The 113674-nt window shown below is 65.8% G+C and carries 99 protein-coding genes and 4 pseudogenes (2 of these 103 running past the window's edge); 54 read left to right on the forward strand and 49 right to left on the reverse strand.

Annotation, left to right across the window (positions count from 1 at the left end; genetic code table 11):
* Positions 1 to 88, reverse strand: partial view of a hypothetical protein gene (locus CFB45_RS30095; protein ID WP_011356723.1) — the 5' portion only. The gene continues 146 nt to the left of window position 1, outside the view; the window shows 88 of its 234 coding nt (coding positions 1-88); the start codon lies at positions 86 to 88; the stop codon falls past the left edge of the window.
* Positions 89 to 367: 279 nt separating this feature from the next.
* On the opposite strand from CFB45_RS30095, the gene CFB45_RS30100 reads away from it, so the two are divergent.
* The 3 genes from CFB45_RS30100 (at position 368) to fnr (ending at position 2681) form a co-directional block, all read left to right on the forward strand.
* Positions 368 to 778, forward strand: a complete 411-nt coding sequence (locus CFB45_RS30100; RefSeq protein ID WP_089428675.1) for a DUF3005 domain-containing protein — start codon at positions 368 to 370, stop codon at positions 776 to 778.
* Positions 779 to 1363: 585 nt separating this feature from the next.
* Positions 1364 to 1831: a universal stress protein gene (locus CFB45_RS30110; protein WP_089428677.1), complete on the forward strand. Its 468-nt coding sequence runs from the start codon at positions 1364 to 1366 to the stop codon at positions 1829 to 1831.
* A gap of 103 nt (positions 1832 to 1934) precedes the next feature.
* The gene (gene fnr / locus CFB45_RS30115; protein ID WP_089428678.1) at positions 1935 to 2681 is read left to right on the forward strand and encodes a fumarate/nitrate reduction transcriptional regulator Fnr; all 747 of its coding nucleotides are present in this window, start codon (positions 1935 to 1937) and stop codon (positions 2679 to 2681) included.
* A 53-nt stretch (positions 2682 to 2734) separates the two neighbouring features.
* Here fnr and CFB45_RS30120 read toward each other — a convergent pair whose 3' ends face one another.
* Complete coding sequence (locus tag CFB45_RS30120) at positions 2735 to 3628, reverse strand: LysR family transcriptional regulator ArgP (protein ID WP_089428679.1); 894 nt, start codon at positions 3626 to 3628, stop codon at positions 2735 to 2737.
* A 110-nt stretch (positions 3629 to 3738) separates the two neighbouring features.
* On the opposite strand from CFB45_RS30120, the gene CFB45_RS30125 reads away from it, so the two are divergent.
* A complete protein-coding gene (locus CFB45_RS30125) occupies positions 3739 to 4359 on the forward strand; it encodes a LysE/ArgO family amino acid transporter (protein ID WP_089428680.1) in 621 nt (206 codons plus the stop codon).
* A gap of 385 nt (positions 4360 to 4744) precedes the next feature.
* The gene (locus CFB45_RS30130; RefSeq protein WP_089428681.1) at positions 4745 to 5692 is read left to right on the forward strand and encodes an aldo/keto reductase; all 948 of its coding nucleotides are present in this window, start codon (positions 4745 to 4747) and stop codon (positions 5690 to 5692) included.
* A 340-nt stretch (positions 5693 to 6032) separates the two neighbouring features.
* On the opposite strand, the gene CFB45_RS30135 is transcribed toward CFB45_RS30130, so the two are convergent.
* On the reverse strand, positions 6033 to 7025 hold the full coding sequence (locus CFB45_RS30135; protein WP_089428682.1) for a helix-turn-helix domain-containing protein: 993 nt from the start codon (positions 7023 to 7025) through the stop codon (positions 6033 to 6035).
* A 178-nt stretch (positions 7026 to 7203) separates the two neighbouring features.
* Between CFB45_RS30135 and CFB45_RS30140 the strand changes: the two genes are divergently transcribed.
* The 5 genes from CFB45_RS30140 to CFB45_RS30160 all read left to right on the forward strand — a co-directional run bounded on the left by CFB45_RS30140 (position 7204) and on the right by CFB45_RS30160 (position 12150).
* The gene (locus CFB45_RS30140; protein WP_089428683.1) at positions 7204 to 7737 is read left to right on the forward strand and encodes a 2,4'-dihydroxyacetophenone dioxygenase family protein; all 534 of its coding nucleotides are present in this window, start codon (positions 7204 to 7206) and stop codon (positions 7735 to 7737) included.
* Positions 7738 to 7755: 18 nt separating this feature from the next.
* Positions 7756 to 9060 carry an MFS transporter gene (locus CFB45_RS30145; protein ID WP_089428684.1) on the forward strand — a complete coding sequence of 435 codons (1305 nt, stop codon included), beginning with the start codon at positions 7756 to 7758 and terminating at the stop codon, positions 9058 to 9060.
* Position 9061: 1 nt separating this feature from the next.
* Positions 9062 to 10183, forward strand: a complete 1122-nt coding sequence (locus CFB45_RS30150) for a 2,3-butanediol dehydrogenase (RefSeq protein ID WP_089428685.1) — start codon at positions 9062 to 9064, stop codon at positions 10181 to 10183.
* Positions 10161 to 10883, forward strand: a complete 723-nt coding sequence (locus CFB45_RS30155) for an SDR family NAD(P)-dependent oxidoreductase (protein WP_089428686.1) — start codon at positions 10161 to 10163, stop codon at positions 10881 to 10883. Before CFB45_RS30150 ends, CFB45_RS30155 begins: the two co-directional genes overlap by 23 nt.
* A 175-nt stretch (positions 10884 to 11058) precedes the next feature.
* Positions 11059 to 12150: a porin gene (locus tag CFB45_RS30160; protein WP_089428687.1), complete on the forward strand. Its 1092-nt coding sequence runs from the start codon at positions 11059 to 11061 to the stop codon at positions 12148 to 12150.
* Between the two features lie 153 nt (positions 12151 to 12303).
* Here the strand turns inward: CFB45_RS30160 and CFB45_RS30165 are convergent, their stop codons facing one another.
* A complete protein-coding gene (locus CFB45_RS30165) occupies positions 12304 to 13278 on the reverse strand; it encodes a helix-turn-helix domain-containing protein (protein WP_256978423.1) in 975 nt (324 codons plus the stop codon).
* Positions 13279 to 13699: 421 nt separating this feature from the next.
* On the opposite strand from CFB45_RS30165, the gene CFB45_RS30170 reads away from it, so the two are divergent.
* Positions 13700 to 14587 carry a SphA family protein gene (locus tag CFB45_RS30170; protein WP_089428688.1) on the forward strand — a complete coding sequence of 296 codons (888 nt, stop codon included), beginning with the start codon at positions 13700 to 13702 and terminating at the stop codon, positions 14585 to 14587.
* A 67-nt stretch (positions 14588 to 14654) separates the two neighbouring features.
* Here CFB45_RS30170 and CFB45_RS30175 read toward each other — a convergent pair whose 3' ends face one another.
* The 4 genes and pseudogenes from CFB45_RS30175 to CFB45_RS30190 form a co-directional block, all read right to left on the reverse strand.
* On the reverse strand, positions 14655 to 16268 hold the full coding sequence (locus CFB45_RS30175; RefSeq protein WP_089428689.1) for a GMC family oxidoreductase: 1614 nt from the start codon (positions 16266 to 16268) through the stop codon (positions 14655 to 14657).
* 77 nt (positions 16269 to 16345) lie between these two features.
* Positions 16346 to 17800, reverse strand: a complete 1455-nt coding sequence (locus tag CFB45_RS30180) for an aldehyde dehydrogenase family protein (protein ID WP_089428690.1) — start codon at positions 17798 to 17800, stop codon at positions 16346 to 16348.
* A gap of 130 nt (positions 17801 to 17930) precedes the next feature.
* Positions 17931 to 20792 (reverse strand): annotated as a pseudogene (locus CFB45_RS30185) (TOMM system kinase/cyclase fusion protein); the annotation flags it as partial.
* Positions 20789 to 21790, reverse strand: a complete 1002-nt coding sequence (locus CFB45_RS30190) for an FHA domain-containing protein (protein WP_089428691.1) — start codon at positions 21788 to 21790, stop codon at positions 20789 to 20791. The gene CFB45_RS30190 and the pseudogene CFB45_RS30185, both read right to left, overlap by 4 nt.
* Before the next feature lie 809 nt (positions 21791 to 22599).
* Here CFB45_RS30190 and CFB45_RS39655 point away from each other — a divergent pair.
* A pseudogene (locus CFB45_RS39655) lies at positions 22600 to 22764 on the forward strand (PadR family transcriptional regulator); the annotation flags it as partial.
* A pseudogene (locus tag CFB45_RS30200) lies at positions 22721 to 22987 on the forward strand (siderophore-interacting protein); the annotation flags it as partial. The pseudogenes CFB45_RS39655 and CFB45_RS30200, both read left to right, overlap by 44 nt.
* Positions 22988 to 23215: 228 nt before the next feature.
* Here the strand turns inward: CFB45_RS30200 and CFB45_RS30205 are convergent.
* The gene (locus tag CFB45_RS30205) at positions 23216 to 24775 is read right to left on the reverse strand and encodes a fatty acid desaturase family protein (protein WP_256976829.1); all 1560 of its coding nucleotides are present in this window, start codon (positions 24773 to 24775) and stop codon (positions 23216 to 23218) included.
* Here CFB45_RS30205 and CFB45_RS30210 point away from each other — a divergent pair.
* Positions 24774 to 25463: a hypothetical protein gene (locus CFB45_RS30210; RefSeq protein ID WP_256976828.1), complete on the forward strand. Its 690-nt coding sequence runs from the start codon at positions 24774 to 24776 to the stop codon at positions 25461 to 25463. The genes CFB45_RS30205 and CFB45_RS30210 overlap by 2 nt on opposite strands.
* 4 nt (positions 25464 to 25467) lie before the next feature.
* Complete coding sequence (locus CFB45_RS30215) at positions 25468 to 26574, forward strand: hypothetical protein (RefSeq protein WP_089428694.1); 1107 nt, start codon at positions 25468 to 25470, stop codon at positions 26572 to 26574.
* Here the strand turns inward: CFB45_RS30215 and CFB45_RS30220 are convergent.
* Complete coding sequence (locus CFB45_RS30220) at positions 26562 to 27419, reverse strand: hypothetical protein (protein ID WP_256978425.1); 858 nt, start codon at positions 27417 to 27419, stop codon at positions 26562 to 26564. The genes CFB45_RS30215 and CFB45_RS30220 overlap by 13 nt on opposite strands.
* Positions 27420 to 27478: 59 nt before the next feature.
* A complete protein-coding gene (locus CFB45_RS30225) occupies positions 27479 to 28363 on the reverse strand; it encodes a metal-dependent hydrolase (RefSeq protein ID WP_089428696.1) in 885 nt (294 codons plus the stop codon).
* 113 nt (positions 28364 to 28476) lie between these two features.
* Here CFB45_RS30225 and CFB45_RS30230 point away from each other — a divergent pair, with 113 nt between their 5' ends.
* Genes CFB45_RS30230 through CFB45_RS30240 form a run of 3 tightly spaced genes read left to right on the forward strand, consistent with a single transcriptional unit; the run spans position 28477 to position 32121 of the window.
* Positions 28477 to 29412, forward strand: coding sequence for a fatty acid desaturase family protein (locus CFB45_RS30230; RefSeq protein ID WP_089428697.1), 936 nt, complete (start codon positions 28477 to 28479; stop codon positions 29410 to 29412).
* Positions 29413 to 29425: 13 nt separating this feature from the next.
* Positions 29426 to 31006 carry a GH3 family domain-containing protein gene (locus tag CFB45_RS30235; RefSeq protein ID WP_089429205.1) on the forward strand — a complete coding sequence of 527 codons (1581 nt, stop codon included), beginning with the start codon at positions 29426 to 29428 and terminating at the stop codon, positions 31004 to 31006.
* A complete protein-coding gene (locus CFB45_RS30240) occupies positions 30907 to 32121 on the forward strand; it encodes an aromatic ring-hydroxylating oxygenase subunit alpha (RefSeq protein ID WP_256976826.1) in 1215 nt (404 codons plus the stop codon). Before CFB45_RS30235 ends, CFB45_RS30240 begins: the two co-directional genes overlap by 100 nt.
* A gap of 69 nt (positions 32122 to 32190) precedes the next feature.
* Here CFB45_RS30240 and CFB45_RS30245 read toward each other — a convergent pair whose 3' ends face one another.
* From CFB45_RS30245 to CFB45_RS30260, 4 genes are read right to left on the reverse strand one after another with little or no spacing between them, the layout of a single operon-like run.
* The gene (locus CFB45_RS30245; RefSeq protein ID WP_089428699.1) at positions 32191 to 32451 is read right to left on the reverse strand and encodes a PAAR domain-containing protein; all 261 of its coding nucleotides are present in this window, start codon (positions 32449 to 32451) and stop codon (positions 32191 to 32193) included.
* A 19-nt stretch (positions 32452 to 32470) separates the two neighbouring features.
* Positions 32471 to 34090 (reverse strand): type VI lipase adapter Tla3 domain-containing protein, encoded by a 1620-nt coding sequence (locus tag CFB45_RS30250; protein WP_089428700.1) that lies wholly within the window; start codon positions 34088 to 34090, stop codon positions 32471 to 32473.
* 6 nt (positions 34091 to 34096) lie between these two features.
* Positions 34097 to 36286 carry a T6SS effector phospholipase Tle3 domain-containing protein gene (locus CFB45_RS30255; protein ID WP_089428701.1) on the reverse strand — a complete coding sequence of 730 codons (2190 nt, stop codon included), beginning with the start codon at positions 36284 to 36286 and terminating at the stop codon, positions 34097 to 34099.
* Positions 36287 to 36297: 11 nt separating this feature from the next.
* Positions 36298 to 39078: a type VI secretion system Vgr family protein gene (locus tag CFB45_RS30260; RefSeq protein ID WP_089428702.1), complete on the reverse strand. Its 2781-nt coding sequence runs from the start codon at positions 39076 to 39078 to the stop codon at positions 36298 to 36300.
* Between the two features lie 703 nt (positions 39079 to 39781).
* On the opposite strand from CFB45_RS30260, the gene CFB45_RS30265 reads away from it, so the two are divergent.
* The 3 genes from CFB45_RS30265 (at position 39782) to CFB45_RS30275 (ending at position 41752) form a co-directional block, all read left to right on the forward strand.
* A complete protein-coding gene (locus CFB45_RS30265) occupies positions 39782 to 40495 on the forward strand; it encodes a PadR family transcriptional regulator (RefSeq protein ID WP_089428703.1) in 714 nt (237 codons plus the stop codon).
* A 38-nt stretch (positions 40496 to 40533) separates the two neighbouring features.
* On the forward strand, positions 40534 to 41355 hold the full coding sequence (locus tag CFB45_RS30270; RefSeq protein WP_089428704.1) for a siderophore-interacting protein: 822 nt from the start codon (positions 40534 to 40536) through the stop codon (positions 41353 to 41355).
* Positions 41356 to 41527: 172 nt separating this feature from the next.
* On the forward strand, positions 41528 to 41752 hold the full coding sequence (locus tag CFB45_RS30275; RefSeq protein WP_089428705.1) for a hypothetical protein: 225 nt from the start codon (positions 41528 to 41530) through the stop codon (positions 41750 to 41752).
* Positions 41753 to 41778: 26 nt separating this feature from the next.
* Here CFB45_RS30275 and CFB45_RS30280 read toward each other — a convergent pair whose 3' ends face one another.
* Positions 41779 to 42360 carry an undecaprenyl-diphosphatase gene (locus tag CFB45_RS30280; RefSeq protein ID WP_089428706.1) on the reverse strand — a complete coding sequence of 194 codons (582 nt, stop codon included), beginning with the start codon at positions 42358 to 42360 and terminating at the stop codon, positions 41779 to 41781.
* Between the two features lie 441 nt (positions 42361 to 42801).
* Between CFB45_RS30280 and CFB45_RS30290 the strand changes: the two genes are divergently transcribed.
* From CFB45_RS30290 to CFB45_RS30305, 4 genes are read left to right on the forward strand one after another with little or no spacing between them, the layout of a single operon-like run.
* Positions 42802 to 43542 carry an acetoacetate decarboxylase gene (locus tag CFB45_RS30290; protein WP_039344575.1) on the forward strand — a complete coding sequence of 247 codons (741 nt, stop codon included), beginning with the start codon at positions 42802 to 42804 and terminating at the stop codon, positions 43540 to 43542.
* A gap of 52 nt (positions 43543 to 43594) precedes the next feature.
* On the forward strand, positions 43595 to 44380 hold the full coding sequence (locus tag CFB45_RS30295) for a 3-hydroxybutyrate dehydrogenase (protein WP_039344578.1): 786 nt from the start codon (positions 43595 to 43597) through the stop codon (positions 44378 to 44380).
* Entirely contained in the window at positions 44377 to 45594 is a 1218-nt protein-coding gene (locus tag CFB45_RS30300; protein ID WP_179255114.1) for a patatin-like phospholipase family protein, read from the forward strand. Before CFB45_RS30295 ends, CFB45_RS30300 begins: the two co-directional genes overlap by 4 nt.
* Positions 45595 to 45654: 60 nt before the next feature.
* Positions 45655 to 46119 (forward strand): hypothetical protein, encoded by a 465-nt coding sequence (locus tag CFB45_RS30305; RefSeq protein ID WP_089428707.1) that lies wholly within the window; start codon positions 45655 to 45657, stop codon positions 46117 to 46119.
* Positions 46120 to 46189: 70 nt separating this feature from the next.
* Here the strand turns inward: CFB45_RS30305 and CFB45_RS30310 are convergent, their stop codons facing one another.
* Positions 46190 to 47074, reverse strand: coding sequence for a LysR family transcriptional regulator (locus tag CFB45_RS30310; protein WP_089428708.1), 885 nt, complete (start codon positions 47072 to 47074; stop codon positions 46190 to 46192).
* 120 nt (positions 47075 to 47194) lie between these two features.
* On the opposite strand from CFB45_RS30310, the gene argC reads away from it, so the two are divergent.
* Positions 47195 to 48142 (forward strand): N-acetyl-gamma-glutamyl-phosphate reductase, encoded by a 948-nt coding sequence (gene argC / locus CFB45_RS30315; RefSeq protein WP_089428709.1) that lies wholly within the window; start codon positions 47195 to 47197, stop codon positions 48140 to 48142.
* 159 nt (positions 48143 to 48301) lie between these two features.
* Here the strand turns inward: argC and CFB45_RS30320 are convergent, their stop codons facing one another.
* On the reverse strand, positions 48302 to 49225 hold the full coding sequence (locus CFB45_RS30320; protein ID WP_089428710.1) for a LysR substrate-binding domain-containing protein: 924 nt from the start codon (positions 49223 to 49225) through the stop codon (positions 48302 to 48304).
* A gap of 117 nt (positions 49226 to 49342) precedes the next feature.
* On the opposite strand from CFB45_RS30320, the gene CFB45_RS30325 reads away from it, so the two are divergent.
* On the forward strand, positions 49343 to 50428 hold the full coding sequence (locus CFB45_RS30325) for a tartrate dehydrogenase (RefSeq protein ID WP_089428711.1): 1086 nt from the start codon (positions 49343 to 49345) through the stop codon (positions 50426 to 50428).
* Positions 50429 to 50931: 503 nt separating this feature from the next.
* Here the strand turns inward: CFB45_RS30325 and CFB45_RS30330 are convergent.
* Both CFB45_RS30330 and CFB45_RS30335 read right to left on the reverse strand, forming a co-directional pair.
* On the reverse strand, positions 50932 to 51411 hold the full coding sequence (locus CFB45_RS30330; protein WP_011356761.1) for a nuclear transport factor 2 family protein: 480 nt from the start codon (positions 51409 to 51411) through the stop codon (positions 50932 to 50934).
* Between the two features lie 63 nt (positions 51412 to 51474).
* A complete protein-coding gene (locus tag CFB45_RS30335; protein ID WP_089428712.1) occupies positions 51475 to 52080 on the reverse strand; it encodes a TetR/AcrR family transcriptional regulator in 606 nt (201 codons plus the stop codon).
* 182 nt (positions 52081 to 52262) lie between these two features.
* Between CFB45_RS30335 and CFB45_RS30340 the strand changes: the two genes are divergently transcribed.
* Together CFB45_RS30340 and CFB45_RS30345 are read left to right on the forward strand one after the other, a co-directional pair.
* On the forward strand, positions 52263 to 52901 hold the full coding sequence (locus CFB45_RS30340) for a GNAT family N-acetyltransferase (RefSeq protein WP_089428713.1): 639 nt from the start codon (positions 52263 to 52265) through the stop codon (positions 52899 to 52901).
* Positions 52898 to 53314 (forward strand): hypothetical protein, encoded by a 417-nt coding sequence (locus CFB45_RS30345; RefSeq protein WP_089428714.1) that lies wholly within the window; start codon positions 52898 to 52900, stop codon positions 53312 to 53314. The genes CFB45_RS30340 and CFB45_RS30345 overlap by 4 nt, the downstream gene beginning before the upstream one ends.
* A gap of 397 nt (positions 53315 to 53711) precedes the next feature.
* Here CFB45_RS30345 and tdh read toward each other — a convergent pair whose 3' ends face one another.
* On the reverse strand, positions 53712 to 54740 hold the full coding sequence (tdh, locus tag CFB45_RS30350; protein ID WP_011356765.1) for an L-threonine 3-dehydrogenase: 1029 nt from the start codon (positions 54738 to 54740) through the stop codon (positions 53712 to 53714).
* 13 nt (positions 54741 to 54753) lie between these two features.
* Positions 54754 to 55953: a glycine C-acetyltransferase gene (locus tag CFB45_RS30355; RefSeq protein WP_089428715.1), complete on the reverse strand. Its 1200-nt coding sequence runs from the start codon at positions 55951 to 55953 to the stop codon at positions 54754 to 54756.
* A 161-nt stretch (positions 55954 to 56114) separates the two neighbouring features.
* Here CFB45_RS30355 and CFB45_RS30360 point away from each other — a divergent pair, with 161 nt between their 5' ends.
* The 3 genes from CFB45_RS30360 to CFB45_RS30370 all read left to right on the forward strand — a co-directional run bounded on the left by CFB45_RS30360 (position 56115) and on the right by CFB45_RS30370 (position 58377).
* Positions 56115 to 56726 carry a helix-turn-helix domain-containing protein gene (locus tag CFB45_RS30360; RefSeq protein WP_089428716.1) on the forward strand — a complete coding sequence of 204 codons (612 nt, stop codon included), beginning with the start codon at positions 56115 to 56117 and terminating at the stop codon, positions 56724 to 56726.
* A gap of 148 nt (positions 56727 to 56874) precedes the next feature.
* Positions 56875 to 57255: a DUF2471 family protein gene (locus tag CFB45_RS30365; protein ID WP_089428717.1), complete on the forward strand. Its 381-nt coding sequence runs from the start codon at positions 56875 to 56877 to the stop codon at positions 57253 to 57255.
* 102 nt (positions 57256 to 57357) lie between these two features.
* On the forward strand, positions 57358 to 58377 hold the full coding sequence (locus CFB45_RS30370) for a tyrosine-type recombinase/integrase (RefSeq protein ID WP_089428718.1): 1020 nt from the start codon (positions 57358 to 57360) through the stop codon (positions 58375 to 58377).
* A 136-nt stretch (positions 58378 to 58513) separates the two neighbouring features.
* Here the strand turns inward: CFB45_RS30370 and CFB45_RS30375 are convergent, their stop codons facing one another.
* Positions 58514 to 59695 carry a DNA-binding protein gene (locus tag CFB45_RS30375; RefSeq protein ID WP_089428719.1) on the reverse strand — a complete coding sequence of 394 codons (1182 nt, stop codon included), beginning with the start codon at positions 59693 to 59695 and terminating at the stop codon, positions 58514 to 58516.
* A gap of 1821 nt (positions 59696 to 61516) precedes the next feature.
* Between CFB45_RS30375 and CFB45_RS30385 the strand changes: the two genes are divergently transcribed.
* Entirely contained in the window at positions 61517 to 62884 is a 1368-nt protein-coding gene (locus CFB45_RS30385; RefSeq protein WP_089428720.1) for a replication initiation protein, read from the forward strand.
* Positions 62885 to 62974: 90 nt separating this feature from the next.
* Here the strand turns inward: CFB45_RS30385 and CFB45_RS30390 are convergent, their stop codons facing one another.
* Positions 62975 to 64036, reverse strand: a complete 1062-nt coding sequence (locus CFB45_RS30390; RefSeq protein WP_089428721.1) for a ParB/RepB/Spo0J family partition protein — start codon at positions 64034 to 64036, stop codon at positions 62975 to 62977.
* Positions 64037 to 64059: 23 nt separating this feature from the next.
* Positions 64060 to 64722 (reverse strand): ParA family partition ATPase, encoded by a 663-nt coding sequence (parA, locus tag CFB45_RS30395; RefSeq protein WP_011353621.1) that lies wholly within the window; start codon positions 64720 to 64722, stop codon positions 64060 to 64062.
* A gap of 1072 nt (positions 64723 to 65794) precedes the next feature.
* Between parA and arsC the strand changes: the two genes are divergently transcribed.
* Positions 65795 to 66154: an arsenate reductase (glutaredoxin) gene (arsC, locus tag CFB45_RS30400; protein ID WP_089428722.1), complete on the forward strand. Its 360-nt coding sequence runs from the start codon at positions 65795 to 65797 to the stop codon at positions 66152 to 66154.
* Positions 66155 to 66288: 134 nt separating this feature from the next.
* Here arsC and CFB45_RS30405 read toward each other — a convergent pair whose 3' ends face one another.
* On the reverse strand, positions 66289 to 66510 hold the full coding sequence (locus CFB45_RS30405; protein ID WP_089428723.1) for a zf-HC2 domain-containing protein: 222 nt from the start codon (positions 66508 to 66510) through the stop codon (positions 66289 to 66291).
* Positions 66488 to 67087: an RNA polymerase factor sigma-70 gene (locus CFB45_RS30410; RefSeq protein ID WP_011353624.1), complete on the reverse strand. Its 600-nt coding sequence runs from the start codon at positions 67085 to 67087 to the stop codon at positions 66488 to 66490. The genes CFB45_RS30405 and CFB45_RS30410 overlap by 23 nt, the downstream gene beginning before the upstream one ends.
* Positions 67088 to 67455: 368 nt before the next feature.
* Between CFB45_RS30410 and CFB45_RS30415 the strand changes: the two genes are divergently transcribed.
* The gene (locus CFB45_RS30415) at positions 67456 to 68010 is read left to right on the forward strand and encodes an NADPH-dependent FMN reductase (RefSeq protein ID WP_011353625.1); all 555 of its coding nucleotides are present in this window, start codon (positions 67456 to 67458) and stop codon (positions 68008 to 68010) included.
* Between the two features lie 52 nt (positions 68011 to 68062).
* Here CFB45_RS30415 and CFB45_RS30420 read toward each other — a convergent pair whose 3' ends face one another.
* Positions 68063 to 70321, reverse strand: coding sequence for a hybrid sensor histidine kinase/response regulator (locus CFB45_RS30420; protein WP_089428724.1), 2259 nt, complete (start codon positions 70319 to 70321; stop codon positions 68063 to 68065).
* A 473-nt stretch (positions 70322 to 70794) separates the two neighbouring features.
* Between CFB45_RS30420 and CFB45_RS30425 the strand changes: the two genes are divergently transcribed.
* From CFB45_RS30425 to CFB45_RS30435, 3 genes are read left to right on the forward strand one after another with little or no spacing between them, the layout of a single operon-like run.
* A complete protein-coding gene (locus CFB45_RS30425; RefSeq protein WP_039344648.1) occupies positions 70795 to 71163 on the forward strand; it encodes a response regulator in 369 nt (122 codons plus the stop codon).
* Positions 71156 to 71782 carry a chemotaxis protein CheC gene (locus CFB45_RS30430; RefSeq protein WP_039344650.1) on the forward strand — a complete coding sequence of 209 codons (627 nt, stop codon included), beginning with the start codon at positions 71156 to 71158 and terminating at the stop codon, positions 71780 to 71782. Before CFB45_RS30425 ends, CFB45_RS30430 begins: the two co-directional genes overlap by 8 nt.
* Positions 71779 to 72717, forward strand: a complete 939-nt coding sequence (locus CFB45_RS30435) for a GGDEF domain-containing protein (protein ID WP_089428725.1) — start codon at positions 71779 to 71781, stop codon at positions 72715 to 72717. Before CFB45_RS30430 ends, CFB45_RS30435 begins: the two co-directional genes overlap by 4 nt.
* Positions 72718 to 72771: 54 nt before the next feature.
* On the opposite strand, the gene CFB45_RS30440 is transcribed toward CFB45_RS30435, so the two are convergent.
* Positions 72772 to 73656, reverse strand: coding sequence for an alpha/beta fold hydrolase (locus CFB45_RS30440; protein ID WP_089428726.1), 885 nt, complete (start codon positions 73654 to 73656; stop codon positions 72772 to 72774).
* 174 nt (positions 73657 to 73830) lie between these two features.
* Between CFB45_RS30440 and CFB45_RS30445 the strand changes: the two genes are divergently transcribed.
* From CFB45_RS30445 to CFB45_RS30470, 5 genes are all read left to right on the forward strand, one after another.
* Positions 73831 to 74163 carry a hypothetical protein gene (locus CFB45_RS30445; protein WP_046548815.1) on the forward strand — a complete coding sequence of 111 codons (333 nt, stop codon included), beginning with the start codon at positions 73831 to 73833 and terminating at the stop codon, positions 74161 to 74163.
* 268 nt (positions 74164 to 74431) lie between these two features.
* Positions 74432 to 75280, forward strand: a complete 849-nt coding sequence (hpnD, locus tag CFB45_RS30455; protein ID WP_089428727.1) for a presqualene diphosphate synthase HpnD — start codon at positions 74432 to 74434, stop codon at positions 75278 to 75280.
* Between the two features lie 13 nt (positions 75281 to 75293).
* The gene (gene hpnE / locus CFB45_RS30460; RefSeq protein ID WP_089428728.1) at positions 75294 to 76547 is read left to right on the forward strand and encodes a hydroxysqualene dehydroxylase HpnE; all 1254 of its coding nucleotides are present in this window, start codon (positions 75294 to 75296) and stop codon (positions 76545 to 76547) included.
* Positions 76548 to 76562: 15 nt separating this feature from the next.
* Positions 76563 to 78536, forward strand: coding sequence for a squalene--hopene cyclase (gene shc, locus CFB45_RS30465; RefSeq protein ID WP_089428729.1), 1974 nt, complete (start codon positions 76563 to 76565; stop codon positions 78534 to 78536).
* 51 nt (positions 78537 to 78587) lie between these two features.
* A complete protein-coding gene (locus CFB45_RS30470) occupies positions 78588 to 79244 on the forward strand; it encodes a phosphorylase (RefSeq protein WP_241022391.1) in 657 nt (218 codons plus the stop codon).
* A 118-nt stretch (positions 79245 to 79362) separates the two neighbouring features.
* Here CFB45_RS30470 and CFB45_RS30475 read toward each other — a convergent pair whose 3' ends face one another.
* A complete protein-coding gene (locus CFB45_RS30475; protein WP_089428731.1) occupies positions 79363 to 80361 on the reverse strand; it encodes an MlaA family lipoprotein in 999 nt (332 codons plus the stop codon).
* Positions 80354 to 82987, reverse strand: coding sequence for an MMPL family transporter (locus CFB45_RS30480; RefSeq protein WP_089428732.1), 2634 nt, complete (start codon positions 82985 to 82987; stop codon positions 80354 to 80356). Before CFB45_RS30480 ends, CFB45_RS30475 begins: the two co-directional genes overlap by 8 nt.
* Before the next feature lie 322 nt (positions 82988 to 83309).
* Between CFB45_RS30480 and CFB45_RS30485 the strand changes: the two genes are divergently transcribed.
* Positions 83310 to 83906: an MlaC/ttg2D family ABC transporter substrate-binding protein gene (locus CFB45_RS30485; RefSeq protein WP_089428733.1), complete on the forward strand. Its 597-nt coding sequence runs from the start codon at positions 83310 to 83312 to the stop codon at positions 83904 to 83906.
* An 81-nt stretch (positions 83907 to 83987) separates the two neighbouring features.
* On the opposite strand, the gene CFB45_RS30490 is transcribed toward CFB45_RS30485, so the two are convergent.
* The gene (locus CFB45_RS30490; RefSeq protein ID WP_089428734.1) at positions 83988 to 84626 is read right to left on the reverse strand and encodes a TetR/AcrR family transcriptional regulator; all 639 of its coding nucleotides are present in this window, start codon (positions 84624 to 84626) and stop codon (positions 83988 to 83990) included.
* Positions 84627 to 84770: 144 nt separating this feature from the next.
* On the opposite strand from CFB45_RS30490, the gene CFB45_RS30495 reads away from it, so the two are divergent.
* Entirely contained in the window at positions 84771 to 86291 is a 1521-nt protein-coding gene (locus tag CFB45_RS30495; protein ID WP_089428735.1) for an MFS transporter, read from the forward strand.
* 58 nt (positions 86292 to 86349) lie between these two features.
* Here the strand turns inward: CFB45_RS30495 and CFB45_RS30500 are convergent, their stop codons facing one another.
* The 3 genes from CFB45_RS30500 to CFB45_RS30510 form a co-directional block, all read right to left on the reverse strand.
* On the reverse strand, positions 86350 to 86994 hold the full coding sequence (locus tag CFB45_RS30500) for a response regulator (RefSeq protein WP_043186307.1): 645 nt from the start codon (positions 86992 to 86994) through the stop codon (positions 86350 to 86352).
* A 28-nt stretch (positions 86995 to 87022) separates the two neighbouring features.
* Positions 87023 to 88408: a cache domain-containing protein gene (locus CFB45_RS30505; protein WP_089428736.1), complete on the reverse strand. Its 1386-nt coding sequence runs from the start codon at positions 88406 to 88408 to the stop codon at positions 87023 to 87025.
* Positions 88409 to 88577: 169 nt separating this feature from the next.
* The gene (locus CFB45_RS30510) at positions 88578 to 90140 is read right to left on the reverse strand and encodes a sensor domain-containing diguanylate cyclase (protein WP_089428737.1); all 1563 of its coding nucleotides are present in this window, start codon (positions 90138 to 90140) and stop codon (positions 88578 to 88580) included.
* Between the two features lie 267 nt (positions 90141 to 90407).
* Between CFB45_RS30510 and CFB45_RS38690 the strand changes: the two genes are divergently transcribed.
* Positions 90408 to 90635 (forward strand): hypothetical protein, encoded by a 228-nt coding sequence (locus CFB45_RS38690; RefSeq protein ID WP_144025244.1) that lies wholly within the window; start codon positions 90408 to 90410, stop codon positions 90633 to 90635.
* A gap of 13 nt (positions 90636 to 90648) precedes the next feature.
* Here the strand turns inward: CFB45_RS38690 and CFB45_RS30515 are convergent, their stop codons facing one another.
* From CFB45_RS30515 to glcD, 5 genes are read right to left on the reverse strand one after another with little or no spacing between them, the layout of a single operon-like run.
* Positions 90649 to 92823: a malate synthase G gene (locus CFB45_RS30515; RefSeq protein ID WP_089428738.1), complete on the reverse strand. Its 2175-nt coding sequence runs from the start codon at positions 92821 to 92823 to the stop codon at positions 90649 to 90651.
* 43 nt (positions 92824 to 92866) lie between these two features.
* Positions 92867 to 93271 carry a GlcG/HbpS family heme-binding protein gene (locus CFB45_RS30520; protein WP_089428739.1) on the reverse strand — a complete coding sequence of 135 codons (405 nt, stop codon included), beginning with the start codon at positions 93269 to 93271 and terminating at the stop codon, positions 92867 to 92869.
* A gap of 20 nt (positions 93272 to 93291) precedes the next feature.
* Positions 93292 to 94512 (reverse strand): glycolate oxidase subunit GlcF, encoded by a 1221-nt coding sequence (gene glcF / locus CFB45_RS30525; protein ID WP_089428740.1) that lies wholly within the window; start codon positions 94510 to 94512, stop codon positions 93292 to 93294.
* Positions 94513 to 94536: 24 nt separating this feature from the next.
* Positions 94537 to 95613, reverse strand: coding sequence for a glycolate oxidase subunit GlcE (gene glcE, locus CFB45_RS30530; RefSeq protein WP_089428741.1), 1077 nt, complete (start codon positions 95611 to 95613; stop codon positions 94537 to 94539).
* Complete coding sequence (glcD, locus tag CFB45_RS30535) at positions 95613 to 97112, reverse strand: glycolate oxidase subunit GlcD (protein WP_089428742.1); 1500 nt, start codon at positions 97110 to 97112, stop codon at positions 95613 to 95615. Before glcD ends, glcE begins: the two co-directional genes overlap by 1 nt.
* 224 nt (positions 97113 to 97336) lie before the next feature.
* On the opposite strand from glcD, the gene glcC reads away from it, so the two are divergent.
* A complete protein-coding gene (gene glcC, locus CFB45_RS30540; RefSeq protein ID WP_089428743.1) occupies positions 97337 to 98107 on the forward strand; it encodes a transcriptional regulator GlcC in 771 nt (256 codons plus the stop codon).
* 249 nt (positions 98108 to 98356) lie between these two features.
* Positions 98357 to 98797: pseudogene (locus CFB45_RS30545) on the forward strand (DUF6306 domain-containing protein); the annotation flags it as partial.
* An 88-nt stretch (positions 98798 to 98885) separates the two neighbouring features.
* Here the strand turns inward: CFB45_RS30545 and CFB45_RS30550 are convergent.
* The 7 genes from CFB45_RS30550 to CFB45_RS30575 form a co-directional block, all read right to left on the reverse strand.
* The gene (locus tag CFB45_RS30550) at positions 98886 to 99290 is read right to left on the reverse strand and encodes a hypothetical protein (RefSeq protein ID WP_089428745.1); all 405 of its coding nucleotides are present in this window, start codon (positions 99288 to 99290) and stop codon (positions 98886 to 98888) included.
* A 135-nt stretch (positions 99291 to 99425) separates the two neighbouring features.
* Complete coding sequence (locus CFB45_RS38695) at positions 99426 to 99659, reverse strand: hypothetical protein (RefSeq protein ID WP_143329911.1); 234 nt, start codon at positions 99657 to 99659, stop codon at positions 99426 to 99428.
* A gap of 232 nt (positions 99660 to 99891) precedes the next feature.
* Positions 99892 to 100743: a carbohydrate ABC transporter permease gene (locus CFB45_RS30555; RefSeq protein ID WP_046548796.1), complete on the reverse strand. Its 852-nt coding sequence runs from the start codon at positions 100741 to 100743 to the stop codon at positions 99892 to 99894.
* 17 nt (positions 100744 to 100760) lie between these two features.
* Entirely contained in the window at positions 100761 to 101714 is a 954-nt protein-coding gene (locus CFB45_RS30560) for a carbohydrate ABC transporter permease (protein WP_089428746.1), read from the reverse strand.
* 54 nt (positions 101715 to 101768) lie between these two features.
* Positions 101769 to 103028 (reverse strand): ABC transporter substrate-binding protein, encoded by a 1260-nt coding sequence (locus CFB45_RS30565; RefSeq protein WP_089428747.1) that lies wholly within the window; start codon positions 103026 to 103028, stop codon positions 101769 to 101771.
* Between the two features lie 63 nt (positions 103029 to 103091).
* Positions 103092 to 105077 carry a beta-galactosidase gene (locus tag CFB45_RS30570; protein ID WP_089428748.1) on the reverse strand — a complete coding sequence of 662 codons (1986 nt, stop codon included), beginning with the start codon at positions 105075 to 105077 and terminating at the stop codon, positions 103092 to 103094.
* A gap of 9 nt (positions 105078 to 105086) precedes the next feature.
* The gene (locus CFB45_RS30575; protein ID WP_089428749.1) at positions 105087 to 106235 is read right to left on the reverse strand and encodes an ABC transporter ATP-binding protein; all 1149 of its coding nucleotides are present in this window, start codon (positions 106233 to 106235) and stop codon (positions 105087 to 105089) included.
* 189 nt (positions 106236 to 106424) lie between these two features.
* Between CFB45_RS30575 and CFB45_RS30580 the strand changes: the two genes are divergently transcribed.
* Positions 106425 to 107465 carry a LacI family DNA-binding transcriptional regulator gene (locus tag CFB45_RS30580; RefSeq protein WP_089428750.1) on the forward strand — a complete coding sequence of 347 codons (1041 nt, stop codon included), beginning with the start codon at positions 106425 to 106427 and terminating at the stop codon, positions 107463 to 107465.
* Between the two features lie 113 nt (positions 107466 to 107578).
* On the opposite strand, the gene CFB45_RS30585 is transcribed toward CFB45_RS30580, so the two are convergent.
* Positions 107579 to 108220 (reverse strand): GntR family transcriptional regulator, encoded by a 642-nt coding sequence (locus CFB45_RS30585; RefSeq protein WP_089428751.1) that lies wholly within the window; start codon positions 108218 to 108220, stop codon positions 107579 to 107581.
* A 131-nt stretch (positions 108221 to 108351) separates the two neighbouring features.
* On the opposite strand from CFB45_RS30585, the gene CFB45_RS30590 reads away from it, so the two are divergent.
* A complete protein-coding gene (locus CFB45_RS30590) occupies positions 108352 to 108828 on the forward strand; it encodes an OsmC family protein (protein ID WP_089428752.1) in 477 nt (158 codons plus the stop codon).
* A 29-nt stretch (positions 108829 to 108857) separates the two neighbouring features.
* Positions 108858 to 109502, forward strand: coding sequence for a glutathione S-transferase family protein (locus CFB45_RS30595; protein ID WP_089428753.1), 645 nt, complete (start codon positions 108858 to 108860; stop codon positions 109500 to 109502).
* A 103-nt stretch (positions 109503 to 109605) separates the two neighbouring features.
* Here CFB45_RS30595 and CFB45_RS30600 read toward each other — a convergent pair whose 3' ends face one another.
* Positions 109606 to 110556 carry a LysR substrate-binding domain-containing protein gene (locus CFB45_RS30600; RefSeq protein ID WP_089428754.1) on the reverse strand — a complete coding sequence of 317 codons (951 nt, stop codon included), beginning with the start codon at positions 110554 to 110556 and terminating at the stop codon, positions 109606 to 109608.
* Positions 110557 to 110670: 114 nt separating this feature from the next.
* On the opposite strand from CFB45_RS30600, the gene CFB45_RS30605 reads away from it, so the two are divergent.
* The 3 genes from CFB45_RS30605 to CFB45_RS30615 all read left to right on the forward strand — a co-directional run.
* Positions 110671 to 112422 carry an IlvD/Edd family dehydratase gene (locus CFB45_RS30605; RefSeq protein ID WP_089428755.1) on the forward strand — a complete coding sequence of 584 codons (1752 nt, stop codon included), beginning with the start codon at positions 110671 to 110673 and terminating at the stop codon, positions 112420 to 112422.
* Between the two features lie 103 nt (positions 112423 to 112525).
* Positions 112526 to 113455: a dihydrodipicolinate synthase family protein gene (locus CFB45_RS30610; RefSeq protein WP_089428756.1), complete on the forward strand. Its 930-nt coding sequence runs from the start codon at positions 112526 to 112528 to the stop codon at positions 113453 to 113455.
* Between the two features lie 36 nt (positions 113456 to 113491).
* A protein-coding gene (locus CFB45_RS30615) for a Gfo/Idh/MocA family protein (RefSeq protein ID WP_089428757.1) crosses the window boundary here: on the forward strand, positions 113492 to 113674 show its start. 747 nt of this gene lie beyond the right edge of the window; the window shows 183 of its 930 coding nt (coding positions 1-183); it begins with the start codon at positions 113492 to 113494; its stop codon lies off the right edge, out of view.

The raw sequence follows: 113674 nt of genomic DNA on the forward strand, positions 1-113674 counted from the left end.
CGTAGGGTTTGAACGAACCGTCACTGGCGCGCGCGGGCGCGCAGTTCAACAGATAACCGCGGTGCGTGAAGGCAGTAGTCGCTTGCATGAATCCGCCACCTCTAGTCCCTTGCTTTGTTGTTCACTACCCGTCTTTAAGGGGTGCTGCGGCCCCCCGGCGCGGGCAGAGGCGGCGCGACTGAATCCCCTGTCGCCGCTTCGCAGGAAAAGAATCATACTCTGTAGAAAACGGGTCTTCTAGCTGAAATAAATCATGACAAATCAGTGCGCGTCGCGCGACCGCGGCGATCGCCCGCGCGCCTTTTCCCGTCACGCCCGGAACGGGATTTGCTTCGATCCGGAACGCTTCGCCGCGAGGAGAGCCGCGATGGAATCATCCGGTCAAACCAATCGCTCGCGTCCGCGCAGCATCGAGCTCGACAACGACGACACGCACGACAGCACGGTCGACACCGACGGCAAGAACCGCGAGGCGGCGCGCCTTGCCGGCGGCGGGCCGATCTCGCCCGACGAAATCACGCGCAGCAACGCGTCGCTCGTCAATGCGATGCCGGAAGCCGGCGACGGCTTCGCCGGTTTCGACAGCCGCCCCGGCGGCAATCATCCGGCGTTCGCGCTGCGTGCCGGCTACATGGTGATCGAGAAGGGCTTCGACGCGCCGCCGCCCCTGAGCGACGCGCTGTTCGGCCCCGTCCACCGGATGTACGGCAGCACGTACTGGCCCGGCCACCAGCGTCGGCCAGAGCGCGTCTTCGAGCTGACGCCCGTGCCGAGATAGCCGGCGCGGCGTTTGAATCGATCGTTCGTTTGCGAACCGGTATCGGCAAACTAGCCGATGGCTGGGGATCGGCGTACGCGACCGTGCGCCGATCGTGCACCGGACATCGCGCGATGCACGATGCACGAACGAATGATTCCGCGCAGCAGCGCGGGCGGCGTCATGCACACCGTGAATTGCACCGACGCACATGCGTTGATCGAGGTCATGTCGAAACGGCGCGGTTGCGATTGAATGGCGATGCGGGCAATGCATCCGCGTGACTGTCGTGTCGTGTCGATGCGATCGGCGTGCGCCGCGAGGCGTGTGCGTGCGCCACACGCGACACCGATGCGCGCGCATGCCTTCCCGCCGACGATGCAGACAACAGCGACCACCACGTCGCACGACATGCGTCGCGTGTCGCAGCATACGTAGGTGCCTGGCCGTGCGCCGCGCAAACGGAAGCGACGCCGCCGCGCGGCACGACCGGCACCTCACTGCAAAGTCCCTGCCATTGGTTTACTCTGCCTCGCAGCATTGCGCATTGCCCAGCCCGATCGGCCATCCGGCCGACTTCGTTTCAACCCGCCACTCGGAGACACTATGTACAAGCGTATTCTGGTTGCCGTCGACGGCAGCGACACGTCCCGCCATGCGTTCGATGCCGCGCTGGCGCTCGCGAAATCGCACGGCGCCGAGCTGCAACCGTTCTACGTCGTCGAGAACGCCGCGATCTACTACAACGTGCCCGGCTACGATCCGTCCGTGCTGCGCGATCAGCTCGTCGCGCAGGGCAACGCACTCGCGAAGGATTTCACCGCGCTCATGCAGGCAGCGGACGTAAAAGGCGAGACGAAGCTGGGCGAAGCGACGTCGCTCAACGACGTGTCGTCGCTGATCCTCGACGGCGCGAAAGCTTTCGATGCCGATCTGCTCGTACTCGGCACGCACGGCCGCCGCGGGTTCCGCCGTCTCGTGCTCGGCAGCATCGCCGAGCAGTGCGTGCGCCACGCGACGCTGCCCGTGCTGCTGATTCCGGCGGCCGCCAACGTCGACGAAACGGTTGCGTAAGCCGCGTTCGGCATGCGCGGGCAGTCGCGACGTTTTGTCACCCGACAGCGGCAAGTTGCGGTGGGACAATGATTCCGTCGATTCAACGCCGGAGTAAACGATCATGCTGACGCCCGTCGCCACACGTCCCGCCGCCACGCCTCATGCCGGTAGCTGGGCTCCTCGCCAGGCCGCGCACTGCTCGTCGTGCGCCATGCGGCACCTGTGCATGCCGCAGGGCCTGGCGCCCGAAGCGCTCAGTCGCCTCGAGTCGGTCATCTGCGCGGCGCGCCCCGTCAAGCGCGGCGAAGCGCTGTTCCGCGAAGGCGACGCATTCGACAACCTGTTCGCGGTGCGCTCGGGCTCGTTGAAAACCGTCGCGACGCGCCACGACGGCCGCGAGCAGGTCACCGGCCTGCATCTCGCCGGCGAAGCGCTCGGCCTCGACGGCATCTGCGACGACACGCATCCGCGCACCGCGGTCGCGCTGGAAGACAGCTCGGTCTGCGTGATTCCGTACAGCGCGCTCAAGACGCTCTGCTCGGAAGCCGGTTCGATGCAGTTGCGCATGCACAAGCTGATGAGCGAACAGATCGTGCGCGAAACGTCGCAAACGATGCTGCTCGGTTCGCTGAATGCCGAAGAGCGCGTCGCCGCGTTCCTGCTCGACGTCTCGTCGCGCTACCTGAAGCGCGGGTACTCGCCGTCGGAATTCAACCTGCGGATGACGCGCGAAGACATCGGCAGCTACCTCGGCATGACGCTCGAAACGGTCAGCCGCACACTGTCGAAATTCCAGAAGCGCGGCCTGATCGAAATGCAGGGCCGCCACGTCCAGATCGTCGATTTCGACGGCCTGCATCACGTCTGATGTGATGCCGCACGGCGCGCACCTCGCGCGCGCCGCCTGCGTCACGCGATCGGTCAATCGAGAAACAGCGCGGCGCGCGCCTTCAGCGCCGCGCTGAAATCGTCGAGCCAGCCGATCGACAAACGCCAGCTCTGCCAGTAAAGGTCGATGTCGATCGTTCGCCCGCGCGACATGTCGACCAGTTCACCCGCCGCCAGTTGGCGGTCGACCATCCGGTCCGGACACATCCCCCATCCCAATCCCGTTTCGCACGCACGCAGGTAGCCCGCGACGTGCGGTATCCAGTGCTGCGGCGGATCGAGATCCGCGCGCGTCACGCGCCGGATGAAACGCGCCTGCAGCCCGTCCTTCGGATTGAACATCACGCACGGCGCGCGGCGCAGCGCATCGCGCGTGATGCCCGCGTCGAAGTAGCGCGCGTAAAACGCCGGCGAGCACACCGCGCGATAGCGGATGCGCCCGAGCCGCTCCGACCGGCACCCCTGGATCGGCTCGGCCTGCGCGGTCACCGCGCCCTGCACGCTGCCGTCGCGAATGCGCGACGCGGTGTAATCCTGGTCGTCGATCACGAGGTCGAGCAACGTCTCGCGCTCCGTGCAGAACGGCCCGACCGCGTCGATGAACCACGTCGCGACGCTGTCGTCGTTGACGGCCACGCGCAACGTCGGCCACGTGCTCGCGATCTGGCCCGGCAATGCGGGCATCCGGCCGCCCAGCTCGGCCTCGAGCAGTTGCACGCGCTCGGTATGGCGGCACAGCAGCGCACCCGACGTCGTCGCGACGCATGGCTGCCCGCGCTTGACGAGCACGCTGCCGACCCGCTCCTCCAGCAGTTTCACGCGCTGCGACACGGCCGACGCCGTGACGTTCAGCTCCTTGGCCGCCCGCTCGAACGAGCCGTGCCGGATCACGGCCGCGAGGGCATCGAGCAACGCGTAGTCGAGCATTAGATTTCCTTAATCAGCATTAGGTGATTTAGCTTCTCTTATTTTCAGGCTGACCGCAGACTAGCGCTACCCGATTCATCCGTCTACTGCTTCCACTGTTGTCACCCACCATGAACTGGCTCGCTTTTTCTCACGGCGCCGTACTCTGCGGCTCGCTCATCGTCACCATCGGCGCACAGAACGCATTCGTGCTGCGGCAGGGCATCATGCGCTCGCACGTCGGCAAGATCGTGCTGCTGTGCGCGCTGTCCGACATGATCCTGATCGGCGCGGGCGTCGGCGGCGCATCGGTGCTCGTCGAACGCTATCCGACCTTCGTCCACGCGGTGCTGTACCTCGGCCTCGCGTATCTCGCGTGGTTCGGCATCAACGCGCTGCGCCGCGCGTTCAAGCCGGGCCACGAAACGCTCGACGTGCGCGGCGACGCGGTCGCGCCGCCGCCGCAGAGCGGCCTCGCGATCGTGCTGATGACGCTCGCGTTCACGTGGCTCAACCCGCACGTGTATCTCGACACGTTCCTGCTGATCGGCACGGCCGGCGCACGCGAGCCGGAAGGCGCGCGGCTCGCGTTCGCGATCGGCGCAATGTCGGTCAGCGTCGTGTGGTTCCTCGGGCTCGGCTACGGTGCGCGGCTGCTGGCGCCGTGGTTCCGCAAGGCCATGGCGTGGCGCGTACTGGATGGCGCAATCGGCAGCATGGTGCTGTTTCTCGCGGCGGTGCAGTTGCGCTGACCGGCTCACCGTCGCACGGGCGGCCGCTTGCCGCCCGTCGTCCCGCCCGCTTCGGCGCAATGCCGGAGCATCCACGTTCCCGCCCTCCCGCCTGCTTCCGCCCACGCGCCGTGCCGCGTCAAGTCGCGCCAGCCGCGACAAAAATCGGTTCCTGATCGAACGCAGCCACACGAAGTACCCACGCAACGGACGGAGCGTCCGTCATCCGCGTCAGGCCGTCCGCCATCGCGACGGTGCGCCGCCTGCACGATTCGGAGCGATCGGCGAGAATGTCCGGCGTCCCGCGACAACGGCGTGACCGCACCACGTACCCCGTCGTCTCGCCGTGATCGTCTCGGCCCATCCCGCAGTTCCATTCCGTCACCCGCAGATATCGGAGCAGAACATGGCACTACGCACCCTCGGCACATCGAACATCCAGGTTTCGCCGCTCGCGTTCGGCGGCAACGTCTTCGGCTGGACCGTCGACGAGAACACGTCGTTTGCGCTGCTCGACGCGCTCGCCGACACCGGCATCAACTTCATTGACACGGCCGACGTCTACTCGGCCTGGGTCCCCGGCAACCACGGCGGCGAATCGGAAACGATCATCGGCAAGTGGCTCAAGCGCTCCGGCAAGCGCGAGCAGGTCGTGATCGCGACCAAGGTCGGCCTGCTGGGCGCGCGCGCGGGGTTGTCGAAAGACAACATCCTGAAGGCGGTAGACGACTCGCTGCGTCGCCTGCAGACCGACTACATCGACCTGTATTTCTCGCATCGCGACCTTGCCGATACGGCCCCGCTCGAAGAAACGCTCGGCGCCTATCAAACGCTGATCGACGCGGGCAAGGTGCGGATCATCGGCGCATCGAACTACAGCGGCGCACGGCTGCGCGAAGCGGCCGCGATCAGCAAGCGCGACGGCCTGCCCGCCTACCAGGTCATCCAGCCCGAATACAACCTGCTCGACCGCGCCGACTACGAACGCGATCTCGAACCGGTCGTGCGCGACCTGAAGCTCGGTGTCGTCAACTACTACGCGCTCGCGAGCGGCTTCCTGTCGGGCAAGTACCGCAGCGAGGCCGACCTGAAGAAGAGCGTGCGCGGCGATCGCGTCGCCGGGTATCTCAATGAACGCGGGCTGCGCATCCTCGCGGCACTCGACGCGGTGGCGGCAAAGCACGGCACGCAGCCGGCCGCCATCGCGCTCGCCTGGCAGATCGCGCGGCCGACGATCACCGCGCCGATCGCCAGCGCGACATCGCTGGCGCAGCTGGCATCGCTCGGCGAAGCGATCCGCGTTCAGCTCGATCAGGACGACATTCGCCGGATCGACGAAGCCAGCGCGGCCTGACGTCAGCTGTAGCAGGCCTGTCGATCGGATCGCGCAGTCCGCGCGGTTCCGCGACCGGCCGGTGTCATGTGCGCGCGCTTGTCACGGCATTCGCGGGGGCGGGTCATTCGTGAGTGGCGGGTGAGTACAATGGCGCGCGTCCGGGCGGCCCGCCGCACAATCTGCGATGCGTCGGTGGTGCCGCGCATCGTGTCCGGCAATACGAACGCTCCGACGATCATGATGTCGGAACGCTGCGCCGAATTCATGCTCGCGGAGTAACGCAACGCGGCGCGCGGGCGTTTTCGTTCACGACAATAAAAAGACGGCGCGTGAGACACGCGCCGCCGCTCCCTCTGCATCACCTGCCGGAATCAGCCCCGTCCGCCCGCGCCGCCTCGCGCAGCGCCATCGGCGACGCGCCATAGCGCTCGCGAATCGCACGGCTGAAATGAGCCTGGCTCGAAAAGCCCCAGCGGAACGCGATTTCGCCGACGCTCGTCTTGCGCAGCCGCGCATCGGTCAGCTCGCGATACGCATGCGACAACCGTTCCGACCAGATGTGCTGCGTGATCGACTCGCCTTCGGCTGCGAAGAGCCGGCTCAGATGCCGCAGCGACAGCCCGACCGCGTCGGCGACGGCCTGCGGCCCGAGTTCCGGATCGCCGAGATGCGTCGCGACGTACTGCTTCGCGGTCAGCAGATACGACAGCGACGCACGTGAGGCACCCGCACCGTTCACCTCCGCATCGATGAGTTCCGCGACCAGCGTGCGCGTGTGTTCGGCGAACTGCGCGGCGTCACGCTCGACCGGATCCTTCATGAAGCGCTCGACGCTCGCGCGCAACGTCGCGCCGAGCATCGCGCCCGCGCCCGGTTTCGGCGCGATCCGCAGCGGCAGCGCCGCCAGTTCCGCATCGAGCCGGTCGTCGAACGTCGTGATCGGGATATCGATCAGCAGCTGCCGCATCGGCGTCAGGAATCCGAACAGATAGGGCACGCGCGTGTCGTAGACGACGACATCGCCGGCGTCCGCGAGCAGGCAACGGTCTCGCTGGATGAAATACGCGCGCCCGCTCAGGATCTGGCACGCAAACAGCGACTCCTTCGGCAACTGGCGCACCAGCGCGGGGCTGCGCTCGATCACGTGATCCTGGCCGCTGATGTCCGCGATGCCGAGGCCCGGCAACGCGATATCGGTCTTCTCGACCTCGAGCCCGGCCGGCGACAGCGACGAACAGCGCAGCCCGACCAGCGTCGCCGCATTGAACGCATCCCAGTACGCCATCCTGTCGCGCGCCGGCACGTCGGCCGTCGAGCCTCGCGTGCGGGAAAAAACGGTCGATTTCGTCACGTCGCCTCCTGCGGGCGCCTGTCGTGCGGAGCGGCACGGATTGGGGGATGGTTCGTCTGGATTCTGGTGCGATGCAATGTCCGGCGCGGTCAAGCAATTCGTCCAGCCCAGTCAAGAGCGGCGCGCACCGGCTGGCTACAGTCGAGCCCACGACAACTGATACCTAAGGAGACAAACCGTGGTCGACAAAGCCGTAGCCGAATTCTGGCAAAACATCCCGCCGATTGCCAATCCGTTCAAGCCCGATGCGCTGCCCGAAGCGTACATCGCGAACGCGGCCACCGACGACGAGCGCTATTACGTTCCGTTCACCGAAACGGTTTCGTCGCGGCCGCTGTGGATCTCGCCGTCGCAGAACAAATGGTGCGACATCCTGATGGCGAAGGAAGCCGGGCTCGTGAACCGGCACTATCACCCGCACGAGGTGTTCGCTTACACGCTGTCGGGAAAGTGGGGTTATCTGGAGCACGAATGGACCGCGACGCGCGGCGACTTCGTGTACGAGACGCCAGGCGAAGGCCACACGCTCGTCGCGTTCGATCACCCGGAGCCGATGCGCGCGTTCTTCATCGTGAAGGGGCCGCTGATCTGGCTCGACGAAGCAGGCAATCCAGACGGCTACTTCGACGTGCATTCGTACATCGCGATGTGCAAGGCGCATTACGAGAAGGTCGGCCTCGGCGCGCAAGCGATCGACAAGCTGTTCCGCTGACGCGCGGCGAGGCTCACCATGACATCCCCTTCCGCCTCCCGATCCGCGTGGACGTATGAGAACAGGTTGCTGCTGATCCTGTTCATGACGTTCGGCTTCGTGTTCTTCGACCGCCTCGCGCTGTCGTTCCTGTTCCCGTTCATGTCGGCCGAGCTGCACCTGACGAACACGCAGCTCGGCATGGTGTCGTCCGCGCTCGCGCTTACGTGGGCATTGTCCGGCGCCGCGACGGGCGCGTGGTCCGACGCGCGCGGCACGCGCAAGCCGCTGCTGATCGCGGCCGTGCTCGGCTTTTCCGCGTGCTCGGCGCTGTCGGGGCTCGTCGGCGGCTTCGCGAGCCTGATCGCGTTCCGCGCGCTGATGGGCATCGCCGAAGGCCCCGTGCTGCCGCTGTCGCAATCGCTGATGGTCGAAAGCTCGACGCCGAGCCGCCGCGGGCTGAACATGGGCCTGCTGCAAGGCTCCGCCGCCGGCCTGCTCGGCGCGATGATCGGCCCGCCGGTGGTCATCGGCATCGCGACCACGTACGGCTGGCGCGAGGCGTTCTACGTGTCGTGCCTTCCCGGCTTCCTGATCGCGTTCTGCATCTGGCGCTGGGTGCGCGAAGCGCCGCCCGGCGGCGTGCGGCACGCGCGGGCCGAACCCGGCGGCGCACCGGCCGCGAGCGGCGCGGCAATCAACCGATGGGCGCTGCTGAAGGAGCGCAACATCCTGCTCTGCGTGCTGATCAGCGGCTTCTTTCTCACGTGGTTCGTCGTGATCATCTCGTTCGCTCCGGTGTTCCTCGTGGAAAGCCGCCATCTGTCGCCGTCCGACATGGGCGTCGTGATGACCTGCCTCGGCGCCGCGTGGGTGTTCTGGGGCTTCGCGGTGCCGGCGATCTCCGACCGGATCGGCCGCAAGCCGACGATGATCGCGTTTGCGCTGATCGCGGCCGTGTGCCCGGTCGTGATGATCCATGCCGGCTCGCTGTGGGCGCTCGGCGCGCTCGTGTTCGCCACGTACACGGGCCTCGGCTGCTTCACGCTGTTCATGGCGACGATCCCGGCCGAAACGGTGCCGCCGCGCGCGATCGCCAGCGCGCTCGGCCTGATCATGGGCGCCGGTGAGTTGATCGGCGGCTTCGTTGCACCGACCGTTGCCGGCTTCGCGGCGGACAAGTACGGCCTGCAGTTCGCGATGTGGACGTCGGCTGCCGGCGCGATCCTCGCGTGCGTGCTGTCGTTCGGCCTCGTCGAGACCGCGCCCGCCGTGCTGCGCAAGCGCGCACTCGCCGGCTCGGCCGCGAACCATCTCGATCCACAAAACCTCGGAGGCCACTGACATGCGGGCACTTCAATGGCATGGCCCGCGCGACGTCCGTCTCGTGGAAATCGACACGCCGCGCGTCGGCCCCGGTGACGTGCGCATCGCGATCGCGTACTGCGGGATCTGCGGCAGCGACCTGCACGAATATGCGGACGGCCCGCACGCGATTCCGGTCGACACGCCGCATCCGCTGTCGCACCGCACCGCGCCGCTGACGCTCGGCCACGAGTTCTGCGGCACCGTCGTCGAGGTCGGCGACGACGTGACGGCGCTGCGCGCGGGTGATCGCGTCGCGGTCGAGCCCGAGTATCGCTGCAGCCAGTGCGCGTATTGCCGCGCGGGGTCGTACAACCTGTGCGTGTCGATGGGCTTCGCCGGGTTGATGGGCGACGGCGGCATGGCCGACTTCGCGGTCGTGCCGGCGTACATGCTGCATCGCCTGCCTGACGGCGTGAGTCTCGAGCAGGCCGCGGTGATGGAGCCGGCGGCCGTCGCGCTGCACGCGTTGCGGCGTGGCGAACTGCGGCTCGGCGAAACCTGTGCGGTGTTCGGCCTCGGCCCGATCGGCCTGCTGCTGATCATGCTCGCGAAACTGCAGGGGGCGACCACGATCGTGGCCGTCGACGTCTCGCCCGAACGGCTCGCGGCGGCCGCGCGCTTCGGCGCGACGCATACGTTCGACGCACGCGCACTCGGTGCATCCGCGCTGCAGGACGCGATCCACGCGGCCACGGGCGGGCTCGGCGTCGATGCGAGTTTCGAAGCGGCCGGACTGCCGGCCACGTTCGAATCGGCGATGCAGGCACTGCGCAAGGGCGGCCGCGTCGTGATGGTCGGCCTGATGCCGCATGCCGGCTTCGACGCGTTTCGCGCGGTCAACGACGAGCTGACCTTCACGGCAAGCGTCGGCTACCGGCATGCGTACGAAGACCTGCTGCGCATCGTCGCGTCGGGCGCGCTCGACCTCACGTCGATCGTCACGCGCATCGTGTCGCTCGAAGACGCCGTCGCCGACGGCTTCGACGCGCTGCTCGCCGACCGCGCGCAAATCAAGATCCTCGTTTCACCCGCGCAACGGCCCGCCCGTCGCGCGCACACCATCGGGAGCGTCGAGCATGAGTCGTCAGTGGGCGTTTGAGGGGCAGTCCGTCGTCGTGACGGGCGGCACGTCGGGCATCGGTGCGCGCACGGCGATGCGATTCGCGGAAGCCGGCGCGTCGGTCGTCGCGCTCGGGCTCAATGCGGCCGGCCCGCATGCGCCCGTGCATGCGGGCGTTCGCTGCGTGGAACTCGACGTGACCGACAGCGATGCGCTGACGCGCACGATCGCGGCGCTGCCGCGGCTCGACGTGCTCGTCAACGGCGTCGGCATCAGCCGGCACGCGGACGAATACCGGATGGACCAGTTCGAGCTCGTGCTGAACGTGAACCTGACGTCGGTGATGCGTGCCTCCGACGCCGCGCGGCCGGCGCTGTCGGCACACGGCGGCAGCATCGTCAATATCGCGTCGATGTACACGTACTTCGGCAGCAAGGACCGGCCCGCGTACAGCGCGAGCAAGGGAGGCATCGCGCAGCTCACGCGCTCGCTCGCGCAGGCGTGGGCCGATCGCGGCATTCGCGTGAATGCGGTCGCGCCCGGCTGGATCGATACGCCGCTCAGCAGCGGCCTGATGGCCGACATGCAGGCGTCGCGGCGCATCCTCGAGCGCACGCCGCTCGGGCGCTGGGGCACGGCCGACGAAGTCGCGGACGCGATCCTGTTCCTGTGCTCGCCCAGCGCGTCGTTCGTGACCGGCGCGGTCGTGCCGGTCGATGGCGGGTATTCGACGGTCTAGCGCGCTGCTGAGCGGGCATCGGCACGCCCGCGATTGCTGCCGATGCCCGTCCCACATCGATTTCCTTCGGTTGTCACTGAGCCGGGATTCATCCGGTTCAGCTTTGCTCATATCAATCAGTAGTCCAATAAAAAATATCCGACTCGATCGGAAACATGTGAGGAGCACATTGGAGATGACGAAAAAGACCCTTCTGGCGCTCGCGGCATGCACCATTCCCGCCGTGTCGTTCGCGCAGAGCAGCGTGGCGATGTTCGGGCTGATGGATGCCGGCATCAGCTACGTCAGCAATCAAGGCGGCCACGGCGCCGCGAAGTTCGACGACAACATCTTCTTCCCGAACCTGCTCGGTTTCGAAGGCAAGGAGGATCTCGGCGCGGGCACGCGCGCGATCTTCCGGCTCGTCAACCAGTATTCGCTCGGCAACGGCTCGATCATCGGCGGCGGGCTGTTCGCGCGCACCGCCTATGTCGGGCTGCAGAACGACCGGTACGGCACGCTGACGCTCGGCAACCAGTACGAGTTCATGGTCGACGCGCTGGCCGCGAGCAGCAACGAGATCGCGCAGGATCTCGTCGGCCTGTACGGCTTTCGCAACGGGCCGTTCGACAAGCTCGCGTTGCCGAACAACCCGACCGGCGCATTCGACTGGGATCGCGTCGCGGGCAGCAATCGTGTCGCGAATTCGGTCAAGTACACGAGCCCGTCGCTGTCGGGCCTGACCGTCGGCGCGCTGTACGGCTTCGGGAACGTCGCGGGGTCGGTCGGCGCGAACAACACGGTCAGCGTCGGCGCGAGCTACGACAACGGCCCGTTCGGCGCGGGCGCGGCCTATACGAACCAGAAGTACGGCACGACGAACGGGCTACCGCCGACCAGCGTGCGCAACTGGGGCGCGGGCGTGCACTACACGCTCGGCACGGTCACCGGGAAAGCGCTCTTCACGACCGTACGCAACGCGCAGAACGGCGCGGGTGCGTGGTCGGCGGAAGCCGGCGCCGCATGGCGGCCGTCGCCGGCATGGGTGATCGGCGCGAGCTACACGTACATGAAAGGCAACGACACGCTCGACAACGCGCACGCGCACCAGCTCCTGGCCGCCGTCCAGTACTGGCTGTCGAAACGCACGATGGTGTACGTGGCGGGCGTGCACCAGCGCGCGAACCACGGCAGCAACGCGCAGATCAACGGCGTGATGGATGCGAACGGCGCGTCGGGCGGCGCGCTGCAGTCGATCGCGCGGATCGGGTTCAGCACGCGGTTCTAGGCCGCAGCCTCGGCGGATTCTGGCGACGCCCCTGTGTCCGGATCGCCTGACGACGCAGGCGCGGTGCCGGCCCGCGCTGCCGCGTTCGTCGTCACACGCTGCCGGCCATCCTCCGATCGAGTCGGTTCGAATCGCAACGAATGCACGCCGCGACTAACCCGACGATCCCGCACCGCCCTCGTCCTGCATCGCCGCATCCCGACACTGCGACGGCGTGACGCCGAAGCGCCGGCGAAACAGGCGCGCAAAATACGCCGGATCGGAAAACCCCGACTGCAGCGCGAGGCGCGTAATGCTCGCCCCGTCGGCACCGGTCTGCGACAGCACTTCATGGCACTTCTCGAGCCGCAGGCGCTGGATCATCGCCTGCGGCCGCTCGCCGATCGATTCGAACGCCTGGTAAAGCGTGCGGCGGCACACTTTCAATGCGGCGGCAATACGATCGGGCGACAGTTCGCCGTCGTCCAGATGCCGATGGATGTATTGCTGCGCGTCGCGCAGCAACGTCTCGCGGATCTTGCGCCGCGAAGCGGGCGCCGTGCCGTCCGCGAAATCGATGGTCTCGGCGAGCAACGTCGCCACCAGTTCCAGCACGCCGAAGCGGCTGCGCGGATTCATGCGCCGGCCCTCGGCGATCATCGCCTGCAGGCTCGCGAGCGCCACGGCCGCGCCGCCCGTCGTCGGCATCGCGCGGCCGATCGCGTGCCGGGCCAACGCCAGCAGCGCGTCGTGGTCGGCCACTTCGCACAGCATCGTGACGAATTCGCCGTGTGCGTCGTTTTGAATCCAGTATGGGCTGCTCGCCTCGTACAGCGTGAAATGCCCGGGCGGCACGATCACTTCGCTGGCACCCTGCTCGAGCCTCGCCACGCCGCTCAGTTGCCAGATCACCTTGACGTAGCGGTGCTTCAGCGTCTTGCAGGCGTCGCGACCGATGGAGGCGCTGTGCGCGCTGGCCGCAATGCGCGCCACGCGGCAGCGCGCATGATCGAACACGTCGACGCTCGCATCGAATTCGCCGGACGCGCCGGCGTTCAGCTCCAGCGGAAAGAACCGATGCCGGATCTGCTCCGACCAGCACGACACGCCGCCCGCCTGCAGCGGCGGATGCGCTTCCGAATCGATCATGACGTCGCCTCCAGAAAAATCCGGCTTTCAAGTACATCCGTTGCGTGGCCGCCTGCGTGCGCATGCAGCGGGCGCGACGATCGACTCGCCCGACTTCCGGTCATGTGCGACGACACGCGCCCGGCCAGCACCGATGAGAGGGGATCGGCTCGTAGCGTACGGCGCATCGATGCGAAAGAACATTCGCACAACTCCCATGCGTGGCCGGAACGCTACCTGACGCTGTAAAGATTTCCCCTAGATGCACCGCACTCCTGACGGCTCTGCACGCAAACACATGCGAGCGAAAAACTGGCGCGGCACCCTGCTGACGGGCGGAAAGACGGCTTCCGGCCGGGCTTCACGTGCGTGGCCCATGCCGTCACGCAAGCCGCCCGAAGACAAACGGCGGCCGCTCGCGCGCCGCAGGAGGAGACAACCGATGAAACGACGATCCCTTTCCGTGATGCTGTCCGCGCTCGTCGTCGCGCACGGCGCTCACGCAACCGAAGGCGGCGGCTCCGTCTACCCGACCGGGGCGGAAGGCTACCTGTGCTGCGCACTGCCGCCGCCGGGGCTCTATGCGCTGATCTACGCGGAGCGCTACCACGCCGGCGAACTGCGCGACAACGACGGCCGCAACGTCGCGCCGCCGGACTTCAGCATCACTGCCTATTCGGTGACGCCACGGATCGTGTGGGTCACACCCTACACATTTGCCGGCGCGTCGCTGGCCATGCATGCGCTGCTTCCGCTCGTCACGCTCGACGTGCACGCGGGCGGGCAATCACAGCGGCGAACCGGTGTCGGCGACATGACGTTCGGGCCGGCGCTCGGCTGGCACGTCACGCCGACGCTCCACACGCTGCTCGCCGTCGATTTCTTCGCGCCAACGGGCCGGTACGACAAAAGCGACCTGGCCAACATCGGCCGACACGTCTGGGCGATCCAGCCGATCGCGGGGATCTCGTACGGCGGCCGTACCGGGCCGGTGTTCGATGCAAAGCTGATGTGGACCTTCAACCAGCTCAACCACGCGACGGACTACCGGTCCGGCCAGGAATTCATCGTCGACTATTCGGCGGGCTGGGGTTTCGGCAACGGGCTGACGGTCGGCGCGGGCGGCTATGTCTACCGGCAGATGACGGACGACTCACAGCCCGGGCAAACCATCGCCGGCAATCGCGGCCGTGCGTTCGCGATCGGCCCGTCGATCAAGTACGACAGCGGGAAGGGCTGGTTCGTGACCGCCAAATACCAGATGGAAACCGATGTGCGAAACCGCCCGGAAGGCGCGGCGTTCTGGCTCAAGGCCGTGTTTCCGCTCTGATTCGAACGAAACGGCGTCGGCATCGCCCGACGCGAAGTCAGCGCAGGTCAGCCCTGCGCCGCCTCTTTCACCGACCGAGCAGCAGATCAGCGCCGCGTTCGCCGATCATGATTGCCGGCGCGTTGGTGTTGCCGCTCGGCACCTGCGGGCAGATCGAGCAATCGATCACGCGCAGATTGGCGAAGCCGTGCACGCGCAGCGTCTTCTGGTCGACCACCGACGTCCGCGGGTCCGTACCCATCCTGCAGGTGCCGGCCGGGTGATAGACGGTCTTGATGTCCTGCCGCACGAACGCCTCGATTGCTGGCAGGTCGTCCGCATCGATCCGAGCCGGCGCGACGATTTCCTTCACGTGCGCCTGCAGCGCCTTCGCCGACAGGATCCTGAGCCCGGCCTGAACCGCCCGGATCTGGCCGTCGAGGTCGGCCGGGTCGCTCAGGAAGTTCGCATCGATCCTCGGAAGATCCGACGGATCCTTGCTGCGCAACGCCACCCGCCCGCGCGATTTCGGTTGCAGATGGCCGACCTTGACCGACATGCCGTGCTCGCTCGCCGGGGGCTTCTCTCCCGGCGTATTGTCGAAGTTGTCGAGCAGCGGCAGGAAATGGAACTGTACGTCCGGCCGCCCGGTGCCCTGCGTGTCGATGAATGCGCCGCCTTCGAGGATGTTGCTGGTCAGCAGCCCGCTCCTGAAGCACTTCCATTGCAGGAAATGGCGCATCGCCCGGAGCCCGGTGTTCTCGCCGTAGAGGCTCGCCGGCGTGCGAATCGACGCCTGCACCGACATATGTAGATGATCGTGGAAATTCCGGCCGACCGGCAATACGGCAACCGTATCGATCCCGAGCGCGGCAAGATGCTCCGCCGGCCCGATGCCGGACAGCATCAGCACCTTCGGACTCCCGATCGCTCCCGCACTCACGACGACCTCGTTGCGCACGCGCACCGACACGGGCGCGTGGCCGCCTTCGCTGAATTCGACCGCGACCGCACGCGCCGCATCGGTCCGGATCCGGTGCACGAGCGCGCCGGTCACCACCTTCAGCTTCACGTCGTCGCGCACCGACGCCAGATAGGTCTGCGCGGTGCTTGCGCGTTCGCCGTTGCGCGTCGTCGTCTGGTAATAGCCGATGCCCTGCTGCACTTCGCCGTTGAAATCGTTGACGTAGCGCAGCCCCATCTCCTGCCCGGCCCGGATGAACGCAGCCGTCAACGGATGGCGATAACGGTTCTCGCTGACGGGCAGCGGACCCGTCTGGCCGTGATACGCAGGCCCGAGGCTTTCGTTCGCTTCCGCCTTCATGAAATACGGCAGCACGTCGTCGTAGCGCCAGTCCGTGCATCCCCACTGCGTCGCCCAGTCGTCGTAATCGTCGCGCTGCCCGCGGATGTAGATCATCCCGTTGACCGAACTGCCGCCGCCCAGCACCTTGCCCTGCGCGATGATCATGCTGCGGCCGTTCGCGTTCGGCTGCGGTTCGGTCATGTACGGCCACGATTTCTTCTGGAACACCTGCATCACGCCGCCCGGAATCCGGTGAAACGGATTGTCGTCGCGCGTGCCGGCTTCCAGCAGCAGCACCGAACCGGCGTTCTGCTGGATCAGCCGCGCGGCCACGACGCAACCGGCGGAACCCGCGCCGATGACGACGTAATCGAAGGTCAGGTCTTGAGTAGTCATGTGTCTGTCGAATGGGATAGGCGGGCAAGCAATGCCCGCGATCTTGTTGTTGTGTCTCCGAGCCGGCACGTGCGCGGCTACATCGCGATCGTGACGACCTTCTCCTCCAGGTACGCATCGAGCCCACTCTGCGACAGGTCGCGCCCGACGCCGCTCTCCTTGAAGCCGCCCCACGGCAGCCGTGCGTCGAGCGGGCTCCACGCGTTCACCGCGACCGCGCCGACCCGCAGACGGGCGGCAGTACGGTGCGCGGTCGCGAGATCGCGGGTCCACAGCGTGGCGGACAACGCGTAGACGGTGTCGTTCGCCAGCGCGACGGCCTCGTCTTCCGTATCGAACGGCATGATCGTGCCGACCGGCCCGAACACTTCGTCGCGCGCGATGCGCATCGCCGGATCGACATTCGCGAACACCGTCGGCCGCACGAAGAAGCCTTGCGACGGCACCGGCTCGTCGCCCGCGACCATCGTCGCGCCGTCGTGAAGCGCCACGGCGATATGCGTCTTCACGCGGTCGGCATGGCGGGCGCTGATCAGTGCACCCATCTGCGTCGCCGGGTCGAACGGCGTGCCGACCCTGATCGACCGCGCCGCATGCGCGAGCGCGCCGACGACGTCGTCGTAGTGACGGCGCTGCACCAGCACGCGCGTGCCGGCCGCGCACGTCTGCCCCTGGTTGACGAACAGCCCCATCGCGACGCCGGCGATCGCCTGCTCGAGATTCGCGTCGTCGAAGATGATCTGCGGCGCCTTGCCGCCGAGTTCCAGCGTCAGCCGCTTGAACTGTGCGCCGGCTTCGCGCGCGATCGTGCGGCCGACCTCGGTGCTACCGGTAAAGCTGACCTTGTCGACGCCCGGGTGATTGACCAGCGCGGCGCCGACCGACGCGCCGATGCCGTGCACGAGATTCACGACACCCGGCGGAAAGCCTGCCTGCGCCGCCAGGTCCGCCAGCGCCCCGACCGCGAGCGGCGCGTCCTCCGACGGCTTGATCACGACCGTGCAGCCGGCCGCGAGCGCGGGCGCCAGTTTCCAGCACGCGATCATCAGCGGCGCATTCCACGGCACGATCAGGCCGGCGACGCCGACTGCTTCGCGCACCGTGTAGTTGACGGTCGGGCGTCCCATGAAGCCGCCGGTCGGAATCTGGCGGCCTTCAAGCTTGTCCGCCCATCCGGCGAAGTAGCGCAGTGTGTCGATCGACATCGGCAGGTCCATCATGCGCACTTCCATCGCGGGGCGGCCCTGTTCACGCGCCAGCAACTCGACGAAGCGTTCCGCGTCATGCTCGAGCAGGTCGGCCAGCCGGTTCAGCAGCTTCGCTCGCGCCGCGCCGGGCAACCGGCGCCAGTGTCCGCCGTCGAATTCCGCGCGGGCCGCACGCACGGCCCGGTCGACGTCGACGCCGGTGCCGGCCGCCACGCGCGCAAGCAGGTGCCCGGTGCACGGTTCGAATTTCTCGAACCACTCGCCCTGCGCGGCGTCACACGCGTCGCCCGCGATCCGGTGTTGAAGGGTGTACTCGGCTGTCATGGGGTTGTCTCCAGATTGTCGAAGCCGATCCGGCGCTGAAAGCCGGATCGGCCTATCTGGCCCACTGTAGGACGCGGGTGGCGGCACCGCTGGGACATCCGTGCATCGAATGCAGGATTCAGATGCACATGCGCGTGGCGTGTTCGTCGGCGCCGAACGCGGGTGCGTCCGCGCCGCGATCGGCTTGCGCGGCCAGTGCGCGGTTGACTCGCGCATGGTTGGCGCACCGCACGGCCGGCGGCATCGACGCGTACGCCGCGTCGCGAATCAACGCATGGCGGAACGAATAGAACACGCGATCGCGCCGATGTTGCGCATACATGATCCGCTCTTCGAGCAGCAGCTGCAGGTGCGCGTCGAGCGTGACGCGATCATGCGGCGATGCCGCGGCCAGCAGTTGCGCATCCACCGCGAGCCCGATCGTCGCGGCAAGCTGCGCGGTGCCGCGCGCGTCGTCGATCCGGTCGAACGCGCGACCGAGCATTCCGCCGAGACTGAGCGGAAGCGGACACGGGTCCATCGTCCACAGCCCCGTGAGCGAGCCGTCCGCGCCGCACATCGTCAGCTCGCGCGCAACGGCCTCGATGAACAGCGGAATGCCCGCCGTACGATGGACGAGCGGGTCGAGCCAGGCCGGATCGAGCACGCCCTGGCCCAGGTGCGCCGACATCAGGCGCCGCGCGTCGTCGCGCGGCAGGCGGCGCAGCACCAGGCGCTCGGTCACGCCACGCCAGCGCGCGAGCCTGGCGGGTCGCGACGTGAGCACGATGCAAAGCGCCGCCGCGCGCGGCGAGCGCTGCAGGTACGCCAGAAAATCCTCGGTCGAGCGGTCGATCCACTGGACATCCTCGACGACGAGCAACACCGGCGCGCCATTGCCGAGCGACACGATCAATTGCTCGAGCACATCGAACAGCGCGTCCTGTTCGCGCGCGCCCGGCCACCTCGCCGCCTTCGCATCGCAGGGCAGCCCCAGCCAGGTCGCAAGCGCGACACGGGCCGCCGCACGATCGCATTCGAGCGCCGCCAGCATCGCGTCCATCGCCGCGTGCGTGATGTCGGCCGGACTGTCGGCGTCGAGTTGCCAATGCGCGCCGATGAACCGCAGGATCGGAAACAGCGCATGATTCTCCCGCTCCGGCTGGCATCCGCAATGCGCGAACGCGTGGCCCTGTGCCCGCACGATCTCGCACAGCCCGTGCACGAGGCGCGACTTGCCGATTCCCGCGTCGCCGACGACGAGCCGCGGCGGCACACCGTGCATTGCGCGACGATGACGTGCAAGCGTCTCCTGCCACGCGCGCAGCAGGGCATCGAGTTCGCGCGTACGGCCGATCATCGGCGTCCGCATGCCGCCGTCGAGCGAATCGAACGGCGTATCGGCCCGACGCTCGCCGAGCAGTTCATGCACCGGCTGCGGCGCGAGGCCCGCCCGCGCCAGCCGCAACCCGGTCGGCCGGAAGTCGGCATGCCGTTCGAGCGCGAGCCGCGCGTCGTCGCTGATCAGGATCTGCCCGGGCCCGGCCAGCCGCAACAACCGCGACGCGGCGGCCGGCGTCGACCCGCCCGCCCACTGCGCCGCATGCGCGAGAACCTGCCCGACGTGAATCGCAGCGGCCACTTCGACGTGCCAGCCGTCGCCGCCGGCGGCATCGCGGGAGTCGGCCGGTACCGGCAACCGCGCGCGCCCGGCCACCCGCACCATGTCCAGTGCCGCACGTGCCGCGCGGCGCGCGGGCCGATCGATATCGCCTTGCAGACCGAAATGGAACAGCAGCGTGTCGCCGAGCCGCTCGTCGACCTGCGCGCCATAGCCGACGGCGATATCCGCGCACTTCGTCAGCCACTGCGCCTCGTAGCGGTCGAGCAGGGCGTCGTGATCGGTTCCCGCATGGCGTTGCCGGCCGTCTCCGGCGATCGTCACGCAACAGCACAGCGTGGTGACCTGCCGGTATTCGCCCGCCGTTGCGGCCGCGTCGCTGTGCGGCGCGAACGGCTGCGGCCGTGTGCGGCGGCTTGCGCGGCCGGCATCGAACGGGCCGATGAGCGCGGCGAAATTGAGCGCACGAAACTGCGCCGCGAGTTCGTCGGCCGAGGCGGCACGCTGCGCCGGATGCTTGCTCAACGCATGCCGCAGCACCGAGCCGAGCGGATGCGACGCGATCGACGGCGGAAGCGCGACATCCACCGGACTGAGTTGCTGATAAAGAATGTCGGCGACGCTGGCACCCTGCATCACGACTTCGCCCGTCAGGCATTCGATCACGACCAGGCCCCACGCATACAGGTCGCTTCCGGGCGTCGGCGGTTCGTTGCGCAGTTGCTCGGGCGCGCAGTACGACGGCGAGCCGAGCACCTCGGCCGCGAGCGTCGCGGCCTGGGGCGCGATCTCGGTCGCGTCGGGCAACAGCGCGCCGATCCCGAAATCGAGGAGCTTCGCGTGCGGCCCGTCGTCGGCCATCGCGAGCACGATGTTTTGCGGCTTCAGATCCCGGTGCACGATGCCGCGGCGATGTGCAGCCGCGAGCGCATCGAGCACCTCCGCCATCAGCCGTCCGGTGTCGACGGCAGACAGCGGCCCCTCCGTCGCGAGCCGGTCGTGCAGGGTCTGGCCCTGCACGCGCTCGAATACGGCGAACAGCCGCCCGTCGGGCGCTTCCCCCCGGTCCAGCAGCGCCACGATGTTCGGGTGCCGCAGCGCTTCGCACAGGCTCGTCTCGCGCCGGAAGCGCATGCGCTGGCGCGCGCGCTCGGCTTCGTTCCATGCGACATCGTCCCGCATCAGCTTGATCGCGACGTCTTGCCCCGTCTCGCCGCAAGTCGCGCGAAACACCACGCCGCTGCCGCCTTCGCCGAGCAATGCACCGAGCCGGTAATGCCGCTTGCCGGTCAACGCCGCGAAAGGCGCGGCGGGCCGCTGCGATTCATGCGCGTGCGGCACGACGCGAGCGCGTGTCGCCGTCGGCAACCCGGGCTGTCGTTCCGCGTTCACGAGCAATGGACGACCGGGTCCGGCGCCGGACGATGCATGCCGATGCGCGTCTCGACGCCCGGCACCGACTGGCATTCGAGGCGCTCGCCGCGCATGACGCGGAACGGGAAATCGCCGAAGCGGACGCTGCCGCGCCGCCGCTCGACCAGCTGACTCGCGTCCAGCCCCGGCAGCGCCGCGAACTGGCTCCGGGCGCGATGAATCTGCACGTTGAGATGGGACGTATCGATACCGAGCATGCGCGCCAGCCGGTCGAGTTCGATCCAGCCTTGCGTGGCGGCGTCGTAGCCGGCCTGCATGTCGGCCGACCGTGCGCGGGCGAGCGTGACGAGGCTGTAGTGATGCGCGCGCTCGCCGAGATCGACCACGCCGCCGCGAACATGCAGCAGCGCACGCGCATGCTCTTCGTCCCGGCTGACGAAGAATTCGAGCAATCGGGCCGGCACGGCCGGATCGGCCGGCGCGCGCAGCGTCATCGTCGAGCCGTGGCGCACGAGCGCCACGCGCCACGTGACGTCGCCCGTCGACACTTCATCGCCGTCATGGAGCGCGCGCGGCGGCAACGTGTCGTCGCACAGCCAATCGCCGGCCGGCGACCGGACGATCGTGACCGGCTGCGCGGCGTGGGCAGCCAGGATCTGGCGCGGCGTGAGCACGATCGGGTGCACGGCGCCCCGTACCGGCCATAGCGTATCGGCCGGATCGTCGAGCGACTCGACGCGCCAGGGCGCGACACCCGCCCTGCCGAACCGGATCACGTCGCCTCGCTGCAGCACCGCGTGCTCGCCGTCGCGCAACGGCACGCCCGATACCGACGTGCCGTTGCTGCTGTGATCGTGGAGCTCCCATCGCCCGCCGACCCAGCGGATATGGGCGTGGACCCGGGACACCGACGCGTCGCGGATGACCGTATCGCAGCGCGCGGCGTCGCGGCCGAACACGTGATACGCGCGGAGCAGGCACGCTTGCCCGGAAGAATCGTTCTTGAGTATCGCCATGGCTGCCCCGTATCGGATTCGCCCGGATCGCTCGAGTGACGCGTCGACGCCCGGGATAGCGATTGATTCAGTGATCGCGAACGGTGTCGACCGTTCGCCGCCTCGTTACCAGTTTCTTCGTCAACTTCCCTTCGGATCGTTGCTCATCCGGTGTGTGTTATTTCGACTGATTGAATGGTCGGTTGTTTTGTTGTTTTAAATTCGAGCAACTTGATGAAAATCCTGCCAAATAAAATCACGCTTCACAATCGAAATACTCAAATCCCGCTTTAATATTGCAATGCTTTACATTTACAACGAATCTTCGGCTCGCATATAAAGGGTCGAAAATATTCACCACCCTGCAGACCATGACAGGCTTGCAACCGACAGAGTCACCACATTGAATGACGGGGTCGATTTAAATACCTTTGCCGGCGCGGAAATTTTGTTTGATCCAAAGAAAATAAATTAAACAGTTTCATGGATTCAAATAATTATCGTCGGCGTTTTATCAAATCTTATTACGTGAATTACTGTGGGGTTCAGCTGCGCCACAGCCGATGTCTCGCGGTGTCATCGGCGAGCGGATACGTGCCGGCACGCCGCCGCGTCACGATCAATCGCTGTCAATGGCCGCAGAGGCCGGCGACGCGCGGAGGTTCGATCATCGTGATCGACACGCCAACTTGATGCACCGCATCGACGGCCATCTCCACCCCGAGCCGCCAGCCTATCCTCGCGCGCTATCCAGCCCCAATAAATCCCCTTGACGACCTATCTTTCGATATAAATCTTTAGATATGTTTTACGACATATAGGACTCGATCATGCGACACCACCCTTCCCGCGGCCATGCCCGATGCGACGGTCATGGTGCGCATGCCCGCCCTGACGGGTTCGCCGGTCTCTGGTACGCGATCGGCCGCCATCGTCGCGGCCACGATCCGTTCGGCGCTGCCGGCGATCGCGCGGCGTCTCGAGGAATTGCCGGCCGGCGCGCGTGTAGCCGTCGTGATGGAAGTCGCGGATCGCACCGCGCAGATCGCGTTCGACACGCGCGCCGACGTGCATGAAATCTGGCGCTTCCGCGCCGAAGCCGACGCGGCGGACGGCGACGTGCTGCTGAATGCCGTGCGCGACCTGCCGCTGCCGCCGTCCGGCGACGGCTACGTGTGGGCGGCGGGCGAAGCGCTGTCGATGGCAGGTACTCGCAGAAAATGGCTGACGATTAACCGAAAACGCAGACGTGTCGGCACGACCATGCGCACCGGTCGATGGCGGCGCGCAACTCGCGATCGGATCGCGCATCGAAACGCGCCCGTCGAATGACGCGATCGGCGTGCAATGGCTGCGCGGCACGCGTCAAACGGATCGCGACGGGTCGTGCCGACCTTTCGCTCCAGGATCGACGGGAATCTTCAGCGCGCCGTCGAAGGGATTTTTCTATCTTTGGCTACCGCTGCGCGAGGCACCCGACCAGAGCAATGCAAGCAATTGCCGAGAAGACAGAACCGGGTCGTCGGACGCACGCAATCCGGGCAGGCGATGCCACGCCACGCCGGGTTCGCGATGATGCTGTTGGTGATAGTTGATGTTGTACGGCCAGATGAAGAAGCGGCCCAGTAACCCGACGCGCCACGAATAAGTCCAGTCATTCCAGCCAGCCGTGACACCAGGCCCGCCGCTGTGCTCTGCAATACTCCGGATCTTCTGTACCAGTGCCCCGATTGTCACAAGAGGAACGAACCAAAGGGCCGCAAGCGTCAACAGTTCGCGTACTGTGCATGCACGCACGAGCGGCAAAAGCAGGATGCCCCACGTCGCTATCGCTGTAAGCAACGGCAGTGACATGGACGCACCACGCCCGTTCGCACGCCGATATGCGCGCATGTTTTTCACCATGTTGACCAGGAGCAAATCACCGAGGAGTTGCCGGACGAGCGGGAGTGTGTCGAGCGGCTCGAATTTCCATGGCTGCGCGTGGTACAGATAATTCCGCTCGGGATCTTCCGCGGTCCCCACGTGTCGATGGTGTGCGAGATGCAGCGGGCGATAAAATTCGATGGGCACGAGCCCCGGTACGCCGATTGCCAAGTTGATCAAAAAGTCGTTCGCGAAACGGCGGCGGGTCAAGTGATAGTGTGTCGCGTCGTGATACAAAATGAATAATGCGTGTTGCCGGGTCGCGACGACAACGGCAGCGACGAAGTAGCCAGCCCAATGCCCCACCGATAACGCAACTCGCAGCGTAACGACGATACATAGCCATTCAAGCAGCAATGCGGCGGCCGTACGCAGGTCAACGTCGAGACGAATGAACACGGTCGTCGCACAGCCAACGCCAATTCCGAGTGCGAGTCCAACAAGCATGTCCGCGATCAGATGCTGCCCGGTCGTCAAGACCGTGACCGCAAGCATTGCGCTCCACGCAGCGTAATAGCGCGCTGCACGGACACGTAGCGCCGCCAATACCACGGTTACCGCCACCGGCAGCGCAACATGCCCGCATGGACTCGCGGCAAGTGGCGTGTCGATCCGATACAGCCACGCGATCCATCCTGTCGCAGCCGGCGACCGGCTCACGGCAGTCGGCCATAACAGATGACTGACGATACACAGGCCTGCGGCAAGTGCACCTGCGAAAAACGCGGGCAGCAACCAATTTCGGCATCGGCCGAACCAGACAATCGACGGCATCACGAGCGCGTAACTCAAATAAAGTGGCACGCTGGCGGACACACGCGGAATGACCGCATCGTACGGTCCCGGACGCAACAGCGCCACAGGTGCCATCGGTGCGTGTGTGACCCAGAAGTACAGTGCACCCGACACGGCAACATAGAATGCGAGCCAGCGCCACGCGTCGAACGCTGACGGTAAATCGGAGACGGAAACAGGAGGTATGGCACGCATATGAAAAAAGGAGCGGCTCAATCGCGTATCATGATAAATCGTTTCAGCTCGCATGAATAACGACGCTATGCCGCTTCGAGCCAGTTCCATGACACGTGCGCAGCTGCGCGACGTCGATGTTGCACACATGTACGCGCTCTACTCGACCTGTTACCGGGATACGGAACAGGCACGCTTCGAAAACGACCTCGACGACAAGACACATTGCGTCATCATGCGCGACGACACCGGCAAGTTGCGCGGCTTTTCCACGTTGAAACTATATGAGCAGCAGTGGCGCGACACCACACTGCGCATCCTGTTTTCCGGCGATACGATCGTGGATCCGGCCTGCTGGGGCAGTCAGCAACTCGCGTTTTGCTGGATTCGACTCGCCGGAGAGCTGAAACGCAACGTGCCTGACGTGGCACTATACTGGTTTCTGATCTGCAAAGGGCATCGTACATACCGCTACTTGCGAGCGTTCGCACATGATTTCACCCCTCGATTCGATCAACCGACTGAACCGGTAAATCAGGCACTACTCGATCATCTGGCAGTTGAGCGCTTCGGGCACGCATACGACGCCTCGTCCGGCGTGCTCAAGTTTCCGGTACCACAAGGCCGCCTCGCCCCAGCCCTCGCCGAAGTGCCCGACGTGCATCGACGGCTGCCGGATGTCGCGTATTTTCTGAAGCGCAATCCAGAATACGCGTGCGGCAACGAGCTCGTCTGCCTGTGCGAACTGACGCCGGAAAACCTACGCCCGATGGCGAGACGAATCTTCACCGGTGAATGAGCCAATGACGCGGATCCGGCTTGCCACGGCGATCGACAATGAACGGCTCCTCGCGTTTCAAACACGTCATGCGATGCTCAGCGGGATACCACTTCGCTTCGATCGTTCGCCGGATTACTTCGCGCTGCATCGGTGTCATTCGAACGACTATCGAACATGGCTCGCGGAGGACAGTGCCGGGCGCGTCAAAGGAATAGCCAGCATGGTCGTTCGCGACGGTTACCTCGCCGGCGGGAAGCAGCGCATCGCTTACCTCGGCGACTTGCGCATCGCACCCGATCGCGAACTAGCGCACACGTGGGTCGACTATGTCGTCGATCGCCTCGCCGATCTCGCCCAGCACGAAGACGTACAGCATACGTACTGCTGCGTCATTCGCGACAACCGGATCGCAACGCAATCGCTATTCGGCGCAGGCAAGCGGACCCGGCTCGGATTTCGACATTGGCGCGGCTACAGCAACGTATCGATCTATGCGCGCCGTATTACTCCGCGGAGCACCAGTTCCGTCAGGATCACGAACGCGTCGGCCGCCGATGCCGACGCGCTCCGCACATTCCTGGATCAGGAGTCTCGTTCCCAACCCTTCGGTTGCGTCTTTACGACGGATGAATTCGCGCGCCGCCTGAACGCCTGGCCCGACTTTGGAATCGAGCGCTTTCTGGTCGCACGTAACGCGCGGCGGCGTATCGTGGGCTGTGTTGCTCCGTGGGATGCAGGGCGTATCAAGCGCATCGTCCTGGAACGTCTGCCGCGGCCGCTCGGTGCGCTGCGTCACAGCTTCAACGCCATCGCACCCTTGCTCGGACGCCCTTCTATCGCCGCACCCGGTCAGCCGCTTCGTGATATCTACCTGACTCATCTGCATGTGAACGGACGCGACCCAGGCATTGCACAGGCACTACTCGATGCGGTCTGGCAACGAGAGCGGAGCCGCTATGCCTTGCTGCAGCTTTGCCTGTACGATCACGATCCGCTATGGCCCGCCTTGCACGGCTATCGATACACCGCACTGCCGATGGACCTATACACGCTATCCACGCCCGGCGCGAGCGCACTCGATCAGGGAGGCACCGAAGCGATCCCGGGATTCGAGATCTATCTCGTCTGACCGCTCGCGACCGCTGCTGCTCGCGTATCGTTCAGGAGCGCAACGAGTGCAAGCCAGAAACGCCCTGCATCGAAGCCGGCGCCGCCGAGTACAGGCTGGCCGTGGTCGAGATGCGGCACGCACACTTGGGGCATGCCGCGAATCGCCTGGTGGTCGAGATAGAACTGTCCGTCATGCGCACAACCGGGACGGTAGCGGTCGAGGCGTGAGTGATGTGCGTCGAACCGGGACGTGCGTTCTATCGACCAGCTCACGACATGCACACAATGCAAGCCACCGGGCACCGCAGACAACAGCGTCGCGATGCCCGCGTCGCGCCCGCTGCCGATATCGCGCGAGCCTGCATGCAGCCAGCGCGTGCGCAGCAATCTTCCAGCGGCTCGCCCCAACCATGCGGGATCGATGCGCGCCCCCCGTTGGTCGAGCAAGCCATCGACGACCGCACTCGGGCCGACGGGCGGCTGAACGAGTGCGATACCGTCGCAGCGAGCACGAAGCCCTGAATCCGCATGCAGCGCCGCCAATGCATCGAGCCCACCCTTGCTGTGAGCAAGGACGATAAAGCGGCGATCAGCGGGCAGGCGCGCATACAGGTTGCGCACGATATGCGCACCCTGCTCCGCAACTGCGCGCGACGAGCGGACCGGTACACGCAGGATTGGGTACCGTGCGGCGCGCAACGCTCGCGCAGCATGCCGGAAGCAAGCAGGTATCCACTCAGAATAGAGTCCCGCAATCAGCACAATGACGGTGTCCATGGATGCGTGGGCGGCATGCGCGTGCCAACATTCGATGAAGCGCTCGGACCAGTCGAGTGCTGCGGGCGCTGGTTCGAACGGCGTCAATGGGTAGTGTTGCCGCCACTCATCGAAACCGGACGGCGACCATGCGGGACACCGTACGCTCATGCCGGCTCCGTTGTCACGCCATCGGCAGCGAGCGCGGCGCGGGCAGCAGCCAGCGTGGCCGGATTCCCGATGCTGGCAGGGTGAAAACGTGGCGAGAACCATGCCAGCCACGCGGGCAGTACGCGGGTAACAATGCCCGGCGCGCCAAACAGCCACCAGCCAAGCTGTGCCCAGCTTCGCCAATTGCCGGCGTCGCAGTCGGCACGTGCGAGACGGACGATGAAATAGCCCAGATCGACGATGAAGCATGCCGTAACACCGAGCATCGCCGCCGTCCGCATGACATAGCGCTTGATCGCGCCGCCGCCGCAAGCGCGGAATACGTCGAATGCGACGGACTTGTGTTCAGTTTCCTCGATCGCATGCCACCGCCAGATCGCGGCCATCGATGGGTCCACGCCGTCGAGAATGGCCGGATCGCGCAATAGCAGATCGGCCAGAATGGCGGTGTAGTGTTCAAGACATGCTGTGAAGGTCAATTGAAGCAGCGGGGACGCGACACGCCGGCATTGTTCCTGCCGTCTCCGCATCAGCGCCTCGAGTGCGTCAACCGGCATGCCTTGGCGAGCCAGGCGCCGGTTGTACGCGCGGTGCTCGCGTATGTGAGTGGCTTCCTGGTACAAGAACGCATCCACTTGCGCGGCGAGCGTGCCGTCGGCCGGCAGCGCGCCGCAATACTGCCTCACGCTATCGACAAAGAACTTCTCGCCAAGCGGAAACATGATCGAGAATGCGTCGAAAAAGCGCGTCACCCGGCGGTTGTCACGATACCAATAGCGCGGAATGTGGTTGGCAAAACAAAAACGCAGATTGCGCCGACGGATGTCTGCCGCGTCGTTGCAGCGTTCATGCTTTGAATCGTCGGTTCGTTTGGCGTACATGGTCGTGGTCGATCGTGGCGTAGCGCGAAGGGTCAGCGCAGGCGGACATATTGTTCGATGATGGCGATCGAGGGTATGCTCTGCGTCGCCGCCACTATCCATGTCCGAATTGTATGTTCGTTGCCAATACAAGCGCCATAGATAATCGTTCGCGACGGTTCGATCGGCTGAATCTCTGCGTGCTCGCACTACAGAGCGTTGCATGGGCCGGCATCCTGAGCTGGCTATCGCATGGTACGAGCCCCCTGCGCTGGGTGTTGCTCGCACCGTTCTGCCTGATCATGCAAGGTGTGTTTTCGATGATGCACGAAACATTCCACGGCTTCGGGCATCGGCGCGGGAAAATCAACTACTTGATGATGTGGTGGGCATCGACGATGTTCGGCGCCGCGGCAACGCTGATCCATGTGAATCATCTCGGTCACCACGTGCGAAATCGAACGCTTGCGGAGCGAGTTGACTTCGTCGAGCCGGACGCTTCGCTGTGGCGCAAGCGAATCGAATACTACGCGGCGATCGTCGGCGGCATCTGGTTCGCGAGTTTCGCCGGCAGCTTCGTCCTGGCCGTGCTTCCGAGTCGCATTCCGTATGGTTGGGCGAAGTACGGACACGACAATACGTATGCGGCCGCGTTCAGAGACTTCGGCCAGGCCGAATTTCGCCGAATTCGATACGAAACCGTCGCAGGCGTGGCCGCGTGGATTGCACTGGGGGCATTGCTGGACTGGCGCGTACTCGACATCACGCTTGCCTACCTCGCATTCGCGTTTTCGTGGTCGTCGCTCCAATGGGTGTATCACATGCACACGCCGCTCGACGTTGTCGAGGGCACATACAACATGCGTGCCCCCATACTGATCCGCTGGGCATTCCTCAACTTCAACTACAACCTGACGCATCACCGACGTCCGAACCTGCGCTGGCAGGAGCTTCATGCGTGCTCCGACGCGGCGGAGACGCGGCCGCTGTGGTACGGTTGGCTGCATGTGTTCGAAGCGCCCCGGCGTTTGCCAAGCGATCCGACACAACTCGAAAAAACCTATTTCTGACGTGAGGACGCACGTGCGTGCACAGGATGCGTGGGCCGCGTTCGGCGCTGCTGCAGAAACCTTTCGCTGCGCGTGGCTCACGGCGCTCGACGCGCCGGGCGACGCGCAGGCGGCCTATTTGTCACGCTTGCTCGCCGCCAATCAGCACACGGCGTTCGGCATCGCCAACGGGTTCGCCGATATAGCGGATCCGGTACAATTTCGCGAGCGCGTGCCGGTGGCCCCCTACGCAGGCGTGTCCCGATGGATCGATCGGGCACTGCAGGAGTCCGCTCCAATCCTGACCGCGCAAACGCCACGCTTCTTCGAGCGCACAAGCGGCGGCAGCGAGCAGCAAAAGCTCATCCCCTATACGCCGGCCTTTCTCGAAGAATTGCAGTTCGCACTGGTCGTCTGGCTCTCCGATCTGCATCACGCCGTGCCCGGCGTCGCAGCCGGCCGCGCGTACTGGTCGATGTCGCCTCCACTGCAAGCGCGCGGACGCGCTCCCAACGGCATCATGATCGGGTCGGACAGCGATCTCGACTATCTGGCCGGCAGCCCGCTCGTCGATCTGCTGCCGACGCTCGTCGTACCATCGCTATCGGGTGATGCTCGCGCGTGGCGCACCGAGACGTTGCGCGCGCTGATCGCCGCTAATGATCTGGCCTTCATCAGCGTATGGAGCCCGACCTTCCTGACCAGTATGCTTCGTCCGCTGTTCGACGACGCCGAGCCGCAACGCCGCGATACACTCACCTTCCTGTTCGATTCGCTGCCGCCGAACCGTACGGCCGCGCTGCGGCGCGCACTCGACGATGGTCACTGCGGCCGGCTGTGGCCTCAACTCGCGGCAGTGAGTTGCTGGATGGACGGTCCAAGCAAACACTACGCCGCACATGCCCGCACCTTGTTTCCGCAGGCCGCATGGCTTCCGAAAGGCTTGTTTTCCACCGAGGCAGTGGTCAGCCTGCCGTTCGGCGATACGGCCGGCTGTCCCCTCGCCGTCTGCAGCCACTTCCTCGAGTTCCTGCTCGATGATGGAACCGCGATAGGCGTGGAAGAACTGAAGCCGGGCGACACGGTCGAGGTCGTCGTGACGACCGGAGGCGGCCTGTACCGCTATCGGCTCGGCGATCGGGTCCGTGTAACCGGATATGCGGGACGAACGCCACGCGTGGCCTTCGTCGGGCGGGCGGACACGCAAAGCGATCTGGTCGGTGAAAAGCTGGACGAAGCCTATCTGGCCGCGTCGCTTTCCGAGTTACTGCAACCGGGCGACGAAGGTTGCGTGATTCCGTGCGCGGAGGTGGATCCGCCCCATTATCTGCTATTGCTTGCAAGCGATATGCCGGACGTCGCCGCCCTGGGCGATGCGCTGGAACAGGCTCTCGCCCGCGCTTTTCACTACCGGCACGCACGCACGGTCGGCCAGCTTGGCCCGTTGCGCGCGGTTCGCATACGCGGGGGTGCTGCCCAGCTGGCGGATCTCGTCCAGCGAGCCCATGAGCGTGCATGCATCCGGGCTGGGGATGTCAAACCTCGCGCTCTGGTGGCCAAGCCCGCCGTGGCGAACGCACTCCGCGCATTTATCGAGGACGCGTGCTCATGTTGAACATATCGATCGCATCAACGTGCTCGCCGTGCGACGAATCCGCGCCGGATGCCGATGGCGAAGCCTTCGGCGCGCTCGTCGAGCAATGGTACGTCGCGAGCACCGAAGCCGAGATCAAGCGAGACAAACCGTTCGGTACTCGCGTACTCGGCCTCGGCATCGTGCTATTCCGGGCGGCCGACGGCGAGATCGTCGCGCTCGTCGATCAATGTGTGCATCGCGGCACCCGCTTGTCGGCCGGGAAAGTCATCGACGGCTGTCTCGTCTGTCCGTATCACGGCTGGCATTACGATCAGCACGGCAGCGTCACCCGAATTCCCAGCATCGACAGCGCAAGCGCCGGACCGACCGGTACGACTTACCCATATCGTCAGCGCCGGTTGCCGGTGCTGATTCGGCAGGGCCTCGTCTGGGTCTATCGTGGGCAAGGCGATCCAGCACTGAATCGGCCATTCGACATGCCGCATTACGGCGAACGGCCGTGGCAGTCGTACTACATGGTCAATACGTTCGACGGCGATCTCGGTGCGCTGGTCGAGAACTTCATGGACGTCCCGCATACGGTGTTCGTGCACGACCGGATCTTTCGCTCGTCCACTGGGCGGCGACTACGAGCGACCGTCGAACTGAAGCAGCAGAGCATCGAAGTCACGTATCACGATGACGGCGACAAGATCGGCATGCTGGACTGGCTGACCAATCCGTCCAGGGAACCGCTTCGACATACCGATCATTTTTATGCACCTAACGTCACTCGGTGCGACTACCACTGGGGTAGCCGCTCGAGTTTTCTGATCATTAGCCAGATCACGCCGCTCGACACGCGTCGATCGCGTGTCTATACGTACATCGGCTATCGCTTTGCGTTGCCGGCGGTGGTGTTGCGCGCGCTGAAACCGCTGCTGCACCTCTACACGCATTCGGTGATCCAGCAAGATGTGCGAATCATGCGTGCGCACCGCGAGGGGCTCGACAACGCCGCAGGATTCACGCCGTCGAGCGTGCGCGCCGATGTGGTCCATATTGCGATCGGGCGGTTGCTGGCCGCGACGCAGCGTGGCGAGCCGTTGCCCGATGCGCAATGCGGCACGAAGCCGATGGAATTCGTGATCTGAGCGTTACCGGCGACATCAGCCGAGGGCCGCCCGGCTCGAGGCGCACCGCCCACGTGCCCCGCATTTCCGTTAGCCTCCCGTCTGATCCTGGCTCGCGATCAGGCGTGCTCCGCATGCCAGCAAGTCGCCGTCGCATGCGGCGACTTGCCCGTCGAACCGGGCGCGGCCCGACACCGTCGCAATGAAGGTCAGGCCGTGAATCTCGCAGATCGCGGGATCGTGCAAGCGTGCGATCGCGCGCCCGTTGATTCGCGAGTTCGGCGCCCCGGACACAACGCGTCCGCCGTGACTGTGCGCATCGCCTTCGATGATGTATCGCTTTTGACCCATGACGTGTCGATCCGGTCCGTCAGAAATCCCAGCTAAACGTCTGCGGATGCGCCTGCCGCGACGCGGCGTCCGGCGGCGTCAGCATAACGATCGTGGCATGCAGCGGATCCCTAAGGTTGATCACTGCGCTCGTCTTCCCGTCGCCATAACCCATCATCAGCGCCAGCGCGCTTTGAACCCAGATCGAACTCGTTCCGGTGTCGCCGCCGATACGGCGTTGCATGTCGAATGCGTCTTTCGGGTCGTCAAGATCGATATGCTGCGGGTTGTCGTGCAGCGACTGCACCAGCAACGCGAGATTGGCGGTCGAGGTGCCGGTATCGTAGAACATCCGTCCCGGCTGCTCGCCGGGCGCAAGCGTACCCACTGCCTGCTGCCAGCCGGCGCGGATCTTTTCGATTCGCTCGCCCTTCTTCAACGGCGCCCCGTGCCCGTTGCTCAGATCGACTCGCACCGGCCGATGCAGATTGGCAAGGACCGGCCATTTGTCGTACTCCTTCAGTTGCCACGTCGTCCACGGAATCGGCACCCACGGGTTCGGCTTGAAGCCGTCCGGCATCTTCGGCGACGCGGTCTTCCAGAATTCGGGGAGCTTCGATTGCCAATAGTCCCAGGACATTTCATAAACACCGGGCGCTGGCCTTGGATAGGACTTCTGCTGCGCCCAGAAGTAGTTCCACAGCTTGATGACGTCAAATTGTGTCTTGGTCTTGTCGACCGCCTCCGGCGCATCGACAACATATGGTCGAATCGTCCGATCGACGCGATCCTTGCGCGTCACCAGCATCGCGACCAAACTATCCGGATATTGCGGAACGAAATTTCCGTTCGCGTTCGACTTGTCCAGATAATCACCGTTCGGCGTGCGCATGTAGCCTCGCGTCACAAGACCATCTTCGGCCAATACCACTACAGCTGGCAAATCCGGATGCTGGTCGAAGAAATCGAATAGGCGCGCCACCGCCGTGTCGCCATGCTCACCGTGAATCTCGTCGAGCCGGATGTATAGCGTGTTACCAATGCCCGCGCCGTTATCGGCGCTATTGATGTGGGTCGCCATGCGATCAGCGTGCGGATCAACGACGTTACGGGGCGGTCCCAGTACGATAACGGGAATCGGCCAGTAATCGACCCAGTTGCGCAATGCATAACCGAATACGTTGTTCTGGCGCTTGGCGTATTCCGAATCGCGCGTATCGCTTGACCACGGATATTGCTTGGGATCTTGCAGCAGCAGCGTTCCGCTCGCCCCTGTCTCATCCAGACGCATCAACAGTGCCCGTTGCCGGAAGCGGTCAACCGTCACGCCGATGCGCCGAATCTCCAATGTGAATCGAGGATCCTGCGATCCCGCTCCTGCCGGCGCCACACTCTGAGCGGACTGTGCAGAACTGGCTTCCTCTGGACGTGATGAGTCCTTGCGCAGCGATGCACCATAGGTGAGGCTCACGCCACCAGCCAGTAACAGCGGCGGCAGGATCAACAATAGCAATCGCCTTATCGTCGTCATATTTTCTAGAAACGAAAATCCATATCTCGCAGTCAACTCGAATGCCACGAGCCAAATCAAAGTGAGGCTCGCGAACAAGAAAATAAATATTCGCGATCCTGATAGACGCGGGACCGAAGTTGTCGTCATTTAGCGTCAACCGTGCATATGGTGGAGTGAACGAGCTCGAACCTGCTTGTTGATTTCATCGTTTCTCATCTCGATGGTTTCGCTGACAACGCCTGCAGGAAAGGCCTTGGGAATGACGTCTTCTCCGGGGAAGTTCCCTTGGTCGTAATATTCGCAGTTCGCTCTTATGATGTGCAGCGTCTGCTCGTCTAGGTTCGTATGGGCTTTTGTCAATTTGTCGATCCTGCTCATCGATGTACGCCAGTCAGCGATAGCACGCAGCAGCGTCGCCCAGTCCGGATCGTCCAGCGCACGCGCCTGGCCTACTGACACATCGAACGCAGTCGCACAGCGGTGATTTCTGCGACCGCTCATGACCGCCGAGTGATATGAGCTTTCCCCCTGATGCTTATTCATCAGCCGAACCTTGGCTTCATTGAGCGTCTCCTGCCGATAGACGACGATGTGCCCGGGCGACGGCGGCACCATCGACACGACCCGACTCACCTTGCACTGATCGTCAGGATCCTTGCCGGCATTCAACGATGCCTCGACCTCGGTGGAGTTCGGCAGCGTCCCATCCTCACTCGTTGGCCAGTCGATGGTTTGTGCAGGCAATGCCTGCAACGCACCTTCGCCACTGTTCGTGCTCAAGGCAATTTCCGCTTCGAGCTGGTCAATGGATTGCTTGCCGGGCGCAAACTCGCCGCCATTATTTTTCGAGAGCGGCGTTGCCGCCGTTCCCGGCAGCACATTGCCTTCCATTTCGGGATCGAATGGTGGCGTCAATGCTTCGCCATTGATATTGCGCTGGGTACCCACGCTTATCTGCGCCGATTTGATCCATGTCGTGAAGCCTCCGGGCAAGCCGTGGGATGTTTCGCCCTTTTCCCGTATCGTAAAGTTTCCGGGCGGCGTACCAACCTGAACCGGCTTGCCCTGCCGCAGACGCCGGGTAAAGATACGCTGCCGGAAAGCCGCCGACAGCAGATTGATAGTCTCAGGCTTGCTTCCCTGCTGCGCCGCGCGCACGTCGATTGAGTCGGGCAGGCCCGAGCAACCCATGCCATTGACGCCGCTCAGCCCGACGGTCGCGTCCTCGGGGCTGAAGTACATATACACTTTGCCGCGATTGTCGCGCTCGGCGAACACGACGCATTCATTGCCTTGCGGCCCGCTCAGGCGCCTCGCCTGCGCGGGATCCCACGTCGGGCCGACGACGCCAAAATTGTCCCGGCCCGACTCGTACTTCAATTGATCGAATGGTGGCGTCGGATATTTGCCGCTCGCCACATGCCCGACCAGGTTTGCCAGGCTCTTTGCACGCGCATAAGTCGTCTGCTGCTGGTCCCCGCGTTGCAGCAGCCGATCCATGAACTCCTCGCTCAAGCTGTAGGGCGAGTCGATCAGAACCAACGTGTCGGCAGGGCGGTCAGCGGGGCCACATTGGTCTGGAGTCAGCCCCTCGACGAGATAGGCTTGGGCGAGCAGCGATATCAGTGTGCCCTGACTGTGCGCAATGATATTGACCGTCCCGTCCGGGTCGATAAGGCGGATTTGCCGCACCAATGCCGCAAGCCGCCGTGCTGCTAGCACCATGTAATGCCGATTTTCCGCCTCGCGAAGCGGATGCGTCGGGTCACCCTGCATCCGGTCGAGAATTTTCGTCGCCATTCCCCCTTTGAAATTCGAGTCGAACATGTCGGGGATGTTGTTGGTCGCATTGGCGAAAAATCCGCCGTTGCGCGCACGGTGCTCATCGAGGCGGTTGCCGAACCGGTCGACGTATTGGCCATTGACGGTTGCCTTATTGGGGTCCCGGGGCAAATCCTCCTTCCCGACGCGCAGTCCCCAATAAAACGGAATCAACGGGCTCCTCGTCTCTTCGCTTTCTTGCCGACGATAGATGACGTCGTCCATGTTCTTCATCATGTCGGCAACGCTCACTTGGCTCGGGTCGTTCGCCATGCGGCCGTGCGAGTACTCCGCGCCCTTGAAATCGGTGCGACCGAGGCGGTCGTTCAATCCCTCGCACAATCCGCCTTCGACCGTGCCGAAATCCGTTCCCAGGTCATTCACGCCATGGATCAGGATCGTCGTGCACGGGAAACGATTTTGTACATCGGTATTGACGAACGCATTCTGCGGCCGGTTGCAATTGAGAATCGCCTGATGTTCGCCGACGATCCGGGGCGAAGAGGTTTTGGTATCGGACATGATCGCCTGCCTTAAGCGTCGAAAACCTGAATGTGCGCAATGTGCATCGCGTCGCTCGATGCAAGCTCCGTCAACCCGTGTGCATCCGAGACACCGTTAATGACCTGGCCATTGCGCAGCGTGATCTTGTACGGACGATTCGGCACGGGATGCGTTCCGTCACCGTCCGTGCCGGGGTACCGCAAGCGGAACTTCTGATCGGCTCCTCCGCGATTGAACGCCGGCGGCGCAACATGGTCCGTGTTTGGGCCGACGAAATCATGTCCTGCTGTATGCGCTGTGAACGCACCGTCGGAACCGACCTCGACGCCCCCACCGACTTTCACGTAGCTTCCGTCTTCCGCGACGAGCCGGATCGACTTGCCCGAGATCAACACTTCGTCGCCGACCGACATGATCTGTATCCCCTTCTGGGCAGTCGCCGCAAGCGTGTCCTCTTGCGCCTGCAAGATAACGGGGCCTTCGCCAGCAATCGCGCGGACGCCTTCTCCGCGCCCGAACAGGTGGATGCCCTTGCCAGCCGTCGTGATCACGCGCTGCCCCCCGGCGAATTGCAGATTCTGCTGCGCAATCTGATCGATGTTCTCGCCGGCGTAGGTCACGTAAGTCTTGGGAGTGATATTGAGCGCACCCGCCTTTGCGCCAAATGCCATCAGCGCCCGAGAATCGCTTGCGTCGGCGTTCGGCGCACCATCGCCGCCTGAAGCAGGGCCGCCCGGCGTCCACTCCTTGAAGGCAGTCACGACAGCTTGCTGCCCCGTCGCATCGGTGGCGGTGCCGCCGTGCTGTCCAGCGTAATCTCCCAGCGCCTTGAACAGCTCCGCGCATTCGCCGAGCAACCCGACGAGTTCATCGCGGTCAAGCTGTCCGCCGCTCGCCTGAGTACGCGCGTAAGTCGTCAGAAGGATCCCTTGCGCCGCACGCAACGCGGCTGCCGCGTCGGTGCGCAATTCGGCGCCTTGGCCGCGGTCAGCACCCTGTCCGTTATCACGCGGTTGCGTCAGGTAGCCGAGATTCAACTGGCTATGCGCATGCTCCGATGCAAGCTGCGCGCTGATTTGCTGCGGTGTGTCGTCGAGACGAAGCTGGTTGTAGCGCTGCCCCTTGATTTCCTTCGTCTTGATACCGGAAAGAAAGCGATTGCCGGGCAAACTGCCCGTATGCGTGAAACTCGCCGGCATGTTCGCGCCGTTGGCCAGCACGCCGATGATGACCAGTCTGTCCGGATCTCCGCCGAGGCTCCCGAGCAGAACTTCGGTGCCCACCCGCGGCAAGAACGTCTCGCCGAAATTCGGCCCGGCCAGACTGGATGCCACGCGAATCGGTGCGCTGTCGCTCTCGTTGCTGTTTGTCCCGGCACCCTGCGCGTGCGCATGATCGCGGGAATCCTGCCCGAGAATCTGCACGAACACGCAGCCATTCTCGTCGCAACTGACCTCCTCGCCATCGACCCCGACCACGCGCCCGGTGATCAACGGCGTCGGCGGAAGGTCAGTCTTGGGATCGTAAAGCGGCGTGAGAGGCGTGCCACGCGGCACGCACGAGAAAGTATTTTCGTAGCGCGTATCCTGCCCGAACGGGTCCCCATCGCTCAGCGATCGTGGTTGCTGAAGCGTGTGGCTGGCGGCAAACAGTGTCTGCGCACGCTCGCTCAACCCTTTGGGCAGATTGTTCCAGATCTCGTGGTGCAGTGATGTAATCACGAATTGCTGCTTGTCGGACGGGAGCGCGCCCCACTCGTCCTCTCCGGCGATCGTGATCCATGAGCCGACTGCAAGGTCGCGAATTCCGCTCACGCCGTCGTATCGCACCGCCTGCGCTTCATGAGCCAGAATGCGATCTTCCGTCATCCGTTCGTGGTCTGCCCACGAGTCCGCCATATGCGGGACGTCGATCACGACGTCCGTCAGCAATTTCGCGAGATCGTTACCCGATTCGCCTTGGTCGATCCTTGTCGATGCACTGGAGTGGTCCACGCGGGCATATCGGTAGTCCCACGAAGGGCGCCCCGATTCCCCCGAAATCAGTTGCTGACGCATCGTCAGAGCGGTGATGGTATCGCGCTGTTCCGTTCCAGCGTCTCGTGGATGAACTCGCACTGTACCTGCGGCGGACTCGCCCAGTTTCTGAGGGTCATCGCAGAACACCAGCGCATGCACGGGCGAATCGCCGTCTTTCGTCTCCCCGCTTACCCGTCCGGCGCGCACGAACAGCGTGATGCCGTCGCGACGCGCAATCCGGGAGATGAAACGAGCATCAGATTCGTTGACCTGACGTACGAAAGAGCGAACCGGATAGCGGGATCTGTCGAGTTGCGACAGGTCGAACTCGAACGCCTGCGCAAGGGCCACACTACGCTGTCGCCATTCGCTCAGGACGACTCCAAGTACATCGACAACGCTGACGTTACGGAAGATGCGAGAGTTGGTGCGCTTTTGCAGCAGGTTCAACGCGTCAGTCACGGTGAACTGGTAAACCGTCAACTCCCCGTCGGTCCGGCCGACCTCAACGGCGCTAATGATTGCGTTGATGGCATGAAGTTGGCCGCGATCCGTGATGATACCGACTGAGACCGGGGCACCAATGAAAAGCTTCGGAGGCAGATCGCCCTGCTGAGAAATGCAGGTCAAGTGACCGCTGATACCGGTCATCATGCTTTCGCGGATGCTCGCGTGCTGCAACGCGATCTTCGATCCCAGCTCGTGCTGCGCCTTACCCCATTTCAGCACGACCGGCCGGCGATTCGCATCGATTCCCGATACGAAATTGCGGAACGACTCTCGGATATTCACGACGGTCTCTCAGTTTGATTCGTTATGACCCGCCGGATGTTGCTGTTCTATATAGGCGGCGGCAGGGCGCAAGTTTACCAAAATGTGACGCAGAGGTAACAATCCGGGATACCGATTAGCAATTTTTCATGTTATTCGACGAAGAACACTAAATTCCGTCGCTATATCTGGACCGACGCGGAGTGCTCCGAACGCTGGCTGCCTCTCAAGCCTCTCCACGCGGAGCATTTTTCGAATGCCCGCGCGCAGACCCGCACCGAGCCTGCCCATGTGGATTCCAATCTCCTACATCCAAGCCCCCTGCCCCGCTATCTCAACGAAGCCTGCAGATCGACCGGCGACAAGAAACATGGTGCATGCTTACTGGCTTGAACGTAATTCCTCGGCAAGTTTCCTGCCCCACCTCTTCAAATGCCCCGCTCGCAGAGCAGGCTTTTTCCTTTTCGCTCTTGTTGACAGTAACGCCGCTCGCGACCGCGCGCTTTGGACATACTTGAACGTCATGTCACGCACTCCCAAGGGATCGGTCAGCGCCAGCATTCGGCAACTGCCAGTGGGAAGCCGACTTTCGATGAAGGAGGACGGCTGCCCGCAAGCCCTCCACCACAGCCCCACCTCTCCATCCCGCCCTGAATAATCCCCTTGACGACCTATCTTTCGATATATATCTTTAGATATGTTTTACGACATATAGGACTCGATCATGCGACACAACCCTTCCCGCGGCCATGCCCGATGCGACGGTCATGGTGCGCATGCCCGCCCTGACGGGTTCGCCGGTCTCTGGTACGCGATCGGCCGCCATCGTCGCGGCCACGATCCGTTCGGCGGTGGCGGCCCGTTCGGTGGCCGTGGCGGGCGCGGCGGCTTTGGCGATTTCGGCGACGACGGCATGCCGCGCGGCCGCCAGTTCAGCTCCGACGATCTGCAGCTGCTGTTGCTCGCGCTGGTCGCCGAGCAACCGAGCCACGGCTACGAGCTGATCAAGGCGCTCGACACGCGTTCGAACGGTTTCTACAGCCCGAGCCCCGGCATGGTGTATCCGGCGCTCACGTATCTCGAAGAAGTCGGCTTCGTCGCGTCGCAGGCGGAAGGCAACCGCAAGCGCTATGCGCTGACCGACGCCGGCCGTGTGCATCTCGACGCGCAGCGCGAACGCGTCGACACGCTGTTCGCGCGTCTCACGCACCTCGCCCGCAAGATGGAATTCATGCGCCGCGCGTTCGCCGGGGAATCGGCGGGCAACGAAGCGCAGGACGAGTCGCAGGCCGGCTGGCTGCCGGAGTTCGTCGAGGCGCGTCTCGCACTCAAGCGGGCGCTGCTGCACAAGAGCGCCGCCGACGCCGACGAACAGCGCCGCATCGCCGCCATCATGCGCCGCGCGACGGCTGAAATCGAAGGCGGCACCGGTGCGTAATCCGCGCCGCCCCTTCAAACCCTAAGGAGAACGGATTGATGCAGAACACATCCGACCGCACCGTGACCCGCGTGCGCCACACCCTCAAGTTCCGCTTGCTGCAGGTCCTGCGCGTGCACACCGTCACGCCGCACCTGCTGCGCGTCACGCTCGGCGGCCCCGATCTCGCGGATTTCGAATCCGCGTCGTTCGACGATCACGTGAAGGTATTTTTCCCGCCGCCCGGCGCTGAACGGCCCGTGCTGCCGACGCTCGGCGCGAACGGTCCCGAGTTTCCGGAAGGCGAACCGAAGCCGGTCGCGCGCGACTTCACGCCGCGCCGTTTCGACCGCGCCGCCGGCGAGCTCGATCTGGAATTCGTGCTGAACCACCCGGGCCCCGCGTCGCAGTGGGCCGCCCAGGCACGTGTCGGCCAATGGCTCGGCATCGGCGGCCCGCGCGGTTCGTTCGTCGTCCCGACCGGTTTCGACTGGCACCTGCTGATCGGCGACGATACGGCGCTGCCGGCGATCGCGCGGCGTCTCGAGGAATTGCCGGCCGGCGCGCGCGTAGCCGTCGTGATGGAAGTCGCGGATCGCACCGCGCAGATCGCGTTCGACACGCGCGCCGACGTGCATGAAATCTGGCGCTTCCGCGCCGAAGCCGACGCGGCGGACGGCGACGTGCTGCTGAATGCCGTGCGCGACCTGCCGCTGCCGCCGTCCGGCGACGGCTATGTGTGGGCGGCGGGCGAAGCGCTGTCGATGCGCGCGGTACGCCAGCACCTGACCGGCGAGCGCGGCGTCGACAAGTCGCGCATCCGTGCGGCGGCCTACTGGAAGCGCGGCGCGGCGGCCGTGCACGAAACGCTGGAAGACTGATGGATGCGGGTGCCCGGCAAACGGGTACCGCTTGAGGTTGGCCGGCCGATGACACAATCGTGGCGTCGGCGCACCAGCGGGCTTGGCACCGCTATCGCGACTGGTATATATCTGTGGGTGCGACGCCGCTGTCGGGCGACAGCCGCCGCAGCCCGCCCAGGAGCGCCCGGTCATGACAAAAGAAAGCCACGCTTCGCCGTTCCTTCGCAACCTGAAGATCGTCGGCTATTGCGGCCTTGCCGCGGTGGTACTCGCGCTGTTCGTCGCGATGTGCGCGATCCTGAAGGAAAGCGCACTCGACCGCGACGCCGCGCAACACCCTGCCGATACCGCTGAACTGCACGATGCGGGCGCTGGCCCGTCCGCATCGGCCGAATCGGCCAAGACACCCGGCTGACCGCGTTCGGCCCTTTCTCCTGCCGCTTACGGCGCGTGCCGGCGGCCCATCACGGCGGCATGCACCGAATCGCCGAGCCGTTCGAGCAGCGCGGTCACGCGTTGCCCGTACAGGTGCGCGGCCAGCGCGCCGGCCGTGCCGACCAGCACGCCGCCTGCCATGTCGAACGGCCAGTGCACGCCCACATAGATACGTCCCCATGCAATCGCCGCGGCCATCGCGACCATCACGAACCCGGTGAACCGGGTCGTGCCGCCGAGCATCAACCCGACCGCCATGCTCCACGCGAACGTCATGTGATCGCTCGGAAACGAGCTGTCCGGCGCGTGCGGAATCAGCTGCGTGCCGACGCCCGCCATGAACGGGCGCGGCGAGAACCAGAAATGTCCGATGACCTGCGCGAGCGCGAGCGCCACGCACACGCCGACGCCGGCTTCGATCGCCTGGCGCCGCGTCGGGCGCGCGCCGAAGATCCAGGTCAGCAGCAGCATCGCGGGCAACGCATAGACGAGCCAGTCGGCGGCGAAGATGGCGAGGCGGGCCACGCCCGGCTGCGGCGCAACCCCGGCGTTGATGGCGGAAAAGAGGGTGAGATTGAGGGTCTGCATGAATCCGGTTGCGTGGGGCATAAAAAATCGGCCGGTTGCCCGGCCTGCTACGAACGATGCTAAGGCGCGCCCGCTTAAGTGATGCTTAATAAGACGACCGCGCGACGAAGCCCGCCGCCGCGAACGCGCTTAGAGCCTGCACTGCAACACAAGTTCACACATTTGTCATATTCCCGCGAGACCGTCTCCCGAAAAGGCTCACCTGGCATCCCGTAAAGACTCACCTTTTTCACATCGTGGCGTCATCGACGCGTGCAAACATCGGGACGCCGGGTGCCATCCAGACCGTTTGCGTCATTCATCTCAATATATACGCTGCAAATGCTTCGAAATCGGCAACAATTAATTCCATATGCGGCATCGCACAACGGCAACGCACAGGCATAGGATTACGAGCTTACGAGCACTCATCCACGAAGCGATCAACAACAAGGAGTCCGCATGAAACCCAGCGATGTCCGATCGAAAGCGTTTGCGATGCCGTTGACCAGCCCCGCCTTCCCGATGGGCCCTTACCGTTTCGTCGATCGTGAGTTCCTGATCATCACGTATCGCACCGATCCGGACCGTCTCCGCGAAATCGTCCCCGAGCCGCTGCAGGTCACCGAGCCGCTCGTGCATTACGAATTCATCCGCATGGCCGATTCGACCGGCTTCGGCGACTACACCGAAAGCGGTCAGGTGATTCCCGTCGAATACAACGGCCAGCCGGGCGGCTATACGCTCGCGATGTATCTCGACGATCACCCGCCGATCGCCGGCGGCCGCGAGTTGTGGGGCTTCCCGAAGAAGCTCGCGTCGCCCACGCTGCACGTGAACACCGACCACCTCCTCGGCACGCTCGACTACGGCAAGGTGCGCGTCGCCACCGGCACGATGGGCTACAAGCACAAGGAACTCGACATCGACGAGCAGACCAGGCGTCTCGCCGGCCCCAATTTCCTGCTGAAGATCATCCCGCACGTCGACGGCACCGCGCGCGTCTGCGAACTGGTGCGCTACTACATGCAGGACATCAAGATGAAGGGCGCGTGGACGGGCCCCGCATCGCTCGAGCTGGCGCCGCATGCGCTCGCGCCGGTGGCCGACCTGCCCGTGCTCGAAATCGTCGAAGCCCGACACATCGTCGCAGATTTGACACTGGGCCTCGGCGAAGTCGTCTACGATTACCTGGCTCAGTAACACGTCCGCAGTCCTTTCTCCCTGTCAATCCTTTCACCACGGGAATTCGAACATGAGCAACCTGAATGGCAAGACCGCAGTCGTCACGGGCGCCGCGAGCGGCATCGGCAAGGAAATCGCACTCGAGCTCGCGAAAGCGGGCGCGGCCGTCGCGATCGCCGACCTGAACCAGGACGGCGCGAACGCGGTCGCCGACGAGATCGTCAAGGCGGGCGGCAAGGCGATCGGCGTCGCGATGGACGTGACGAACGAGGAAGCCGTGAACAGCGGTATCGACAAGGTGGCCGAAACGTTCGGCTCGGTCGACATCCTCGTGTCGAACGCGGGCATCCAGATCGTCAATCCGATCGAGAACTATTCGTTCGCCGACTGGAAGAAGATGCAGGCGATCCACGTCGACGGCGCGTTCCTGACGACCAAGGCCGCGCTGAAGCACATGTACAAGGACGATCGCGGCGGTGTCGTGATCTACATGGGTTCGGTGCACTCGCACGAAGCGTCGCCGCTGAAGTCGGCGTACGTGACAGCCAAGCACGGCCTGCTCGGCCTGGCCCGCGTGCTGGCGAAGGAAGGCGCAAAGCACAACGTGCGCTCGCACGTCGTGTGTCCGGGCTTCGTGCGCACGCCGCTGGTCGACAAGCAGATTCCGGAGCAGGCGAAGGAACTCGGGATCAGCGAAGAGGAAGTGGTGAAGAAGGTGATGCTCGGCAATACGGTCGACGGCGTGTTCACGACCGTTCAGGACGTCGCGCAGACGGTGCTGTTCCTGTCGGCGTTCCCGAGCGCCGCGCTCACGGGCCAGTCGTTCATCGTCAGCCACGGCTGGTTCATGCAATGAAGCCGCACGCCCGCACCGAAAAGCAGGCCGTCGATGCGGCGGACCTGCATCACGAGGCCGGCGCACCGGCCGTCGCGCGCACGCTGCCGTACGAGACGATCGCGCTCGTGCTGCAAGGCGGCGGCGCGCTCGGCGCGTACCAGGCCGGCGTGTTCGAAGGGCTGCACGAGGCGGGCATCCCGCTCGACTGGATCGCGGGCATCTCGATCGGCGCGCTCAACACCGCGCTGATCGCGGGCAATGCGCCCGAGCATCGTGTCGAGCGGCTGCGCGAGTTCTGGGAAACGATCTGCAAGCCGGCGTTCTTCCCGACGATTCCGGCCGCATTCGAGTTCGCGCTGTTCAACAGCATCGACCAGGTCCGCACGTTCTTCACCGCGTCGCAGGCCGCGAGCGCGATGATGCAGGGCCAGCAGGGCTTCTTCGTGCCGCGCTTCCCGCCGCCGCTGCCGGGCGTGTCGGATCATCCGGAGAAGATCAGCTGGTACGACACGTCGCAACTGCGCGCGACGCTGCTGAAGCTGTGCGATTTCGACCGGATCAATTCGGGCGAAACGCGCGTGTCGGTCGGCGCGGTCAACGTCGGTACCGGCAACTTCGTGTACTTCGACAACTCGCGCATCCGTCTCGCGCCCGAGCACTTCATGGCGTCCGGCGCGCTGCCGCCCGCGTTCCCGCCTGTCGAGATCGACGGCGAGTACTACTGGGACGGTGGCGTGGTGTCGAATACGCCGCTGATGGAAGTGCTCCGCGCCCGGCCGCGCCGCGACACGCTCGCGTTCCAGGTCGATCTGTGGAGCGCGCGCGGGCCGCTGCCGCGCACGATGGCCGACGTCGCGGAACGCACGAAGGACGTGCAGTATTCGAGCCGCACGCGTTTCGTCACCGACACGCTGCAGCGCGAACAGCGCTACCGCAACGTGCTGCGCCACGTGCTCGACCAGGTGCCGGAAGAGCAGCGCAAGGCGGATCCGTGGTGCATCGAGGCCGATGCGATGTCGTGCAGCAAGAAGTACAACATCCAGCACCTGATCTACCAGCAGAAGGCGTACGAGCATCACTACAAGGACTATCAGTTCGGTCTGTCGACGATGCGTGACCACTGGACCGCGGGTCTCGACGACATCCGCAAGACGCTCGCAGTCAAGGACGGCCTCGCGCTGCCCAACAACGACGCGGGCTTCGTGACGCACGACATTCACCGCAAGCGGTAATGCCGTGTGCGACGGATCGGCGCGATGCATGCGCCGGTCCGTCCTCTTCTCCGATTCGCCATGCCGATCTTCATCGCACTCTTCGCGCTCATCGCTCTCGGATGGGGCGCGGTTCACCTGTTTCACGTCATCGCCGCGCAGTTCGGCCAGCCGGTTGCGATCGCGGCCGCCGTGCTCGCCGCCGCGATCCTGATCGCGCTCGTCGCCTGGCGGATCAAGCGCCGACGCGACATCGCACCGAATACGAAGGAAGAAGGCTGGACCCACGTCGTGCATCGCGCGTGGGGCGAGCTGCGGGTGTCCGCGACGCAGGGGCTGCTGTGGCTGTCGCACGACGGCGCGGACGGCCGCTATACGCTGTCGCAGCTCGACGGCTGCCGGGCCGCACCGATCGGCGGCCGCTGGCATCTCGTCGTGCGCGTGCGCGACGCCGTGCGCAGCGAATGGAAGCTGCCGATGACGGACAAGCGCGATGCGCAGCGCTGGGCGCGCGTGCTGACGCTCGCGAAGGACAACCGGCTCTGACACGACGCTCGGCGAATGCGCACGTGCGCCCGGCACGAACCGCCGCGCAGGCTGTCCCGTCGTGCGCGCGCTAGCGCGCCTTCAGCGCCCACAACGCATCGAGCACGTGCTGGGTCGCCCGCTCGACCGGCCCCGCCCGATGCGCGATACCCAGTTCACGCCACAGCGCCGGGCGCAACGCCCGCATGACGATGCGTGCATCGGGTAGCGGGGCGCCCGCTTCATGGGGCAACAGCGTCGCGCCGTAACCCGCCGCGACCAGGCTCTTGATCGCATCGTTGTAGTTGAGTTCGATCCGCGGCTCCGGCCGGTGGCCGCCGAGCGCGAACCATTCCGTCGTGAGCCGCGACAGGCGCGTGGTCGCATCGTTGAGAATCAGCGGGCGGGCGGCCAGGTAGCCGGGCGTCACGCGCGCCGGAAGCGGCCAGTCCGCCGGCAGAAACGCCATCACGGGATCGCGTCGCCACGCGCGGATCGACAGCCCCGCGACCGCCGTCTGCGGCAGCGCCACCAGTCCGACGTCGAGCGTGCCCTGCGCAATGCGCGCCAGCGTGTCGTGCGACGTGAGCACCGCGATCTGCACATCGATATCCGGACGCGCGTCGCGTAACCGGGCCACCGCCTGCGGCAACAGGTGCGCGATCGCCCCGGTCGATGCGCCGAGGCGTACGCGCCCGGACAGCCCCTGCACCTGCCGCTGCACATCGTCCAGCGTGGATTCGACCTCGGCCAGCAGGCGGCGCGCCCGTTCCACCAGCACTTCACCGATCGCAGACGGCCGCACGTTGCCACGCGTGCGGGACAGCAACGGCGCGCCGATCCGGCTTTCCAGTTCGGCAATGTGAAGACTGACGGTTGGCGGCGCGAGATGAAGCCATTGCGCCGCCGCGACAAAGGACCCGTGGTCCGCGATGGCGACCAGCGTGCGCAGGCGGTCCAGGCTGATCTCTCGCATCCTTCACCTCTCGTTCAAGAAAACTGAATCTCGCAGTCAGCAAATTCAACTTTTCCTATTCTAGGTGTTCGGCGGACGATACGGCTTTCCCGACGACCGAACCGAAGGAACGCGACCCTCATGAGTCAGCCCACTGTCTATATCGACGGCGATCAAGGCACGACCGGATTGCTGATCCACGAACGCCTGCGCGGGCGTGACGACCTGCAGCTCGTCACGCTGCCGGACACCGAACGCAAGGATCCCGTGCGGCGCGCCGAAGCGATCAACGCAGCCGACATCGCGATCCTGTGCCTGCCCGACGCGGCCGCGCGCGAGGCGGTCGGCTTCATCCGGAATCCGGCGGTGCGCGTGATCGACGCGAGTTCGGCCCATCGCACGCAGCCGGATTGGGTCTACGGCTTTCCCGAGATGGCGAGCGGGCACGCACTGACGATTGCGCACGCACGGCGCGTCACCAATCCGGGCTGCTATCCGACCGGCGCGATCGCGCTGCTGCGACCGCTGCAACAGGCCGGCCTGCTGCCGCGCGACTACCCGGTGAGCATCCATGCCGTCTCCGGGTACTCGGGCGGCGGACGGGCTGCCGTCGACGCATTCGAGTCGAACGATGCTTCGCAAGCCAAACCGCTACAGGTCTACGGCCTCGCACTCGCGCACAAGCATGTGCCGGAGATCCAGCTGCATGCCGGTCTGACGAATCGTCCGATGTTCGTGCCGGCCTACGGTGCCTATCGGCAAGGCATCGTGCTCACCGTGCCGATCGAGTTGCGCCTGCTTCCTGCCGGCGTGACCGGTGAGCAGCTGCATGCGTGTCTTGCGCACCATTACGCCGACGCGCGTCACGTCGACGTCACGCCGCTCGCGGAAACACACGCGATCACGCATCTCGATCCGCAAGCACTGAACGGCACCAATGACCTGAAGCTCGGCGTGTTCGTCAATGCGGATCACGGCCAGGTGCTGCTGTCCGCCGTATTCGACAATCTCGGCAAAGGGGCATCCGGCGCGGCCGTGCAGAATCTCGACCTGATGCTCGGCGCGGCAAGCGCGGCGAAAGCGGCGTAAGCCGCGTGCGGGCACCATCGTCGGCCGGCCTGGCACATTGCGGCCGCGAAGCGTGGGCAACCGTTCGACGCTACCGGCTCGCGACGTGATTGCGAGCCGGAAACAAATGCCTGCCGACGTTCCGCACATGCCCCCGTAAAAGCTCACCTTTAGCCGGTTTCAAGCCGTCTCGTCACCCGCGGCGGCATTCAAGCCGGCTAGCGTCTCCACCAGAAAATCCACGCACACGCGCACTTTCGCCGACGCCGCGACACGTTCCGGATACACGGCCCAGATGTTCGCGGGCTGGATGGCGTCCGGCAGCACGCGACACAGTGCGCCGCGTTCGATCAGCGGCGCGGCTTCCCAGATCGAACGCAACACGATGCCGCGCCCGGCCAGTGCCCACTGCACGGCCACTTCACCATGGTTCGTCGACAGCGCGCCGCCGACCTTCACCGTTGCCGTTTCACCGCGCACGTTGAGCCGCCACACGCCGAACGGGTGATCGCGCTCCTTGATGGCCAGACAGTCGTGCGACGCGAGATCCGCGAGCGAGCGCGGCGTGCCGCGCCGTGCGAGATAGTCGGGCGCGGCACACAGCACGCGGTAGTTCGCGGCGAGGCGGCGCGCGATCAGGTGATCGGCGATCTCGTCGCCGATGCGCACGTCGAGGTCGTAGCCTTCACCCGCGACATCGACGAGCCGGTCGAACAGATCGAGCCGCACGTTCAGCTGCGGAAAGCGCGCGGTGAAGTCGAGCAGCGCCGGCGCGATGATGTGCCGGCCGAAGCCGAAGCTGCTCGAAATGCGCAGCGTGCCGCGCGGCACCGTGCGCGTGGTCGACACGTCCTCGACGAGATGATCGACGTCGTCGAGGATCTTCTCGGCGCGCGCGTACACGCGTTCGCCGGCTTCCGTGACCGTCACGCGGCGCGTCGAGCGATGCAGCAGGCGCGTGCCGAGCTGCGCCTCGAGCAACGCGATGCGCTTGCTGACATAGGCGGGTGACACCGCGAGCTGCTCGGCGGCCGCGCTGAAGCTGGTCAGGCGGACGACCAGGCTGAACACGCGCAGGTCGTCCAGATTCGGCGATTTGTTCACGATTCGTGGAGAGTCAATTAACCTTTCGCGTGATTTTAATCTGAATGGAAATAAATAGAATGATGTAACGCGCCGCTACCGCCCCAGGCTGCCGGCCGCCCAGCCAAGGAGATTTGCATGACCGACAGGACTTACAAGATTGCCGTGATTCCCGGCGACGGTATCGGCCGCGAAGTGATGCCCGAGGGCCTGCGCGCACTCGACGCCGTGACTGCGCGCTTCGGCGTCCGCTTCGACTTCGTCCAGATCGACTGGGCGAGCTGTGACTACTACGCGCAGCACGGCAAGATGATGCCGGACGACTGGAAGGCGCAACTGTCGGGCATGGACGCGATCCTGTTCGGCGCGGTCGGCTGGCCGGCGACGGTGCCCGATCACATTTCGCTGTGGGGCTCGCTGCTGAAATTCCGCCGCGAGTTCGACCAGTACATCAACCTGCGGCCCGCACGCCTGTTCGACGGCGTGCCGTCGCCGCTCGCCGGCCGCCGCGCGGGCGACATCGACTTCATGATCGTGCGCGAGAACACCGAGGGCGAATATTCGTCGGTCGGCGGCACGATGTTCGAAGGCACCGAGCGCGAGATCGTGGTGCAGCAGTCGATCTTCACGCGTCACGGCACCGAGCGCGTGCTGAAATTCGCGTTCGACCTCGCACAGCGGCGCGCGAAGCGCCTCACCGTCGCGACGAAGAGCAACGGCATCGCGATCAGCATGCCGTGGTGGGACGCGCGCACGGCCGAGATGGCCGAACGCTATCCCGACATCGCCGTCGACAAGCAGCACATCGACATCCTGTGCGCGCGCTTCGTGCTGCAGCCTGACCGCTTCGACGTCGTCGTCGCGTCGAACCTGTTCGGCGACATCCTGTCGGATCTCGGGCCGGCCTGCACGGGCACGATCGGCATCGCGCCGTCGGCGAACCTGAACCCCGACCGCAAGTTCCCGTCGCTGTTCGAACCCGTGCACGGCTCCGCGCCCGACATCGCGGGGCAATTCATCGCGAACCCGGTCGCGATGATCTGGTCGGCAGCGTTGATGCTCGACTTCCTCGGCAACGGCGCCGGCCCCGAACGCGAAGCGCACGATGCGATCGTCGCCGCGATCGAGGACGTGCTGCGCACGGGGCCGCATTCGCGCGATCTCGGCGGCAACGCGGGGACGCAGGAAGTGGGTGAGGCAATCGCCGCGCGGATCGCGGGCTGACGATCATGCCCGGCGTGATCGCACGCGCCGGGTCGTGACTGCGTGAATCGGTGAGGGGTGAGCGCAGTGCGGTGAGCAACACGCAACGCATTTGCGCACTCGTGCGAGTACCGTCGCCTGCACGGTGAATCGAGTGGTGAGCAATACCGCACCGCAACGCGCACGGCTCTCGCTATCCGACGTCGACACGATCGGTGAGTTGCACATCGCGCGCGTGCACACCGATCGTCAATCCACTGCCGGCGCTGTGCGATCGGTGAGATGCATCACGCCGTAAAGCACACCGTTGCGTGCGAACACGTGCATCACGCGATGCCAACATGTGCGGCACGTCCGCTTTGCCCGATGCGATGCCGCGTCGAACCGCTCACTGCACACAGTCCGACGCAACATTTCACCTCCTCCCGAAAAATCTCACCCTCAGCGCACCGACTCCCGAATTTCCTCACCGTTGCATCCTGGTGATACGTTCGTCGATCCGTCGAGTCGAGCCGACGCGTGCGTCACAGCCCGAGGTCGGACAGCCCCGGATGATCGTCCGGACGACGGCCGAGCGGCCAGTGATAGAGACGATCCTGCTCGCGAATCGGCAGGTCGTTGATGCTCGCGTGACGATGCGCCATCAGGCCGTTCTCGTCGAACTCCCAGTTTTCGTTGCCGTACGAACGGAACCAGTTGCCGGCGTCGTCATGCCATTCGTATGCAAAGCGCACCGCGATGCGATTGCCGTCGAACGCCCACAGCTCCTTGATCAACCGGTAGTCGAGCTCGCGCGTCCACTTGCGCTGCAGCAGCCCGACGATCTCGTCGCGGCCGGTCACGAATTCCGCGCGGTTGCGCCATTGGCTTTGCGGCGTATAGGCGAGCGACACGCGCTGCGGGTCGCGCGTGTTCCATCCGTCCTCGGCGGCGCGCACCTTCTGGCGCGCCGTTTCGAGCGTGAAGGGCGGAACGGGCGGACGGACTTCGGGGGAAGCGGACATGGGTTGCTCCTGTTCAGGTTCTGGCCGCGGACAATCGCGGCCGGTTCGGATTCGCTGCTTCGACTAGCGGGACACCACGTCGAGCAGCAGTTCGGCCGTTGCGCGCGCGTCGCGCGCAGCGTTTGCATCGCCGGTGACGAGTGCCACGCCGATGGCACCGTCGATCAGCACGAGCCATTGGCGCGCCAGACGCGCGAGCCCGCGTCGCTCGATGCCGGTTTCGTCGGCATACGCGTCGAACCGCTCGCGTACGAATGCCAGCAGGCGTGCCTTGTGCTCGCGTGCGACGACGCGCACGGGATCGTCCGCGTCGGGAATCTCGCCCGATGCGTTCAGGAACGCGCAGCCGTGAAAGTCGGGCTGCCCGAACCAGTCGCGCAGCACGTCGAACATGCCGAGCAGTTGCGCGCGCGGCGCCTTGCCGCGCGCCAGCGTCGCATCGACGAACCAGCGCATCCAGCGCTCGTCGCGGCGTTCGAGCGCGGCCACGACCAGCGCCTCCTTCGATTCGAAATGCGAATAAAAGCTCTTTCTGGCCGCGCCGGATCGCTTGACGATCGCATCGACGCCGGTTGCATGGATACCGCCCGAATAGATCAGCGCTTCGGCTGCATCGAGCAGCCGGTCGCGAACGCCCGGTTCGGCGGAGGAGTCGTGAGGTGTGTTCATGGGTTTACGGTAGAACGATCGTTCTCCGCCGTCAACACCCGCATGAAAAAGCCCTGTCGTCGAGAGGGCTGAACCGCGGCCTGGCCGCGTGACGTGGCCCGCCGCGTTTACGACATTTTTTCTTGAAGCGAACGCGCGACGCTCACTACACTTCGGTCACCCTGTCTGGGCGAAAGGACATCATGCAGCGACCGGAATCCGCGCGCCCCGCGCGCGCCTATGCGGCTTATGCGAAGCGGCTCGACGGCCGCGTCGTCGTGCGGCGCTTCGACCCGCGCAGCGATTCGTACGACGCGTTGACCGCGCTGCTGCATCGCGCGTTCGCACCGCTTGGCGCACTGGGCTTCAACTGCCCGGGCGTCGATCAGACGGCCTCGGCGACACGCGAACGCGTGCTCACCGGCGAGTGCTTCGTCGCGCTCGGCAACGCGCACCTGGTCGCGACGATGACGATGCGTTCGCACGATCCCGATTCCCGCTGCGATCCGTATCGCAGCCGGCACGTTGCAACGCTCGGCCAACTGGCCGTCGATCCCGTCTGGCAGGATCGCAGCATCGGCCGTTCGCTGCTCGCGTTCGCGCAACGGCGGGCCGCCGCGCGCGGCGCGACGCACCTCGCGCTCGACGCGCCGTATGCGGCCGTCCGGCTCATCGATTTCTATCGACGCGAAGGATTTCAACCGGTCGATGTGATGCGCTTTCCGGGACACAACTACGACAGCACGATCCTGTGCAAAGCCGTCAGCGTCGGGAACGGTCGCATCGTTGCCGGCGATACGGCGCAATTCGACGTCACGCGGCACGTCGGAGCCGCTTCATGAAACACGATATGCCGAAGCGCGAGGGTGACGACGATCACACCCGGCTCGACGTCCGGCAGGCCCGGGTGCGTGCGGCGCGGCGGCTGCGCGGCGTGTTGAAGCTGACGATTCTCACGATCGCGGTCGCTCAAGCGCTGGCGTTCGCGTTCGAAAGCCTGCTGGTGATGGCCGGCTTCGCGCCGGATGCCGCGACGGTGCTACTGTTCCGCTTCGTCACGTGCGCGCTCGTCAGCTTCTGGGTGCAGGCGGACGCGTTGCGCGCCTATCAATACGCGGCGCAACACGGGTTCGTCACCGTTCCCGGCACGCACGGCGATCCGGCCGACATCGCGCCGCAATGCCCGAAACGCTGGCTCGTCATGTTGAGTCTTCAGCTCGACCCGCGAGGGGCGAATGGTGAACGGATCAAGTAGCGGCCTGCGCACCGGTCGATATCCATCGATGTCGATCGCTTCGCGCATGAGTGAGTCGCAATGACGCGTGAAGGCTCACGGTTGATGGTGCGGTTCGGCATGGCATCGCATGGCGTGCGCAGCGAACGACCCCGCGGCAAGCAAGGAGGGAGGTGCGTGGAAGAGGGGAACCAGGTGCCGAACGGCGTGATGACGGGAAGCGAGGCAGCTGCCGACAGGTGAAGTGAACGTGCGATTGCTGGTCACCGATGTGCGACGGTGTCGCGATTCGGCGCGCAAACACAGCTCCCGAATAATCTCACCTTGAGCGCGGATTCGCGTGCTTCGACTCGAAAACGCAGACGTAAAACAGAAACGGGGCAGGCGGCAAACACGCCGCACCGCCCCTTCTCGGCACTCAGGCCGTCCAGTCGAGAATCACCTTGCCGCTTTCACCAGACAACATCGCGGCGAAGCCTTTCTCGTAATCGTCGGCCGCAAAGCGGTGCGTGATGATCGGCGACAGATCGAGGCCGCTCTGCAGCATCGCGACCATCTTGTACCAGGTCTCGAACATCTCGCGACCGTAGATGCCCTTGATCTCGAGCCCCTTGAAGATCACCTGGTTCCAGTCGATCGCCGTCTGCGCCGGCGGAATGCCGAGCAGCGCGACCTTGCCGCCGTGGTTCATCGCCTCGAGCATGCTCGTGAACGCGCTCGGCACGCCCGACATTTCGAGGCCGACGTCGAAGCCTTCGGTCATGTGCAGGTCGGACATCACGTCGCGCAGCGACTCGCGCGCGACGTTGACCGCACGTGTCGCGCCCATCTTGCGCGCGAGTTCGAGCCGGTAGTCGTTGATGTCGGTGATGACGACGTTGCGCGCGCCGACGTGCTTCGCGATCGCGACGGCCATGATGCCGATCGGGCCCGCGCCGGTGATCAGCACGTCTTCGCCGACGAGGTTGAACGACAGCGCCGTGTGCGTCGCGTTGCCGAACGGATCGAAGATCGATGCGAGATCGTCGGAAATCTCCGGCGGAATCTTGAATGCGTTGAACGCAGGAATCGCCAGATACTCGGCGAACGCGCCTTCGCGGTTCACGCCGACGCCGACCGTGTTGCGGCACAGATGCCGGCGCCCCGCGCGACAGTTGCGGCAGAAACCGCACGTGATGTGGCCTTCGCCGGACACGCGATCGCCGATCGCGAAGCCGCGCACTTCCTGCCCCATCTCGACGATCTCGCCGACATACTCGTGACCGACGTGCATCGGCACGGGAATCGTCTTCTGCGCCCAGTCGTCCCACTTCCAGATATGGATGTCGGTGCCGCAGATCGCCGTGCGGCGGATCTTGATCAGCACGTCGTTGTGGCCGACTTCGGGGCGCTTCACGCGCGTGAGCGTGAGGCCGGGGCCGCGCTCGAGCTTTGCCAGTGCTTTCATGATCGCGCCTCCGTCAGATGATGCCGAGCGACTTGCCGACGCGCACGAACGCGGCGACCGTCCGGTCGATCTGCTCGGGCGTATGCGCGGCGCTCATCTGCGTGCGGATGCGCGCGCGGCCGCGCGGCACGACGGGGAACGAGAAGCCGATCACGTAGACACCTTCGTCGAGCAGCTTGTCGGCCATGTTCGTCGCGAGCTGCGCGTCGCCGAGCATCACCGGGATGATCGGATGCGCGCCGGGCACGAGCGTGAAGCCGGCTTCGGTCATCTGCTTGCGGAACCGCGCGCCGTTTTCGCGCACGCGCTCGCGCAGCTTCGCGCCTTCGTCGCTGCCGAGCAGCTCCAGCACCTTCAGCGATGCCGCAGCGATGCTCGGCGTGAGCGTGTTCGAGAACAGGTACGGACGCGAGCGCTGGCGCAGGAGTTCGATGACCTCGCGACGCGCGGCGACATAGCCGCCCGATGCACCGCCGAGCGCCTTGCCGAGCGTGCCCGTGATGATGTCGACGCGACCTTCGACGCCGCAGTGCTCGGGCGTGCCGCGGCCATGCGTGCCGATGAAGCCGACCGCGTGCGAATCGTCGACCATCACGATCGCGCCGTAACGATCGGCGAGATCGCAGATGCCTTTGAGATCGGCGATGATGCCGTCCATCGAGAACACGCCGTCGGTCGCGATCAGCTTGTGGCGCGCGCCCGCTGCGTCGGCTTCCTTGAGCTTCGCCTCGAGGTCGGCCAGGTCGTTGTTCTTGTAGCGGAAGCGCTTCGCCTTGCAGAGGCGGACGCCGTCGATAATGCTGGCGTGGTTCAGCTCGTCGCTGATCACCGCGTCGTTCTCGTCGAGCAGCGTCTCGAACAGCCCGCCGTTCGCGTCGAAGCAGCTCGAATAGAGGATGCTGTCCTCGGTGCCGAGAAACGCGGCCAGCGCGCTTTCCAGTTGCTTGTGCACGGTTTGCGTGCCGCAGATGAAGCGTACCGATGCCATGCCGAAGCCGTCCTGGTCGAGGCCGGCCTTCGCCGCGTCGATCAGGCGCGAATCGTTCGCCAGACCCAGATAGTTGTTCGCGCAGAAATTGAGCACGCCGGCACCACCGGCGAGCCGCACGTCCGCCGCCTGCGGACTCGCGATCTCGCGCTCGGTCTTGTAAAAACCGTCCGCGCGGATCTGGTCCAGCGTCCCGCGCACCTGGGCGAGAAAGGCATCACGCATCGCAAAGCTCCTGACAGGGTTTCGCATTCCGCAACGCGCCACTCGTGGCGGCGGCGCAACGGCCTGCTACTGTTATAGTCGGTCGTTCGGTTGACCGCATTTATCCGATATTCCGAACTAGAATTCGAAATATCGAACAACTCTAAGCGAACGGAATCCAGATGGCAAGTTCCTCCGGTTCGCGGCGCACGCCCGCCAGCGCCGCACCGCAACCGCCGGCCGCAACGCCGCCGCGTGTCGGCGAGCAGATCCAGCGGTTGCGCAATGAACGCAAGCTGACGCTCGACGACCTGTCGCGCGCGGCCGGCGTATCGAAATCGATGCTCTCCGAGATCGAACGAGACAAGGCCAACCCGACGATCGCCGTGGCGTGGCGGCTGACGAACGCGCTCGGCATCACGCTCGATGAGCTGTTCTCCCAGCCGAAGGCATCAGAGACGATCCGGGTAGACGGCCCGCACGACATCCCGACACTCGCCGGCCATGACGGCCGCTACCAGTTGCGCGTGTGGGGCCCGATCGACCTCGCCGGCAAGTTCGAGTGGTACGAGCTGACGCTGCCGGGCGGCGGTGCACTGATATCGAACGCCCACGAGCCCGGCACGCGCGAGCACCTCACCGTGCTGCAGGGCGCGATGGAAATCGAAGCCGCGGCAGCCAGCCGGCGCCTGAAGGTGGGCGACACCGCGCGCTATCCGGCCGATGAGCCGCACGCAATCCGCAATCCCGGCAAGACCGAAGCGCGGGCATTGCTGATCGTGATCCATCGCTGACGGCGCGAATAGCCGGCCAGACGGCCAAAGGGTCCGTTGCAGGCCAGTTGCGGAAAATACTGTATGTTTGTACAGTATACGGACATTCCGCCATGCATGGGCCGGAGCCGGCGCACCGAGGCGCCGGCCCGGTCGACAGGAGCCTGCAATGACAGAAGAACAAGATTTGGCCGCGCTCAGCTTCAAGGCTGCCGCGCACGACCTCGAGCTGATCGTCCGGCATATCGCTGGGCGCTACATCCACCAGCGCGTCCCGCTGACGTGGCGGCTGCTGCACGCCATCGAGGCCGAGGCGCTTGCCGATCTCGGCTTTGCCAGCCGGCATGACGCCGGCATGCGTCAATTGTTCGAACGACAGTTGGACATGACGTTTCCCGAAACGGACGATCCGATCGACTTCGGGCGCTCGAATGCGCTGCCCGCCGTATTTTCGTTCGCGGTTCTCGCCTATGAAGCAGCGTCAACCGCGTCGAACGACACCGCGTCGCCCGCGCGCGTTCCTCGCCCAGCCAAGGCATGGGGCGACTGATTTCCAGCCCGGGCCGCCGCGTATGGCGGCCTTGTCCAGCCTCTTGCTGCCCGAGACGTTGCGGAAAGGGCTACCATATACGCAACTAACGGAATAAATCACATGTCTCTTCCCGCCTCTCCCGACACCCCGGCACGCCCGGAAGAAACAGATCTGTTCGACCGCGGCGCATCCGACTGGATCGTCTCGCCAGAAGCCGCATTCGATGCCTGGCTCGCGATGCAGGACTATCGCCGCTCGTCAGCCGACGTCTATCGCGCACAATGGGGCGCGTTTCTCACATGGATGCACGCGCACCAGAAGAATCTGGCAACCGTCGATACCGCAACCATCGCAAATTTCGTCGGCGAACTGCCGATCCGGAAAACCCAGCGAATGCGCTATTTGCGGCTGATCGAGCGCGTGCTCGACCACATCCGGCGTACCGAATACGCGTCGACCAACCCGGCCCGGTTCATTGCTCAGGATGGCGAAGCGAGCTGGCGCAAGGCGCGCGACAACGAACCGACCGGTTTCCTCACGCCGGCCGAGCGCGCGACGTTGCTCGCGTACCTGTTCTCGCCGATCGGCGTATCCGGTTCCGCGTACTGGAAAGAGCGGCGCGACCGCGCACTCGTTGCCGCCTTTCTCGGTGCCGGCATCAAAACCGGCGAAGCACGTGCGCTTACGATTAGTTGCATCAATACGAGTGGAACTTCACTGCGGATCGAGTCGACGCATCCGGATTTCGCACGCGAAACCCACCTGGCATCGTTCGCGATCGCGCTGCTGGAAGCCTGGCTCACCGAGCGCAAGCGCCAGGAGATTCCGGGGGAGCTCGTGTTCCCGGCATCCCATGCCGGGCGGCCGATGCACAAGGCGACGATGCTGCGCGCGATCGACGCGATCGTCGAATCCGCCGGGCTCACGTCGTCGCGCACCGCGCGCGCGAGCCCGCAAACGCTGCGCAATACCTATGCGGCTGAACTGTTCGAACACGACGTGCCGCCCGAACGGGTCGGCAAATGGCTGGGCTTCATGCGGCCGATCTCGTCGAACCGCCTGCATCGTGCATGGAAGAACTGGCGTGACGGTCTGGCCGACAGCAACGGTGACGCGTCCGACCACGACGAAACTCACTGATCACGAATTGGCTGCTCACGCGAAGCGATCCGTGAGCAGCCTTGTGCGGCGTAGCCTCACCGTTTCACAGCTCCCGAAAAACCTCACCTCAAGCTACCCGGATCGTCTCACCTGTGCCGTACGGCCTGTGCGGGCGTCACGTGTGTGCGAATCGCGCGGCCGCTTCGAATCGGGACGGCCATGCGCCCGAAGCGTGCTCGCACTCGGGGCAAGCCACTTCGAAACCTTCTTCGCTGTGTGACAGCTCCGGCTCACCGTCGCAATGCGGACAATGGGCCGGCACCGGAATCTCCTGATCCAGCGAGGTGCCGATCGCGGCAAACGCCTCCGCATCCAGTTGCCCGGCATCGGCCAGGCGGCGGATCAGCGCGGCGATTTCCGGATTCATGCCGCGGCTCGCACGCAACGAACTCACATCGCGCGTCGCACGTTCCAGTTCATCACCCTGGCTGCGCAACTGCTCTTCGAGCCGGTCGGCACGTGCCTTGGCCGAACTCAGTTGCTGCAGGAAATCGAATTCCTTGCGTTGAACGTCGCGCAAACCGCTCTGGTAGGTCGACGCCATGCTGCGCAACGAATCCAGCTCGACCAGCATCGGCTTCACGCGGCGTTCGGCTTCGGCCACTGCGTCCTTGATTTGCTGCGCGTAGTGCTCGGTGCGCTGCTGCAGTTCGGCCTGCAGCGCATCGATGCGATCGCGCAGCGCCGCATTTTGCGTCTGCTCGGCTTCGAGGCGGCCAGCGGCCGCCGCCAGTTCCTTCTCGAGTCGAGCGACTGTGGTGAGCAACGTCGCTTCACTGGCCGAACCATGCGTCGTTTGCGACGCGAGCTGGACCTCGAGTTCGGTCACGCGAGCCTGCAACTGCTCGTTTTTCGCTTCGCCACGCGCGAGCGCGCCTTCGAGCGTCTCCTGGCGGACGGTTGCGTCGCGCAACCGCTGTTCGGCGTCGGCAATGCCGGCGCGAACCTGCTCGCGATCTGCATCGAGACTGTCCCGCGCGGCTTTCAACGCTTCTTCATAGAGTGCGCCGAGCAACGCACCTGCCTTTTCCTCGACGGCTTTGGGAATTGCGGCACCGTCGAGCCTGACTTTGGAGGCGGAACGGATGCGCTCCCAGAAATGGTCGATGTCTTTCGGGATATCGCTGGCGCTGCCGGTCTGGGTGAGATCGCGGACATTGGCAGCCGACGGCCGGATGCCGAGATCAAAGAACAACCGCTTGCAGGCGTGCAGCGACAGTTCCTGCCGTCGTGCACCGTTCGCCCGTAGCGATTCCAGTTCGTCCCGAATGGCTTGACGTATTTCGTCCAGGGTCATCGCTGTGCTCACAGACATTGAAATGTGGCAATCATAACGAAATACGTATCTATCGATACTTGTTTCGGCTTGCCGTTGTGAATTTACGTCGCTTTGCACAGAAATCGGGTCCGTGAGCCAATCCGGTCGACTGTGGTCCAGGATTCCGTGAAACAAAGCGAAGAAAGTTAGCCAAGTCATTGTCGCGCAAGCATTTTCCTGCAGACCTCGAATTTCGGCATTTGTTTCACATGACAGCGGATCCGATTGCCTGTCGGTGTTCAGGGGTTGGGGTGTCTGTGGAAAACTCGTCAGCCGATGTCTTGAGAGTATTAGAAGTAAACACCCTTGAACCCTTAGTTAAAAACGTTAACGCCACGGCACAGCCTTATGCTGCAAGGCTTTCCGGCCGACAAGGTGAAGTTTTACGGGAGCCAAGGTGATCTTCTGCGGGAGCTGACGTGATGGGGTTCAGGGAGCTGCGTGAGCCGTTGCGGGAAAGGTCGTGAGCGGATTCGGGATCACAGTGAAACACGAGATTTACCAAAGGTGAGGTTTTTCGGGGCCTCACAGCCACAGAACCCGCACCGTGCCTGACCGCACAGTTTTCTGCCTGTGCAGACATAGGTGAGAATTTGCGGGACCTTCTTCGCGCCCCGATTCTGCCCATCTTTTAGGCAGTTTTTCTGAAAGGTGAGGTTTCACGGGACTCCACGGGTGTTTGGTGTGAGGATTTCCGGGAAGCGACCGCCATTTTGCACAGTAAAAGCGCTCGTGAGGGCCTGTGAAGCCCTAAAGGTGAGGTTTTTCGGGAGGGAAATGCGGGTTTTCCTGCCCAGATCCCCTTGAGGTGAGATTTTTCGGGGCCCCGATCACAGGCTGTGATGCCGGCCACAGGTGAGACTTTTCGGGAATGGAATTTGCCCGAAAAATGGTCAAAGGTGAGGTTTTTCGGGACCTCTGAACGGCTGAATTCGTCGAAAAGCCCGCCAGGACTGGAAGAAATCTCATTTTTGCTGTGCCACTTTTTGGCACAGGTGAGATTTTTCGGGGCCTGACATGAGGTTGTCGCATGAAGGATTTCCGTCGAAAGGTGAGGCTTTTCGGGGGATGTCGGCGGCGCACAGCCAAATGCCTTCTGTGCATAAGTATCGGAAGGCATTGGGATTTTTGATACCGAGGCGGTTACGGTGAGGTTTTTCGGGAGTCGTTTCCCTGCCTGGGGTGGCACAGCATTTTTTAGGTAAGGTGAGCGTTTTCGGGAGGCCTTGGTAGTGAATCCCCCGCGTGTCGGGCATTCGCCGATATTCGGACGAATGAAGTCACTGTGCTCGAGGTGAGTATTTTCGGGACCCGATACGGTTTGTGCGCTGTACAATGCGCGCCCGGGCCGGCAAACCACGCCTGATCGGGTCGCGCGGGCCGGTTTCGCAGGCGTCTTTCGGGATGCCGGATCCGATTCCGATTTCCCGGCAAGTCACGCCTGTACATGCATACAGGCCGATGGAGGGCGATCGGGAGGCGCATCGACGTGGGATCGCAACCCTGTGCCGAACGCACGGCTGCGCAGTCGTAAAATTACGACAAATCGAAAGGTGAGCCGATACGGGAGCCCATTTCGCACGTGTCGTGCACAGGGGAAATTCTGTGAATCGGCGCATCCCGCAGCACGTCTGGACGAGTCCGGAACGCTGCAAATCCGGAGTGGTGAGGGTTTTCGGGAGCGTCTGGGGTGAGTGCCGTTTTGCACGCGCACTTCACCCGCTATGGTGAGCATGTCGTTCTGGACGCACTTCACCGCAGGCGCTATCCTTCCGGAAAACTTCTCCTCCGACCCGACGTATGGCCACGACGAAGCGCGCCAAGAAAACCGATGTGGATGTGGTGAGTGCCAGTTCAGCCGAATTGCGGAAGGCCGTCGAGGCGATCGCAATTCAGCCGAAGAGCGGCAAGATCACGCTCCTCACTCGCAAGCTGTTCAATGTCCTGCTGGCCGTGGCGCAGCAGGCCGACGACTCGGGCGATACGTATCGCGCGCTGCTGTCGGACATCGTCGCCAACTCCGCTTTCGATTCGAACGACACCGCGCTGGTGAAGGAACACCTGCGCCGCATGGTGTCGGTGCAGGTCGAATGGAGCACGGGGACGTCGAGCCAGAAGCCGGGCCGGAAGTGGGGGATCTCGACGCTGATCGCCGACGCGGAAATTCTCGAGGATCCGGCGACCCGCCGCGTGTGGGTCGAATTCTCGTTTGCGCCGAAGATCAAGAAGAAGCTGCTCGACCCGGTCCAGTACGCGCGCCTGAGCCTGCAGTTCCAGAGCCAGCTGCGCAGCAGCGCCGGTCTCGCGCTGTACGAAATCTGCGTGCGCTACCTGACGAACCCGAGCCACCTGACGATGCGCGAGCCTTGGGAATGGTGGCGGCCGATCCTGTCGGGCACGCCCGACACGGAAGCCGGCGACGAGGCGAAGCGTGAGTACAAGTACTTCAAGCGCGACTATCTGCGTCCCGCGATCGCGGAAGTCAACGCGGTCACCAACATCTTCGTCGAGCTGATCGAGCACCGTGAAGGGCGCCGGGTCGCGGAGATCCAGTTCCGCGTGACCGAACGCAAGCAGCCGATGCTCGCGCTCGACGAACACCCGAACGTGTTCGACAGCACGCTGGTCGACCGGATGGTGAAGCTCGGGATCCCGTTGAAGGAAGCGCAGACGCTCTATGCGGACAGCGAGGAGAATCGCATTCGTGCCGCACTGCAGATGACCGAGCAGCGGATGCGCAGCACCACGCTGCCGCCGGTGCGCAGCGCGCCGGCGTTGTTCAAGGATGCGCTGAAGAAGGGTTATGCGCCGCCGGTCGAGTCGGTCGATGCGCTGCCTGCCGGCACGCCGTCCCCGAAGGTTGCAGCGGCCCAGCCGGACGATCTGAAGGCACGCCTGCTGAGCGAGTTCGCGGCGTTCCGCCGCAAGGAAGCGAAGGTGCTGTACGAAGAGCAGGGCGACGCGGAGCGCGAAGTGGCGCGCGAGTCGTTCGAATCGGAGGCACTGCCGACGATGGGCACGCATCTGCGCGATGACTGGCGCAAGCGCGGCCTCGATTCCAAGCTGGCCGAGACGGCCTTTTTCGACTGGCTGGCCCAGAGGACCTGGGGCGAGCCGACGGACGGCGACCTGCTGTCGTTCACGCTGAATCAGTCGCGGGCCGCCTGAGGCCCGCTCAGGCCCGCTGACGGGCCGCCGCCGGCCCCGCCCTCGATTGGCGGGCCCGGCGTCCTCACCAGGCCCTGCCGGCCGTTTCCATCACTCCGACAACAGCATCCGCTCGAGCTGCTCGAGGATCGCGTCGCGCTTGTCCTTCGGGAGACCGCGCAGGCGCAATTCGATGCGATCTTCACCATACGACTTCAGGTCGCCGACCGACTTGCCGCCGAGCTTGATCTCGAGACGCTGCGCATAGCGCTGACGGCCCGCGGCCTTCGGCGTTTCCTGCGCCGCGACGCGGCCCTTGACGATGTCCGACACCTGGCGCGTGCTGAGATCGTCGGACACGATCTTGTTGATCAGCCGCAGCGTCGCCTCGGTGCCGCGCGCGTTGTGATAGCGGCCGACCTGATACGCCATGTTCGAACCGAAGCGATCAGGGCGCGCGACCATTTCCTGCATGATCGCTTCCGGCAGCTTGCCGATCGACAGCGCGACGGCCACCGTCGATTCGTCGAGGCCGAGGTGCTCGGAGAGCTCCTTCTGGCTCTGGAAATGCTTGTCGTCGAGGAAGCGGCGCCATACGACGGCGTTGTCGAACACCGTTTGTGAATCGCGCTGGACGTTGAGATCGTAGCCGAGCTTGTAGCTCTGGATGCCGATCGGCACGTCGATCACGATCGCCTTGACCGATTCCTTGTTCGCTTCCTTCAGTGCCCGCACGCGGCGGCCGCCGTCGCTGACGAAATACGTGCCCGGGTTCTCGTAGTCCGGAATCACGTGGATCGCCTGCTGCTGCCCTTGCTTCGCGAGGTTGACGGCGAGTTCGGCAATCGACGACTTCAGATAGAAGTGCCGCGGATTGAACGGGCTATGCTTGATCGCCTTCAGCGGCAGCTCGATCACCTGCCCCGGCGCATAGCGATTCTCGAGACGCCACGCGCGATATTGCGCCGATTCATCGATCGACGGATCGAGCGTGAGTTCGGGAGCGGGCAACGGCGCGATGTCTTTCTTCGCGGATTTGGTCGGTGCCGGAGTGGGGGTCTCGGACTTGACGATGCCGTCGATCGCATTGAGTCGATCAAGCGCCGTGCGCTTCTCGCTCGTCGTGATATCCGGGCGCGCTTGGAATCCTTTGGCAAATTGGGAGGGTTTCATGTGACTCCTTTGTGCGCATAAAGTCAGGGCAGCATGGCGACGATTTCGTCGGCGCATGCGCGAATTTCTGCTGCGGCCAGCTTGCCGCCACGATCGTTCATCTGCAGTACGGTCTGACCGAGCGCCATCGCCTGCTTGTACGCTTCCCGGGTCGGGATCTGCGTTTTCAGCAACGGGAAGCCGAGTTCCTCGAGCGCACGCTTGAGCTCGCGGGTCAGCATGCGCTTCTCTTCGGTCTTGTTCAGCAGGAAGACGGCGCGGAGATCTTCGTTCATGACCTGCGCTTGCTGGATCAGTTTGACCAGCCCGACGCTCGACCAGTAATCGGCCGGCGACGACGACGTCGGGATCACGGCAATCGATGCGGCCAACAGGACCACGCCCGATACCTTTTCGGTGATCGACGGCGGGCAGTCCACGACGATGATGTCGTAGTCGTTGATGAACTTCTTGATCTCGCGATGGATCTGGCCATCGGCTTCGGCCAGGTTGACGACCGGAAACGGAATGCCGGTGTCGCTGTCGCCGGATGCGCTCGACCAGTGAACCAGTGTGTTTTGACGGTCTGCGTCGATGACGAGGACGCGCTTCCCTTTTTCATGGAACGCGGCACCGAGGTGCATGGCAATCGTGCTTTTGCCGACGCCACCTTTTTGTTGAGTGACTGCAATGATTTCCGCGGCCAATTTTCACTCCTATTTTGGTCGTTGGAATTCTACAGGACGATATTTGGATTTCAATGAAATTGTCGTTAGACAACTACGCATTGGCCATTTGGGCTATCGGTTTATGCGCATAAACGAAGCGACGATGGCAGATGACTTGATCGGATGGTGTGGCGGATGCCTGCGAAGTCGGTGAGCGACTCGGTCGCGTTGCGTGTCGCGTCGTCGGTGTGAGTAGCGAGTTGACGCGCGGGTAGCGTGCACTGCCCGATCGTTCGATGGAGTAGCCCCGGCTGAGAGCTGGAGAGTTTGTGCGCATAAACTCTCCGCGGAAAGCGTGGCGCGCGATCGTGCCGGGAGGGCAGGTGCTTCTGATCGTAGGTTGCGAGTGATCCAACCTGGTTGGGTATGCAGCATCCAGGTATCCCACTTGACCTGCGTACTTCGCCCCAACGCGCTATCCAGGCGCTACGTTTATGCGCATAAACCGCGCGCGATAAACGGCGAGTAACGAAGGTCACCTCCCGGCCGCGCCGGAATCCAGTGCCGGGCGGCCTACTTGCGAGGCAGCATTCCGACGCACCGATGCATGCATCCCAGCGAAGCAGGCATCACACCGAAGCAGGCATCACACCGAAGCAGGCATCACACCGAAGCAGGCATCACACCGAAGCAGGCATCACACCGAAGCAGGCATCACACCGAAGCGCCGAAGCGTCTGTATTCACCGCGCCGCGAATCGCGAGGTTCCCGCGCCCGGCAATCGCCCGCTTTATGCGCATAAACCAACCGGCCTGCGGCGCCATCGGCTACACCCTTTGCAGACCGAACCCCATCGTATTGTTCAGGCGCGCGGACCTCTGATCGCCACATCCCGCGATAGAGTCTCGCGCGCCTTTATGCGCATAAACCCACCAATTCATTGAAGCGCGTCCCGACCAGCACTCCCCTTTCGCGATCCATCGCACCGCATCATCCGTCGGCCTCTACGAAGCAGCGAATCCGCGCCCGATCTCCCGATTACTCGTCGCCTGCCCCACCAAGCCCCCAATACAGACTGGCTACAATACAGGGCTCTACCCTTCAGGCCTGAATGATGATCACGATCTACCACAACCCCCGATGCTCGAAATCGCGCGAGACGCTTGCGTTGGTCGAGTCGCTGAATACCACCGGTGCGCCGTTGAATGTCGTCGAGTACCTGAAGACGCCGCCGACGGTCGAGGAACTGGAAGCGCTGCATCGGCAGCTTGGCCGCCCGGTTCGCGACATGCTTCGCGACGGTGAAGAGCCGTACAAGGCGCTGAATCTGGCCCGCGCCGACCTGACCGATGCGGAAGCCTACGCGGCGATCGCCGCTCATCCGATTCTGCTGCAGCGCCCCATCGTCGTTTACCGCGGCAAGGCCGCCATCGGCCGGCCGCCCGAATCGGTGCAGGCGCTGTTCGAATAATTCTTGCCCGCCGTATTTTTCTGATTGCGTCAGCCCAGCGCAAGCATTAGCACGAGCATCGGCAATTGAAGCCAGCTCGATCACCGGACGGCATGCGACCCCGGCCCTGACGATTGCCGTCAAGCGATCCGGGCCTAGCCTTCCCCGGACGACGCACCGTCGTCATCCGGGGCAGGCCCCCGCCCCGCCGCCGCTTTCGCGGCCGTCCGCAGCAGCGCGATCTGCCCGCGATAGGCTCTGCAGCCACTGCAGGTCGGCAGGTGTATGCGCACCTGCAGGCGCTCATGCAGGGTCAGATGCCGGTCTAGCGCATCCGACAGCAGTCGCGTCACGTCAGTACATTTCCCCGGCAGCATCTTCGGTCGTCAATCCTTGTTCGCTCAGGCAGGTTCGCAGGCGCGTGCGCGCCCGGTAAAGCAGCACGCTGCAATGATTCGTCGTCAGCGTCAATTCGCTGCAGATGTCCGTCATTTCGAAGTCGAGGAATTCGCGCATCATGAACACGCGCCCGATCTGCTCCGGCAGGTGATCGAGGCAGGCCTCGAACAGCGTCCAGAACTGCTGCTGCTGCAACAGCGTTTCGGGGCGTGGCCACGGTCGCGGCTTCGCATGCGCGGCCCAGTGCCCGTTTTCCTTGAACAGCTCGCGATCGAGTACCGATTCGCCGTCGAGCTCGGCATCGAGCGCGGACAGGCTCACCGTCCGCTGCCGCGCGCGCAGCACGTCGATCAGCTTGTTGCGCAGGATGCCGAACACCCAGGTCTTGTGCGCCGACAGCCCGGCGAAATCGCCCGCATGCGACCACGCGGCGGTGAGTGCTTCCTGCACGGCGTCTTCGGCCGCATCGGCATCACGGAGCTGGAGCCGCGCGAAGCGCAGCAGGTCGCGCCGCAGTTGCGCGAGATAAACGGGATCGTCGTAGGCGGACGGCATGGATGGGTTGCAAGTGTCTCGAAGCGATCGCGCGTGCGCCACTGGGCACGCACATCGCAGTGCGAGCAGCTTACTGGGCGCGGTGCCGGCCTGCAATGCATGTTCCGTCACGAATTCACGAAACCGGCCGGCGCGCTGCGCTATGCTTGCCGAACCCTGTGTCGCGGGTCGGCAACGACTCGCGGTAGGCAATCTGTAATGTCAGAGCATAACGGCCGAGTTATCCACAATTTCTGTGGAAAACCTTGTGGAAAGTCGGCCGGACGGCCCCGTGGGGCGGTTCGCGGGCTGGCTTGCCTATAAACAGACCTTTGTCGCCCGTTCGGAAGCAATCGATCCGATTCCTCACTCACCGGAAGGAGAATGTCATGTCCTATCGCATCGCTGTGGTCGTCGGCAGCCTGCGTCGCGCTTCGTGGAACCGCGCGCTCGCACACGCCGTGATCTCGCTCGCCCCCGCCGATTTCTCGTTCGAGTTCGTCGAGATCGGCGAGCTGCCGCTGTATAGCCAGGACTACGACGCGGATTTCCCGGAAGTCGCGAAGCGCTTCAAGCAGTCGATCGAGGCCGCCGACGCGCTGCTGTTCTTCACGCCCGAGTACAACCGCTCGATCCCGGGCGTGCTGAAGAATGCGCTGGACTGGGGCTCGCGCCCTTGGGGTTCCAACTCGTGGTCGGGCAAGCCGGGTGCCGTGCTCGGCACGTCGCCAGGTGCGACGGGCACCGCGCTCGCACAGCAGCACCTGCGCAACGTGCTCGCGTATCTCGACGTGAAGACGCTCGGGCAGCCCGAGATGTTCATCAAGCACGATCCGGCGCGCATCGACGACCAGGGCCAGATCGTCAGCGAGGACACCCGCAAGTTCCTGCAGGGCTTCGTCGATCGCTACACGGGCTGGGTGCGCTTGCTGAAGTCGGCCTGAGCGCCCCACCCGATCACGCCGCCGGCACCGGCGCGGGCCCGCACGCAGCGGGTCACGTGCCGGCGTGCCGCGCGTGTCGTGCATCGCGCGCTTCACGGATGCCCAGCAGGATCTCGTCGAGCAGCGCGATGTCGAACGGCTTCGATAGCACGCGGACGTTGACGGTGCGCGTGCGGTCGAGCTCCTCCGCGTAACCCGTGACGAGTATCACGGGCAGTTTCTCCGGCCGTTGTTCGACCGCTTCGGCGAGGTCGATGCCGTTCAGGCGGCCCGGCATGTGGATATCCGAAATCACGAGATCGAACGCGTCGTTCGCGGCCGCGCCTTCGATCAGGCGCAACGCGTCGTCGGCGGTGGGCGCGTAGGTCACGCGGTGCCCGAGCAGCGACAGCAGCGCTTCGGTGCCGGCCGCGACTTCGCCGTTGTCCTCGACGAGCAGCACGTGCAGCCCGGCGAGCGCTGCCGCTCCCGTTTCGTGCACGACCGCCGGCGGCCGCGCGACGACATCCTCGACGCGTGCGCGCGGCAGATAGAGGCGCACCGACGTGCCGGCGCCGACCGCGCTGTCGATCGTCGCGAGGCCGCCCGAGCGTTCGCAGAACGCGAACACCTGCGGCAGGCCGAGCCCCGTCCCCATCCCCTGCGCCTTCGTCGTGAACAGCGGCTCGAACGCGCGCGCGAGCACGTCGGGCGCCATGCCCGAACCCGTGTCGTCGAGCGAGATCTGCACGAAATCGCCGGTGAGCGGAAAACCGTCCTCGCGACGCAGCGTCACGTTGCGCGCGCCGACGGTGAAGCGGCCGCCGGTCGTCATCGCGTCGCGCGCGTTGACCGCGAGATTGATCACCGCGAGCTCGAGCTCCGCGACGTCGACGCGGATCGGCCAGACACCCGGCTCGATCGCGACGACCAGCGACGATTTAGAACCGAGCGATGTCTTCAGCAGTTCGCGGCACGTGCCGACCCATTGCCCTACGTCGATCGTCTCGTTGTGCAGCGGCTGCTTGCGCGCGACACCGAGGAGCTGGCGCGTGAGCGACTGCCCGTTCTTCAGCGCGCGTTCGATCGCGCCGAGTTCCTTGTCGAGATGCTGGACCCCGCGCCGCCGCGCGATCTGCACGTTGCTCGAGATGATCATCAGCAGGTTGTTGAAGTCGTGCGCGACGCTGCCGACGAGATTGCCGAGCGCCTGCATCTTGCGCGACTGCCGGTATGCCGATTCGATCGAGCGCCGCATCGACGCTTCGGCCTGCCAGCGGTCCCACGCCTCCTCTTCCGCCTTCAGCCGCTTGAGCGACAGCCAGATGACGGACCACAGCGCAATCGACGGCGCGAACATCGAGATGAACAGCACGCTCAGGTGTTCGTACCATTCATGCCAGATCGCCGACGTGCGGTACGAGCACGTCACGTAGACGGGGTAGCTGCCGACCTGGCGATACGCGACGATCTCGCTGCTCGCGCCGTCGTGGCGCACGCGCACGACGCCGGCGCGCGGATCGTTGCGCGCGTCGCCGAACGTGACGGCGCGATCGGTGTGCGCGAGTGCCGGCGGCGGCGGATACGACGCGATCACCGCGCCGTCCGAGCGCGCGAGCGCCATCGTCATCGGCGTGCTCGCTCCGCCGAGCAGGTCGCGGTAGAACGCGTTGAAATACGACGACTTCAGCGCGATCGACACCATCCCGGCGAACGAACCGTCGCTATGGCGCCGCGCGACGCCCGTGTTGAACACGGGAATGTTCTCGAGCTTGAGCGGCCCCATCATCAGCCGCGAGATGTGTTCGATGACCTTGCCGTCGCGGATGCCGGCGAAGTCGTCGCGGTTCGCGATCGACGCATAGGGCGCCGGATAGTAGAGGCTGTTCGCGAGCAGCATCCCGCTCGCGCCGAAGATCGACACGGCGGCCACCTGCGGATAGCCGCCGCCGATCGTATTCAGCGCTTCGTGGATGTCGGACTCCCGGTTGCGCACGGTCGCGTCGTCCATGTCCTGCACGAGATCGACGATGCGCGCATCGAGCGTCTCGCTCAGGTCGAACACCTTGAGCGCGTGCTCCTCGGCCACCCGCACCGTGCGCATCGTCACGTCGCTCGCGGCGGCCTCGCGCGTCTTCAGGTCGTTGTACGCCATCACCACCACGTAGATGCACGGCAGCACGATCGCCGCGACGAGCAGCACGATCAGCGTCATGCGACGCACCGCGAAATCGTGCTCCGGCGCACCGGACGCATAGTTGCCGTCGTCCTGCCAGTCGTCGGCGGGTGGGGAGGCGGGAGCGTGGGAATCGGCGGGCCGGTCGGACATCATCGAGGAAGCGGGTGAGGCGGAGGTGCCTGCCATCATAAACGAGTTGCGACGACCCGCCGCACGGCCCCGGACGCCAGCCATGCTGTCGATTTCGACAGGGGGAAATTGTCAGATTGAAAACGCGACGAATCCGGCAGCGCAAACGTACACAAGGAAAAATTTTGCGTACTTATCTCGAAAATGGTCGTGGCTGTTTTCGGAATGGCGCGTGTTCGGATCAATTCTGTTCGAAATGCTGAAAATGGCGAGTTGCATCGCCTCCGGTTTACTCAGAGAATCGCGCCTTGCTTTCCCTATGACAGATATATGCGCCCGCCGGTGTTCGCCGCGCGGTGCGTCGCGCGCACTCCGCGTCGCGGCGCCCGCGCGCGGCCGCCAGACGGTTGCCCGCACACCCGAACGCATGGCGCCTAAAGAAGTGCGCCGCGCGGTCGTTAACGCGAGAGAGACCATTCCGTATACCGCATCGCCCCATGCCTTTGCCGATTGTAATTGCCGACGATTCGCTGCTCGCTCGCAAACTTCTGACAAAGGCGCTGCCGGGAGGCTGGGACGTCGAAGTCGCGTATGCCGCGAATGGTCGAGAGGCCTTGGCGCTCTATCGTGACGGCAAAGCTTCCGTAATGTTTCTGGACCTGACGATGCCCGACATGAGCGGATATCAGGTCCTGGAGACACTGCGCCACGAAGATCTGAACACGTTCGTGATCGTGGTATCCGCCGATATTCAGCCGCAGGCGCAAGCACGCGTGCGCGAATTGGGCGCGATCGCATTCGTAGCCAAGCCCGTGACGTCGGAGGCATTGCTGCCCATTCTCAAGGAGTATGGGTTGTATGCCTGACTCGGTGTTCACGGCGGAGCAACGCGACGCGTTGCAGGAGATCGCCAACCTCGCAATGGGCCGCGCCGCCGCGCGGCTCGCGTTGTTGCTCGGGCACTTCATCGAGCTGTCGGTGCCGCGCGTGCGGGTCGTGAAAGCGACCGACGCGGGCGACGCGCTGCGCGAGATGACGGGTATTCACGACAACGTGACCGCCGTGCGCCAGGGTTTTCGTTCCGACATCAAGGGCGAGGCGATCGTGTTGTGCCGCACCGCGAGCATCGCGCGGCTCATGTCGGTCGTCGACCGCACGTTCGGCGATGGCGTGTACGGCGGGATGGCGACACCCGACGAAGTCGTGTTCGACGTCGCGAACGTGCTGATGGGCGCGTGCGTCGCGTCGATCCTCGACGAGCTCGGCCGCAAGCCCGTGTTCTTTCCGCCGGGGCTGCTCGGCGCGAACGTGTCGTTCGACGACGTATTCCAGCCGACCGAGCTGGCATGGAGCGTGGCATTGCTGCTGGAAGTGAACTTCGGGCTCGAGGACCACGCGTTCCGGGCCCACTTCGTGATGCTGATGGCCGAGGATTCGATCCGGCTGATGGGCGACGCGCTCGACGCGTTGCTGTCCGCGCTATGACGGCCGCCACCTCGTCGCTGAGCGACCTCGTGATCGAGCGGGTGGGCTTCGGCCTGTTCGTGCTCGACCGCGCGATGAACGTGCTGATGTGGAATCGCTTCATGCAGGACCACAGCGGCATCCCGGCCGCGGACGTGATCGGCCGCAACCTGTTCGACTGCTTTCCCGACCTGCCGCGCGCGTGGCTGTCGCGCAAGCTCGAGAGCGTGTTCCAGCTCGGCAGCTTCGCGTTCAGCTCGTGGGAGCAGCGGCCCTACCTGTTCCGCTTCGAGCACGACCGGCCGATCACGGGTGGCGTCGACTACATGCAGCAGGACTGTACGTTCATGCCGCTCACGCGCGGCCGCGACGTCGAAGCCGTGTGCGTGACGATCTCGGACGTCACGCATGTGAGCGTGATGCAGCGCGAGCGCGAGGAAGCGGTCGCGAAGCTGCGCGAGCACGCGAATCGCGACGGCCTGACCGGCATCGCGAACCGGCGCTTCTTCGAGGCGCGGCTCAGCGACGAATTCGCGCGCTGGCAGCGCTATGGCGGCGACATGTCGGTGCTGCTGTTCGACCTCGACCACTTCAAGACGATCAACGACCGCTTCGGGCATGCGGCCGGCGATGCCGTGCTGCGCGAGACGGCGCGGCGCGTCGCGTCGATCGTGCGCGCGCAGGATACGTTCGGCCGCTTCGGCGGCGAGGAATTCGCGCTGCTGCTGCCGTGCACGAATCTCGACGAGGCGATGCTCGTGGCCGACAAGGTGCGCGATGCGATCGGCAGCGTGCCGGTCGATGCCGAGGGGGTCAGCGTGCCGGTGACGGCGAGCGTCGGCGGCGCGTGTGCGAAGGCGGGCGCGCCGACCAGCGACGTGCTCGTCAACGAGGCCGACGCCGCGCTCTATCGCGCGAAGCGGCTCGGGCGCGACCGGTCGGTCGCGTATGCATAGATAGCGTATCCGCCCCGCCGTGCGCGGAGCGGATGCGCCGGGCGCGTGCCGCGCTCAGCTTTTCGCGATGTCGGCCAGGACGCCGGCGAGCACGGCCGGCTGCGACATGAACGGCGAATGGCTGCTGTCGAGCTGGTGCACGTGGGTCGGGTTGCCGGGCGCGAACGTGTCGGCTTCGTCGATGAAGCGCTGCTGCAGCGCGGGCAGGATCACGCGATCCTGCAGGCATTTGATGTAGTGACGGTCGATCGCGCCCCAGCGTGCGGCCGTCGTCGGGATCGCGGTCGCGAACGGCGCGGCCGGCACGTCGCAGCTCATCAGGTTCGCGACGGCCTCGAAGTCGGCCTGCGGCACGTCGTCGTACAGGGCGCGCTTCGCGAGCTCGCGATAGGCGGCGTCGCCGCTGCGCGGATCGATGCGCAGCGCACCGGCGACGCGCGGGCTCGCCAGCATCAGCGGGCCGAGCATTTCTCCCTTGTTTTCAGGTGCGCGCACGTAGTCGAGGCCCGGCACGCCCGACGCGGGCATGAAGGCCGCGAGATAGACGATCTTCGCGATCTTGTCCGGCGCGCGTTCGGCGGCCGCCGTGATCGCGAGGCCGCCCATGCTGTGCCCGACGAGCACGACCTTGCCGCGGCCGAGCGCGTACGCGTCGTCGACCGCCTGCATCACCTGCGTGGCGTAATCGTCGAGCGTCGTGTTCGCGACCGGCGACGGCTCGGCGCCGAACGCATCCTTGTCGAGCGGGCGTGCGAAGTAGGAAGCGGGAAAACGGGCGTTGATGCCGTGCGCGGGCAGGTCACGCGCGATCGACAGGTGGCCGCGCGCGGCCAGCGCGGCCGCGACGTGCGCGTAGCACCACGCGCCGTGCCAGGCGCCGTGCACGAGCACGAAAACGGGATGATCGGACTGCGGGGTGGCGCTTGCGTTCGTCTCCATGGTGTCCGGGTCTTCAGATCTTGAGAAAGGTGTCATCTTAGACGAACCCGCGTGCGCCCTGACGGGCCGGATTCGATCCGTCCTCTTGTCTCGTACAGGCCACATTTCGTTCGTATCTGATTTGAATTTATCGCGAAGCACGCTAATTTGTTGCTTTACTTGCGATTGCGCCCCATGAACGTCGACTATCTTTTCTACCGGAGGCCGGACAAGCCTGGCCCCTATTCGCTCGACGACCTCGGCGACATCGCGCCGCCGATCGGCCCGGGCGACCTCGTGCGCGCGGGCATCGCGCGCGTGTTCGCGCAGATCGACTGGCAGGAATCGCCCGATGTGCCGGGCGCGTGGTTCGGCACGGGCGGTGCGACATTCCAGTTCACCGCGGAGCCCGACGGCCGCGTGACGAGCTTCATGGGCTCGCGCCTCGAACGCCGCTCGATGCTGCAACTCACCCGCGAAATGGGGCTCATTGCGCTCGACCTGCAACGCGACATCGTTTACGGCTGACGCGCCGCCGGCGCCGGCGCCCGCGGGGCCCGCCCGGGCCGGCCGCGCTTGCCGGCCAACGGCTTCCGGCATGCCGCCGCACGTGGCGCGTGTCCGCCATCGAACTTCAAAGATTGCTATACTTTCGCCCAATTCCGGCTTCCGGCCGGTAATTTGTGCCTGTCTGTGTCGATCGTTCGCATATCTCGCACGCATTTGACACCCTGACCATCCCAGCCGGGCATGGCTTCTTCAATCGCCCCGCGTGGGTGTCTCCGTGGAGCTCGTCTTGGCCGTTTCCCATTCCGTCGTGGACGAACAAGAAACCGACGCCGCTGCCGTCACATCGGGCAGTTCTTTCTATCTTGCGATGCGCATCCTGCCGGCCGTGCAGCGCGATGCGATGTTCCAGGTCTACGCGTTTTGCCGCGCGGTCGACGACATCGCCGACAGCGACCTGCCGCGCGCCGAGCGCCACGCGGGCCTCGATCGCTGGCGCGCGGACATCGACGCGTGCTTCGCCGGCCGCCCGCCGCGCCACCTGGCTGCGCTCGACCGCGAGATCCGCGCATTCAACCTGCAGCGCGACGACTTCCACGCGATGATCGACGGGATGGCGATGGATGCGGTCGAAGACATCTGCGCGCCCGACGAACCGACGCTCGACCTCTTCTGCGATCGCGTGGCGAGTGCGGCCGGCCGGCTGTCGGTGAGGATTTTCGGGATGCCGGAAGCCGAAGGGATCAAGCTGTCGCATCATCTCGGCCGCGCGCTGCAACTGACGAACATCCTGCGCGACATCGACGACGATGCGGCGATCAACCGTTGCTACCTGCCGCGCGAGCTGCTTGCGCGCGAAGGCATCGCGATCACCGACCCGGCGACGATCGTGCGCGATCCGGCGCTGCCGCGCGTGTGCGCGACGCTCGTCGAGCGCGCGCTCGAGCACTTCCGCCAGGCTGACGCAGTGATGGACACCTGCGCGCGTGCGCAGGTGAAGGCGCCGCGCATCATGTCGGGCGCGTATCGCTGCATTCTCGAAGCCGCGATCGCACGCGGCTTTGCCTTCCCGCGCGCGCCGCTGCGCAAGCCGAAAGCGCGCATGCTGATGATCGCCGCGCGCTACGCGCTGTTCTGAGCCGACCGAGTCGATGCCCAGGACCGTCCACGTGATCGGCGCCGGCGTTGCCGGCCTGTCGGCCGCGGTCGAGCTGCAACGCCGCGGTCGGCGCATCGTGCTGCACGACGCGCACGCGCACGCAGGCGGCCGCTGCCGCTCGTGGTTCGACGGAACGCTGAACACGACGCTCGACAGCGGGCTGCACACGGTGTTCGCGGGACAGCCCGCGACGCAGCGCTACCTGCGCGCGATCGGCGCGGCCGACCAGCTCACGGGGCCCGCGCTGCCTGAATTCCCGGTCGTCGACGTCGCGTCGCAGCAGCGCTGGACGCTGCGCTTCGGCAGCGGGCGCTGGCCGTCGTGGCTGTTCGATGCCGCGTCGCGCGCGCCGGACACGACGCCGCTCGACTACCTCGCGCTCGCCCCGCTCGCGTTCGCGCGGATGGGCCGCTCACTCGCACAGACGATGCGATGCGATGGCATGTTGTGGGAACGTTGGCTGCGGCCGTATTTCCTCGGTGTGCTGAACGTCGAGCCGCGCCACGCGAGTGCCGAACTCGCACGCGCGGCGCTGTGCAGCACGTTTTCCGCGGGCGGCCCCGCTTGCCGTCCACTCGTCGCGCGCCACGGCCTCGGCAGCGCATTCGTCGAACCGGCGCTGCGGATGCTGCAGCACGGCGGCGCGCAGATCCGGCTGAACTCGCGGCTCGACGCGTTCGAATTCGGCGCGCACGGCAACGCGGTCGATGCGGTTTCGGTCGGCGGCGAGCGGATCGATCTCGCGCCGGGCGACGCCGTCGTGCTGGCCGTGCCGCCCGAGGTCGCGCAGCCGCTCGTGCCCGAACTCACCGCGCCCGACACGTTCAGCGCGGTCGTGACCGCGTATTTCGCGGCTGAAGCGCCGGCCGGCAACCCGCTGCAGACGTCCGTGATCAACGGTGTAGTCGATACGGTGCGCACCGGCGGCGGCCAGCTCGCGGCGACGATCCGCGACGCGGGCCGCTGGCTCGACACGCCGCGCGACACGCTCGCGCGGCGCATCTGGGAAGACGTCGCGCGCGTGACCGGCGCGAACCCGGAAACCATCCCCGCGTGGCAGCTCGTCGTCGAGCCGCGCGCGGGCTTTGCGGCGGTGCCGTCGCAGGAAATGAAGCGTCCGGCCGTGCGTACGCGCTGGACCAATCTTGTGCTGGCGGGCGACTGGATTGCCACCGGCTTGCCCGCCACGATCGAGGGTGCGATCCGCTCCGGCCAGCTGGCCGCGGACGTGCTCCAGACACAGTAAGTAAAAGAGGGACCGATGAACGATCTCACCGAAATGGCTACCCTGTCCGCCGGCGCCGTGCCGGCCGGCGTCGATACGGCCGTCGCGCGTGCGACCGACGCGCTGCTGGCCGCGCAGAACGCGGATGGCCACTGGGTCTACGAACTCGAAGCCGATTCGACGATTCCCGCCGAATACGTGCTGCTCGTCCACTATCTCGGCGAGACGCCGAACCTCGAGCTCGAACAGAAGATCGGCAAGTATCTGCGCCGCATCCAGCAGGCCGACGGCGGCTGGCCGCTGTTCACCGACGGCGCGCCGAACATCAGCGCGAGCGTGAAGGCGTATTTCGCGCTGAAGGTGATCGGCGACGACGAGAACGCCGAGCACATGCAACGTGCGCGCCGTGCCATCCACGCGATGGGCGGCGCCGAGATGTCGAACGTGTTCACGCGCATCCAGCTCGCGCTGTACGGCGCGATTCCGTGGCGCGCGGTGCCGATGATGCCGGTCGAGATCATGCTGCTGCCGCAGTGGTTCCCGTTCCATCTGTCGAAGGTGTCGTACTGGGCGCGCACGGTGATCGTGCCGCTGCTCGTGCTGAACGCGAAGCGCCCGCTCGCGAAGAACCCGCGCGGCGTGCGCATCGACGAACTGTTCATCGATCCGCCCGTCAACGCCGGGCTGCTGCCGCGCCAGGGCCACCAGAGCCCCGGCTGGTTCGCGTTCTTCCGCGTCGTTGACCATGCGTTGCGCGCGGTCGACGGGTTGTTCCCGAACTACACGCGCGAACGCGCGATCCGCCAGGCCGTGTCGTTCGTCGACGAGCGCCTGAACGGCGAGGACGGCCTCGGCGCGATCTATCCGGCGATGGCCAACTCGGTGATGATGTACGACGCGCTTGGCTACGCGGAAGATCACCCGAACCGCGCGATTGCGCGCAAGTCGATCGAGAGGCTGCTCGTCGTGCACGACGATGAAGCGTATTGCCAGCCGTGCCTGTCGCCGGTGTGGGACACGTCGCTCGCCGCGCATGCGCTGCTCGAAACGCGCGACGCGCGTGCCGAGGATGCCGCGATCCGCGGCCTCGAATGGCTGCGCCCGCTGCAGATCCTCGACGTGCGCGGCGACTGGATCTCGCGCCGCCCGCACGTGCGGCCCGGCGGCTGGGCGTTCCAGTACGCGAACGCGCACTACCCGGACGTCGACGATACGGCGGTGGTCGCGGTGGCGATGGAGCGCGCGCAGCAGCTCAAGCAGAACGACGCGTATCGCGATTCGATCGCGCGTGCGCGCGAGTGGGTCGTCGGGATGCAGAGCAGCGACGGCGGCTGGGGCGCGTTCGAACCGGAAAACACGCAGTACTACCTGAACAACATCCCGTTCTCGGATCACGGCGCGCTGCTCGATCCGCCGACGGCCGACGTGTCGGGCCGCTGCCTGTCGATGCTGTCGCAGCTCGGCGAGACGCCGCTGAACAGCGAGCCGGCGCGTCGCGCACTCGACTACATGCTCAAGGAACAGGAACCGGACGGCAGCTGGTATGGCCGCTGGGGGATGAACTACGTGTACGGCACGTGGACGGCACTGTGCTCGCTGAACGCGGCCGGCCTGACGCCGGACGATCCGCGCATGAAGCGCGGCGCGCAGTGGCTGCTGTCGATCCAGAACAAGGACGGCGGCTGGGGCGAGGACGGCGACAGCTACAAGCTGAACTATCGCGGTTTCGAGCAGGCGCCGAGCACCGCGTCGCAAACCGCGTGGGCGCTGCTTGGCCTGATGGCGGCCGGCGAGGTGAACAACCCGGCGGTGGCGCGTGGCATCGACTACCTGATCGCCGAGCAGAACGAAGAAGGCTTGTGGGACGAGACGCGCTTCACGGCGACGGGCTTCCCGCGCGTGTTCTACCTGCGCTACCACGGCTATCGCAAGTTCTTCCCGCTGTGGGCGCTTGCCCGCTATCGCAACCTGAAGCGCGACAACACCACGCGCGTGACGGTCGGGCTGTAACGCGTGGCGCCGCAATCCACCGGCTCGTTGCCCGTCATCGCCGTGACGGGGATGGCGTTCGAGGCGCGCATCGCACGCGGCGACGGCGTCGAAGCCGTCTTTGCCGCACGGGCCGACCGCCTCGAACGCGCGCTGACCGAGGCGACCGCACGCGGTTGCGCAGGCATCGTGAGCTTCGGCACGGCGGGCGGGCTCGCACCCGACCTGGCGCCCGGCGCGCTCGTGGTCGCGAGCGCGATCGACGGGCCGTTCGGCCGTGTCGAGACCGACGCGGGCTGGAGCGCACGGCTCGTCGCCGCGCTGCACGACACGCCCGTCTGGGCGCGCGTCACGCGCGGCACGATCGCGGCCGTCGGCGCACCGGTCATCAGCGAGCAGGACAAGACGTCGCTGCATCGCGCGAAGGACGCGCTCGCCGTCGACATGGAGTCGCATATCGCGGCGGCTTTCGCGGCGGCGCGCGGCGTACCGTTCGCGGTGTGCCGCGCGATCGTCGATCCGGCGTGGCGCACGTTGCCGCGCGCGGCGACGGCCGGCCTGCGCGACGACGGCAGCACGGCGATCCTGCCGATCCTGCGTGAACTGCTGAAGCAGCCGTCGCAGCTCGGCCCGCTGCTGCAGGTCGCGAGCGATGCGCGCGCGGCGCGCACGACGCTGATCCAGGCGCGGCACGCGTTCGAGCGTGCCGGTGCGATGCGGATCGCCTGAGCGGCACGCGCCGCCTGTCTCGCCCTTCTCTCCCGTTTTCCGTTTCTCGCGGACAAAAAAAGAGCGCTGCATCTGAACTGCAGCGCTCTTTGTCTTTGCGGCGACGGTCGTTGCAGCGTTACTGCTGCACGGCCGGAGCGCTCGCAGGCGTCGCTGGTGCGGCCGCCGATGCCGCAGCCGGGGCGATGGCCGATGCCGCAGCCGGCGCAGCGGCCGAAGCAGCAGCAGGCGCACTCGCCGGCATCGCGTTGTCCGCACCCGGATCGTCGTACTGCGGCAGTCCCGGCGCGGCCGGTGCGTTGTTCGGCGTGGCGCCCGATGCGCCGCCCGCATCGCCCGGATCCTCGTAGTTCGGCAACCCCGGCACGGCAGGCGTTCCGGCCGGCACGGCGCCCGATTCACCCGGTTCGTTGTAGGTCGGCACCGTGGCCGACGACGACTGGCTGCGATATGTCAGCGACTTGCGCTGCTGCAGATACGCGTCGCGCACGAACGAATACGGATCGAGCGCGGCCTGCTTCAGCAGGTCGGTCGCGCCGAGCAGGTCCGAACGCGCGCTGATGAACTGCGCGATGTACATCGGGTTGCGCGCGGCCGGCTCGATGTAGTTCAGCAGGTTGAAGCGCACGTCCACCGCGCGGCCGACGCCGTCGCGGATCGTGCTCGGCCCGAACACGGGCAGCACGAGATACGGGCCGGACGGCATGCCCCAGCGCGCCATCGTCAGCCCGAAATCCTGGTGGTGCTTCGGCAACCCGGCCGGTGTCGCGATGTCGATCAGGCCGGCGACGCCGAACAGCGAGTTCATCGCCACGCGCATCAGATCCTGCGTCGCATCGGTGATGCGCAACTGCAGCAGGTTGTTGGCCATGTTGCCGAGATCGCCGAGGTTCGAGAAGAAGTTGCTGATCGCGGTGCGCACGGGCGTCGGCGTGACCTTCTGGTACCCCTTCGCGATCGGCTGGGCGATGTTCGTGTCGACGGTGTCGTTGAACTTGTACATCGCCCGGTTCATCGGCTCGAGCGGGTCGTTGGGGTTGCGGTTCGGTCCCGTCGCGCAGCCGGTCAGCGCCGCGCTGGCGGCAACGGTCGCCGCAATGATTCGCACCTTATTCATTGATTCCTTGCGATTGGTTCTTGGCGCGTTTGACGCGCGGTTTGCCCATCAGGACGGGCTGGAACACCACGGCGCCTATCAGCGTGCAGGTCAGGGCCAGCGCGAGCAGCTTGCCCATGCTCGACGTGCCCGGGTGGTGCGACAGCCACAGGCTGCCGAATGCGGTCGCCGTCGTCGCGGCGCTGAACAGGACGGCATGCGTGAGGCTCGAGTGCAGCAACCCGGTTTGCCCCGCGCGCCACGCCATCACGAAATACACCTTGAACGCGACGCCGACGCCGAGCATCAGCGGCAGCGCGATGATGTTCGCGAAGTTGAGCGACATGCCGAGCACGACGCACAGCTCGAGCGTCACGACGCCCGACACGAGCAGCGGCACCAGCGTGCGCAGCACGTCGCCGAAGCGGCGCAGCGTGACCCACAGCAGGACCGTGATCGAGATGATCGACCACAGCGCCGCATGCAGGAACGCGTTGATGATCGTGTCGGCCGAATGCAGGATCGAGATCGGCCCGCCGGTCGTGCCGGGTTCCGCGGCTTTCACAGCCTTCGCGAAGCGGCGCAGCATCGTGTCGTCGCCCGGGTCGACGCCCTTCGGCACCTTCGGCGAGATCTGCACGAGCGCATGGCCGTCCGGCGCGACCCAGTCACGCACGAGCTGCGGCGGCAGCGATTCGCGCGTGACGTCCTGCGGCTGCAGCAGCGACGCGAGCTGGTTGAGCGCGATGCGCAGCGTATCGGAGAACGCGCGTTCGGCGCGGTCGCGCGTCGCGGCATCCGCGGCGGCGAGCTTCGCGAGCGACGCCGACAGGTGCTGCGCGGCGGCCGCGCCCGGGCCCGGGTGATCTTCGGCCGCGTAGCTCAGCAGGTCCGACACGCGCTTGAGCGCGGCGACGCGCTGCGCGTCGGTCGCGGGCGGCGCGGGCGGCTGCGTCAGCGCGGGCAGCAGGTCGCTCGCGGCCGCGGCGATCGCCGCGCGCTTGGCCGGCTGGTCGGCGGGGATGAAGGTCGACAGCGTGGTCGTGCGGCCGACTTCGGGCAGCGCGTCGAGGCGCTTCGCGGCCGCATCGGCCTGCGCGAGCGACGGCGCGAGCAGCGTGACGTCGTTGACGGCGGCTTCCGGCGAATCCTTCAGGGCGAGCAGCGTCGCCATCGATTCGCTGTTCGGGTCCTTCAGGTGCAGCGGGTTGAAGTCGAAGCGCAGGAACGCGAGCAGCGGCAGCGCGCCGATCACGACCACGAGCGTGCCGATCAGGATCGGCTTGCGATGGCGGTCGAGGTAATCGTCGACCGGCGCGAGCCACGGGAAGCCCGGCGTCTTCGATTCGCCCGGCGGCGCGAACAGGCGCAGCAGCGCGGGCAGCAGCGTGATCGTGGTGAGCAGCGCGACGAACATCCCGACGCCCGCGATCAGGCCGAGGTCGGACACGCCGCGATAGGCGGTGGGGATGAACGAGAAGAAGCTCGCCGCGACGGCCGCGGTGGCCAGCGCGAGCGGCATGCCCATCGAGTGCGCGGCGCCGATCAGCGCGTGGTCGATGCGCGGATCGCGGAAGCGCTCCTCGCGGTACTTCACGCCGTACTGGATCGAGAAATCGACGCCGAGGCCGACGAACAGCACCATGAACGCGACCGAGATCATGTTCAGCGAGCCGACCATCGCGAGGCCGAGCGCGGCGGTCACGACGAGGCCGACGAACAGCGTGACGAGCACCGAGCCGATCATCCGCTTCGAGCGCAGCGCGAGCCACAGGATCACGAGCACGGCGAGCAGCGTGAAGACGCCGTTGAGCGCCGCGCCGTCCTCGACCGACGCGAATTCGTCGTCGGCGAGCGGCTGTTCGCCGGTCAGGCGCACGACCGCGCCGTAGCGCTTCTCGAGGTCGATCGAACGGGCCGCGTCGCGGATCACCTGGCTGGTTTCCGCGCCGGCCTTCAGCGCGCCGTAGTTGACCACGGGCTGCACGGTGACGAACGCGCGCGCGGGCTGCCGCGCGGCATCGTTGTCGACCAGCGCGCGCCACGAGAACGCGGCCGGCTTGCCGGCCAGCACGTCGTCGACCGTCGCGGCGCTGCGGGCGAGCAGCTTCGCCATCGTCGGCAGCTTCACCTGGCCGGTCAGCAGCGGCTGGCCGAGCGTGGTGGAGAGCGTCGTGGCGAGCCCGGTCAGGCTCGGGTTCTTCGCGAGTTCGTTGACGAGCGGGCGCGCGCTCGCGAGCTGCGCGGTCGTATCGGTGACTTCCTGCGGCGACAGGAACAGCAGCCCGTTGTGCTCGAAGAACGGCCCGCCGCCGGGCTCGGCGACCTGGCCGATGCGGCCGGCGGCGGCATCCTTCTGCAGCGCGTCGGTCAGCGCCTGCGCGGCGGCATTCGCGAATTCCGGCGCGGGCGCCTCGACGACCGCGAGGATCGTGCCGTTGCGTTGCGGGAACGCTGTGTCGACGGCGTGGCCGAGCGCGGCAAATTGCGGTTCCGCATCGACGAGCTTGCTGATGTCGGTGTTGATCTTGAAATGCTGCGCGACATAGACGCCGCTGAGCGCGGCGATGACGAGCGACAGCACGACGACCCAGACGGGCCGGCGTACCGACCATGCAACGAGTCGGACGATGAGAGATGTCACCATGTGGCGGTGGGGAGCGGCTGGAAAGGGCAAAGTAGCCAAGTATACCGGCGCAGCGTGGCGGCGGTCGTGACGTTGGGGGTTACGAGAACGGAAGGAGATTTGTTCGCGACGGCGGAATCGATGCCGGTGGCCGGCCGGTTTGTAAGGGGATATTTACATAAACGGCGCCGCGCTGCTTCGACGCGCCGCCGCGAGCCTGTGACAAAGGATCTGAAAGGTAACAGTCGGTCACGGCGGCGCACCGAGGCGTCGGGCCCGGTATACTTTGCTCCGTCGACCGGTGCAATGAATCGGTCGTTTTTTCTCATCGAGCGATATTCGTATGAAACGTCATCTGTTTGCTTTCGTCGCGGCGGCCGCCGTGTCGGTTTCCGCTTTCGCGCAGAGCGCGCCGGTCGATATCGTCCGCAACGCGGTCGAGGGTACCGTCAACGCGATGAAGGCCGATCCGGCCGCACGCGGCGGTGACATGGCGAAGGTCTCCGCAGTCGTCGAGCAGCGCTTCCTGCCCGCGACCAACTTCGAGCGCACGACCCGCATCGCGGTCGGTGACGCGTGGAAGCAGGCCACGCCGCAACAGCAGCAGGAGCTGTACAAGCAGTTCAGGCTGCTGATGACGCGCACCTACGCCGCGTCGCTCGCGCAGCTCGGCAGCCAGGACGCGAAGTTCTCGTTCAAGGCGGGCGGTGCGTCGGGCGCCGATGCGCTCGTCCAGTCGACGGTCACGACGCCGGGCGACAGCCAGTCGGTCGGCTATCGTCTCGGCAAGGTCGGCAACGACTGGAAGATCTACGACATCGACATGTCGGGCGCGTGGCTGATCCAGGTCTACCAGGGCCAGTTCAAGAGCCAGCTCGCATCGGGCGGCATCGATGGCCTGATCGCATATCTGCAGAAGCACAATTCGCGGACGAACTGACGGCCGCTGAGCGATCCGGATTCCGGATGCACGAAGGGCGCCCTCGGGCGCCCTTTTTCATGGCTGTGCGCTGGCGGCGCGTTACGCGCCGACGCCGAGCATCCGCAGGCAATCGTCGACCACCGCATCGACGAACGCGGCACGATCCGCTTCCGGCGCCGCGATGATGTGATCGGTCGCACCATGCACGCCCGCATAGATCAGCAGCGCGGTGACCTGCGGGTGCACGAGCCGCCAGGTGCCGGCCCGCGCGCCGCCGTCGAGAATCGCGCCGAGCTGGTCGAGGATCGCGTTCTTGTCGGCATTCGCGCGATCGTGGTGATGGTGGTTCGTGTAGACGATGTCGTGCGTGCGGTAGGTCGCCGCGTAGGTTTCGATGTTGGCGCGGATCCACGCGCGCAGGCGCGCGAGCCAGTCGTCGGCGTCGCACGCGTCCACCGCGTGCTGCAAACGGTCGAGGAACGACGCCGTGTAGCGCTGCGCGAGCGCGGCGAGCATGTCGGACTTCGATTCGAAGTAGTGATAGAACGTGCCCTTCGCGACCTGCGCGTGCTCGACGATCTCGCTGATGGTCGTCGCTTCCACGCCCTGCGCGAGGAACAGCGTCTCGGCCGCCGCCATCAGTTCCTCGAGGCGCACTTCCGCCGGCTTCGTGCGCGGCTTGCCTGCCGGCGTGTCGTGTTTCACTGTCCTGAGTCCTGCCTTGGTCCTGTCCGTCATCGCGCGGCTCGACGCCCGTTCATGCAAAGCCCGCAGTTTAGGCCAGCGTCCTGCTCACGGCCAACGCAATCCATTGACCGACGGTCGGTCGATATATATGATGAGAATCATTCTCATCTCGATGCCCGTCAAGGGCTGACCACCATGCCTCGCTACCGTCGCGCCGCACTCGTCCTGGCCGCCTGTCTCGGCACCTTTCTCGCCACGCTCGACATCAGCATCGTCAACGTCGCGTTGCCGACGCTGCAGACGGCGCTCGATACCGATATCGGCGGCCTCCAGTGGGTCGTCAACGCGTATGCGCTGGCGCTGTCCGCGTTCATGCTGTCGGCCGGGCCGCTCGGCGATCGCTACGGGCACAAGCGTATTTGGCTCGCCAGCGTCGTCCTGTTCACGGTGGGATCGGTGGTCTGCGCATGCGCGGGCAGCATCGAGCCGCTGCTGATCGGGCGCGCGATCCAGGGGCTTGCCGGTGCGTTGCTGATACCGGGCGCGATGCCGATCCTCACGCATGCGTTTCCCGATGCGCGCGAGCGTGCCCGCGCGATCGGCGGGTGGTCCGCGTTTAGTGCGCTCGCGCTGATCCTCGGGCCGCTGGTGGGCGGCCTGCTCGTCGAGCATGGCGGATGGCAGAACATCTTCCTCGTCAACGTGCCGATCGGCATCGTGACCGTGCTGCTCGGCGCATGGGGCATTCCGGAGCGCCGGCATCCGCAGCACGCGGCGTTCGATCCGCTCGGCCAGGCACTGAGCGTGATCTGGCTCGGGTTGCTCACGTACGGGCTGATCGGCATCGGCGAAGCCGGCGCGTGGCATGCGAAAGTGCTCGCGCCGCTGGCGGGCGCCGCGGTGGCGTTCGTCGTGTTCGTGCGAGTCGAGACGCGTGTCGAGCGGCCGCTGCTGCCGGTCTGGCTGTTTCGCGACCGGCGGCTGGTGCGCGCCAATCTCGCGTCGTTCGTGCTCGGGTTCTCGGGGTACAGCAGCCTGTTCTTCCTGTCGCTGTTCCTGCAGCAGGCGCAGGGGCGCACGCCTGCCGAGGCCGGCTGGCAACTGATGCCGCAGTTCGTGATGACGGCGATCACGTCGATGCTGTTCGGGCGCATCGCGGCGCGTATTCCGTTGCATGCGCTGATGGTGGCCGGGTACGGCCTGATCGGCGCGATGCTCGCGGTCATGGCCGGCTTCGGTGCGGGCACGCCATATGGGCCGGTCGGTGTCGCGCTGGCGGTGCTCGGCGTCGGCATGGGGCTCGCGGTGCCCGCGACCGGCATGACCGTGATGGAACTGGCGCCGGCCGAACGCGCGGGCATGGCGTCGGCGACGATGAACGCGTTGCGCCAGACGGGGATGAGCATGGGCATCGCGGTGCTCGGCAGCATGATGAGTATCGGTGCATTACACCGGATGACGGCCGCGATGCAGGCGGCGGGTAGCGCACAGGCGGATACGCTTGCGCGGCAGGCGGTGATGGAGCATGTGTTTGCGGCAGGGCGGCCGACGCTGCTCGGTGCGTATCGGGACGCGATGGCGCACGGGTTTTCGATCGCGGTTTGGTGTTCCGGGATCCTCAGTATTGTGGTTGCGGCGATGCTGATGGTGCGGCGTGAAACGGAGAAGCAGACGGGACGCGCGGCGGCGTGCGTGACGTCGTCACAGCCGGAGTGATGTGGCGTGCCGGCAGATCGAGCCTGTCGCAGCGGATCGAGGCGTCAGCTGAATGGCCCTACCTCCGCCGATGCTCGACCGCGAACTTGATCAGCTCGGCCTGCCCTTCGATTTCCAGCTTGCGCTTCAGATTGAGCCGGTGCGTCTCGACCGTGCGCACCGACAGCCCCGTCTGCTGCGCGATCTGCTTGCTCGACAGCCCTTCCGCCAGCGCGTCGAGGATGTCGCGTTCGCGCGGCGTCAACCGGTCGAGCGGCGACGCGGTCGCGCTCGCGTGGATCATCCGCGCGGCGAGCCCCTCGCTGAAGAACGTCTGGCCGGCCAGCACCGCGCCGATCGCACGCACGATCTCGCTCGCGGGCGAATCCTTCAGCAGGTAGCCGCTCGCGCCGGCACGCACGGCCTGCGTCACGTATTCGATGTTGTCGTGCATCGACAGCATCAGCACGCGGATGCCCGGAAAGCGCTCGTGGAACACGCCCGCGAGCGTGATGCCGTTCATCCCGTTCATGCCGACGTCCATCAGCGCGAGATCGGGTTCGAGCGACGCGGCAAGCGCGAGCGCCTCGTCGGCGTTGCCGGCTTCGCCGACCACGGACAGGTCGGCCGCTTCGAGCCGCATCCGCAAGCCGTCGCGCACGAGCGGGTGATCGTCGACGAGCAGCAGTCGGGCGACGGGCCGGGCAGTGTCGGGGGCGCTCATGCGTGAAAGTCTCCTGTGATGGGGCGCGTCATGACGCGGCGCCGGGCAGCGGCACGCGCGCGGCGACGATCGTGTGGCCGACCTGCGACGTGATCGTCAGCATGCCGCCGAGCGCGTCGAGGCGCTCGCGCATGTTGCGCAGGCCGATGCCGCGGCGCGCGTCGGCCTGCGAGCGTTCGGCGTCGAAGCCGCAGCCGTTGTCGGCGATGGTCAGCATGACGGATTGCGCGCCGACGTCGAGCGTGACGGCCGCGCGCGATGCCCGCGCATGATGCACGATGTTGCTGAGCGCTTCCTGGGCGATCCGGAACAGCGCGGTGTTGACGGCTTCGGGCAGCGGCCGGGCGCCGCTGTGCGCGACCTGCGTATAGCCGATGTCGATGCCGCTTTCGGCGCCGAGCTCGCGCACCAGTTGCTCGAGCGCGGCCGCGAGGCCGAGGTCGTCGAGCATGGACGGACGCAACGCATGCGAGATGCGCCGCACTTCGCGCAGCGTGTCGCCGAGCCGTCCGACGCCCGATGCCAGCGCCTGCTCGGCTTCGGGCAGGCGGGCCGTGCCGCGTTCGAAGCGGGCGAGCGCGGATTCGAGCATCAGCTTCGCGGACACCATCATCTGGCTGATCCCGTCATGCAGCTCGCGCGACAGCCGCGCCCGCTCCTGCTCCTGCGATTCGACGACACGCTGCGCGAGCAGCTTGAGCTTCGCGTCGGCGCTGCGCGACTCGCTGACGTTCAGCACCAGCGCGCACACGACGATCGCGGCCGCGCCGGTGAGCGCGATCGCGGTCAGCCAGCTCATCGTGCGCTCGATGTTCGCGGACGCGCGTGCGTCGATGCGCTGCAGCGCGGTGTCGACGTCATCGAGATAGATGCCGGTGCCGACCATCCAGCCCCAGCGCTCGAGCGCGACGACGTAGCCGAGCTTCGGCGCGACGCGGCCCGTCGACGGCCGTTGCCATGCGTAGCGCACGTAGCCGCCGCCGCTCGACGCCGCACCGATCAGCTTCTGGATCGTCAGCGCGCCCTGCGGGTCGCGCATCGACCAGTAGTTATGGCCGACGCGCTCCGGCTCGCGCGGATGCATCAGCGAATTGCCATGCAGGTCGTACACGAAGAAATAGCCGTCGGGGCCGAAATCCATCTTCTGCAGCATCGCGAGCGCCTGCGTGCGCAGCAGCGCGTCGTCGCGCGCGTTGCGGCCGCTCGCGTCGTAGAGCGGCATGATCGCGCTCGTCGCCAGCTCGACGTAGTGCTTCAGCTCGACTTCCTTGCTCGACAGGTACGCGGCCTGGATCGTCGCGTGCTGCGTGCGCGCGAGGGACGTCGCCTGCTGGCGCACGCCGAAGCCGATGCCGGCGATCGCGAGCAGGAACGGCACGATGGCCAGAAGGAAGATCTTTGCCTTGAGTCTCATGGTGGTGCGAAGCGGACGTGCACCCGCGCGGGCCGGCCGGGTGCGTCAGCCGTGCGGCGGCATGTCGAGGCGACATTGTCGGCGATTTTGCGCACGGGCGGCGACGGCGGCCCGGCGGCCGCCCGGCCCTTGCTCGGCCATCGCTCGGCGGCGGGGCGAGTCCGGCCGTTCAGGCCTGCCGCGCCGCGACGCCGCCGGAAGCGGCCGGGTGCACGACGATGCGGTTGCGCCCGCCTTCCTTCGCGCGATACAGCGCGTCGTCGGCCAGCTTCAGCGCGCCCTGCATGTCGTCGTCGTGTTCCGGATAGCTGGTCGTCACGCCGATGCTCACCGTCAGGCGGCCGGCGGTACCGGCGTCGTGCCGGATGCCGAGATCGAGGATGCCGGTGCGGATCGTCTCGGCGATCGTCATCGCGCCGTCCGTGTCGATGTCGGGCAGCACCACGACGAATTCCTCGCCGCCGTAGCGCGCCGCGTAATCGGCCGGGCGGCGCAGGCAACCGGCGATGCAGTGGCCGACCGCGGCAAGCGCGTCGTCGCCGGCCTGGTGCCCTTGCGTGTCGTTGTAGCGCTTGAAGTAATCGACGTCGATGAACAGCAGCGACAGCGCGTGCTGCGAGCGCGCGGCACGGCGCCATTCGCGCGCGAGCGTGACGTCGAGCATCCGGCGGTTGTCGAGGCCCGTGAGGCCGTCGGTGCGCGCGAGCGCCTGCAGTTCGGTTTCCGCGCGATGGCGCTTGCGCAGCTGCACGTCCAGCAGCAGCGACAGGCCGACGAAGCCGATCGCGAGCGCGACCATCGCGGAGCCGATCGGAATCGCACGGTCGTACCACGCGGCGTAGGTATCGGCTTCCGAGCGCGCGACCATGATGATGAGCGGCAGGTTCTCGAGGTGCCGGAACACGTACAGGCGCCGCACGCCGTCGATCGACGCGGTGTCGGCGAAGCTGCCTTCATTGGCGGTCATGAACCGCCGGAACGTGCTGGCGTGGCTGATGTCGCGGCCGACGATCTTCGGGTCGTACGGCTCGCGCGCGAGCATCCTGCCGTCCGTGTTGATCAGCGCGATCGAGCCGCGATCGCCCAGCGACAGGCGCGAGAACAGGTTCTGGAAATATTCGAGCCGGATCGACATCACGGCGACGCCGCCGAACGTGCCGTCGGGCTTCGTGATCCGCCGGCTGAGCGCGATGCTCGGCGAGCCGCCGCGCATCCGCGAGTGATACGGCGGGCTGACGTACAGGCCGGCGTCGGGGTGATCGCGGTGCACGACGAAGTACGGCTCGTTGCTGAAGTTGGCCTTGCGCGGCACGTCGCTCTTGCCGTCGACCTCGATGTCGCCCTTCGCGTCGAGCACGTAGATCCCGCCGAGGTACTTGGCGGTCGTCGCACGGTCGAACAGCACCTGGCGGCGCAGCGGCATCGGCAGCTTGACGACCTCGGGGTCGTTCTCCCCCTCGACGACGGCCTGCAGCGACAGCGAATAGATCTCGATATTGCGCTCGATGTCCCACGACGCCATCAGCGCCAGGTTCTGCTGCATCGCGATCGAGCGTTCGCGTGCATCGATGCGGCCTTCGTACAGCACGATCCCGCACAGGAGCAGCAGGACCAGCGCGATCAGCAGCCCGGTATAGAAGATCAGGTGGGGCAGCAGGAACCGGCGCAGATGAACGGCGACACGGCTCGTCAGGCCGGATTCGCTGGGCATTGCGTAGTCGGTTTCTGCCATGGTCGGTGGATCGGTGGGCATTGCCGCCGGGAGGCGGGCCGATGCGATTGTTCGTATGACGTGTCGGCGGCGATCCGTTACGCGACCATTCCGACGCCTTCCTGCCGGCCGGCGGGGAAAATGGACGCCGATTATCGGTAATCGCGGCCAGATATACCGGTAAATCAAGCATTCACTGGTGACATCTGCGCCGATTCAACGATCCGACGAATCGGGTAACGCGAATTCAACGGAGTATAACGCGCGCGTCCGCGTGCGCGGAAAATCTTGGGGGCCATTGATCCGGATCAAATTTCAGTGAATTCCCGGGCTGGTGAATATCGGGCAGCGCGTTTCAGCGCAAGGCTTTGCGGCATGTCGCCGCCGTTTCCATCCGGTGAGCGACACACGCAGGCGAAAAATGAAGGCATGCGATATGTGCCGATTATTCGTTTCAACGGCCGGGCGAACGCGAAAATGAAAAACGGGCGGCCGTGGCGGCCGCCCGTTTCGTGAAGCACGCCTACGCTTAACCGCCGTGCTGTTGCGCCTTGAACGCGAGGCGGAACCGGTGCAGCAGCGGCTCGGTATAGCCGCTCGGCTGCGACGTGCCCTGCAGCGCGAGCGCGCACGCGGCCTTGAACGCGGTCGACTGGTCGTAGCCGGGCGCCATCGGGCGATAGTTCGGGTCGCCGGCGTTCTGCTGGTCGACGACGCGTGCCATCCGCTTGAACACGTCGAGCACGAACGCCTCGGTGATCACGCCGTGGCGCAGCCAGTTCGCGATGTGCTGGCTCGAGATGCGCAGCGTCGCACGGTCTTCCATCAGGCCGACGTCATGGATGTCGGGCACCTTCGAGCAGCCGACGCCCTGTTCGACCCAGCGCACGACGTAGCCCAGGATGCCCTGCGCGTTGTTCTCGACTTCGCTCAGGATCTCGGCCTCGCTCCACGCGGCGCGTTCGACGACCGGCACGGTCAGCAGGCCTTCGAGCAGCGCGTCGCGTTCGCTTGCGTACGGCGTCTTCTCGAGTTCCTGCTGGACGGCCTGCACGTCGACGAGGTGGTAGTGCAGCGCGTGGAGCGTCGCGGCGGTCGGCGACGGCACCCATGCGGTGTTCGCGCCGGCGCGCGGATGCGCGATCTTCTGCTCGAGCATCGCGTGCATCAGGTCCGGCATCGCCCACATGCCCTTGCCGATCTGCGCGCGGCCGCGCAGGCCGGCCGACAGCCCGGCGAGCACGTTGTTGCGCTCGTACGACTGGATCCACGCCGACGACTTCATGTCTCCCTTGCGGATCATCGGGCCCGCTTCCATCGCGGTGTGCATCTCGTCGCCGGTGCGATCGAGGAAGCCGGTGTTGATGAACGCCACGCGTGCGGCGGCCGCGGCGATACATGCGGCGAGGTTCACGCTGGTGCGGCGCTCCTCGTCCATGATGCCCATCTTCAGCGTGTTGCGCGGCAGGTTGTACAGATCCTCGATGCGCGCGAACAGCGTATCGGCGAACGCGACTTCGACCGGGCCGTGCATCTTCGGCTTCACGATGTAGATCGAGCCGGTGCGCGAGTTGCGCTTCGCCTTCAGGTCGTGCAGCGAGCACAGCACCGTGACGACGCCGTCGAGGATCCCTTCCGGAATCTCGTTGCCGGCGCGGTCGAGCACCGCGCCGTTGGTCATCAGGTGGCCGACGTTGCGCACGAACAGCAGCGAGCGGCCGTGCAGCGACAGCGTGCCGCCGGCGGGCGTGGTGTACTCGCGATCGGCGTTCAGGCGGCGCGTGAAGGTCTTGCCGCCCTTCGCGACTTCCTCGACCAGCGTGCCCTGCATCAGGCCGAGCCAGTTGCGGTAGAGCTGGACCTTGTCTTCCGCGTCCACCGCCGCGACCGAATCCTCGCAGTCGATGATCGTGCTGACCGCGGCTTCGAGCACGACGTCCTTCACGTGCGCGAGATCGGCACGGCCGATCGGCGTCGACGCGTCGATCTGGATCTCGAGGTGCAGGCCGTTGTGCTTCAGCAGGATCGCGGACGGCGCGTCGGCGGCGCCCTGGTAGCCGACGAACTGCGCCGGCTGCGCGAGGCCCACGACGCCCTTCGCGGTTTCGACGGCGAGCTGGCCGTCCTGCACGCGATAGCGCAGCGCGTCGCGATGCGAGCCGCTCGCGAGCGGCGCCGCGTTGTCGAGCACGTTGCGCGCGTAGTCGATCACGCGCTGGCCGCGCGTCGGGTTGTAGGCCGTGGTGCGTTCGGCGCCGCCGTCTTCAGGCAGCGCATCGGTGCCGTACAGCGCGTCGTACAGGCTGCCCCAGCGGGCGTTCGCGGCGTTCAGCGCATAGCGTGCGTTCGACAGCGGCACGACGAGCTGCGGGCCGGCCTGCGTGGCGATCTCGCTGTCGACGTTCGCGGTGGCTGCCGCGACGTTCGACGGGACCGGCACGAGGTAGCCGATCTGTTCGAGGAACGCGCGATACGCGGCGTGGTCGCGCACGGGGCCGGGGTGCGCACGGTGCCAGGTGTCGAGTTCCTGCTGCAGGCGGTCGCGTTCCGCGAGCAGCTCGCGGTTACGCGGCGCCAGGTCGTGCACCAGGGCCGAGAAACCGCTCCAGAACGCGGCCTTGTCGATGCCGGTGCCCGGCAGCGCTTCGTTTTCAATGAACTGGCTCAGCGCTGGCGCGACTTGCAGTCCTGCTTGGTCGATCATCGTTAATCCTCCCGGGGAAAAAATCGCGCGCGGCTTTGGCTGGTTACGCTGCGACGCTTTGTGTGCCGGCGCGGGCGATCTGCGCGTCCTGTTCGGACTTTACGCCAGACACGCCGATCGCGCCCGCGATCCGGCCGCCGACCGTGACCGGCACGCCGCCTTCGAGCAACCCCGTCAGCGGCGCGCTGAGAAACGCGGTGCGGCCACCGTTGATCATATCCTCATACGCCTTCGTCTCGCGCCGGCCGAGCGCCGCCGCGCGCGCCTTGTCCTGCGCGATATACGTGCTGGCCGGCGATGCACCGTCCAGGCGCGCAAAGGCGAGCAGGTGGCCGCCGTCGTCGACGACGGCGATCGACACGGCCCAGCCGTGGTGCTCCGCTTCCGCGCGGGCGGCGGCGAGCATGCGGTCGGCATCGGCGAGTTCGAGTTCGGGTTTCGTCTGCATGGCAATCCTCCGGAATCCGGTCAGTTGACGAGATGGTTGTCGACGAGCTCGATCCAGTGACGCACGGGCGTGCGGCCCGCGCCGTTCAGGTGAGTCTGGCAGCCGACGTTGGCCGTGACAATCAGGTCCGGCCGCGCGGCCTCGAGCGCGTCGAGCCGGTTGTCGCGCAGTTTCGTCGCGAGTTCGGGCTGCGTCAGCGAATACGTGCCGGCCGAGCCGCAGCACAGATGGCCGTCGGTGACATTCGTCAGATCGAAGCCGAGCCGCGTCAGGATGCGCTCGACCGCGCCGCCGAGGCGCTGCGCGTGCTGCAGCGTGCACGGGCAATGTACCGCGATGCGGCGTGGCGTCGACCCGGCCAGCGCGTCGAGCGGCTCGGCCGCGATCACCTCGGCCAGATCGCGTGCGAGCGCGCTGACGCGCTGCGCCTTCTCCGCATAGACGGGGTCGGAGCGCAGCAGGTCGCCGTATTCCTTGACGAATGCGCCGCAGCCGCTCGCCGTCAGCACGATCGCTTCCGCGCCGGCTTCGATCGCGGGCCACCAGGCGTCGATGTTGCGGCGTGCGCGGGCGAGGCCGGCCTCCTGCGCGTTCAGGTGATATTCGGTCGCGCCGCAGCAGCCGGCTTCGCGCGCGGGGCTCACGCTGATGCCGAGCCGGTCGAGCACGCGCGCGGCCGCCGCATTGGTGTTCGGCGACAGCGACGGCTGCACGCAGCCCTCGAGCATCAGCACGCGCCGCGCATGGCGCACGGGCGGGCGCGGTGCGGCCGCGGGGACGGCGGCCGGGATCTTGTCCTGCAGCGTGCCGGGCAGCAGCGGGCGCAGCGCGCGGCCGGCCTTCAGCAACGCGGCGAAGGTTGCCGGGCGCGGCACGACATGCCGCAGCCCCGCGCGCAGCAGGCGCTCGCGCGCGGGCCGCTGCGCGCGCTTCTCGGCTTCCGCGCGGCCGATGTCGAGCAGCGTGTGATAGCGCACGCCGGACGGGCAGGTCGTCTCGCAGTTGCGGCATGTCAGGCAGCGGTCGAGATGCTGCTGCGTGCGCTCGCCGCACGGCTCGCCTTCGAGCAGCTGCTTGATCAGGTAGATGCGCCCGCGCGGCCCGTCGAGCTCGTTGCCGAGCACCTGGTAGGTCGGGCAGGTCGCGTTGCAGAAGCCGCAGTGCACGCACGCGCGCAGGATCGCTTCCGCTTCGTCGGCCCGGGCGAGGGCCTTGCTTGCTTCGCTGAGATTGGTTTGCATCGGCGGGTCGGGATCGGGTTCGCGTCAGAAGTCGGCGTACAGGCGGCCGGGATTGAAAATCGCATGCGGGTCGAGCTGTGCCTTGAGCTGCCGGTGCACGCGCAGCAGCGCGGGCGGCAGCGGCTGGAACGGCTCGCGCGTCGTGCCCGGTGTGAAGCAGGTCGCGTGGCCGCCCCACTGCGCGGCGAACCGCTGCACGTCGGCAGGTGCCGCATCGCTCTTCAGCCAGCGCTGCGCGCCGCCCCAGTCGACGAGCTGCGCGCCGGGCAAGGCGTCGCGTGGTGCGGAGGCCGGCACCGACACGCGCCACAGCGGGCGCGGATCGTTGAAGAACGGCAGCGCCAGGTCGCGCAGCCGAGCCCAGAACGCATCGTCGCGATCATCCATGCGTTCGCCGCCGATCGTGTCGCGCGCGGCTTTCACCGAGCCCTCGCCGCCTTCGATCCGCACGCGCAGCACGCCGTCCGCGTGGCATGCGCCGGCGAGCGGCAGCCCCGCGCGACGCCAGGCGGCGACGCGCTGCACGGCTTCGTCCACGCCAAGCTGTAACGCGAGATCGCCCGTCGCGCGCGGCTTCGGCAGCACCTTCAACGACACCTCGGTCACGACGCCGAGACAGCCGAAGCTGCCCGCGAGCAGCCGCGATACGTCGTAGCCCGCGACGTTCTTCATCACCTCGCCGCCGAAGCGCAGGTGCTTCGCGTGGCCGGTGATCACGCGGCAGCCGAGCACGAAGTCGCGCACCGCGCCGGCCCACGGGCGGCGCGGGCCCGACAGCGCCGCCGCGAACATGCCGCCGACCGTTGCCGAGCCGCCGAACGTCGGCGGCTCGCACGGCAGCATCTGGCCGGCCGCGTCGAGCATTGCTTCGAGCTCGGCGAGCGGCGTACCCGCGCGCGCGGTGACGACGAGTTCGGTCGGGTCGTACGAGACGACGCCGCGATGCGTGCGCACGTCGAGCGTGCGGCCTTCGACGGGGCGGCCGAGGAACACCTTCGTGCCGGCGCCGCGGATGTGCAGCGGCTGGCGATCGTGGATCGCCGCGTCGACCTGCGCGACGAGCGCCGCGCTATCGTCGATCGATTCGATTTCGCGTCGCATCAGAAGCGCTCCAGTTCGGGAAACGGCAGCTTGCCGTGATGGACGTGCATCGCGCCGAATTCGGCGCAGCGGTGCAGCGTCGGAATGTTCTTGCCGGGATTGAGCAGGCCTTGCGGATCGAACGCGGCTTTCACTGCGTGGAAGAACGTGATCTCGTCGGCGTTGAACTGCACGCACATCTGGTTGATCTTCTCGCGGCCGACGCCGTGTTCGCCCGTGATGCTGCCGCCCGCCGCGACGCACAGCTCGAGGATCTTGCCACCGAGCGCTTCCGCGCGGTCGAGTTCGCCGGGCCGGTTCGCGTCGAACAGGATCAGCGGGTGCATGTTGCCGTCGCCCGCGTGGAATACGTTCGCGACCGGCAGCCCGTATTCGGCGGACAGCGCGGCGATGCCTTCGAGCACACGCGGCAGTTCGCGGCGCGGGATCGTGCCGTCCATGCAGTAGTAGTCCGGCGACATGCGGCCGACCGCCGGGAATGCGTTCTTGCGGCCGGCCCAGAAGCGCTGGCGCTCGGCTTCGTCGCGTGCGACGCGGATCTCGGTCGCGCCCGCGTCGCGCAGCAGCGTGGCGACGCGTTCGGCGTCTTCGTCGACGTCGGTCGGCGAGCCGTCGAGCTCGCACAGCAGGATGGCCTGTGCGTCGACCGGGTAGCCCGCGTGGATGAAATCCTCGGCCGCGCGGATCGCGAGGTTGTCCATCATCTCGAGGCCGCCGGGGATCACCCCCGCGCCGATGATTCGCGCGACTGCCGCGCCGGCTTCGGCGACGTCGTCGAAACTCGCCATCAGCACCTTCACGCTCGGCGGCTTCGGCAGCAGCTTCACGGTGACTTCCGTGACGATGCCGAGCATCCCTTCCGAGCCGGTGAACAACGCGAGCAGGTCAAAGCCGGGCGCGTCGAGCGCGTCGGCGCCGAGCGTGAGCGTATCGCCGTCGATCGTCAGGATCTCGACCTTCAGGATGTTGTGCACCGTGAGGCCGTATTTCAGGCAGTGCACGCCGCCCGCGTTCTCGGCGACGTTGCCGCCGATCGAGCAGGCGATCTGCGAGGACGGATCGGGTGCGTAGTAGAGACCGTGTGGTGCGGCCGCCTGCGAGATCGCGAGGTTACGCACGCCGGGTTGCACGCGCGCGATGCCGGCATCGGGGTCGATGTCGAGAATCCTGTTGAACTTCGCCATCACGAGCAGCAGGCCTTTCTCGAGCGGCATCGCGCCGCCCGACAGCCCGGTGCCCGCGCCGCGCGCGACCACCGGCACGCCGAGCGCGGCCGCGACGCGCAGCACCGCGCGCACCTGCTCGACCGTGTCGGGCAGCACGACCGCGAGCGGCACCGTGCGGTATGCGGCGAGGCCGTCGCATTCGAACGGCTTGAGCGCCTCGCGTTCGTGCAGCACGTCGAGGTCGGGCGCCGCCGCGTGCAGCGCGGCGACGAGTGTGTCGCGGCCGACGGTCGCGAGTGGGCCGTCGATCCGTTCGTCGTAGATGAAACTCATCGGGGGTGTCTCCGTCTCCTTCATGCGGCGGCCGCGCGATGGGCGGTGCGCCGGATGGACGGGATTCTTGGCGGGCGGCGCGCGTGTGTCCAGACGTGGCGAATGTGGTCATACCAGTTTTTATGAGGCGGCCGGAAATCTGCTGTATCGGTCGCCATAAAACTGAATGGCTAAAAGGGTTTGTGGGAAAATCGCCGAAATCCTTCCGGAGTGGTCATACCAGTATGGAAACGCAGGATCGAGTGGGGCCGGCGCGGAACGTGGCCGACGTCGTTGCCGAGCGCATCGAGCAGCTGATCGTCGACGGCGTGCTGAAGGCCGGGCAGGCGCTACCGTCCGAACGGCGGCTGACCGAGAAGCTCGGCGTGTCACGCACGGCCGTGCGTGAAGGGATGAAGCTGCTGCGTGCGCGGGGGATCATCGACACCACGCACGGCAAGGGCTCGTTCGTGGCGAGCCTGACCCCGCAACGCGAGATCACGCCGATGATGCATCTGCTCGGCTCGCAGCCGCGCACGCTGTACGACCTGTTCGAGGTGCGCGGGATGCTCGAGACGGAGGCCGCGCGGCTCGCGGCGCTGCGCGGGACGCCGGCCGATTTCATCCTGATCAAGCGTCGCTATGAAGAGATGACCGCGGCCGATGCGCAGGATCTCGACCCGGCCGCGCGCGCGAAGCTCGATCACGCGTTTCATCTGGCGATCTGTGAGGCTTCGCATAACCCGGTGCTGGTGAATACGCTGCAGTCGTTGACGGATTTGTTGCTGAGTTCGGTGTTTGCGTCGGTGAACAATCTCTATCACCGCGAGCCGTTGAAAAAGCAGATCGATCGGCAGCATGCGCGGCTCTATAACGCGGTGACGGGGCGGTTGCCCGATCAGGCGCGTAAGGCGGCGAGCGAGCATATCCGGCAATGCGTCGAGTATCTGCGCGAGATCGAGCAGGAGGAGCAGCGGCTGGTACGGTCGACGTTGAGGCTCGAAGGGTGGACGTGATGTCGGGTGTGCGCTGCGGTGTGTCTTGATGCGCATCACGCACAGCGGGTCGTCTGGAGACGCGTGTCACAGGGCTATGTCAGACTTGTGAGCCATTCTTCGTGTGGCCCCGCTGTCGCGTGAGCAATGCCTGACGGAACCACGTCGGACGAACCGGTGCGCCACCCTTCCTGAAACGGAGGACATCGCATGTCGAACCGGACCCACGACGACGGGCACGCCGCCCGCCCCGCCAAAGCAGCGGAAGAATTCGCTGATGCGCAGCGCGACGCGTTGCTCACGTTGCTGAATGAGCTGCTGGAGGCCGAGCGCGCAGGTGCGCGGGTTGCGTCGGAGACCGTGGCGGAAATCGACGATCCCGAACTTCATCGGCTTGTGGCGAGTATTCGGCAGGATGAGGCGCACTGGTGCGCGGTGCTGGTCGATGCGATTCGGTCGCTTGATGCGACGCCGACGCATGCTACCGGGGCGTTCTATGAAAAGGCGATGGCGATCGATGACCTGGCCGAGCGGCTGGCGTTTTTGAATCGTGGGCAGCGCTGGGTCGTGCGGAAGTTGCAGGCATTACTGCCGACGCTTGCGCAGCCGGATATGCACCATGGGCTCACGCAGATGCTCGTGGCGCATGAGAAGAATATTGGGTCGGTTGACGCATTGCTGCGGCTCAAGGGGTGCGGATCGACGGGTTGAATCCGCAACCCTGAACAGCAACTCGAATGTTCTTGAAGCGGTCGCTGGATCCAACCAGAGGATCTGGCTTGGACTCGCGACCGGAATGTCATTCGAAATCGATCCTCAAGGCACTCTCGTCGACGTATTGCAGCTTCAAATCAACCAGGACCGCACTAGACAGTGCGATCGCCAACGCGATCTTCAATTCTGGCGTGACACCGTTGAGATGAAAGGAAAACTCCCATCCCGGCACCGCATCGATCCAGGACACAAATAGATCATCGCCGTCGGGCTGCCAAAACTGAACGTTCTTTATTCCACCTATCGCTCCTTCATCGACGATCTTGGCGCGGGATACTGCCATCTGCCGACCCTCATCGGTCCAATGAGTTATCTGACCGCTATCAGGATTGGCAAGCAGAAATCCGAGAGGTTGGACCAACGTCTCGACAAAACGAAAAGCTTCCGGAAATGGATTTTTCAGCAATACGACCAAGATAGGTTTTGCCATTGCGCCTGCGAACCCGAGTGTTGGATGTCTGCCGCTATCGTGACAAGACCTCGGTCGATTGTCGACGATTTCGATGATGGCGTCGAACGACCGTTTGGGGCCGTCCTGCGACCGCGTGCAATGGTCAGGAAGCGGTCACAGCTGAAGCCAGTCCGCGCGGCCGATGCCATAGACTTCCTCGCATTCGTCGTATATCTCGTCGAGTGAAAGAAATAAATGATCCGACGTCGGAAATGGCGCGTCCAGGGATTCGTACCGCATCAGTAGAAAGACGTCGTCGTCGAGTTGTTCGATCGCGACTTTCACGGTCGTGCCGTCGCTTTCGCCTCGATCATCAAGGGATTTTCGTGTCGGCGCCCAAATCAGCATAGGTGGCTCGTGTCCGTTGTACGTTGTGTCGTCAGGTGTGTCGAACAGGGTTGTTGGCCCGCGCCCCGGGATTGTCGACGATCGAAGCCACCGTGTCGAACACTTCGAACCTGCCGAAGGCGGCCATCGTGTATCGTGCTTCGCCGCTCTACGACAGCTCAAAAAAAAAGCCCGCCGAAGCGGGCAACCTCACGATGCGGAGGGGGAGATACGAATAAGCGTGGCCGCGCGTTCAGCCTTTGGTCGCACCAAACGTCAGCCCCGCCACAAAATGCTTCTGCATCGCGAAGAACATCGCGACAGACGGCAGCGCCGCCAGAATCGACCCGGCTGATACAAGATTCCACGACGTCGTCCACTGCCCCTTCAACGCGGCAACGCCAGCGGTAATCGGCGCGGCCTCATCCCCTTGCGTGAGACACAGCGCCCAGAAGTAGTCATTCCACACGAACGTAAAAACGAGAATCGCCAGCGCGGCCAACGCGGGCCGGATCAACGGCAGCACGATCCGGTAAAACACCGTCCATTCCCCCGCGCCTTCGATCCTTGCCGCTTCGATCAACTCGAACGGCAACTGCTTGATGAAGTTGCGCAGAAACAGCGTACAGAACCCGGTCTGGAACGCGACATGAAAAAGAATCAGCGCCTCGACCGTATTAAACACACCGAGCCTGAGCGACAGATCCCGCACCGGAATCATCAACACCTGCACCGGCACGAAGTTACCGGCGACGAACGTCCCAAACAGCGCCGTACTCCCGCGAAACTTGTAAGTCGCCAGCGCAAAGCCCGCCATCGCTGCGAGCGCAATCGACCCGACAACGGAAGGCACCGTAATCTGCACGCTGTTCCAGAAGTAATGCAGCATCGGCGACGTCGTCAGCGCGTCGCGATAGTTCTCGATCATCGAGAAGTGCCGTGGCCAGCCCCAGTAGTGGCCTTCGACCAGTTCCTCGGTCGAGCGCACCGACGTGACGAACACGGCGATCATCGGCAGCAGCCAGATCAGCAGCGCAACCGGCAGCGACAACTTGTACAGCCTGCGCGAGACAGGCTTCCATTGGGCAACGGGAGTCGGAAACATGATGGCCACCGGTCAGGTTATTGCTCGTTGCGCAGCAGGCGGCGCAACTGGAACACGATGTAGACGAGCATGATCGCGAACAGCACGACCGCAATCGACGCGGAATAGCCGAGCCGGTAGTACTTGATCGCCTGGTCGTACATGTAATACGCGAGCACGGTCGAGCTCTCGAACGGGCCGCCGCTCGTCATCACCGAGATCAGGTCGAAGCTGCGCAGCGCGCCGATCACCGTGACGACGATCGCCATGAAGGTGGTCGGCCGAAGTTGCGGCAGCACGACGTGCCACAGCAGCGCGAAGCCGCGCGCGCCTTCCATCCGTGCGGCTTCGATCTGTTCCGGGTTGAGCGACGTGAGGCCGGTGAGGTACAGGATCATGCAGTACGCGGTCTGCGGCCACAGCGCGGCGAACACGATGCCGAACGTCGCGTAGCGCGCGTCGCCGAGCACCGGGATGCCGTGCCCGGCGATCAGCGCGAGCAGCCCGAACGTCGGATCGTAGAACCACGAGAAGATCAGCCCGACGACCACGCCGGACAGCACGAACGGCGCGAAGAACAGCGACTTCACGAGCCGGATGCCGGCCGCCGCCTGGTTCAGGTACAACGCGAGCGCGAGGCCGAGCGGCGGCGCGAGCATGAAGAGCGCGAGCCAGATCACGTTGTTGCGCAGCGCGGTGTAGAACGTCGGCGCATGCAGCAGCTCCGCGTAGTTTGCGGGCCCGACGAAGGTGCGCTCGGTCATCCCGTCCCAGTTGTACAGGCTCAGCCACAGCGTCGACAGGATCGGCCAGATCACATAGACGGCCACCATCGCGCAGGCCGGCGCGAGAAAGAGCCATGCGGCGCGCTGTTGGCGCCGCACGGCAGGTGACGGGCGACGTGCGGGCAGGGCGGTGGCGGCGGATGCGCCGCGCGGCGGCGGCGCGGCGCCCGCGCCGGCGGGCGGGGGGGACGTGATCGGACTGGACACGGCAAGCCTCCTGAACGGGCACGGCGGCACGAGGCCGCCGGTTGAGTCACACGGTCACTTCTTGTAGATGCGCTTGCGGGTCTGTTCGAGTTGCGCGAGCACCGTATCGAGCTGCGCGGGATTCGCGACGAACTGCTGCATCCCCTTCATCCCCTCGTCGGCCATTTCCTTCGTCATGTCTCGGTCGTAGAACTGCGCGACGCCGCCCTTCGTATCGGCAAGGATCCGGAAGCCGATACGCGAGATCGGATCGGCCGGCTCCGGCGACTTGCTGTTGGCCGACAGCGAGCCGAGCCCTTCCGCGAGCTTCGCGCCCATCTCGGGCGTTTCGACGAACGCGAGGAACGTGTGCGCGTCGGCCTTGTTCTTCGCCTTCGTCGGGATGTGCAGCGATTCGACCGGGCCGTCCTCGGCGGTCGGCACCTTCGGGTCGATGATCGGGAAGCGGTAGTAGCCCATTTCCTGCTTCACGTTCGGTGGAAAGCCCGCCGCGATGAAGGTGCCCATCAGCATCATCGCGGCCTTGCCCTGGAACAGGAACGGCTGCGCGCCGTCGAGATCGTAGGACAGCGCGTTGTCGATGAAGTAGCCCGCGTCGATCAGCGATTTCCACGTCGCGTAGACCTTCTTCACGCGCGGGTCGGTGTACGGCACGTCGCCGGCCATCAGCTGCTGGTGGAACACGTTGCCGTTCACGCGCAGGTCGAGATAGTCGAACCAGCCGGCGAGCGTCCATGCGTCGCGGCCGCCGACCGCGATCGGCGTGATGCCGGCCGCTTTCAGCTTCTTGCACGCGTCGAGAAACTGGTCCCACGTCTTCGGCTCGTCGGCGATGCCGACCTTGTGGAACAGGTCCTTGCGGTAGAACAGCCCCCACGAGTAGTAGACGGTCGGCGCCGCGTACTGCTTGCCGTTGTACGAGGATGCGTCGCGCGTCGACGCGTACATCGTGCCCCAGCCGTTCTTCGTCCAGTCGCCGCTCAGGTCCTCGAACAGCCCGCGCTTCGCGTAGTACGCCATCCGTTCGCCGGCGTGCCAGTTCACGACGTCCGGTGCGACGGTCGTGAGCCAGGCGGGGAGCTGCACCTTGTATGCTTCCTCGTCGACGAAGGTCGCCTTCACGTCGATGTCGGGATGCGCCTTGCGGAACGCGTCGAGCGTCGACTGCCAGACCGCGCGCTGGCTGGCGCCCTTGAACGCGATGTTGATCGTCAGCGTGCCGGCATCGGCGGGCGCCGTCATGCCGAGCGATGCCAGTGCGACAGCGGCGGCCGTGGCGAGCCGGGCGGCGGTACGAAGGGGGCGATGGGTCATGCGTGTCTCCAGTCCTGGGTGTCGTTGTGCGTGACCGGCGCGTCGTGGCGCCGGTCGCGGTTGCTACGAACGGCTTCGATACACGGCCACGTCTTGCGGCCCGACTTGCGCGGCGCCGAGCACGAACGCGGACGGCGGCACCGCGTCGATCGTGTGCGGTGCGTCGCGATAGTTGAAAACGTAGGTCAGGCCGCCGCGCCGGCTCACGCGTATGCCGTCGCCGAGCGGCGCGGGCGCGAGGCCGGCCTCGGCCGCAATATCGGCGAACTGCCGGGTGGTGGTCGCGTCGTCGAACAGCGCGGCCCAGTAGTGCAGCGTGCCGTGCGATACCCACGCCGGGTGGCCGTCGGCGAAGCGCGCACGCACGACGCTGTGCGTGTCGTCGTGCAGCTCGACCAAGTCGCGCCAGTGGCGTGCGTTGCCGGTGAGCGGCGTGCCGTCGCGCAGCGTGCCGTCGATCCGCTCGGTCACGTTCGGCCGCAGCGATTCGACGCGCCACACGCGCACCGGCAGGATCGACGCGAGCGGGCCGGGTGGCAGCGTCGGCGGGATCTGCAGGTCGACGGTCTTCGAACCGGTGCGCGGGCCGAGCACGACATGCGCGCCGGAGGCGGCGAGCCGCGCGGCGAAATCGTTCGGCACGACCGGCAGCGGCGGCACGACGACGAGGCGGTAGCCGTCGAGCGGTGCGTGCGCGGAAACGATGTCGACGTCGAGGCCAAGCGAGCGCAGCGCCGAGTAGTACTCGAACGCGAAGCGCGGGTAATGGAAATCGGCGCCCTGCGGCTGCACTTCGAACAGCCACTTCGCTTCGTAATCGAAGACCAGCGCGACGGGAGCGCGCACGGCGCCGTCCGCATCCGCGCCGGCGTCGTGGACGGTCGCGATCTCGTGCGCGACGCGTTGTGCCTCGCGGCCGCCTTCGTCGAGCGTGTCATCGGGGGTATGCAGGCCCGCATGCATCTGCTCCTGCGCGAACGGCGCCTGCCGCCAGCGGAAGTACGACACGCAGCCGGCGCCGTGCGCGAATGCTTCCCAGCTCCACAGGCGCACCATGCCCGGCAGCGGCGCGGGGTTCCACTGCGCCCAGTTCACGGGCCCGGGCTGCTGCTCCATCACCCAGAACGGCAGCTTCGACATGCCGCGATAGAGGTCGTGATTGAACGACGCGAAGTCGGGATGCCCGGTGCGCAGCCAACGCGCCTTCACGTCGGGCGCGAACCATTGCTCCTCTAGCGCGCCGAGCGGATAGCTGTCCCAGGTCGCGATGTCGAGGTCGCGCGCGACTTCGTAGTGATCGAACTCGGTGAACAGCTGCATGAAGTTGTGCGCGACGGGGCGGCCCGGCGAATGCGCGCGGATCACGTCGACCTGCATCCGGTGATAGCGCGCGACTTCGTCCGACGCGAAGCGCCGGTAGTCGAGGCGATGCGACGGGTGGGCCTCGGTCACGGTGCCGACCGGTGCGTCGACCTCGTCGAAATGGCGATACTCCATGCTCCAGAACACGGTGCCCCACGCGCGGTTCAGCGCGTCGATCGTGCCGTAGCGCGCCTTCAGCCACGCACGGAAGCGCACGAGCGCGGCCGGCGAGTAGCTGACGACGGTCTGGTGGCAGCCCAGCTCGTTGTCGGTCTGCCAGTAGCGCACGGCCGGGTGGCGGCCGTAGCGTTCGCCGACGGCCGTGCAGATCTGGCGCGACGCTTCGAGATAGGTCGGCGACGAGAAGTCGTAGTGGCGGCGCGAGCCGAACGCGCGCGGCCGGCCGTCCGCGCCGATCGCGAGGATGTCGGGGTGGCGATCGACCAGCCATTTCGGCGGCGTCGCGGTTGGCGTGCACATCACGATCTCGAGGCCGGCCGCGCCGAGCACGTCGACCGCGCGATCGAGCCAGCCCCAGTCGTATTCGCCCGGCGAAGGCTCGATGCGGCTCCACGCGAATTCGGCGATCCGCACTTGCTCGATGCCGAGCGCTTTCATCCGGCGGCCATCGTCGGCCCACATCGTTTCCGGCCAGTGTTCCGGGTAGTAACAGACTCCGAGGCGCATGCCCGATCCTTATGCGTAATGGTGAACGTGGACGTCGGCGCGCGCGGGCACCGCGCGGCCGTCTTCGGTGAAGAGATGGCAGGCCGCGGCCGGCGCATGCACACGCACGCGTTCGCCGCTGCGCACCTGCGCGTCGCCGGGCACCTTCGCGATGATCGAGTGGCCGCCGGGCTGGTCGAGATGCACGTAGGTCTGTTCGCCGAGGCGTTCGACGAGCGCGACGTCGCGCGCGAGCGCCGTCGTGTCGTGTGCGGCGCCGAGCGTCAGGTGTTCGGGGCGAATGCCGAGCGTCACGGTGGCGCCCGCACCGAGCGCCGAGCCGTCACGTTGCAGTACGAAGGTTTCGCCGGACGGCGTGAGCGTGACGGTCGTGCGATGCGCGTCGCAGGCGGTCACGACGGCCGGCAGGAAGTTCATGCGCGGCGAACCGATGAAGCCCGCGACGAAGCGGCTCGCCGGGTGGTGGTAGAGGTCGAGCGGCGCACCGACCTGCGCGATGCTGCCGTGCTGCGCGGTGTCGGCGCCGGCGTGCAGCAGCACGATCTTGTCGGCGAGCGTCATCGCTTCGGTCTGGTCGTGCGTCACGTAGACGACGCTCGCGCGTTCGAACTGCCGGTGCAGCTTCGCGATCTCGATGCGGGTCTGGCCGCGCAGCGCGGCGTCGAGATTCGACAGCGGTTCGTCGAACAGGAACACGCCGGGTTCGCGCACGATCGCGCGACCGATGGCGACGCGCTGCCGTTGTCCGCCCGACAGCGCCTTCGGCTTGCGGTCGAGCAGCGTGTCGAGCTGCAGGATGCGCGCGGCATCGCGCACCTTCCGGTCGATCTCGGCCTTCGGCACGCGCGCGAGCTTCAGTCCGAACGCCATGTTCTCGTAGACCGTCATGTGCGGAAACAGCGCGTAGCTCTGGAACACCATCGCGACGCCGCGTTCGGCGGCCGGCACGTCGTCGACGCGGCGGCCGTCGATCGACAGCTCGCCCGCGCTCAGATCCTCGAGCCCGGCGATCATCCGCAGCAACGTCGACTTGCCGCATCCGGACGGCCCGAGGAACACGCAGAACTCGTGCGCGCCGATCTCCAGATCGACGTCGCGAATGACCGGCGCGTGATCGCCATAGGCTTTCTGCACGCGCCGCATCGAGATGCTCGCCATTGTCTCCGCTCCATGTTCTAATGCGCTTTCATCAGTGATTAAGCGCTTAATCATCGCGATCAAAAAAAGAGGCGATGCGATCGCGGCCGAGTCGCGCCCGTCGGTCGGGCGGCAGGGTGTGCGGCGATAGTGCGCCGCTTCGGTGAGCGAAGCAAATACTGGATAGACGTCTCATATAGTGAGCAAGAAATGGCAACCCTGGATGAAGTGGCGCGCCGCGCCGGCGTGACGGCCGCGACCGTGTCGAACGTGCTGCGCGACCGCGGCCGGGTGGGCGAGGCGACGCGGGCGCGGGTGCTGGAGGCCGTGGCGGCGCTCGGGTATCGCCCGCATCTCGCCGCGCGGGCGCTGGCGGAAGGGCGCGCGCCGACGGTCGCGCTGATGGTGTCGAGCATCGCGAACCCGTTCTATCCGGAGTTCGCGCTGGCGGTCGAGCGCGCGGTGCGGCGCAACGGGCAGTTCCTGATCGTCTGCAACACGAACGAAGATCCGTTGCAGGGGCGTGCGTATCTCGACCAGATCGCCGGCACGGTCTCCGAAGGCATTCTCGTGACCAATGCGAACCTGCATCTGCCGGATCTGCGCGACGTGGCGGCACGCGGCGTGCCGGTCGTGCTGTGCCTGTGGGAGCGGCCGGAGGCGCCGCCCGATGGATTGCCGTGCGTCGCGATCGATTTCCGCGAGGCGGGGCGGATCGCGACGCGGCACTTGCTCGAACTGGGCCACGAGCGCATCGGCGTGATCGTCGGCGGGTCGGCGAGCGGCGTGCAGGCGGCGCGCTACGACGGCTTCGTCGACGTGATGCGCGAAGCGGGGCTCGATGCGTCGATCGTCGCGGCCGAGCCCGATTCGATCGAAGGCGGCGTGCGCGCGGCGGGGTGGTTGCTCGATGCGCACCCACGGTTGACCGCGCTGGTCGCGACCAACGACCTGCCGGCGATCGGCGCGATGCATGCGGCGGCCGATCGCGGCCGGCGTGTGCCCGATGACCTGTCGATCGTCGGGATCACCGACATTCACCTGGCGAGCGACACGCGGCCCACGCTGACGACCGTCGCGATCCCGACCGCCGAGGCCGCCGGACTCGCGGTCGAACTGCTCAATGCGCTGCGCGAGGCGGGTGGTGACAGCGATGCGGTATCGCGCGTGCGGACCGCGTCGCTACCGAGGCTGGTGGTGCGGGGTACGACCGGGCGTGTGGCGGGCGGGGGCGCGACACCTTCGGTTTGATGCGTGGCGGCGGCGAGTAGGTTGAGGTCACTGTCGTGATCGTTGCGACCCGGTGTCGGGTGGCGCCCGCCTTGGCAAACGGCACACGGCGAGCGGCAAACGCACCGCCGTCCTCACCCGCCTTCGACGAGCTGCATCACGATGCTTCTAGCCGACTCCAGATGCGCGACCGTCATCGAGCGCGCCGCACGCGCATTGCGTTCGCGGCAGGCCTGCAGGATCTCCTCGTGCTCGACCTGGAACGACGGCGTATCCGCGAGCAGCGTGGCCTGCAGGCGCTCGTACCGTTCAACCTGGCTGCGCAGCTCCGCGATCGTCTTCAACTGCCGCGCGTTGCCGCAGCATGAATACAGCAGGGAGTGGAATTCGCGGTTCAGTTCGCCCTGCCGGCGCGGCACGGCCGCATCGCCAAGCAAACGATGGACGAGTTCGGCGCGCGCAAGCGTCTCGTCGTCGAGCCGCTTCACGCTCCGGTAGATCGCGTCGCCTTCGAGCAGCGTGCGCAGGTCGTAGATTTCCTGCACGTCCGACGCACTCAGCATGCGCACGACCGCGCCGCGATTCCTGAAGATGTCCAGCAAGCCTTCGCGCTCCAGGCGCTGGATCGCCTCGCGCATCGGAATCCGGCTGATGCCGAACCGGTCGGCCAGGTCGCGCTCGACGAGCCGCTCGCCGGCTTCCAGCTCGCCGTTGATGATCATGTCCCGCAACGAGGCGGCGACCGCGTCCGCCGTGGAATCGAGTTTGGCTTCCATGCCTGCATGTTCCGTCAATTTGGAATAATGGTATACCAAATGAGAATCCGGTGCCAAAATGGCGAGCGCAGGCGGGCTTCGCAAAACGACATCCGGCCCGGCCGAAGCAACCCACATCAATGGAGAGCGAGATGGCATCTGGCGAACACACGTATCGCGTCGCAGTAGAGTGGACGGGCAATCGCGGCACCGGCACGTCGGGGTATCGCGAGTACGGGCGCGATCATCTGATCCGGGCCGGTTCCAAGCCGGATATTCCCGGTTCGTCCGACGCGGCGTTTCGCGGCGACGCCGCGCGCTGGAATCCGGAAGACCTGTTGCTGGCGTCGGCATCGGCGTGCCACAAGCTCTGGTACCTGCATCTGTGCTCGGAAGCGGGTATTCGCGTGCTTGCGTATGTCGACAACGCGGAAGGCACGATGGTCGACAGCGCAGATGAAGGCCGCTTCACCGAAATCGTGCTGCGCCCGCACGTGACGATCCAGGCCGGCGACGATCGCGAACGGGCGGCACATCTGCATCATGACGCGCACGCGAAGTGCTATATCGCGAACTCGGTCAACTTCCCGATCCGCTGCGAACCGGTGATCGAGTTCGCCGCCGCGTGACGCCGACACCCGCCTGAGTGAAATCGACGATGAAGCTCTTCTACTACCCCAGCAATGCCAGCATGGCGCCGCACATCGTGCTGGAAGAAATCGGCAAGCCGTTCGAACTTGAATTCGTCGACCGCACGCACGACCAGCACAAGTCGCCGGATTACCTCGCGCTCAATCCGAACGGGCTCATCCCGGTGCTGATCGACGGCGACCTGGTGCTGTACGAAGCCGCCGCCATTTGCCTGCATCTCGCCGATACGCATCCCGAGCGGCGGCTTGCGCCCGCACTCGGCACGCCGGAACGCGCGCAGTTCTACAAATGGCTCATGTGGCTCACCAACACGCTGCAGGCGACACTGATCGCGTATTTCTATCCGGAGCGCTGGGTCGATGTGGGCAATGCGGCCGGCGCCGCGCAGGTGAAGGCACACGCGGAGGCGAGAATCGCGGCGTTGCTGGCTCAGCTCGACCGCCAGCTGGAGACGAGCGGCGGCCCGTGGCTGCTCGGTGCGCACTACACGGTGCTCGATCCGTATGCGCTGATGCTGTGCCGCTGGACGCGCGGCTTTGCCGAGCCGGCGCGGCAGCGTCCGGTACTCGGCGGCTATCTGCAGCGGGTGCTCGCGCGTCCGTCGGTCCAGCGGGCATTGCAGACCGAAGGGCTCGTGCAGCCCTGGGTGTAACGCGTCATGGCGGCAGCATGCGCGTCACTCGATGCGCATGCGTGCTGGGCGATCCGGGAACGGCAGCGGCCACGACGTCGCGAACTCAGCGTCGGCGTCAGCGTCACAGCGCGACGCCATACACCTCCCGCGCCGCCGCGCGAATCGCATCGGCCATCATCGCGACGGCCGGCGAATGCAGCCGGTCGGTGCGCGTGATGATCCCGAAATCGTCCATCCGGCAATCCATCTCCAGCGGCAGCACCGTGACGATCCCGTGCCGCGCGTAGTAACGCGCGACGTCCTCGGCCAGCACCGCGATCATGTCGCTCTGTTCGAGCAGCTGCGTGATGAACAGCAGCGCGGACGTCTCGACGAGATTCGCCGGCGGCGCGAGGCTCGCGCGCTGGAACACGAGATCGAAGCGGTGGCGCAGCACGCTGCCGGCCGGCGGTACGACCCACGCGGCGCGCTGCACGTCCGCGAGCGACAGCGGCGCCTGCGCGAGCAGCGGATGGCCGGGCCGCACGACGGCGGCCACCGACTCGCCGGTCAGCGGCTCGTAGCGCAGCCGCAGCTTGTCGTGTTCGGCGGAGAGCCGGCCGATCACGATGTCGATTTTTTCCTGTGCGAGATGTTCGAGCAGCACGTTGCTGGTGTCGATCTCGACCGACACGTGCAAGCCGGCATGCGTGCCCTTCACCGCGGCGACGGCCGGCGGCACGAGCCGCAGGCCCGGTGACGTGATCGCCCCCACCGCCACGTGCCCGAGATGGCCGGCCTTCAGCGCGGCCAGCTCCTCGTGCGCCTGGTCGAGGCTGCCGAGCGCCGCGCGCGCATGGCGGATCAGCGCGTCGCCGTAGAGCGTCGGCCGCATCCCGCGCGGCAGGCGCTCGAACAGCACCGCACCGATCGATTCCTCGAGTTCGCGCAGCAGCTTCGACGCGGCCGGCTGCGTCATGTTCAGCGCGGCCGCCGCGCGGTGAATGCTGCCTTCGTCGGCGAGCGCGACGACCAGCAGAAGCTGGCGCGTCTTCAGGCGGCCACGGTTTCCCCACGGGCTGGCTTCGGGCATCGTACGGGTTTATATCGATATCGGAATCGATATCGTAATCGCCAAAAACGTCATTAGCCAGTTATCAAAATTCTGCCTAGACTGCGCCGGTATCCCGTCACCACAGGACTGACGATGTCGGCAACGAAACCCAGGCTGCGCTCCACCCAATGGTTCGGCACGAACGACAAGAACGGCTTCATGTACCGGAGCTGGATGAAGAACCAGGGCATTCCCGATCACGAGTTCGACGGCCGGCCGATCATCGGCATCTGCAATACGTGGTCCGAACTGACGCCGTGCAACGCGCACTTCCGCAAGCTCGCCGAGCACGTGAAGCGCGGAATCTCCGAGGCGGGCGGCTTCCCGGTCGAGTTCCCGGTGTTCTCGAACGGCGAATCGAACCTGCGCCCGTCGGCGATGCTCACGCGCAACCTCGCGTCGATGGACGTCGAGGAGGCGATCCGCGGCAACCCGATCGACGCGGTCGTGCTGCTCGCCGGTTGTGACAAGACGACGCCCGCGCTGCTGATGGGCGCGGCGAGCTGCGACGTGCCGGCGATCGTCGTGTCGGGCGGGCCGATGCTGAACGGCAAGCTGGAGGGCAAGAACATCGGCTCCGGCACCGCCGTGTGGCAACTGCACGAAGCGCTGAAGGCCGGCGAGATCGACGTTCACCACTTCCTGTCGGCGGAGGCCGGGATGTCGCGTTCGGCCGGCACCTGCAACACGATGGGCACCGCGTCGACGATGGCGTGCATGGCCGAGGCGCTCGGCGTCGCGCTGCCGCACAACGCGGCGATTCCGGCCGTCGATTCGCGCCGCTACGTGCTCGCGCACATGTCCGGCATCCGCATCGTCGAGATGGCGCTCGAAGGGCTCGTGCTGTCGAAGATCCTCACGCGCGCGGCGTTCGAAAACGCGATCCGCGCTAACGCGGCGATCGGCGGCTCGACCAACGCGGTGATCCACCTGAAGGCGATCGCGGGCCGCATCGGCGTGCCGCTCGAACTGGAAGACTGGATGCGCATCGGCCGCGACACGCCGACGATCGTCGACCTGATGCCGTCGGGGCGCTTCCTGATGGAAGAGTTCTATTACGCGGGCGGGCTGCCGGCGGTGCTGCGCCGGCTCGGCGAGGGCGGGCTGCTGCCGAACCCGGATGCGCTGACGGTGAACGGCAAGTCGCTGTGGGACAACGTGCGCGAAGCGCCGAACTACGACGACGAAGTGATTCGCCCGCTCGACCGGCCGCTGATCGCGGACGGCGGCATCCGCATCCTGCGCGGCAATCTCGCGCCGCGCGGCGCGGTGCTGAAGCCGTCGGCGGCGAGCCCCGAGCTGCTCAAGCATCGCGGCCGCGCGGTGGTGTTCGAGAACCTCGACCACTACAAGGCGACGATCAACGATGAGGCGCTCGACGTCGACGCAAGCTCGGTGATGGTGCTGAAGAACTGCGGGCCGCGCGGTTATCCGGGGATGGCCGAGGTCGGCAACATGGGGTTGCCGCCGAAGCTGCTGCGTCAGGGCGTGAAGGACATGGTGCGGATTTCCGACGCGCGGATGAGCGGCACCGCGTACGGCACGGTCGTGCTGCACGTCGCGCCGGAAGCCGCCGCCGGCGGGCCGCTCGCGGCCGTGCGCAACGGCGACTGGATCGAGCTCGACTGCGAGGCCGGCACGCTGCATCTCGACATTACGGATGACGAGCTGCAGCGCCGCCTGTCGGACGTCGATCCGACCGCGGCGCCGGGCGTGGCCGGCCAGCTCGGCAAGGGCGGCTACGCGCGGCTGTACATCGATCACGTGCTGCAGGCCGACGAGGGGTGCGACCTCGACTTCCTGGTCGGCACGCGCGGCGCGGAAGTGCCGAGCCATTCGCATTGAGCGGCTGCGCGGCAGCCGGTCGCGGGCTTTCCCGGCCCGCGCAACGTGAAACCGTAAACGCATGACGGCCGGTCGTCACCGAGGCCGAAGCAGGACGCGAACCATGACATCGAGCAGCACGCCGCGCTATCGCGGCATCTTCCCCGTCGTTCCGACGACGTTTGCCGACACCGGTGAACTCGACCTCGCGAGCCAGAAGCGCGCGGTCGATTTCATGATCGACGCGGGCTCGGACGGGCTGTGCATCCTCGCAAACTTCTCCGAGCAGTTCGCGATTACCGACGACGAGCGCGACGTGCTCACGCGCACGATCCTCGAGCACGTCGCGGGCCGCGTGCCGGTGATCGTCACGACGTCGCATTACAGCACGCAGGTGTGCGCGGCGCGCAGCCTGCGCGCGCAGCAGCTCGGCGCAGCGATGGTGATGGCGATGCCGCCGTACCACGGCGCGACGTTCCGCGTGCCCGAAGCGCAGATCTTCGAGTTCTATGCGCGCGTGTCCGACGCGATCGCGATTCCGATCATGGTCCAGGACGCGCCCGCGAGCGGCACCGCGCTGTCGGCCCCGTTCCTCGCGCGGATGGCACGCGAGATCGAGCAGGTCGCGTACTTCAAGATCGAGACGCCGGGCGCCGCGAACAAGCTGCGCGAGCTGATCCGGCTCGGCGGCGATGCAATCGAAGGGCCGTGGGACGGCGAGGAGGCGATCACGCTGCTCGCCGACCTGCATGCAGGCGCGACCGGCGCGATGACGGGCGGCGGGTTTCCGGACGGCATCCGGCCGATCCTCGAAGCGTGGCGCGACGGCAGGCATGACGACGCCTACACGCGCTACCAGACCTGGCTGCCGCTGATCAACCACGAGAACCGCCAGTCCGGGATCCTCACCGCGAAGGCGCTGATGTGCGCAGGCGGCGTGATCGCGTGCGAGCGGCCGCGGCACCCGATGCCGGAACTGCATCCGGACACGCGCGCGGAACTGCTCGCGATCGCGCGCCGGCTCGACCCGCTCGTGCTGCGCTGGGCGCACTGAACGGTCACCGAACGATTCGCGAAGGAGGCATGCACGATGAGTGATCAGGTTTCGCTGGGGGTCGTCGGCATCGGCAAGATTGCGCGCGACCAGCATCTGCCGGCGATCGACGCCGAACCGGGTTTCAGGCTGACCGCGTGCGCGAGCCGTCACGCGGAAGTCGCCGGCGTGCGCAACTATCGCGACCTGCGCGCGCTGCTGGCCGCCGAGCGCGAGCTC

The organism is Burkholderia sp. HI2500, assembly GCF_002223055.1.
GTDB lineage: Bacteria > Pseudomonadota > Gammaproteobacteria > Burkholderiales > Burkholderiaceae > Burkholderia.

What these genes read in the sequence shown, in the direction of transcription:
- CFB45_RS30485 (WP_089428733.1), top strand. Translation starts at nt 83,310, where the DNA reads ATGAAACGTCATCTGTTTGCTTTCGTCGCGGCGGCCGCCGTGTCGGTT.
- glcC (WP_089428743.1), top strand. Translation starts at nt 97,337, where the DNA reads ATGGAAACGCAGGATCGAGTGGGGCCGGCGCGGAACGTGGCCGACGTC.
- CFB45_RS30550 (WP_089428745.1), bottom strand. Translation starts at nt 99,290, where the DNA reads ATGGCAAAACCTATCTTGGTCGTATTGCTGAAAAATCCATTTCCGGAA.
- CFB45_RS30520 (WP_089428739.1), bottom strand. Translation starts at nt 93,271, where the DNA reads ATGCAGACGAAACCCGAACTCGAACTCGCCGATGCCGACCGCATGCTC.
- CFB45_RS30245 (WP_089428699.1), bottom strand. Translation starts at nt 32,451, where the DNA reads ATGGGTCAAAAGCGATACATCATCGAAGGCGATGCGCACAGTCACGGC.
- CFB45_RS30150 (WP_089428685.1), top strand. Translation starts at nt 9,062, where the DNA reads ATGCGGGCACTTCAATGGCATGGCCCGCGCGACGTCCGTCTCGTGGAA.
- glcD (WP_089428742.1), bottom strand. Translation starts at nt 97,112, where the DNA reads ATGAGTTTCATCTACGACGAACGGATCGACGGCCCACTCGCGACCGTC.
- CFB45_RS30175 (WP_089428689.1), bottom strand. Translation starts at nt 16,268, where the DNA reads ATGACTACTCAAGACCTGACCTTCGATTACGTCGTCATCGGCGCGGGT.
- CFB45_RS30375 (WP_089428719.1), bottom strand. Translation starts at nt 59,695, where the DNA reads ATGACCCTGGACGAAATACGTCAAGCCATTCGGGACGAACTGGAATCG.
- CFB45_RS30565 (WP_089428747.1), bottom strand. Translation starts at nt 103,028, where the DNA reads ATGACCCATCGCCCCCTTCGTACCGCCGCCCGGCTCGCCACGGCCGCC.
- CFB45_RS30420 (WP_089428724.1), bottom strand. Translation starts at nt 70,321, where the DNA reads ATGATGTCCGACCGGCCCGCCGATTCCCACGCTCCCGCCTCCCCACCC.
- CFB45_RS30370 (WP_089428718.1), top strand. Translation starts at nt 57,358, where the DNA reads ATGTCTCTTCCCGCCTCTCCCGACACCCCGGCACGCCCGGAAGAAACA.
- CFB45_RS30500 (WP_043186307.1), bottom strand. Translation starts at nt 86,994, where the DNA reads ATGAGCGCCCCCGACACTGCCCGGCCCGTCGCCCGACTGCTGCTCGTC.
- CFB45_RS30100 (WP_089428675.1), top strand. Translation starts at nt 368, where the DNA reads ATGGAATCATCCGGTCAAACCAATCGCTCGCGTCCGCGCAGCATCGAG.
- CFB45_RS30360 (WP_089428716.1), top strand. Translation starts at nt 56,115, where the DNA reads ATGGCAAGTTCCTCCGGTTCGCGGCGCACGCCCGCCAGCGCCGCACCG.
- CFB45_RS30345 (WP_089428714.1), top strand. Translation starts at nt 52,898, where the DNA reads ATGAAACACGATATGCCGAAGCGCGAGGGTGACGACGATCACACCCGG.
- CFB45_RS30300 (WP_179255114.1), top strand. Translation starts at nt 44,377, where the DNA reads ATGAAGCCGCACGCCCGCACCGAAAAGCAGGCCGTCGATGCGGCGGAC.
- CFB45_RS30205 (WP_256976829.1), bottom strand. Translation starts at nt 24,775, where the DNA reads ATGGAACTGGCTCGAAGCGGCATAGCGTCGTTATTCATGCGAGCTGAA.
- CFB45_RS30430 (WP_039344650.1), top strand. Translation starts at nt 71,156, where the DNA reads ATGCCTGACTCGGTGTTCACGGCGGAGCAACGCGACGCGTTGCAGGAG.
- CFB45_RS30495 (WP_089428735.1), top strand. Translation starts at nt 84,771, where the DNA reads ATGCCTCGCTACCGTCGCGCCGCACTCGTCCTGGCCGCCTGTCTCGGC.
- CFB45_RS30120 (WP_089428679.1), bottom strand. Translation starts at nt 3,628, where the DNA reads ATGCTCGACTACGCGTTGCTCGATGCCCTCGCGGCCGTGATCCGGCAC.
- CFB45_RS30305 (WP_089428707.1), top strand. Translation starts at nt 45,655, where the DNA reads ATGCCGATCTTCATCGCACTCTTCGCGCTCATCGCTCTCGGATGGGGC.
- CFB45_RS30440 (WP_089428726.1), bottom strand. Translation starts at nt 73,656, where the DNA reads ATGGAGACGAACGCAAGCGCCACCCCGCAGTCCGATCATCCCGTTTTC.
- CFB45_RS30275 (WP_089428705.1), top strand. Translation starts at nt 41,528, where the DNA reads ATGACAAAAGAAAGCCACGCTTCGCCGTTCCTTCGCAACCTGAAGATC.
- CFB45_RS30230 (WP_089428697.1), top strand. Translation starts at nt 28,477, where the DNA reads ATGTTCGTTGCCAATACAAGCGCCATAGATAATCGTTCGCGACGGTTC.
- CFB45_RS30295 (WP_039344578.1), top strand. Translation starts at nt 43,595, where the DNA reads ATGAGCAACCTGAATGGCAAGACCGCAGTCGTCACGGGCGCCGCGAGC.
- CFB45_RS30570 (WP_089428748.1), bottom strand. Translation starts at nt 105,077, where the DNA reads ATGCGCCTCGGAGTCTGTTACTACCCGGAACACTGGCCGGAAACGATG.
- CFB45_RS30155 (WP_089428686.1), top strand. Translation starts at nt 10,161, where the DNA reads ATGAGTCGTCAGTGGGCGTTTGAGGGGCAGTCCGTCGTCGTGACGGGC.
- CFB45_RS30225 (WP_089428696.1), bottom strand. Translation starts at nt 28,363, where the DNA reads ATGTACGCCAAACGAACCGACGATTCAAAGCATGAACGCTGCAACGAC.
- CFB45_RS30585 (WP_089428751.1), bottom strand. Translation starts at nt 108,220, where the DNA reads ATGGAAGCCAAACTCGATTCCACGGCGGACGCGGTCGCCGCCTCGTTG.
- argC (WP_089428709.1), top strand. Translation starts at nt 47,195, where the DNA reads ATGAGTCAGCCCACTGTCTATATCGACGGCGATCAAGGCACGACCGGA.
- CFB45_RS30580 (WP_089428750.1), top strand. Translation starts at nt 106,425, where the DNA reads ATGGCAACCCTGGATGAAGTGGCGCGCCGCGCCGGCGTGACGGCCGCG.
- CFB45_RS30445 (WP_046548815.1), top strand. Translation starts at nt 73,831, where the DNA reads ATGAACGTCGACTATCTTTTCTACCGGAGGCCGGACAAGCCTGGCCCC.
- CFB45_RS30480 (WP_089428732.1), bottom strand. Translation starts at nt 82,987, where the DNA reads ATGGTGACATCTCTCATCGTCCGACTCGTTGCATGGTCGGTACGCCGG.
- CFB45_RS30515 (WP_089428738.1), bottom strand. Translation starts at nt 92,823, where the DNA reads ATGATCGACCAAGCAGGACTGCAAGTCGCGCCAGCGCTGAGCCAGTTC.
- CFB45_RS30600 (WP_089428754.1), bottom strand. Translation starts at nt 110,556, where the DNA reads ATGCCCGAAGCCAGCCCGTGGGGAAACCGTGGCCGCCTGAAGACGCGC.
- tdh (WP_011356765.1), bottom strand. Translation starts at nt 54,740, where the DNA reads ATGAAAGCACTGGCAAAGCTCGAGCGCGGCCCCGGCCTCACGCTCACG.
- CFB45_RS30310 (WP_089428708.1), bottom strand. Translation starts at nt 47,074, where the DNA reads ATGCGAGAGATCAGCCTGGACCGCCTGCGCACGCTGGTCGCCATCGCG.
- CFB45_RS30215 (WP_089428694.1), top strand. Translation starts at nt 25,468, where the DNA reads ATGACGCGGATCCGGCTTGCCACGGCGATCGACAATGAACGGCTCCTC.
- CFB45_RS30470 (WP_241022391.1), top strand. Translation starts at nt 78,588, where the DNA reads ATGGCGTTCGAGGCGCGCATCGCACGCGGCGACGGCGTCGAAGCCGTC.
- CFB45_RS30505 (WP_089428736.1), bottom strand. Translation starts at nt 88,408, where the DNA reads ATGAGACTCAAGGCAAAGATCTTCCTTCTGGCCATCGTGCCGTTCCTG.
- CFB45_RS30605 (WP_089428755.1), top strand. Translation starts at nt 110,671, where the DNA reads ATGTCGGCAACGAAACCCAGGCTGCGCTCCACCCAATGGTTCGGCACG.
- CFB45_RS30555 (WP_046548796.1), bottom strand. Translation starts at nt 100,743, where the DNA reads ATGTTTCCGACTCCCGTTGCCCAATGGAAGCCTGTCTCGCGCAGGCTG.
- CFB45_RS30170 (WP_089428688.1), top strand. Translation starts at nt 13,700, where the DNA reads ATGAAACGACGATCCCTTTCCGTGATGCTGTCCGCGCTCGTCGTCGCG.
- CFB45_RS30435 (WP_089428725.1), top strand. Translation starts at nt 71,779, where the DNA reads ATGACGGCCGCCACCTCGTCGCTGAGCGACCTCGTGATCGAGCGGGTG.
- CFB45_RS30110 (WP_089428677.1), top strand. Translation starts at nt 1,364, where the DNA reads ATGTACAAGCGTATTCTGGTTGCCGTCGACGGCAGCGACACGTCCCGC.
- CFB45_RS30365 (WP_089428717.1), top strand. Translation starts at nt 56,875, where the DNA reads ATGACAGAAGAACAAGATTTGGCCGCGCTCAGCTTCAAGGCTGCCGCG.
- CFB45_RS30410 (WP_011353624.1), bottom strand. Translation starts at nt 67,087, where the DNA reads ATGCCGTCCGCCTACGACGATCCCGTTTATCTCGCGCAACTGCGGCGC.
- CFB45_RS30595 (WP_089428753.1), top strand. Translation starts at nt 108,858, where the DNA reads ATGAAGCTCTTCTACTACCCCAGCAATGCCAGCATGGCGCCGCACATC.
- CFB45_RS30240 (WP_256976826.1), top strand. Translation starts at nt 30,907, where the DNA reads ATGCATCCGGGCTGGGGATGTCAAACCTCGCGCTCTGGTGGCCAAGCC.
- CFB45_RS30270 (WP_089428704.1), top strand. Translation starts at nt 40,534, where the DNA reads ATGCAGAACACATCCGACCGCACCGTGACCCGCGTGCGCCACACCCTC.
- CFB45_RS30510 (WP_089428737.1), bottom strand. Translation starts at nt 90,140, where the DNA reads ATGGCAGAAACCGACTACGCAATGCCCAGCGAATCCGGCCTGACGAGC.
- shc (WP_089428729.1), top strand. Translation starts at nt 76,563, where the DNA reads ATGAACGATCTCACCGAAATGGCTACCCTGTCCGCCGGCGCCGTGCCG.
- CFB45_RS30280 (WP_089428706.1), bottom strand. Translation starts at nt 42,360, where the DNA reads ATGCAGACCCTCAATCTCACCCTCTTTTCCGCCATCAACGCCGGGGTT.
- CFB45_RS30415 (WP_011353625.1), top strand. Translation starts at nt 67,456, where the DNA reads ATGTCCTATCGCATCGCTGTGGTCGTCGGCAGCCTGCGTCGCGCTTCG.
- CFB45_RS30190 (WP_089428691.1), bottom strand. Translation starts at nt 21,790, where the DNA reads ATGGCGATACTCAAGAACGATTCTTCCGGGCAAGCGTGCCTGCTCCGC.
- CFB45_RS30330 (WP_011356761.1), bottom strand. Translation starts at nt 51,411, where the DNA reads ATGTCCGCTTCCCCCGAAGTCCGTCCGCCCGTTCCGCCCTTCACGCTC.
- CFB45_RS30425 (WP_039344648.1), top strand. Translation starts at nt 70,795, where the DNA reads ATGCCTTTGCCGATTGTAATTGCCGACGATTCGCTGCTCGCTCGCAAA.
- CFB45_RS38695 (WP_143329911.1), bottom strand. Translation starts at nt 99,659, where the DNA reads ATGCTGATTTGGGCGCCGACACGAAAATCCCTTGATGATCGAGGCGAA.
- CFB45_RS30250 (WP_089428700.1), bottom strand. Translation starts at nt 34,090, where the DNA reads ATGACGACAACTTCGGTCCCGCGTCTATCAGGATCGCGAATATTTATT.
- CFB45_RS30590 (WP_089428752.1), top strand. Translation starts at nt 108,352, where the DNA reads ATGGCATCTGGCGAACACACGTATCGCGTCGCAGTAGAGTGGACGGGC.
- CFB45_RS30325 (WP_089428711.1), top strand. Translation starts at nt 49,343, where the DNA reads ATGACCGACAGGACTTACAAGATTGCCGTGATTCCCGGCGACGGTATC.
- CFB45_RS30160 (WP_089428687.1), top strand. Translation starts at nt 11,059, where the DNA reads ATGACGAAAAAGACCCTTCTGGCGCTCGCGGCATGCACCATTCCCGCC.
- CFB45_RS30490 (WP_089428734.1), bottom strand. Translation starts at nt 84,626, where the DNA reads ATGACGGACAGGACCAAGGCAGGACTCAGGACAGTGAAACACGACACG.
- CFB45_RS30255 (WP_089428701.1), bottom strand. Translation starts at nt 36,286, where the DNA reads ATGTCCGATACCAAAACCTCTTCGCCCCGGATCGTCGGCGAACATCAG.
- CFB45_RS30475 (WP_089428731.1), bottom strand. Translation starts at nt 80,361, where the DNA reads ATGAATAAGGTGCGAATCATTGCGGCGACCGTTGCCGCCAGCGCGGCG.
- CFB45_RS30405 (WP_089428723.1), bottom strand. Translation starts at nt 66,510, where the DNA reads ATGCTGCCGGGGAAATGTACTGACGTGACGCGACTGCTGTCGGATGCG.
- CFB45_RS30180 (WP_089428690.1), bottom strand. Translation starts at nt 17,800, where the DNA reads ATGACAGCCGAGTACACCCTTCAACACCGGATCGCGGGCGACGCGTGT.
- CFB45_RS30125 (WP_089428680.1), top strand. Translation starts at nt 3,739, where the DNA reads ATGAACTGGCTCGCTTTTTCTCACGGCGCCGTACTCTGCGGCTCGCTC.
- glcE (WP_089428741.1), bottom strand. Translation starts at nt 95,613, where the DNA reads ATGCGACGCGAAATCGAATCGATCGACGATAGCGCGGCGCTCGTCGCG.
- CFB45_RS30390 (WP_089428721.1), bottom strand. Translation starts at nt 64,036, where the DNA reads ATGAAACCCTCCCAATTTGCCAAAGGATTCCAAGCGCGCCCGGATATC.
- CFB45_RS30610 (WP_089428756.1), top strand. Translation starts at nt 112,526, where the DNA reads ATGACATCGAGCAGCACGCCGCGCTATCGCGGCATCTTCCCCGTCGTT.
- CFB45_RS30130 (WP_089428681.1), top strand. Translation starts at nt 4,745, where the DNA reads ATGGCACTACGCACCCTCGGCACATCGAACATCCAGGTTTCGCCGCTC.
- CFB45_RS30145 (WP_089428684.1), top strand. Translation starts at nt 7,756, where the DNA reads ATGACATCCCCTTCCGCCTCCCGATCCGCGTGGACGTATGAGAACAGG.
- arsC (WP_089428722.1), top strand. Translation starts at nt 65,795, where the DNA reads ATGATGATCACGATCTACCACAACCCCCGATGCTCGAAATCGCGCGAG.
- hpnE (WP_089428728.1), top strand. Translation starts at nt 75,294, where the DNA reads ATGCCCAGGACCGTCCACGTGATCGGCGCCGGCGTTGCCGGCCTGTCG.
- glcF (WP_089428740.1), bottom strand. Translation starts at nt 94,512, where the DNA reads ATGCAAACCAATCTCAGCGAAGCAAGCAAGGCCCTCGCCCGGGCCGAC.
- CFB45_RS30290 (WP_039344575.1), top strand. Translation starts at nt 42,802, where the DNA reads ATGAAACCCAGCGATGTCCGATCGAAAGCGTTTGCGATGCCGTTGACC.
- CFB45_RS30210 (WP_256976828.1), top strand. Translation starts at nt 24,774, where the DNA reads ATGACACGTGCGCAGCTGCGCGACGTCGATGTTGCACACATGTACGCG.
- CFB45_RS30340 (WP_089428713.1), top strand. Translation starts at nt 52,263, where the DNA reads ATGCAGCGACCGGAATCCGCGCGCCCCGCGCGCGCCTATGCGGCTTAT.
- CFB45_RS30355 (WP_089428715.1), bottom strand. Translation starts at nt 55,953, where the DNA reads ATGCGTGATGCCTTTCTCGCCCAGGTGCGCGGGACGCTGGACCAGATC.
- CFB45_RS30335 (WP_089428712.1), bottom strand. Translation starts at nt 52,080, where the DNA reads ATGAACACACCTCACGACTCCTCCGCCGAACCGGGCGTTCGCGACCGG.
- CFB45_RS30165 (WP_256978423.1), bottom strand. Translation starts at nt 13,278, where the DNA reads ATGATCGATTCGGAAGCGCATCCGCCGCTGCAGGCGGGCGGCGTGTCG.
- CFB45_RS30385 (WP_089428720.1), top strand. Translation starts at nt 61,517, where the DNA reads ATGGCCACGACGAAGCGCGCCAAGAAAACCGATGTGGATGTGGTGAGT.
- CFB45_RS30575 (WP_089428749.1), bottom strand. Translation starts at nt 106,235, where the DNA reads ATGGCGAGCATCTCGATGCGGCGCGTGCAGAAAGCCTATGGCGATCAC.
- CFB45_RS30265 (WP_089428703.1), top strand. Translation starts at nt 39,782, where the DNA reads ATGCGACACAACCCTTCCCGCGGCCATGCCCGATGCGACGGTCATGGT.
- fnr (WP_089428678.1), top strand. Translation starts at nt 1,935, where the DNA reads ATGCTGACGCCCGTCGCCACACGTCCCGCCGCCACGCCTCATGCCGGT.